Below are 115,343 nucleotides of genomic sequence, written 5' to 3' on the forward strand. Positions count from 1 at the left end.
AAACGCCCGTGGATTTCGCGCTAACTCCTCCATCCTTGTTTTATCTCCAAGAATACTTCCGCCATTGATGGAAGAACTGGGATCAACTGCGAGCACAGCAACTTTATGTCCGGCCTGACAAAGATAGGTGCCAAATGACTCTATAAACGTACTTTTCCCTGCCCCAGGAACACCAGAAATTCCAATTCTAATTGACTTACCAGTATGCGTCATGATGGATTGGAGCAGACTTTGGGCATATTCAAAATGCTGGGGTGCATTGCTTTCAATCAGCGTGATTGCTCGTGCAAGCCTAGCCCGTTCGCCGAGAAGAATGCCCTCCTTTAGTTCTTCGATATCTTGTGGACGATCTTGTTTCTTTACGAATTTACCTACCTTGGTTTCTGAACTGACGGAGCGCTTGACACCCTCCTGCACAGAGGAAGTAAATCCATCCTCGTTTTCTTCTGCCCATTCCGGCTTTTTGCCGCTCATTATTCAGTCACTTCCTCATATCCAAGACGGCGGTATATTTCATGAAGTACCCTTTTGGCACTCTCAGGGATCACGGTTCCTGGTCCGAATATAGCGGATGCACCATTTTGAAGCAGGAATTCATAATCTTGAGCGGGAATCACTCCGCCGACAATGACGACAATATCCTCTCTGCCCAGTTTCTTTAATTCAGCTGTCAATTGCGGAAGCAGCGTTTTATGTCCTGCTGCAAGTGAACTCATCCCGATCGCATGAACATCATTTTCAACCGCTTGAAGGGCCGTTTCTTCTGCTGTTTGAAACAGCGGCCCTATATCGACGTCATAGCCTAAATCAGCAAATGCAGTAGCCACTACTTTCGCCCCGCGGTCATGACCATCTTGACCCATTTTCGCCATTAAAATTCTCGGTCTTCTGCCTTCTTGCGCTAGGAATTCTTCTGTCATAGCAATTACTTCATCTATATCGCTATCATTGGAATAGGATGAACTATACACACCGCTTATTGATCGAATCACTGCTTTATGTCGACCTGCTGTTTTTTCAATCACATCAGAAATTTCTCCGAGTGTTGCACGTGCTCGAGCAGCCTGAACAGCTAGTTCCAGAAGATTTCCCTTGCCTGTTGCAGCCCCTTGTCCAAGTGCTTCAAGAGCTTTTTTGACAGATGCATCGTCGCGCATTTCCTTTAGTTCACGAAGCTTTTTCAGCTGACTTTCTCGAACTGCGGTATTGTCTATTTCCAGAATATCGATTGGATCTTCGATTTCAAGGCGGTATTTATTGACCCCGACAATCGTTTCTTCCTGAGAATCAATTTTGGCTTGTCGTTTAGCCGCAGCTTCCTCAATCCTCATCTTCGGAAGACCAGTTTCAATGGCTCTTGCCATGCCGCCTAGGTTTTCAATTTCTTCAATATGCTCCCAGGCACGATCAATTAAGGCTTTCGTTAATGATTCAACATAATAGGAGCCTGCCCACGGATCAATCACTTTCGTAATCCCTGTTTCTTCTTGAAGATACAGCTGCGTATTTCTTGCAATTCGTGCGGAGAAATCTGTCGGCAATGCTATAGCTTCATCCAAAGCGTTTGTATGAAGGGACTGAGTATGACCGAGCGCTGCTGCGTGTGCTTCGAGTAAAGTTCGGACCACGTTATTAAATGGATCTTGCTCTGATAAACTCCATCCAGATGTTTGTGAATGGGTGCGGAGTGCCATGGCTTTTGTACTTGCCGGCGCAAATTGTTTCATCAATTTAGCCCAAATAAACCGTCCAGCTCTCATTTTGGCGATTTCCATGAAATAGTTCATTCCAATGCCCCAGAAAAAAGATAGCCGTGGTGCAAATTTATCGATATCGATGCCAGCTTCAAGTCCCGTACGAACATATTCAAGTCCATCCGCAAGTGTATAAGCCAGTTCGATATCAGCTGGAGCTCCAGCTTCCTGCATGTGATAGCCGGATATGCTGATGCTGTTAAATTTCGGCATATACGTGGACGTATATTCAAAAATATCTGCAATAATCTTCATAGACATTTCCGGTGGATAAATATATGTATTACGAACCATATATTCTTTTAAGATATCATTTTGGATGGTACCTGATAGCTTATCTTGCGTTACGCCTTGTTCCTCAGCTGTCACTATATAGAAAGCCATAATGGGCAGTACTGCTCCGTTCATCGTCATAGACACCGACATTTGATCCAGTGGAATGCCATCGAATAAGCGCTTCATGTCTAGAATCGAATCAATAGCCACACCTGCCTTCCCCACATCACCCGTCACACGCGGATGGTCAGAGTCGTAACCACGGTGCGTTGGAAGATCGAAAGCAACAGAAAGCCCTTTTTGACCCATTGCTAAATTCCGACGATAAAAAGCATTCGATTCTTCAGCAGTGGAGAAACCTGCATATTGTCTGACCGTCCATGGTCGATTGACATACATGGACGGATAAGGTCCTCGTGTAAATGGAGCAATTCCCGGTACACTATCCATATGTTCTAAATTTTCGCGGTCCTTTTTCGTATATAGTGACTTAATCATGATTTGTTCATTACTCTCAAAAAGTAAATCTTCTATTGAATCCTGAACCATTTGGTTTACATTCTTACTTTGAATCGATTCTTGTTTTGACTTTTTTGTAGGCTTAACTTTTGTAAAATCAGGCTGCCTCATGCCTTCACCCCCAGCTGTTTATGCCATTCCGTCAGTATTTCGACGGCATTGGTTTTACTATGAATAACCTCTTGGATTCCTGCACCTATAAATTTGGCCTCTACTTCTTCTTTTTGTTTCCCTGCCAGATACAATTGAACCTGCGGTAGTGCCTTCTTGATGTCTTTAACTATCTGTACCTGGTAATCTTCATCACTGCCACATAGACAGAGTGTATGTACGCTGGATTTTTTGATAAAGTCAATTGCTTCTAAAACGGGGCCTTCAACAACTTCAATCCCTCCCGCTGCTGCCAACGCCTTCATAAAATCAGCACGCGGTTTATAATTCTTAAGTTCACCGAATGTGAGCAGCCCAATCTGAGGAGCTTCACCGCTTAATTTACGATGTGCCGCACTGCGCTTCCTTAACTCTTCGAATGGTTCTGCGAGCCTTTTTGGCTTAATCGCTGAAATAGACTGTGGATCCATTAATGTATAGTAATTAGTTATTTCTTTTACCGCTGATCTGTCTGACCCTAAATCAGCAGGATTGGGGTAAACATTTGTCCCAATAATACTTACCTTCCGCGATGCTAAATCATGGTTTCTCTTTTCGAAGACATCCCTTATTTCGTCTTGAATTTTTCCTTCTTGAAGTAAAGGCAGGATTCCTCCTGAAGTATGTATATCAAAGAATTTCTCCCACGCTTTTACAGCTATTTCATCCGTAAGTTGTTCCACATACCAAGAGCCGCCTGCGGGGTCCACGACTTCAGTAATATGTGTTTCTTCTTTTAAAATGAGATGAATATTTCGTGCAATTCTGTCTGCTGCCTGATTTTCTTTAGAAGACGCATGATTAAACGGATGAACCTCAAGGTATTGAATACCCCCAATGGCCGAGGCAAAAGCTTGGTTCGCCGTGCGGAGAATATTCACATGCTCGTCATAAAGCGTTTCTGACCGTTCTGATGTAACAGCATGAATAACCATTTTAAAATGATCGCCATCTGCATGGTAAGCTTCGGCAAATTGAGCCCATAGACGTCGAGCTGCCCGCAATTTAGCAATATTCATAAAATAATCGGAATCCACTGCGAATGAAAATATCAGTTTATCTGCAAGACCTTCTACCGTAAAACCATTTTTTTGCCCTTCTTCTATATACAATGCCGCTGTTGCAAGAGCGTACGCTAGTTCCTGAATAGCCGAAGCTCCACCATTATGATAGGTCACTGACTTTATTAGGATACTTTTAACTTGCGGAGCATGCCTGTCTATCTCTCGCAATGTATGAAACCAGCTTTCAAAAAAGAGTTCTGGTTTTCCAGGAATCTGTCCATCCATACACCATTCTGCAACTGGATCCTCTGCTAACACGCCAGTAAGCGAACTGGTTAGTTTTCCTAACTGTGGAAGCAAGTCTTTTTGTAATCCTCTCGTATCGATATACAAGGGCAGCTGATCAAGCGGCAGACCATCAAGTAGTTCTGTAAGCTCACCGTTTAGAAGTAAGTCTGCAGGGAATACAATAGCATTTTGACCACGTAAGAGAGCCGATTTCATTTTGCCATTGGCTTCCCTGCAATCAGCACCTCCAACAGGTTGGCAGACTGCCCACGGCTCGTCATGATAGCCATTGGTATAGATCCCTCTCGTATAGGGAAACTCACCGGGACTTTCTGTGTCAGTAAGGGAGACGTTATCGTCCGTATAAAGCGGATTTAAGGTAATTCCTTCATAAGTGGGTGTTTTAAGTTTATCAATAGTTTTCCCCCGTAAAGCTGTCTCAGCAGCTGACCGCCATTGTTCATAATTAGATTTAGGAAAGGAAAGGTCTTTAACGTTATCAATATTCATGTAATCGCTTTCTTATTTCTGGAACCTGATCAAGCGCTGTAGAGCGAACGCTCAGTCAGTACGAATAAGAAAGCTGTCCCCCTTCTCACTTTTTTGAATTATAGTAACATTCTAACATATCTAAATTCTAAATAGAAAGCTACTATTACTGGTTTTCCCATTTCTCTCATCCTCTTTGAATACCTAAATCAAACCATTCTAAGAGTCGATTCAAAAATTTCTAGTTCACGTTCATTATTTACTCATTCATGTACCTATCAGGCATTTCCTCCGTGTCCGAAAGAAATTTCTCCATTATCGTTTGGTATTCCTTCTCACTTAGAATTCCGGCTAGTTTGCTGATATAGGAAAAGTGAATAATTTTCTTCTGAATTCGTTTTGAGGTATTCATGATCTTTGCTCCTTTCTTTTTATGTTATGCGGTAATGACAAAAAGTTTCCTTAAGGCAAAAATAAAAATGTCTCGAAAAATCGTTAAAACGAGATTTCGAGACATTCTTTATTAATAAATCGGTGTATTTTCCTTCGACATATCTTCAATTATTTCTTTCACTCTGGCAAGGAATCTTCCGCAAACTAGACCATCAAGTACCCGATGATCCAACGATAGACAGAGATTAACCATGCTTCGTACTGCAATCATATCATTCACAATAACAGGACGTTTAACAATCGATTCGACTTGTAGAATTGCTGCCTGCGGATAGTTAATGATGCCCATAGATTGAATGGAGCCAAATGACCCAGTGTTATTAACGGTGAATGTTCCACCCTGCATTTCATCAGATTTAATTTTACCTGTTCTCACCTTGTCTGCAAGTTCAGTAATTTCACGAGCAATGCCTTTAATGGTTTTTTCATCTGCATGTTTGATTACGGGAACAAAAAGCGCTTTATCCGTTGCTACCGCAATCGAGATATTAATATCCTTCTTCTGGATAATTTTATCTCCTGCCCACATCGAATTCACCTCTGGGAACTCTTTCAAACTCTGAGCAATTGCTTTCACAAAAAAGGCAAAATAGGTTAGGTTATACCCTTCCTTTTGTTTAAATTCCCCTTTAAGCGAATCACGATAGGTAACCAGGTTTGTTGCATCTACTTCAACCATCGTCCAAGCATGCGGCACTTCCTGTTTACTGCGAAGCATATTAGCTGCAATCGCCTTACGAACACCACTTACAGGTACTTCAATATCTCCTTTATGAACGGGAACAGTTCCTGTTGAAGATGTTTGCTCGACTTTTGGTTTTGGTTGAGTTTGCACTTCGGTTTTCACGCTTGGTTGTGCTGTCTCTTGAGGAAGGTCTTTCATTTCAATCTGCTTCAAGAGATCTTTACGAGTAATTCTCCCCTCGCGTCCAGTACCTTGAATCGTAGTTAAATCAATCCCATTCTCCTGTGAGAGTTTTAATACGGCTGGAGAATATCGGCTCTTCATGGAATTTCCTTCTGAAGCATTATACGCATCTTCTATTGCCTGCTCAGGTTCATCCCCACGAAGATCTTCGTGTTCTATGGTCGTTACGCTTGATCCAGTTTCTGTTTCAATCACACAAATCACTTCACCAACAGCCAATGTTTCGCCCTCTTCTGCTCTTAATTCCTTAATAGTGCCGGAAAAAGAAGAAGGTACTTCAGCATTTACTTTGTCTGTCATGACCTCAGCAATTGAATCGTATTTATTAACCACATCGCCTGGTTTAACCAGCCAAGCGCTGATTGTTCCTTCCGTAACGCTTTCACCAAGCTGCGGCATTTTCATCTGTTCGATTGTCATTTGAACACCCCTGTTTCCCTATTAGTACTCAGCCAGCTCCCGCATTGCTTTTTCAACTTTATCTGGATTAACCATGAAATATTTCTCCATCGTTGGCGCATACGGCATAGCTGGGATATCAGGACCTGCGAGCCTCATGATCGGCGCATCGAGATCAAATAAGCAGTTTTCTGCTATAATGGCCGCTACTTCCCCGATAATACTGCCTTCCTTTGTATCCTCTGTAACCAGTAATACTTTTCCTGTCTTCGCTGCTGCTTCCACAATGGCGTCTTTATCTAATGGATAGACAGTCCGTAAGTCTAATACATGAGCAGAAATACCATCACTTGCTAATTTTTCTGCAGCTTGAAGGGCAAAATGGACACATAAACCATATGTAATCACCGTGATATCTTCACCTTGACGTTTTACATCTGCTTTTCCGATTGGCAAAACATAATCATCAACAGGTACTTCCCCTTTGATAAGACGATATGCCCGCTTATGTTCAAAGAACAATACAGGATCATCATCTCGGATGGCTGCCTTGAGCAAGCCCTTTACATCATAAGGTGTTGAGGGCATAACGATTTTTAATCCAGGCTGGTTAGCGAATATCGCTTCTACAGATTGTGAATGATACAGAGCTCCATGCACACCGCCGCCATAAGGAGCTCGGATAACCATCGGACAGCTCCAATCATTATTCGAACGATACCTGACTTTTGCAGCTTCGGAAATGATTTGATTGATTGCCGGCATGATAAAGTCAGCGAATTGCATTTCTGCAATTGGCCGCATTCCATACATGGCTGCTCCAACGCCGACGCCTGCAATCGCTGATTCAGCAAGCGGTGTATCAATAACCCGGTGTTCGCCGAATTGGTCATATAAACCATGGGTTGCTTTAAATACACCGCCCTTTTTGCCGACATCCTCTCCTAAGACGAAGACTTGGGAATCTCTTTCCATTTCCTCCCGTATAGCCATCGTCACTGCATCTATATAAGAAATTACTGGCATTGCTATTCCCCCTTATTTCTCTGCATAAACATACTGCAGTGCACTTTCTGCATCAGCATATGGAGCGCTCTCCGCATAATCAGTCGCTTCATTTACAACTGCCATAACCTGATCATTCAACTCTTTCTCAAGAGCATCATCCATAACACCTGTTTCCTTTAGATACGCACCAAACGTTATAATTGGATCTTGGGTCTTTGCTTCAGCTACCTCTGAAGGCGCTCGATAGCTGCGATCATCATCATCGCTTGAATGCGGTGTAAGTCGATAAGAAACCGTTTCTACTAACGTTGGTCCTTCACCGCGGCGCCCCCGGTCTGCAGCTTCTTTCACTGCTTGATAGACGGCAAGCGGGTCATTTCCATCTACCGTCACACCCGGCATCCCATAACCAATTGCACGGTCTGACACATTTTCACAAGCTAACTGCTTTTCAATTGGAACCGAGATCGCATATTTATTATTTTCACACATAAAGATGACAGGAAGCTTGTGGACACCTGCAAAGTTTGCGCCTTCATGAAAATCACCCTGATTAGAAGATCCTTCTCCAAACGTCACAAAAGCAACAAGATCTTCCTGATTCATTTTTCCAGCTAATGCTATCCCAACTGCATGTGGAACCTGTGTGGTGACGGGTGAAGAACCTGTTACAATTCGGTTGCTTCTCTGCCCAAAATGCCCTGGCATTTGTCTTCCTGCAGAGTTCGGATCCTCTGCTTTTGCAAATCCTGAAAGCATCAAATCTTTAGCCGTCATTCCAAACGTCAACACCACGCCTACATCCCGATAATAGGGAAGAACATAATCTTTAGTATTGTCTAGTGCGAAGGCAGCACCAACCTGTGCAGCTTCTTGACCTTGGCAGGAAATCACAAAGGGAATCTTGCCCGAACGATTTAACAGCCACATCCGTTCATCAATTCTTCGTGCCATTAACATCGTTTTATATATCTCAATCACTTTTTCGTTACTAAGTCCTAAATCCTCATGTCGATTTTTAACCATAGCTATCCCTCCTTGAGTTAAATAAATAAGTTTACATATGAATGGCTATGCCATCAACAGCAAGCGCTGCTTCTCCGATTGCCTCTGAAAGGCTTGGATGAGGATGGATGGTCTGTGAAATCTCCCATGGCGTTGCATCGAGTACTCTCGCAAGACCTGCCTCCGAGATCATGTCCGTTACATGTGGTCCAATCATATGAACACCTAAAATATCATTTGTTTTAGCATCAGCAATTATTTTAACAAATCCATCTGATTCTCCATACACAAGCGCCTTTCCTACTGCCTTGAAAGGAAACTTCCCAATCTTCAGCTCGAAGCCTTTTTCTTTAGCTTCATTTTCGGTATACCCAACGCTTGCCGCTTCTGGACTGGAATAAATACATTTTGAAACGAGCGAATAATCAATGGCATGCGGTTTTAATCCAGCAATATGCTCAACAGCAGTAATTCCTTCATGACTCGCTGCATGGGCTAGCTGCAATCCCCCAATACAATCACCTATTGCGTATATATGTGATTCTTTTGTTTGGTAATAATCATTGACTGAGATGAACCCTTTTTCTACAACTGCCTCGGTGTTCGTCAATCCAATTCCCTCTACATTAGCTTGCCTGCCCACAGAAACAAGGATCTTGTCCGCTGTAAATTCTTCATTCGTATGATTAATTTCTGCCGAAATCGAGACATGATCACTATGATGTAGAAGAGTTTCAGATAATACTTTCGCATTCGTATGAATGGTAATGCCTTTTTTCTTAAGAAGCTTTTCCATTTCTTTGGAAATCTCATGATCCTCAGTTGGAATAATCCGGTCAGCATATTCCAGCACCGTAACCTTTGCTCCAAAGTCATTAAGCATAGAAGCCCACTCAATTCCAATTACACCCCCGCCGACAATGATAATCGACTTTGGCAGCTCTGTGAATTCTAACGCTTCCTCGGAGGTTACTACAGAAACCCCATCAATTTCAAGACCCTCAAGTGTTCGTGGTCTTGATCCAGTAGCAATAATGACGTTTTTAGGAATCAGCATTTCGTTTTCGTTTCCATTATTCATTTCAACTGATATGGTACCTGGCAGTGGAGAGAAAATGGACGGTCCAAGAATTCTGCCAATCCCTTCGAAAACATCAATTTTCCCCTGTTTCATTAAATGCTGTACACCTGCATATAGCTGGTTTACAATTTTTTCTTTCCGCTGTTGAACTTTAGGGAAATCAAGTTTTACGTCACCAAGAATCACGCCATATTCTTCACTTTTCAGTGATGTATGGTAAACTTCAGCACTGCGTAACAACGCCTTTGACGGGATACAGCCTTTATGCAGACATGTGCCTCCGAGCTTTCCTTTTTCAACAATTGCTGTTTTTAATCCTAGTTGTGAAGCGCGAATCGCAGCTACATAGCCGCCCGTTCCGCCTCCAAGTATCACTAAATCATATTCTTCAGCCATGGTAGAACCTCCTACATTTACTAACGTGTTCATTAAGACGAATTTTTCTTTTATTAAAGAGTCCTTATTTACGGCGATTCAGAATATGCTTTTCATTTTGTAAAAATTGACTGCGCGAGTTTCTCATCCGTTCAATGCGTTCTTCGACCATTCGGTCAGCTGCTTTGTACGTTGGTATTCCGTCACGTTTAGCAATATTAATTACCTTTTCAATACTTGCATATACCCCTTCAACCTTTTTAAGGGCCCGCTCACGATTATACCCATATAATTCATCAGCTACATTAATTACGCCGCCAGCGTTAATCACGTAATCCGGTGCATACACAATTCCCATTTCATGAATTTGATCACCGTGAATAGGATCCTTCAGCTGGTTATTCGCTGCTCCTGCAATAACCTTCGCTTTAATTCTAGAAATCGTTTGGTCATTAATCACTGCGCCCAGTGCACAAGGAGCATAGATATCACACTCAACATCATAGATATCGTTCGGATCCACTGCCTTTGCACCAAACTCATCAACTGCTCGTTGAACGGCTTCCTTGTTAATGTCCGTCACAACAAGCTTAGCTCCTTCTTCATGCAGGTGACGCAATAAATTATAAGCAACATTGCCGACCCCTTGTACGGCCACTGTCTTGCCTTCAAGAGAATCTGTACCAAATGCAGCTTTAGCAGCTGCCTTCATTCCTCTATAAACCCCATAAGCAGTAACCGGTGAAGGATTACCTGAAGAACCGAATGCAGGTGATATACCCGTTACAAAATCAGTTTCTTCATGAATAAGATCCATATCTGCCACAGTTGTCCCAACATCTTCAGCCGTAATATATCTGCCATTTAACCCTTGGATATACCGTCCAAAAGCACGGAACATTTCTTCATTTTTATCCTTACGGGGATCACCGATGATGACTGTCTTACCACCGCCTAAGTTCAAACCTGCTGCAGCATTTTTATATGTCATCCCTTTGGCTAGACGAAGAGCATCCTCAATCGCTGCATCCTCTGATTCGTAAGTCCACATTCTTGTTCCCCCAAGAGCGGGTCCGAGTGTTGTATCGTGAATGGCGACGATCGCCTTTAATCCTGATTGTTTATCCTGACAAAATAAAAGCTGTTCGTAATCATATTTCTCCATATAAGTAAAAATCTCCATTGATAAATCCCCCTCTAATGTCATAACAATTAATCGTAATCAAATAAAACAGCATAGTGGTATGACCACTAATAGTAGGGTCACGCCTCTTTTCATGGCTTTTTTCGTGCTAAATAGCGTGCTAAATATAGTATGCAATTTGCATGCCAGCATACTTTTCTTCTTTTAGTGGATATAAACCACGTATTGGCATGCAATAATTAGCATACCATGCAAATTATTGCATGCCAGTTTTTTCAAGATTATATTTTTCCATTTTATAATACAGGTTTCGAATCGAAATTCCCAGAAATTCAGCCGTTTTCGTTTTATTTTGCTTATTTTTTTGCAGTGCCTCTTTAATTAGGCCGCATTCATAACGCTCCACCATAGAAGCTAATGGGGCGCTTGTCTTCCTTATTTCAGGATTATCCTCTGTTAAGGAATCCGAAGAGTCTAAGAAATCTGGTATGTATTTCTCATCCATTATTATTTCACTTTGTTTCATAAAAATAATGGCTCGACCTAATATATTCTCAAGCTCACGCACATTGCCCGGCCATTCAGAATGTTTCAATCGAGAAAGAGCACCTTCTGTAATCCCTTCGATATTCCGTCCATACTCCAAATTTATTTTTCGGATAAGGTGCATCGCCAATTCTTCAATATCTTCCTTCCGTTTTCGAAGAGGAGCAATATAGATTGGCATACGATTTAAACGAAAATATAGGTCTTCACGAAATCCTCCGCTTGCTATCTCCTTCTCTAAATTACTGTTCGTGGCTGCGATGACACGCACATTGATTGAGATAGGCTTCGTGCCGCCGACCCGGACAATTTCTGATTCTTGAAGGACTCTTAACAGCTTGGCTTGGAGAGAAGGAGCCAATTCACCAATTTCATCAAGAAAGATACTGCCATTATCAGCTTCTTCAAAAAGTCCCTTTTTTCCTCCGCGCTTAGCTCCAGAAAATGCTCCTTCATCGTAACCAAACAATTCACTTTCAAGCAAGGATTCGGATATAGCCGCACAATTCACACGGACAAATTTATTGTATTTCCGCTCACTGGCATTGTGTATGGCGTGAGCAAATAGTTCTTTACCTGTTCCTGACTCGCCACGGAGCAAAACCGTTACAGGTGTTCGTGCACTTAACTTTGCCTGTTCAATCGGCAGCTGCATTTCTTCAGATTGACCAATGATATCTTCGAAGGTATATTTCGCTTCAAGCGTTCGAATGATCTGCCGAGCCCGATTTAATTCTTGATTCAATTGACGAATTTCAGAAACATCATGAATGACTCCCACACTGCCCTTGACATGACCATCAACAATAATTGGTGCCACGTTTACAATCACTTCTTTACGTTTTTGGCCGATTTTCATATTCGTTCCCCGTACAGCTCTTCTTGTTTGGAGGACTTGCATATGCATACTATCCCCTTGATAAATATCTGCATCAGCTGGTTTCCCAATCACTTCTTCATTCGTCAACCCCGTAAGCCTCGTATATGCACGATTAATCAGCATCCCACGGCCCTGCTCGTCCACGACTGAAATGGCGTCATCACTTGATTGAATAATGGCTTCAAGCATCGTTTGAATTTCCTTCAAGTCGGTAATCTGTTCCGCTAAATCAACAACCTCCGTAATATCTTTAAAAACCGCAATCGCCCCGATTGCCTCATTTGATTTATTAAGCAATGGGATTCTTGTCGTAATAATTTTCATGCCGCTTTTTAACACATGCTCTTGATTAATTTCCCTGCGTTTTGATTGTAAAACTACAGGAAGCCTGGTATTAGGAATAATCGTCTTAATCGGTTTACCAAGCACATCGATTCTTCTTTCGCCTGTCATTCGTTCCGCACTGTCATTGAAAAGAATAATATTTCCCTGTCTATCTATAACAATCATACCATCATTTGCTGTATTAAAAATTAATTCGTGCTTCGTAGCTTCGTTTTCAAGTCTATGTATTAACTCTTTCTTTTCATTAAATAACTGGGCAATAAGATAAGCGAGACTACCCGGAATGATAAGTGCCTTCCCACTGAAGACATGCACAATTTCTTTAAATACCCCTTTATTTTTTGTCGCTTCAATAATGACATCTACCGATGAAGGGTCTATGCCTCGCCAGTCCGTTTTTGTAGGTATTCCTAATTTTCGGGCTAATCGGATGCCTTCTGCCGTAATTTGTAAATCAATGACCCAAGACACAGTGAATTTGCCGCTTTCAAGCAAGAGATTTAAAATGGCACTTCCCCTTTTTCCAGCACCAACAATCATGACTGTCTGCAATCAACTTCCTCCCTGCCGTGTTAAACATATCCCTGAATAATATGCAAAATTTTCTTATTTCTCTTCATCTTAAACAACTATAGACAGCTTGACAAATTTTTAATATACCTTATCATTTTGAGAAGGAATTCTTTTTCAGAAGGGAAACAATTATGAGACGGCTGATGGCATTTTTAATCCTCTTCATTCCCGGAGCTTTCGCGGCATATGGAATCAAAATAATGAGGGATATGGTATTTGGTATAAAACTTTCTCCATACCCTTTTCTTTGGCTGCAATTTCTTGTGGGTCTTATTTTAATGATTGGCGGCATTGGTTTTATCGCCGGATTCGTACTACATCGTGACCGAAAGAAAAATAAAGTCCAGTCCCGTTTTAGCCAATCCATTGAGAAAAAACAATAACCGTTTTTTTCTGTAACAAAAACCCGTCCAAAGTTCATTGGCCGGGTTTTTAGTCATTATTTACTCCTATTTAATTCCCTAATCCTCACCGCTCGTTCAGGAAAGTCAGTGATGATGGCACTGCAATTGATACTCAACAGTCTTTTAACTTCTTCTTCCCCATTAATGGTGTAGGGTCTTACCTGAATTCCATAGGCCATTGCATCAATAATTAACGCATCTGGTACGGCATGAATGGAAGGATGCATTCCTCTAGAACCTATTGAGCTGGCATATATCCAGGGCATATAGATTCCGTCTCGATACAAAGGAGCTGTTTCAATTTCAGGAGCAAGACGCCAAGCATAGACGAGAGAGTAGTGGTTGAAAGACGAAAGAATGACCCGCTTCTCTAATCCATATCCTCTGACAAGCTGAATAACTTTTTCCTCAAGTCCTGGATAAAGAATAACCCCATTTTTAAGTTCAATATTACACAATAAATCGGTGTGCTGGATCCATTCGAATACCTCCTGGAGGCTTGGAATAGGCGTTCTCTTGCCTAGTTTTCCAAACTTGTAACCTGCATTCAGCTTCTTCATCTCTTCCATGGTTTGATCCTTAACAAATCCATTTCCATTTGTCGTTCTGTTCAGCGTTTCATCATGTATGACTACTGGAATTCCATCTTTAGAAAGCTGAACATCAAGCTCAATTCCATCCGCGCCGCTTCGTTTTGCCTCAATGAATGCGACCATTGTATTTTCTGGATAGGTTCCTGCTGCTCCTCGATGAGCGAATATTTTCATTGTACACCCGCTCCTTAAGATAATAACGTTCAGTTATATCTATGAAGGAACAGCTCGCTTTATCTACTTTACTTATTTACTCGAAGTGCATATTATTATTCTCTGCAAAGAAAGTCCCTTTTGTCGATTCTTTGATATTTTTTTGCAGGCTTTTAATTTCCAAACAGGTATCTGGAAACGCCATTTGTCCTATGGTCACTTCTCCATCTCCTTTGATTTCAAGCATATCCATTAGATAACGGCGCTTCTCATCATGTTGGAAAATCGTAACCATTATTTGATCATAGGTTTTTTTTACTTGTTCATATTGAAACTTTTGATGAACATTTGTCTCGCCCTCAATTGAATCAAAAATTTCTATTTTCTGCTTCAACTGCTCCATCTTAAGTATATTGGCTTTGTATTCTAATAACGTTTCTTTTAAATCCTTTTCAACCTTTTTTCGATCAAACCCTGCAACCTGGATGATTGTCTTTCGTTCAAGCCGGTTCCCGACTATAGCCGCTTTTACTTTTCCACGGGCTTCTATTACCCCGCCAATTAACTTCCCGTTCTTTTCATCCGCGATAATATGATTAGCCTTTACATGACTGCCTAACGCATAATATCCAATATGTATCGTTCCTAAAGCTTCAAGAAAACATTCATTCGCATGTTTAACATAAATGTTTTTTCCAGCCTTCACTACGGATTTTCCTTTACCAAAGATACCGCCTCGAATATAAATATCACCCGTAACCGATTCAATTCTGTCACAATGACTGATTCCGTGTTCACTTTCAATGGCAACATCTTTTGTTGCTTTCACAGAATAATTTTCACAAACGGATCCATTAATGGTAATGCTTCCATTAAATTCAATATTACCTGTTTCAACACCCACATCACCATTAATGATCAAATGATCGCCAACCTGTATTTTCCCGCCAGGCGTTTCGACTACACCATCCCTTAAAGCCCGAAGAACAACTTTCCCATTCTCTTCACACGCTTCAACAGTCTTCTGATCAAATACTAACTTTTTATTTTTCCCATTTTTTTGGACGACATATTCACCAGTAATGGTTTTCCCCGGTGTTCCCTTCGTTGCTGGAATTTTTTCACCCAGCCAATCCCCCATTTTTACTTCATCTAAAAAATTTAAATCATAATAGTCTGCTTTTCCATCTTCCCTGATTGTAGGTTTTCGAACAGAGCGTTTAAAATAAGTAATAACCGCATCTTGTCCATGAACGGGCTCTATTCCCTTTGCAATCAAAATTTCCTTGTTAACAGCCATTTGACCGGAAAGGATGTCCATCATGATTCCTTCCTTGACTGAATGATTATGTAAACAGTTTATAATTTCCGAAGTGAAATAGGTACGTTCGTTTCTAAGAGCTTCTTCCGTACAATTTAACGTAATAAACGCTGCCATTTTATCCACAGCAACTGTACATTCTATTTCTGGTTTAAAATCACCAATATGTACCTTCTCACCATGACCAGAAGTAATGGCCGTTCTTAATTCTTTAAATCGATTCAAATTAATGCGCGGGTGTTTAGAGATTAGTTCATTGAAGGTAAGTAAGGAGAATCCCTTTTGGTACATAGTTATGTATAACGCATGATCTAATTCTTCTAGTAAAAAATACTCATTCTTTTCAATTTCCATAAATGATTCCTTTCTACCATTTTATATTACTATCTTACCATATAAAGGAGAATCGATTAGGTAAATCAAAGAATATTTTGACAGATTACACACAAAAAAAGCCAACAACTAAGTTGACTTCTACCGTCCCGCTGAGAATAATTCACGTTCATTGGTCCATCTAAGGAAAATGGATTATAAAATGTCTGTACTAAAGTTATTTAAGAAGCCTTATGCTCGAGGCGCAGCTTGTCAGCGACCATAGCAATAAACTCTGAATTAGTAGGTTTTGCTTTCGTCATGGACACAGTATATCCGAATAACGTTGAAATGGATTCTATATTCCCACGGCTCCACGCCACTTCGATTGCATGACGGATAGCCCGTTCTACACGGCTTGCTGTTGTGTTATATTTCTTAGCGATATCAGGATAAAGAACTTTCGTAATCGATCCAAGTAATTCAATATCGTTATAGACCATGGATATAGCTTCTCGCAAATATAGATACCCTTTGATATGAGCTGGAACCCCGATTTCATGAATGATGCTCGTTATACTTGCATCAAGATTCTTGGGTTTTTGTTCTACTGGACTGCGATAATTAAAGTGGGAGGATTTTTTTAACATGGATTCTCTGCCGCTGACTTGACGGATATGTCCAGCCAGGTTTTCCATATCAAATGGCTTCAAAATAAAATAAGATGCGCCTAAATCAACAGCCTTTTTGGTTACATCTTCTTGACCAAAAGCAGTAAGCATAATTACACTTGGCATTTTATTGCGTCTCTGATCACGTAATTTCTCAAGAACTGCCAGCCCATCTAAATGAGGCATAATAATGTCCAAAATCAAGATATCGGGTTCGATTGATTCCAATAAACTCAAACAATCTTGTCCGTTATGCGCAACCCCAATTACTTCCATATCTTCTTTGGCTGAAATATACTCTTCCAATAACGAGACGAGCTCTCTGTTGTCATCTACAACACACACCTTAATTTTATCCACGTTAAAATTCCTCCTCAACTACAATTGGTCATTTTTTCTAATTATCTTTATAATCATTGTAATTGAACTTTTCGACAATGAAAACTATATTCCCTTTATTTTAGGTTAAATTATAGAAAATCTTTATTTTTCTCGTGTTCTCTCTAGTTTTCGACGTTATTCGCTCTAACCAGTTATTTTTGTCGAATAATTCTTATTACCGTATATTAACACATAACAAGTGATAATGTGAAATTTCTCTATAAGTAAGAGTCTGAATAGTAAGTAAAGTGAAAAAAGGCTGCCGATAATTCTCGGCAGCCTTTGGGTATTAACTTGCTTTTGACGGATTCTTTGCTTTTTCATATATATCGATACCCGCATCATTGAGCATCCATTCAATATGAACTCCATATCCGCTCGTTGGATCGTTAACAAACACATGGGTTACTGCACCAATGAGCTTCCCATTCTGGATAATCGGACTGCCGCTCATACCTTGAACAATTCCGCCTGTTTTAGCCAGAAGCTCTTTATCGGTGACCTTGATAACCATTCCTTTAATGGCCGGAAACTTTTGAGGGATGGTACTCACAATTTCAATATCATATTCCTCTACAGTCGATCCATCTACAACCGTTAAGATCTTTGCAGGGCCTTCCTTCACTTCATGTGAAAGTGAAATGGGGAGTGGTTTATTTGTTGTCAATTTTTCATCACTTTTCCCATTCATTTTTCCAAAGATGCCAAATGGGCTATTTCGATTAATGGTTCCAATTACTTCGCGATCAGGAGAAAATCGAGCGAGTTTCTCGCCAGGCTCACCGTTGCTTCCTTTTTCTATGGAAGTCACTGTAGAACGGACGATTTCTCCATCCTTTACAATGATTGGTTTCTTCGTATCCATATCCGAAATCACATGCCCGAGTGCACCATATTTTTTTGAATCAGGGTGATAAAAAGTCATGGTGCCAATTCCTGCTGCCGAATCCCGGATATATAAACCGAGCTTGAAGCTGCCTTCATTTTTATCTTTCAGAGGCTTAAGTGTTGTATCAATGGTCTCGTTTTCTCGGTTAATAACAAGTTGCAGCGGCTTACCGCTTTCACCGGCTTGCTGAACAAATGGAGTCACATCTGACATTTTCTTTATTACCTGTCCATTAATCTTCGTAATAATATCTCCAACCTCTACCTTGGCACTTTCACCAGGTGATCTTTTCCCTTCTTTGGTATCAACCAGGTGATGACCCACTACAAGTACTCCTAGTGTATTCAGTTTGACGCCAATTGATTGTCCTCCGGGAATAACCTTAAAATTCTTTAAAACCTGTACATCAACCTTTTTTATTGGAAAACCCGCTACATCAAATAATACTTGATTTTTCCCAGGCTTCTCTCCACCTACAGTTAAAGCTGAATTTTCATTTTGGATAGATATGCTATTATCTGGAGAAAATACAGTTGCAGAAACGGGCAATGCCTTAGAAAACGTATAGTGATCCCCTTCGAAAAGTACAACTTTTCTGGGAATAGTCATAAATTCACGGAATGGCTGATATAACCCAAGTGTTAGTAGCGAAATAAGGAGAATTCCACCGATGATTTTTCTAATCCATTCTTTTTTCAAGCTGTTTTCTCTCCTCCTCGCGATATAAATGGCTACCCCTTTAATTTTGCCTTTGCAGCAGTCATTTATAACCCAAGGATAAAATAAAAGCTATCCGTTTTTGGATAGCTTTACATTGTTTATAAAATTCAATTATGATTTCTGTTGGTGCTTATAGGACTAAGCCTATTTAACATACTTTTTTTGATCTGCCTGAAGGATTAATTCACGAGCATGTTCCTTCGTCAAGTTGGTAATTTCGACTCCAGAAATCATGCGGCCGATTTCTTTAATTTTATCCTCTTCATTCAAAGATTTTACAGAGGTATTTGTCCGGCCATCTTTAATATTTTTAGCAATAAACAGGTGAATATCAGCCATTGCCGCAACCTGAGGCAAGTGGGAAATACACAACACTTGTGAGCCTGAAGCAACTTGATGAATTTTTTCTGCTATGGCTTGGGCTACTCTTCCACTGACTCCAGTATCGACTTCATCAAAAATAATGGAAGTAATTCCTTGATGTTTGGAGAAAATGCTTTTGAGAGCAAGCATAATTCGCGACAATTCACCGCCAGAGGCAATTTTTGATAGTGGTTTTAACGGTTCACCGGGATTCGTTGACAAATAAAATTCCATACTGTCAAGACCGTTTTTCCCCACTTCGTCCGCGTCTGTAAAGGTAAATGCTGTTTTATGGAAATGTGCTTCAAAAATCGTTTTTTCCATATACAGCTCTTGTAACTCCTTCTGAATATGATCAGTAAGCTGTTTAGCATATGTTTGTCGAAGTTCAGATAAATTCTTCGCTTCTACAAGTAAATCAGCTCGTATAGATTTAATTTGAGCTTCCAGTTTAACGATATGCGTTTCACGGTTTTGCAAGGTTTCAATTTCCTCTTCAATCATCGAACCATACTCAACGATTTCTTCAATGGTTTTCCCATATTTACGTTTGAGCTGATTAATTTCATTTAAACGGCTTTCAATCAAATCGAGCCGCTCTGGATCATATTCGAGGGAATCCAATTGATCACGAATTAAGGAGACTGCGTCTTCAATAATAAAATAGCTGTTGGAAATGGATTCAGAAATCCCTTTTGTCGATTCATCAAGCTCAGCTGCTTCTTCAAGGTTATTCATTGCCAGAGACAACCAGTCTAACCCGCGCTGCTCCCCAGTTAAAGACTGATAACCGGTTTGCAAGGACTCATGCAGCCGTTCAAAGTTATTAATTTTCTTTTTTTCTTCAGTCAAGCTGTCATCTTCGCCCAGCACCAGTTCAGCGCTTTCGATTTCATCATGCTGAAACTGAATCAAATCGAGTCGATGAACCATTTGCTGTTCATTTTGACTCAATTTCTTTAATTGCTTAACTGCATAATCATAGTCTTTGTACAGTCGTTGATACTCGGATATCGCTTGTACAATTTTCTCTCCGCCAAATTGATCCAGCAGCGGCAAATGAAGTCGTTCATCCATCAGCTCCTGATGTTCATGCTGTCCATGAATATCAATAAGCGTTCGACCGATTTCCCTAAGTATAGCAATCGTCACAAGCTTTCCATTCACCCGACAAGCGCTCTTTCCACTTAAAGCAATATCACGACGTAAAACGACCATCCCATCCGTAATATCAATGCCTATTTCCTGCATTTTTTCAAATACGGGATGTTTTTCTTCGTCAATAATAAATAACCCTTCAATTTCAGCCTTTGATTCTCCGTGTCTGATGAACTCTGCCGATCCACGACCGCCAACCAATAGGTGAATCGCGTCAATAATAATTGATTTTCCAGCACCCGTTTCCCCAGTTAAGACTGTTAATCCTTTTTCTAAAGATATTGAAAGTGCATCGATGATTGCGAAATTGCGAATTGATAATTCCGTTAACAATTGCTCATCCCCTTATTTCCATATTAGAGCATGTCTAAAAACTTTTCGGCAACCAGTTCTGCTTTTTCAGGGGTCTGACAAATAATCAAGCAGGTATCATCGCCGCCAATCGTTCCCAGTATCTCTTCCCAGCTCAAATTGTCTATCAACACACACAGCGCCTGTGCGTTGCCTGGCATCGTCTTTAACACCAGCATGTTACTTGCCGTATCAATACGAACAAAAGCATCAATTAGCAGCCGTTTTAACTTTTGCAGCGGATTAAAACGCTGATCAGCAGGCAAGCTGTATTTATATCGGCCGTCAATCATCGGCACCTTGACTAGATGTAATTCTTTTATATCTCTTGAGACCGTTGCCTGCGTAACATTAAAGCCTCTGCTTTCTAACTCCTCAACCAAATCATCTTGAGTTTCTATATCATTGTTAGCAATGATTTCTCGAATTTTTATATGTCGCTGGCCTTTATTCATTTAAGCACCTCTTTAGATAATCATGATTTAAAATAATCGTAGCGGATTTACTATCCATTGTACAATTTTTTTATCAAATTTCCGACTTTAAACTGCATAAATATTCATAAAAAGAGCTCCAGAGCAAATTTATTGCCGGAGCTTTTGTGTTAATTTTCGTTTTTTTGCTGTTTTAATTCAACATGTGCCTCTGTGACAATGTCCTCGATGGTTTGCTTCAGAAGGTTTTCTCCCGTCTCCTTAGGCCCTGTCCAATGCAGGTGAAGCAGAAATTCAATATTGCCGTCGCCGCCTGTAATTGGAGAGTAGGAGGCATTTAAAACGTCATAACCTTCCTGCAAAGAAAAGTCTATGATTTTTTTCATAACAGCTTGATGAATTTTAGGCTCGCGTACAATGCCTTTTTTCCCCACTTGATCCTTACCCGCTTCAAATTGTGGCTTTACAAGTGCCACTACATCTCCGCCGGGAACAAGTAAAGTTTTTAGGACTGGCAGGATTAATTTCAAGGAGATAAATGACACATCTATACTTGAGAAGTTAGGCATTTCTCCGTCTAAATCGACAGGTGTTACATAGCGGAAATTGGTTCTTTCCATTACCTTTACACGCTCATCTTGACGGAGCTTCCAGGCCAGCTGATTGTAGCCTACATCTAAAGCGTATGACATCACTGCACCATTTTGAAGTGCACAGTCGGTAAAGCCGCCTGTAGAAGATCCAATATCTAAAAGAATCTTCCCATCTACAGACAAATCAAATACCTTTAAGGCTTTTTCAAGCTTTAATCCACCTCTTGATACATAAGGCATTACTTTTCCTTTTATCATCAGCTCATAATCTACAGGTACCTTTTCGCCGGGTTTCTCCAGACGTACTTCATTTGCATAGACAAGTCCAGCCATTATCATTCGCTTAGCCTTTTCTCGTGTTTCTGCTAATCCTTTTTCAACTAGTAATACATCAACACGTTCTTTATTAACTTTCATTATGTCAGGCCCTTTTTTGCTTTTTTGGTGTAAGCAGATTTATTTTGTTAACTGTATCTTCTACGGTCATTCCAATTTCCTCTAATAGTTGATCTACACTGCCATGTTCAATAAATCGGTCTGGAATTCCCATTCTATCAATTACTGCTCCTGAGAAACCATGATCATGGCTGAATTCTAGAACCGCGCTCCCGAAACCGCCTTGAAGAATCGCCTCTTCAATTGTTAGGATTGGCATTTTTTGTTGAAGCAATTCAATCATCATATCTGAATCAAGCGGTTTAATAAACCGTGCATTGACCACTTTTACAGATATATCATCTTTTGCTAATCGTTCCGCAGCCTCTAATGCCATCGGGATGGTTGTCCCGAACGTCAAGATAGCTGCATCGGTTCCTTCACGTAACACTTCCCAGCTGCCGATTGGGATTTCTCTTAGTGTCTCATCCATTGGGACTCCGTATCCGTTTCCTCTTGGAAAACGCATAGCAATTGGGCCGTCATCATATTTAATCGCTGTATTAACCATATGCTGTCCTTCGTTTTCATCCTTAGGCATCATCACAACCATATTCGGCAGATGACGCAGGAAGGCGATATCAAATACACCCTGATGAGTTTCCCCATCCGCTCCAACTAGTCCGGCACGGTCAACACCGATAAATACATTCAGGTTCTGTCTGGCGATATCATGCACGAGCTGGTCATAGGCTCGCTGCAGGAAGGTAGAATAAATAGCTAAAAACGGCTTCATTTTCTGTGTAGCCAAGCCTGCTGCAAATGTAGCGGCATGCTGCTCGGCAATTCCTACATCATACATCCGTTCTGGAAACTCACTGGCAAACTTTTCAAGCTTCGATCCAACAGGCATGGCAGGTGTAATCGCCACAATCCGCTCATCGCCTCTAGCTAATTTTAGGACCGTGTCACTCACAAGTGAGCTCCATGCTGGACCCTTAACGGGTGACTTAACAAAAGCACCTGTATCGATTTTATATGGACCTGTTCCGTGCCAGTTACCTGTACGATCCAATTCAGCAGGAGAATATCCCTTTCCTTTTTTCGTAATTACATGTAAAAGAACGGGACCTTTGGTTTTTTTGGCATATCGTAAGTTTTCGAATAGTTCCTCGTAGTTATGACCATCAATCGGTCCAAGATACGTAAAGCCAAGTTCTTCAAAGAAAACACCGGATACAAGCAAATACTTCATACTATCCTTAAGCCGTTCTGCTGTAGCCGCAACCTTACCGCCAACTGCTGGAATCTTTTTCAAGAACATTTCTAATTCATCTTTAGCCCACTTATATTTACCAGCCGTTCTCAATCGTCCGAGCACACTATGAAGTGCACCAACATTTGGCGCAATCGACATTTCATTATCATTTAGAATGACAATCATGTCCTTTTGTTCTGAACCGATATGATTTAAGGCTTCAAGGGCCATACCGCCAGTTAACGCTCCATCACCGATAACAGGAAGAACGTAATTTTTTTCTTTTTTAATTTCACGAGCTGCTACCATACCCATTGCAGCAGAAAGTGATGTAGAACTATGACCAGTTTCCCAGACATCGTGTTCACTTTCATTCATTTTTGGAAAACCGCACAGCCCTTTATATTTCTTTAAGGTATCAAATTGGCTGGCACGTCCTGTCAATATTTTATGAACATATGATTGATGACCAACATCCCAGATAATTTTGTCCTCAGGACTGTTAAATTCTTTATGAAGAGCAATTGTTAGTTCAACGACTCCAAGGTTTGGACCAATATGTCCGCCGCTGACCGAAAGCTGTTCAACTAAGAACTTTCTTACATCTGCACTTAACTCTTTTAATTGGTCATTCGTTAGGTTTTTTAGAAATGAAGGGTCTTTTATAGTTAGAAGATCCAATCAGGATCACTCACTTTCTATCATTTTTCCAGCAAATATCTACTAGAAAAAAATTTTTTATGGTTCGTCTTTCGTCTCGTATTCATGGCATAAGTTCGACTACTCGAAAAATAGCCGCCGAGACACACAAGTTTCCGGCGGCTTCTCTTTCATTATATCATAAAGATTAAACAGTTTTTCAGTAGAACTGCAACCCTTTGCTTTCCCTATTTTACTCATTTTTTTACCATGAGTATACCATAATCGCATTTTCTAGACAAATTTTGTCGATTAATGATTTCGAACAGCAATCATTTTGGTTAAACTAATTAAAAGCTCTGTCTCAATCCCTGTCTGATCCAAAGCCGTGAGCGCCTGCTCGATGTGGTAAGCTAGTTTTTCTTTGGCTCCATCCATCGTGAGAAGCGCAGGATAGGTGCTCTTTTGGTTACCTTCATCACTTCCAACCGGTTTCCCGATGACTGATTCATCGCCTTCCACATCTAAAATGTCATCGCGGATTTGGAAAGCTAATCCCAAATGATAAGAAAATACTTCTAGGAGTGCCAGCTGTTTTGCATTCGCTTCAGATAGAATCGCTCCAGCCAGAACACTTGCAGATAATAGTTTTCCCGTTTTATGTTCGTGTACATATTCAAGTTCCTTTAAACTAAGCTGTTTCTCTTCGCCTTCCATATCAGCGATTTGTCCGCCGACCATCCCTTCAGCACCAGCTGCTTGTGCAATCAAGCGAATCAACTTCAATTTCATATCACTCGTCACGTCAGGATGATTCATTTCAGCCACCAACTGGAAGCTGTAAGTCAGTAACCCATCACCAGCAAGAATCGCATGTGCTTCCCCAAACACTTTATGATTGGTCGGCTTCCCTCTGCGAAGATCATCGTCATCCATGCTAGGCAGATCATCATGAATTAATGAATAAGTATGAATCATTTCAATAGCTGCACTCACAGGTATCCCTATTTTCGAATCTTTTTTAAACGCAGTAATAACAGCGAAAACAAACAGGGGTCTGATCCGTTTTCCACCAGCCTGGAGTGAATACACCATCGCTTCTTTCAACGATTCAGGTGCTTGTAAGTCTTGAATGAACTGAATCATATTTTCTTCAATTAAGGCCTTATGTTCAGCAGAATAGGTCGCGAGCGTCTGATTACTCATTATTCTTCCTCCTGAACTGCAAAGCTGTCAAGCTCGCCGTCTTCCTTCAGAATTTGAGTCAATTGATTTTCTACTGTTTTTAGTTTTTGATGACAAAGCTTCGACAAATCCATCCCTTGTTTATAAATAGTAATGGCAGCTTCTAATGGGACATCGCCTTCTTCTAGCTGCTCAACAATTTTTTCAAGCTCTTCCATTGCTTGTTCAAATGTTACTTCTTCTTTTTTTGCCATAATCATTTCCGCTCCTCTATCTTCTCAATTTTACATTCAAGGGTTCCATCTTTAATCTGAACAGCGATCGTATCACCGGGTGACACTTGCTTCGTACTTTTTACTAATTCTTCTTCTCCCGTATAAATTAAACCGTAGCCCCGATCCATGATATTTAATGGGTTTAAGGCAGAAAGGGTTGAATTAAGATGTAGAAATTGCTGTGTATGCTGTTTCATACTGGCTTCCATCAAACGAGTAAGCATCTTTTTATGAGCAAGTAACCGTTCCTTCGCTAGAACGACTTGTTGTTCAGGATGCTGTTTTTGAAGAATTGCAGTTGAGCGCTGCAACATTTCGCGCTTCTGTAAAAAGTACTTTCCGCTTCCTCTCTGAAGCCTTTCAGTCGCTTTATCCAGCTGTTCAAGTTTCTGTTCATACATTTTGCGCGGATAGCGGAATGCATAGGATTTTTCTAAACGGGCAAGTCTGGTTCTTTGTGCAGCAGCATTTTCCTGAATGGCTCTGGAAAGTCTATTTTTTCGATTTAAGAGTCTTTCCATAATTTCATTTAGATGCGGCACGGCTAGTTCAGCTGCTGCAGTAGGCGTTGGAGCCCGTAAATCAGCGACAAAATCAGCAATCGTGAAATCAGTCTCATGGCCGACAGCTGAAATAATTGGTATGTCTGAATCATAGATTGAATTCGCAACGATTTCTTCATTAAAAGCCCAAAGTTCCTCAATGGAACCACCGCCCCGGCCGATAATTAAGACATCAACTTCATCACGTGCATTTGCGGTGCTAATTGCCTTTACGACGGATGGCGCCGCGTTAGTCCCCTGAACCAGCGCTGGATAAATAATCACTTTGGCTATAGGGTATCTACGCTTAATTGTTGTTAGAATATCTCGTAACGCTGCCCCTGTCGGAGAAGTAATGACCCCAACTGATTTGGGATACAGCGGAAGTGTTTTTTTATGAAGGGGTGCAAACAAGCCAGCTTTCTCAAGCTTCTTTTTCAATTGTTCATAAGCCGTATATAGGTCGCCCACTCCATCCGGAGTCATTGCTTTGACATACAGCTGGTATTGACCACTTTGTTCATACACGCTGATGTCGCCTCGAACAAGGACCTTCATTCCATTCTCAGGCATGAACTTTAAACTGCCATTATGCGCTGAAAACATAACCGCAAGAAGCCTCGCCTTTTCATCCTTAAGCGTAAAATACATATGTCCGCTCGAATGCTGCTTAAAGTTCGATATTTCCCCTTTTATGTAAGCTTGCTGCAAATGAGGATCCGCATCGAACTTCCGCTTTATATACTTCGTCCAAACCGAAACACTCAAATATTTTAAACTATCCATAAAAAAACTCCTTTGTATTAAAAAAGCGGAAGCGTCTGTTCTGCTGCCGAAGGAAATAGGGAGAGACTCTGATGGCGCTTTTTGCCATCCGAGGCACTCATCTTTTCCACAGGGAGCAAGACGCTGCAGCTAGACTCCTTTAAAAAGACGGAAGCGTCTGTTCTGCTGCAGATGTTATAGGGAGAGACTCTGATGGCGTTTTTTGCCATCCGAGGCACTCATCTTTTCCACAGGAAGCAAGACGCTGCAGCTAGACTCCTTTAAAAAGCCGGAAGCGTCTATTCTGCTGCAGATGTTATAGGGAGAGACTCTGATGGCGTTTTTTGCTCATCTAGAGGCGCTCATCTTTTCCACAGGGAGCAAGACGCTGATGGAAGGTACTCACCCTTTTCGCACTGGGGCCTAATTTATCTGAGATCATTATGTTTTATCTAAATGGGTACAGACAGAAAAAGCTGTCTCTAGTTATTATAAAACAAGAGAACAGCTTCTTCTAATTTTTACACTGTATTTTTACAGGTATGAGTGCTTTTTGACGTTTCAACAAAAGGTTTAAGTTACTTTACTCCTGTAAAAGCCGCTTTCTTTGCCGATTTAACGGTATTTTTCAAAAGCATGGTAATGGTCATCGGACCTACCCCTTTTGGGACCGGTGTAATGTAAGAAGCTTTTTCTTTTACTTCGTCAAAAGAGACATCTCCGCACAGCTTGCCTTGGTCATTCCGGTTCATGCCGACATCGATGACGATTACCCCTTCCTTCACATGACTCGCGGTAATCATATCTCGTTTTCCTACTGCAACGACGAGAATATCTGCCTGATTGGTAATGGCTTTCAGGTCCTTGGTCCGGGAATGACAATATGTGACGGTAGCATTTTTATTAAGGAACAATTGTCCGGCTGGCTTTCCGACAATATTACTGCGGCCGACAACTACTACATGCTTGCCTTCAATCTCACAATTGATATGTTCAAGCATGACCATCACACCGTATGGCGTACACGGCAGAAAAGCATCTTGACCCGTCATCATGCGGCCAATATTAATCGGATGAAAACCGTCTACGTCCTTTTCAGGTGAAATAGCCTCAATAATGGCTGTTTCATCAATGTGGGCAGGAAGCGGAAGTTGAACGAGAATACCATGAATGGCTTTATCTTCATTCAGTTCCTTAATCTTAGCAACCAGCACTTCCTGTGAAAGTGTTTCGGGATAGTCTATTAGTACTGAATACATACCAATTTCCTCGCAGGCTTTTTGCTTATTGGTAACATAAGTTTTTGAAGCCTGATTATCACCGACTAAGATAACTGCGAGACCTGGGGTTATATCATCTTGTTTAAGCTGTTCCACTTCTAAACGCAGCTCATTTCTTACTGATTGAGCAATTTCTTTTCCATCAATTATCTTAGCTGTCATAAGCCGATCACTCCTAAAATTAGTTGTTATAGAAACGCAAATTTCAGTGAGCCTTCGGCACCGCAATATTGATTCGTTCACAATCCCACAGGTAAAGAAATGATTTGAAGGTGTAGAATGTTAAACGAGCTTGTCTTTCACCTTTGATAGGACTGCATTAATAAAGCGGCTAGATTGGTCATCACCGTAAATTTTTGCGATTTCAATCGCTTCATCCATTGCTACACTGACTGGAACATCTTCGCAATACTTCATCTCATATACTGCAATTCTCAGCAGATTTCGATCGATATTCGCCAATCGTTCCATTTTCCAGTTTTCAAGGTTTTCCATAATGATTTGATCAATTTGTTCTTTATTTTCTTCCGTACCTTTAACAAGCTTTTCGAAGTATTGATCGTTTGGGGTGCCATCCAATACGCTTTCTATCGCATCTTGAATTTCTCCTTTTCCGATTTCAATTTGATATACCGCTTGAAGGGCTTTTTCACGTGCTGTTCTTCTTTTCATTGTTAAACTCCTTTTATATCCACTATTATATATGAAAATGATAGCAAAGACGAACAATAAACCAATAAATACGATAAATATTAAGAATTAAACTTTTTTCACTCTTATACAACTGCACATAATAAGTAAAACCAGTAAAAAAAGAACCATTTGCTATCCTTCAAATGTTAATTCATCCTTTATACTCTATCAGAAATTTATCATTTGAGAAACCATAAAGTAAGAAATAACTTTTGGTTTCCTTACCTTTTGTATGCCTCATATCGCTTCACTTTAATCAGCGGAACACATATTTCACCATTTTCCATGCAAAAAACCCGGCATAAGCCGGGTTTTCATTTTGAAGCAAAGTCTGAAAGAATTCAGATCGCTTATACTTCTTGTTCAAATTCTGGTTCTTGTTTGCCATTATCAAATTGGATGCCAACAACATGGATATTGACTTCTTCCGCTTCCAACGCAGTCATATTTAACAACGCTTCACGAATATTATCCTGAACCTCTTGGGCAACCTTTGGAATCGAGATACCAAATTTCATGACACAATATAGATCGACCTTAATGCCATCTTCACCTAAATCAACCTTGACGCCTTTACCGTGATTCTTTTTCCCAAGCTTCTCAACAACACCAGAAGCAAAGTTACCACGCATATGGGCAACGCCTTCGACTTCACTCGCAGCAATTCCTGCGATTACTTCGATTACGTCTGGAGCAATTTCCACTTTTCCAAGGCCGTCATAATGACCGCTCATTTCTAACATACGGTTTTCATTTTCACTCATTCAAAAGCACCTCCCGTCTACCTTACATTATGAGTCCATAACATCATATAATTCAAGAAATTTTGTATTAAATTCACCTGACACGAATTGTTCATGCTGCAGAAGCTTACTATGGAACGGAATTGTTGTATGAATTCCTTCAATAGCAAATTCACTTAATGCCCGCTTCATTTTGTTAATTGCTTCGGTGCGGCTTGGTGCATGCACAATTAATTTTGCAATCATAGAATCGTAATAAGGTGGAATCACATAACCTGGATAGGCTGCGGAATCAACCCTTACTCCATATCCGCCTGGGGGCAGATACATCTGGATTTTCCCTGCAGAAGGCATAAAATTCTTTTCAGGATTTTCTGCATTAATCCGGCATTCAATTGCCCAGCCGTTAAATTGAACATCTGATTGAGAAAGGGATAATTTCTCATTTGAAGCAACTCGGATCTGTTCTTTAATTAAATCTACACCTGTTACCATTTCTGTTACAGGATGCTCGACCTGGATTCGAGTGTTCATTTCCATGAAGTAAAACTTACGATTTTTATAATCATAGATAAATTCTACCGTACCTGCACCAGAATAATCAACAGCAAGGGCGGCTTTTACGGCAGCTTGACCCATTTCTTCACGTATTTCTCCATCAAGAGCGGGTGATGGGGATTCCTCTACTAGTTTTTGCAGACGACGTTGAATTGTACAGTCCCGTTCACCTAAATGAATCGCATTTCCATGATTATCAGCCATCACTTGAATTTCAACATGACGGAAGTCCTCAATAAATTTCTCCAGGTAGACGCCAGGATTACCAAAAGCTGTTGCAGCTTCCTGCTGGGTAATGTTAATGCCCTTGATCAGCTCCTGTTCATTCCTAGCAACCCGAATTCCTTTACCACCGCCGCCTGCTGTTGCTTTAATAATGACCGGATAGGCAAGTTTCTCTGCTAGTTCTACGGCTTCTGCCGTATCTTTAATGATTCCTTTTGAACCAGGTACAATCGGGACGCCTGCATCTTTCATCGTTTCTCTAGCCACATCTTTTGTACCCATTTTCGAGATAGCCTCTGGACTAGGTCCGATGAAAATAAGGCTGCACTCCCGGCAAAGTTCTGCGAAGTCCGCATTTTCTGCTAGAAAACCATAGCCTGGATGAATCGCATCCGTTCCTGTAAGCTTTGCCGTACTAATGATGTTGGTAATATTTAAGTAACTGTCCTTCGATGATTTTGGACCAATACAATACGCTTCGTCAGCAAGCTGAACATGCAATGCTTCTCTATCAGCTTCTGAAAAAACGGCTACCGTTTCGATTCCTAATTCTTTACAGGCGCGTATAATCCGTACAGCAATTTCTCCCCGGTTAGCAATTAATATCTTCTTAATCATTTAGAACAACTCCTCATTCAGCCTTTACTGTAAACAATGCTTGGCCATATTCTACTAATTGACCGTCCTTAACAAGTATGTCAACGATTTCTCCGTTTTCTTCAGCTTCAATTTCATTAAATAACTTCATTGCCTCAACAATACATACAATTGAATCTTTTTTCACTTTCGAACCTCTTGATACGTAGTTATCCTCTTCCGGCGATGGAGAAGCATAAAAAGTACCGACCATAGGTGAAGTGATTGTATGTAAATTCGTAATTGGTGCTTCTTGTTTTACTTCAGGTTCTGCTTGCTGTTGTCCTGCTGGTCTAACATCCTTAACAGGTTCTTGAACCGCTATTGCAGCCGGTACCTCTTTGATGATTTGTACAGGTTGATCAGCACCTGTTTTCTTCATTTTAATTTTTGTTCCTTCTTGTTCATATACAAATTCGGTAATGCTTGATTGGTCAACTAATTTAATAATTTCTCGAATTTCTTGTACTTTCAACATCCTTGGCACCCCTTGTCCTATTTTTAATATTGGTTGGTAATAGAAAGTGCAGCTTACCTGCATTTGGTTAGTACAGCCATCCGCCATACCTATTTAATAATACTGGTTCTACTTCATACTCTATCAAAAATTATCATGACCAGCTACTATTATCATACGGTAAGACCACCCTAACATTCAACCCAACGTGAATAAAGCGCTTACTTCCTTTATTTATTCTACCTCTTATTTCGAAAATTGAGAATCATTTGACAGCCATTTCTTTTACTCCTGCAACTCCTATGAAGGTTCGCAATATACATTAACCAGATAATCGTCTACTTAAAAGCAAAAAAAATAACCGCGAGGCCTAATATGCCATCTGCGGTTTTATATTATTTATTTTTTTGGTTGGTGTTCAACGACAACATTTTGTGCATTTTTCACTTCACTGTCTACTAGCTGCACAATTTCATTTGCCGCTTCTTTAGATAATTCATCAGCTTTTACTAATACATTTACATCACTGCCTTCAATCCGGACCAAAGCCGCCTCTAAATCCAATGAAGAGACAATCGTTGTCTCGAGGATTTCTTCTGAAATTCTAGCCTCACTGATTTGTTCAATTGCATCATAGGCTTTATTGATATCATCTGAAGACATATCGCCTTTACCCATTTCTGCATCATATTTTTCACTTTGCTTCGAACGTTCTTCATCAATGGCAATTCTCATCGCTGCAAATTCGTCATCACCAGAGGTAATCGTAACTTGTGCTTTTTCTTCTGATGATCCACTTTCTTTCGCTTTTTCAACCGCTTGTTCTTTTTCTTGTTCTTTTTCTTGTTCTTCAGTCACAGCCATATTTGTTCCTTGCTGCTCAGGCGATGTCAAATAATAAACGGACAATACGACCACTAGGCTTAACATGGTTAATAACCACACCGTTTGTTTTTTCAATAACATTGTAAAATTCCCCCTTATTTTTTGGGTAAAACAGAAACCCGATGGCTTGGTACATCCAAAGCACGTGTTACTGCTTCAATAATCCATTTTTTGATTTGAATGTTGTCAGCACCTTTTGCTACCACCAAAACACCACTCACCTGAGGCTTTCTCGTTTCAGATATTATCGGCTCTTCTTTATCGCTGTTCTTGATGATAACAAGCTGCTCATCCACGGAGGTATCTTCTACAGTGCGTTTACCACCTTCTTGATCCGTTTCATCTGTAACTTGTCTTTGCGTAGTTTTGTTTTTCTCATAAATATTTTTTTCTGATGCCTCGACATAGACAACAACCTTCACATCCTCGACTCCAGCAATCGATTCAAGCGCGTCCTTCATTTCATTTTGTAAATACACCTCATAATCTCGTGAATTTTTAAATTCTGTATTCGCCTTTTTGCCAAATACCTCCACATCTTCCTCCGTCTCATTCTGATTAAATACAGATGCAGCAGTATCATTCGTTGAGGGCGGCTGGTCGGTATTAATAACGTTGCCTGCAATCATAATTCCGGTTCCGAGGAGCAGGACAACCACTGCATACAGATACATTGGCGGTTTCTTTTCCTTGCCTTCCTCTTCTTTTAGCTTTAAAAGGCGGGTTATCCATGCGAATGGACCTTTATCATTTTTCAACAGCATCGCCCCCCTTTTTCCCGGCTATTTCAATTATTTCCTCATCAACCGACCATTGGTCTGCAAGAAATCCCTTTACTCTTTCAGCTTCAGAGGATTGATCAACTTGTCTTTTTGTATTAATCTCTACTTTCGCTACTGCTTCCACCACTTCATCCTTTTCTTTTGAATCAACAAGTACAAGCGTGATTTTTTGTAAATCGAGATCCTCTGGTGTCCTTGCCTGCCCCTTTTGCTCTCCTTTAATATCAATCTCTGCTATTTCCATTTGATACTTATCTATCAACTCCTCTTCGACACCTGTCTTCAATAGGACAGCCATTTTTTTTAAAATATATGCATCTTGCTCTACTTGTATTTCTTTTTTCTTTAATTCTGTTAAATTTTCGAGATTATTTCCTTCACCATTTTGAAAATCTTTCGTGACTACTGTCAGCAGCCCTTCAAAATCCTTGTTAAACAATTCAAGAATTGGAGACAGAATAACGGCAATTAACAGTAAACCAATTGTCATTTTGGCATATTTTTGCATAGCTGAGCTTGGAAGCAGCATATCAATGACCGTTGCTAGAAGGACAAAAAGAATGATATTCGTAACCCAGCCCGTTATAAATTCCAAAAAAGCTCTCCCCCTATCTGACCATTAAGGTGATATTACCAGCCGCAATAATGATCGTAATACTAAGGAAAAACATCATTGAGACAATAGCCAGCGCTGCAAAAATATAGATCATGCTCTTACTAATGATGTCGAGACATTTGATGACTGGGCCCCCTCCTAAGGGCTGTAATAGACTTGCTGACAATTTATAAATGAGAGAGAGGGTTAAAATCTTTAATGCAGGAAAAACAACGATTAACAGCAGAACTGCTACTCCCGCCATCCCCACCATATTTTTCAATAAGACCGAGGCACTAATGACCGTATCCGTAGCATCTGTAAACATTCTTCCGATAACGGGTATAAAGTTTCCCGTTACAAACTTAGCCGTTCTAATCGTAATGCCATCCGCTACCGCTGAGGTTGATCCTTGGACAGAAATCACGCCCAAAAAAATAGTCATGAACGCGCCAAGAAGGCCAATGGCCCAATTTCGAAGCATCTGGGCAAGCTGGGTTACTTTATACTGCTCAGTGAGTGTACTCACAATATTAAGGATGGCTGACAAAAAGAGCATCGGCAGGACTACGTATTGAATCAAAATCCCGCTCGTATTCATCAAAAAGATCAGTACTGGATGAAAAAAAGCCGCTGAGATAATCCCACCCGAAGAAGCAACGAGCGCTAACAGCAAAGGAATCATGGCCATCAAAAAGGCAATCATCTTATCAATGGTCTCCGTCGTATATTGAATGGCCACATGAAAGCTATTGAGAGCTAGAATGATTAACACCATATAAACAATAGAATACGCAACCTTACTGATTGAGCTTTGCTCAAAGGCATTTTGCAGTGATTGTAGAAACATACTGAATATCGTCAGCAAGATCAGCGACCCCAATAGCTTTCCGTTGACCAACAGTTCATGAAAAACAAATTTCCCTAACCCCTTAAACCATTCAGAAAAGGAAAACTCTTTATCACCCGTGACGAAATCCATGAAGCTTCCCTTCTGACTTTCTGGTAGAAAACCGCCGTATTCGGTGACAATATCGTCCCAGAACTTCGTAATATCTTCTATACCAATACGTTCTATTTGGGACTGAACCAGTTCATCCGTAAGTGTTTCTTCATCATTTTCAGCAGCTGTTGCAACGTCGGCTTGTACAATAAACAGGACAAGCACTACTAGGAATGCATAGAGGATCCATTGCTTCATTTTTTCACCCCATTAAACGCAATTAACTTGGTATCAATTGAATAATTGTTTCAATGATCACCGTCAAAATTGGAATTGCCATTGCGAGGATAAGGATTTTCCCGCTTAACTCAATTTTAGAGGCGAGTGATCCCTGACCTGCATCTTTTGTTATTTGTGAGGCGAATTCTGCAATGTAAGCAATACCGATAATTTTTAGAATCGTTTCCATGTACATCATATTGACATGCGCATTTACTGCCAGGCTTTCAAGCATTTTTATAATTTCATAGATTTTATCCGCTAAAAACAGAAAGATAGAACACCCAACAAAGACAATTAATAAAAAGGCGAAATTAGGTTTCTGTTCTTTTAGAATTAAGGCGAGAAAGGTAGCAATTAGGGCTACTCCGGCAATTTTAATTATTTCAATGGCCGATCCCTCCCTACTGAAATAGAAAGACTGATTTTATTTTTTGAAATAAATCTTCAATAATGGAGGCTACCATGAATAAAATATAGATAAAGCCAAAAAGTGTTACCCACTGGGCATACTCCTTTTTACCGACTTGATCTAGAATGGTGTGGATGAATGCCACCACAATCCCAACACCCGCTATCTTAAAGATGATATCAACATCAATCCCCATACTAATCTCCCCCTATAGCAGCAATAGAGTCAATAACAGACCAGATAAAAACCCTAAGCTCTTCATCATCTTTTCATACTTCAGCTGTCGGTCGATTGCTTCTGCTTCCTCCCGTTCAAGATGTGTTAAAGTAAGTAAAATCTGCTTTTGCTGATGGTGCCGATCATGGCGTCCCAGCGTTTCACCAAACTGTACAAGAATTTCGAATTCTCCCTGCTTAAGAGCCAGCAATCCCCATACTCGCTGTAAGCTTTCCTCCCATGCTTGTTTTACCGTGGTATTTCCTGAAGAAAGAAGGCCCGAAAAGGATTCAAAAAATAGGGATAGCGGCATTGGTACCAGCTTGGATAGCTTTCTCGCTGCATCTTGCAGAGGGGTTTGTCCGTACATAATTTCCGCTTCTAACGATTGTAGTGCCAGCTTGATTTGACGCAGCTGCTTGGGTCTCAGTGCAAGATGCTTCGCTGCCTCAAAACCTGCCCAGGTTGTCACGAGAATAATGATCGCTGCTCCAATCAATTTGATCACTTATTGCCCACCTCATCTTTATTTACTACTCGTCCCTGACCATCTATAATTCGATAGACCCGATTTGAGCCTTCCGCTCGGTTTAACTCGACGAATCGCTCAAAAATGTTCATATCGAGGATTTTCGCAATAAAGGGACGTTTCTTCACTTCTGCTAATGAATGTCCATGTGTAGTAATTAACATCGTAATTCCTGAATTGACTGCTTCCAACACAGCGTCTGCATCTTCATTCCGCCCAATTTCATCGGCAACTAGGACGTCCGGAGACATCGAACGGATTAACATCATCATTCCTTCAGCTTTTGGGCATCCATCAAGCACGTCAACCCGGGGACCAAACTCAAGCTGCGGAATACCATTCACACAACCAGCAATCTCAGAACGCTCGTCAACAATCCCTACCTTTTTCGGGGGTATGTTCATCGACTCACTTCCTGTTGAAATGATTCTAGCCATATCTCGAAGCAACGTTGTTTTCCCCGTCTGCGGCGCTCCAATAATCATCGTGTGAAGCCAGCCATTACTATACACACTTGGCATCAGCATTTCAGCGGCTCCAATTTTCTGCCGGGCAATCCGGATATTGAAAGAAGAAACGTCCCGTATTGCTTTTACACGACCATTTTCGAGAATTACTTTCCCTGCCAACCCAACACGATGTCCCCCGCTGATGGTTATATATCCTCGTCTCAATTCCTCTTCGACGGTATAGAGGGAAAAATGACTTAAGTGATTAAGAAGCTGTTGGGCATCCTCTGAATCTGCTGTATATGGTAAAAATGCAGGTTCTCCTGCAACCATGATTTCCAGTGGTCGTCCTACTCGAACGCGCAGCTCCTCAATTTGGGCAGTTAAGGCTTCGGGAATTCTGCGAAACTGCTCCTGAAGTTTTTTTGGCAAAAAGGATATGACCGTCTCCATTCCACGAACCCTCCTATTTGCTGTGATTCATTAGTTAAAATGTATGCCTCCTATACTACTTTATGACAAGCTTTCGGCACTTGCGGGTAAATAACCGTGATAAATTTACGAGAAACTAAAGCAAAACGACACAAAAAACCGGACCCCCTTAAAGGAGTTCGGTCAGTTTGTAGAGAAAAGACTGTTCGAAATGGTTCATCCCGTTCTCTAATTAGTACTGTTATTAGTTTCAATACTTCGTGTTTTAATTTTGGCTTCTGTTTAAAATCAAATTAAATTTTGAAAGTCCGTGGATTGCAGTGGAAGGCGTGAAGACTCCTGCGGGAATAGCGGGACAGGTGAGACCCCGCAGGAGCGTATGCATTGATGCGGCTTACCGCCCGCCCCTTGGATAAGCGAAGCGCCTGGAACGGAAATCAACAACCCAATACTAAAAACAAAAAAAGACTGTAGACAAGCTGGATTTCCATCCAAATTTGTCTACAGTCAAAAATCACAATATTATGCGCGTGAAACGTAAGATGCTTCACTCGTATTGATAATTAATTTGTCACCTTCGTTAATGAAGAATGGAACTTGAACAGAAAGACCTGTTTCAAGCGTTGCAGATTTTGTACCGCCTGAAGACGTATCACCCTTAATACCTGGTTCAGTTTCAGTCACTTCAAGAACAACCGTATTTGGAAGAGCAACCCCTAATGTTTCACTTTGGAATGACATCACGTGAACTTCCATGTTTTCTTTTAGGAATCTTAGTTCGTTCTTAATTGAATCTCCTGGAAGTTCAATTTGGTCATATGTTTCGTTATCCATGAACACATGATTATCGCCGCTTGCATATAAATATTGCATTTTACGGTTTTCGATATGTGCTTTAGCTACTTTTTCACCGGCACGGAACGTTTTTTCCTGAATAGAACCAGTACGGATATTACGAAGTTTAGAACGCACAAATGCTGCACCTTTACCAGGTTTAACATGTTGGAATTCAATAACTTGCCAAATAGCGTTATCTACTTCGATTGTTACGTTGGTTTTAAAATCATTTACAGAAATCATTTAATTTCCTCCTACATCTTTACAAAATAAGTAGTTTCTTTGGTGAATGTGTTAATGCTTCGTTGCCTTCTTTAGTGATAAGTGTATCATCTTCGATGCGTACACCGCCAATTTCGGGCAGATAAATACCTGGTTCAACCGTTACTGCCATACCTGGCATTAGGATGACATCTGATTTAGCAGATAGTCCAGGCTCTTCATGGACTTCAAGTCCAATTCCATGACCAGTTGAATGACCGAAATAAGGACCGTATCCGTGACCCTCGATAATATCCCTCGTTAGAGCGTCCGCTTCTTTACCAGTCATACCAGGCTTAATGCCAGACATTCCGGCTAATTGGGCTTCTAGAACAATTTGATAGATCTTTTTCAATTCATCTGATGGCTGGCCCACTGCAAGCGTTCTGGTTATATCAGATACATACCCATTATAGTAGGCACCATAATCCAGGGTTACAAAGTCACCACTTTCAATGACTTTACTTGTCGCAACACCATGTGGAAGAGCAGAACGTTTCCCAGAAGCGACGATGGTATCGAATGAAGAGGAAGTCGCTCCTTGTCTTCTCATAAAGAATTCAAGCTCATTTGAAATTTCAAGCTCGGTTAAACCCGGGCGAATGAAGGTAACAATATGCGCAAATGCTGCATCTGCAATCTCGGCAGCGTCCTTTAATATCTTAATCTCTGCAGGAGTCTTTATCAAGCGTAATTTCTCGGTCAGACCTGATACTGGAGTCAATTCACCTAAGAATACGCTTTCCAACGCTTTATAATATGAATAAGTTACCTGATCCTGCTCAAAGCCAAGCTTTTTAATCCCCATTGCCTTGGCTTGTTCGGCAACAGCAGCCACCACGCTGCCCTTATGCTTAATAATCTCATATCCAACCGCTTGCTTGGCGGCCTGCTCCATATAACGGAAATCTGTAATAAATTTTGCTTCTGATTGAGAAATTAAGACAACGCCTGAACTTCCTGTGAAATTTGACATGTAGCGAATATTATATGTATTTGTTAGTAAACATCCATCTAATCCGGCTTTTTCCATTGCAGCTCGGAACTGCTCTAATTTTATCATGACTCTGATCTCCCCTTTACAATGTTCACTAATGCCTCTAAAGCAAGGCCGTATCCTTCAATCCCCAGCCCAACAATTTGACCGGCACATACAGGTGCAATTACCGATACATGACGAAAACTTTCTCGAGCATGAATGTTAGAAATATGAACCTCTATAACTGGAAGCTCAATCCCAGCAACAGCATCTCTAATGGCGTAACTATAATGTGTGAAGGCTCCAGGATTGATAATTACCCCTTCCACGCCCTCATCTTCTGCCCAGTGCAGCTTATCAATGATTGCCCCTTCATGATTGGATTGGAAACAGATTAATTCAGTCTGAAGATTCTGGGCTTTTTCTATCAAGCTTAGTTCCAGTTCTGGGAGTGTTGTCCTGCCATAATGGACAGGCTCCCTTTTCCCCAAACGGTTTAAATTCGGTCCGTTTATCAATAATAGCTTGCTCATATGACTCACCTGCTCACCTAAAAAATAGAATGTTCAACAAGAACATTCTATCATATATCAAAATTTTCATACTATATTTTTTATTCTTTAAAAGCGGGCATTTGTTTGTGCTTGCTGTCTCTTTTTATGGAGTTGTAATTCTTGATATTCGTAGGACACAGAAGTACCTACAAATACGCCATATAAGAGAAATAGACAAAAGCTTGAAAAACCAGTATTGAAATTCATTTGGGCAAACGAGGGCAAATCAGAAAACATAGGTGATATCAGTCCAAAAAGCAGCAGCCATAAAAGGATCCCGAAAATAATGCCGCCAAAAATACTTTTTATTTTTCTCATTACACCATAATAAAGCAAGGCAAACAGAACAGATAAGCAACAGTAAATAATAAGTGAAATGAACATACCCAGCACTTTATTAATCCACTTGCCGTCGAACCAAGACGTTAAAATAAAACGAGGACTAACATCCATAAAATTCAAAAATGTAAAGCCAAAACCAACGAGACACCACAGCAACCCTCCAAATAAACCAATAACCACAACATACTTAATAATAGGTGGGTTCTGTTGACTAGAATGGATACCTTGTTCATTTTTTGTTGACATTTATTTCACCTCCCTTTTTATCATGCCCTTACTTAAATTGGAATATTATTTAAGTAATCAATAGATTTGCTAGAGGTTTTCAGTAATTTTTTGTATGATAGGTATATACACTTAAGGCGCAGAAGCAAACAACAATCCCTGAGTGAAAATCTAGTATAAGTTGGTGTAGAAATGTCCGATACCCAAAAGCCGGTGTACGGAGGGCAAGCAGTTGTCGAAGGCGTCATGTTTGGCGGTAAGTATCACACAGTTACTGCAGTACGCCGCAAGGATCAAACAATCGACTATTTCCGACTGCCTCGCGAGCAAAAACCGTTCATGAAAAAACTAAAGAAAATTCCATTTATTCGTGGAATTGTAGCCCTTTTGACCTCAAGCGGGACCGGATCAAAACATTTAAATTTCTCTGCGGAGCAATTTGAAGAAAATGAAGAAAATGGAGAGAAAAAGGAAGAGAAACAACCATCGAAGATTGGTATGTGGCTGGGTGTCGCGGTCATTGGTGTACTTTCCTTCCTTTTCGGGAAAACCCTCTTCACCTTGATTCCTCTCTTTCTAGCTGAGCTGACACGTCCAATCTTTAAAAGCGATCTATCTCAAATTCTTATTGAAGGATTATTTAAATTAGTTCTACTGCTTTGCTATATTTACTTTGTCTCACTCACACCCATGATAAAACGAGTATTCCAATATCATGGTGCAGAGCATAAAGTAATTAACTGCTTTGAAAGCGGCAAACCGCTTACGGTAGAGAATGTTCAATCTTCATCAAGACTTCATTACCGCTGCGGAAGCAGTTTTATTCTTTTCACTGTGTTTGTCGGTGTTTTTGTGTATATGCTTGTACCGACCGAGCCCTTATGGTCACGTGTTGTCAACCGAATGATGCTTATACCCGTTGTTCTCGGCATCGCTTTTGAAGTGCTTCAAGTCACGAATCTGGTCAGAAATATTCCTGTTCTTCGTTTATTAGGATACCCTGGTCTGTGGCTGCAGCTCTTAACAACAAAAGAACCTGCAGATGATCAAGTGGAGGTTGCACTTGCTTCCTTTAACGAACTGCTTAGAATGGAAAAAGAAACGGAAGAAGGTTTAACAACAGCGGAGATTGTGTAGGTGTATGGTAAGAAGTTTATTTTTTGGTTATTGTTTAAAATGACGTAAAACTGTATAAAATGCTCTTAAGGAGGTGTCTTTGTTGAATCGTTCAATTTCATCATATATTGTCTATGGAATAGTAATTCTTGGACTGATTGGCTTAGTCAGCCGTATTCTTTATAGCCCGGGGCAGTTATTCAAACAGGTTTTAATCATGGCGATTACAGCAGGAATTGTTTACGTAATTTATAAGCGGTTAACAAAGGGTAAGCCTGAAAAAAAAGAGCAGCGTGCATTTTTAAAAGCAGCCAAAAGATCTAAAAAACGGCTAAAACAAAGATCAGGCAGTAACAGCCGCGATAATATAGCTAGTTTTTCTGTTGCTAAATCAAAGAAAACAATCAAGCCACGAAAAAAATCTGACATTCATCTAACGGTTATTGAGGGAAAAAAAAATAAAAAGAAAAATCGGGCTCTTTTCTAAAGGGCAGCAGGCTGACAAGATACCTTGTCAGCCCCTTTTTTATTTATCCTGTTAGAACCCTCCGAAGAAGCTTAATATGTCCAAGTTTTTAGGAATGTGTAAGCAAATTCCCTTCCACGTTCAATGAGCTCTTCTTTTCGCTGTTCTGTCAGCATAAAGTCTGTACCTGAAACATCTTTCATTGGGATAAACATAATATTTTTAGCAAGTTTTTTTGAGATATGCCGGGAATCATGGGCATCCTTCATGGTTTTAAAAAGGGCACCAAACATCTCAATGGCATTATCAATCTTTCCCACCTGATCCAAGTCTGCATCACTGGTGAATTTCAACCCGATAACTGGCCGAACTTTTCTAATATGTTCGGATTCAAACAACCACATGGGAAAATTACTAAGGACACCTCCATCTACAAAGAGGGTATCTACTTTGTTGATTTTCAATTTTACTGGTTCAAAAAAATAAGGGATACTACAGCTCATTCGTACAGCTTTTGCAATAGAAAATGAATGAGGATTAATACCATATTTAGGTAAATCATCAGGCAGAACAACCAGCCTGCCGTTCGTAATATCAGATGTGATAATTCTAAGCGATTGCGGCGGGATATCCCCAAAAGTAACCAATCCTTTTTTAGAAAGAATTTCCGCAATCCAATGTTCGAGCGCTTCTCCCTTATATAAGCCAAGCTTCCAGTACAATAATAGCCATTCAGCAAAAGGGATCTTAAGAAAATTTCGTTTATCAAGTAAATGACTCATATTAACGGTTGAAAGCAGTCTTTGGATATCCTTCCCAGAGTAACCTGCAGCAATTAAAGCGGCTACAATGGATCCTGCACTCGTTCCTGCGGTCTGATTAATAACAAAACCCCTGTCCTCTAATACCTGAAGAGCTCCCACCATAGCAAAGCCCTTTATGCCTCCTCCTGAAAACACTCCATCAATAATCATTCCTTGCCCTCCCCATTTCGGGTCCTATTACAATTTAATCAAGGGAAAGGATGATTATGACTTTAAAAATTTATTACGTAAAATACTGAACCACTGAATCTGGGAAAAACTCTTTCACATACCCTCTTATAACGGTCTCTAACTCCGCTGCTTCTTCCGTTTTATAGACATACTTCCCGATTCCGTACCGACCCCATTTATATTTCCGTTTTGATTCATCCAGTTGAAGTTTTGATTTTGGATAATTTTTTTCTATGACCTTTTTGGCCGGCCCTGTGAACCGATGCTGAATTAACTCAAAGGTTAATCCTGGTGTCTCTACCCCTTCTAATGCAGCTGAAAGTCGTTCAAAGAGCTCTCTGTAACCCCCCTGCCAATCATCGTGTCTGTAAATGGGTGCTACGATAAAACCAAGCGGATAACCTGCCTTTGCTACTTTACGGGCAGCTTCCATTCTTTCTTCAAAGCTGGATGTTCCCGGTTCAAAATTTTTAATGACGTATCGAGAATTAATACTAAAGCGAAAACGTGTCTTCCCATTATGCTTCGCATCAAGTAAATGATCGACATGATGGAATTTGGTCACGAAACGCAGCTGGCCATATTCAGTTTGACCGATAAACTCAATCGTTTTTTTGAGTGAATGTGTTAAATGGTCAATTCCTACAATATCTGATGTACAAGCGGCCTCAAATCGGGTAATTTCCGGCGCCCGCTCATCCATATAACCTTGAGCCGCTGCAAAGATTTCATCTAAGTTGACGTATGTCCGGATATACGGCTTCGAACCAAGCGTCGTTTGCAAATAACAGTAATGACAATGTCCCATACAACCTGTCGCTAACGGGATAGCATATTCTGCAGAGGGCTTTGATGTATCAAATTTCAAGGTTTTTCTTATTCCAACGACAAGTGTTGATTTAGCAACTCGGTACTTTTGAAAATCATTGTCACCTGGAAGGTCTCGAATCTGATTATGTGAGGTCGTCTGCCTGATTTCTGTTCCTAACTGTTCAAACTTTTCCTTTAATTCACGACCAAGCGGATACTCAAGAGCACGGGGCTCAATGTAAACTAATTGCGGGCTAAATGGTTTCATGACATTTCTCCAATCCATTCAAATGATAAATATCTAACTACATAGAAATAGTTTTTTCATTTTTTTTATTGTTATGTATCATCCAACTGTTTCTTATCATGTCCTGAACACTCACATATATCGAGAAAGAGCTAAAACAAAAAAAATCCGCCGGAGTTTCCGGAGGATTCAGACTGTAGACAAACTCAGGTCAGATTTAAAATCGAGATGTTGATTTCCATTCCAGGCGTTTCGCTTTCCGCGGGCGGGCGGTGAGCCGCATCAATGCTCACGCTCCTGCGGGGTCTCACCTGTCCCGCTGTTCCCGCAGGAGTCTTCACGCCTTTCACTTCAATCAACCGTCTTTCTAAAGTTAATCTAGATAAAACCTTGCGATTGAAAGGGTTATCCTAGAACAAATTCAGCAGGACATAAGTGATTTAAAAAACGGATACTATGTCAATAAAGAACTATAAAATAACAGTAAGCCTATTAAAAGCCATGTTCTGCCTCGATAAGCAGGAAAACATCCATGAAATATGTACAAAATACCAAAAGAGGTTCGGAATGAAACCATTCCGAACCCCTTTTGTTACAAACTGAATTCTCCGGAGTTTCCGGAGGGTTTTTCTGTTGGTTCAGAAACACTACTAACCATTATAAATTGCTTTCTTCTTATGCCACTAGAGCTCGTTAGTACACTATAGTTTTTCAAAAAAAGTATCCTAATAGTGACTACCTAGATGCTTTACAAACCAATTGCAAGCTTCAAGCTTCATATAATAATTAAATTGGTGATCGACAAAAGGCATGCTTAGTCGAAGATTTTCTGGCTGTTCAGCGTACAACGGTAACAACTTTTCATAGAGTTTTAATGAATAAGTAAATAGTGAATCTGTATCTTGATCACCATTGATCATTAGTAATGGTTTTGGTGAAAAATTACTCAACTTTTCAAATGGATCTATCATTTCAATGTAATCTGTTCTTTTTGCTATTTCTTTTTCTGCAAGCTGAATCGGTTCTTTCCATTGTTCATAAGTACTAGTTGAAAGGATACTATCTTTCCATGCTTTTGTAAAAGATGGCTTTCCAGCTATTGGAACCGCAACTTTAATATCAGGATTATTTGCTGCGATATAAAATGTTGAATACCCTCCCATAGAAAAACCTGATATTCCTATTTTATTCTTATCAATCTCATCTCTACTTTTAAAATATTCAATGAGATTTTGTATATCGAATGCAGACTGTTCAATTACTTCATGCATATGAACATAAGAATCAAGTCCAGTATCTGGTGGAAATACGTTAGAAAATTTGTTGGTCTCGGTGTTCACTTTCCTCATACCATGGTCTTTGCAGTCGATACTAACATAATAAAACCCTTTTTTTGCAAGCATATAACCAAAATCTAATGCTTGCTCACAATCTTCTCCATATCCATGAAGAAAAAAGATTAATGGGCATTTTTTTAATTCACTTTGATAAATACTCAAAATCGGTATGTTATCCACTATGCAATTTTCTATTATTATTTTTGGCATTAGTGATACCTTTCTTATTAATAATTCTATTTACCTCTAAAATAAATATTGTCCCTTTGAACTTACTCCTTTCTTGCTTAGCAACATGTTCCTTCTTCAAGTAAACTACTTCGGTAGTTTACGTACTTTTCTTCACAGTTATATAGTGATATTAGCATAATTATCCAACAAAAAAACACCTCACCTCTAAAAAATCTATAGAGGTGAGATGTTTTAATCAAACTTTTTTAAAGAACTACATTTGCTGTGTACTCTTATTTTACAAGCCGCATTTAAGCTGTGCGCCGCAATTAGTACATGTATTACAGCCGCCCATTTCTTTAATCTCGCCTTTGCGGCAGACTGGGCAGGTATTGCCGACTTCAGAACCAATTGTCACATTAGTAGAACGTAATTCATTAATCGTATCGACAAGGACAACTTTTTTCTTTTCTTCAACTACAGACTCTTCCTTTGTATCAGAGAAAACATTTTCTTCTGCTTTTAACGTCAGCACCTGACTGTCACGGCTACCATCTACATAGACAGTACCGCCTTTCGCTCCGCCTTTGTATAGACGCTGGTATACCTGTTCAACTTGTTCTACGGTATAGCCCTTTGGCGCATTAACCGTTTTACTAATAGAACTGTCAATCCAGCGTTGAATGATACATTGAACATCAGCATGTGCTTCTGGTGATAATTCCATTGAAGATACGAACCATTCAGGAAGCTTATTAGGATCTGTTTCTGGATGTTGATCCAAGTATTCTTGAACAATATCTGCTTTTACTTCAATGAATTTTCCTAAGCGGCCGCTGCGGAAATACGTAAAGGAGAAGTATGGCTCAAGACCTGTTGAAACACCAACCATTGTTCCGGTACTGCCTGTAGGGGCAACCGTTAATAAATGGGAATTCCGAATTCCATGTTCAAGAATGCTGTCACGGATATCTTCAGGCATTTTTTTCATAAAGCCTGTATTGATAAACCGATTACGCAGCTCTGCTTCTTCTGTATCACTTTCACTTGTTAAGAATGGGAAACTACCCTTTTCTTCTGCAAGCTTAACAGATGTGCGGTACGCTGTTTCAGCGATCGTTTCAAACACTTTATCTACCAGCATATTGCCTGCTTCAGAACCATATTCCGTTTCACAATAAATAAGCAGATCATGAAGACCCATTACACCTAGTCCAACACGTCGTTCTCCTAATGCTTGGTGTTTGTTTTCTGCTAAGAAGTAAGGCGTGGCATCGATGACATTATCCTGCATCCTGACTCCAACCTCAACCGTTTGTTTCAATTTCTCAAAGTTCACGGTTTTACTCTCTTTGTCAGCCATTTCTGCAAGATTGACCGCAGCAAGATTACACACTGAATAAGGTGCTAGAGGCTGTTCTCCACAAGGGTTTGTTGCCACTACTTGCTGACCGTATGCTTTCGCATTCGTCATGTCATTCGCATTATCAATAAAGAAAATACCAGGCTCTGCTGAATAGGTCGCACAAATATTAATTAAGTTCCAAAGTTCTTTAGCTTTGATGGTACGATATACACGGACTTTATGGCCGAGTTTTTCCCACTCACGAACATCGCCGATTTTATGCCATTCTTCATTATAAATCTTCATTTCCTCAGCATCGTAAGATTCTACATCTGGGAATCGCAGATCATACGTCCCGTCATTTTCGACAGCTTCCATGAATTCCTTGGTCAGACAGATTGAAATATTAGCCCCTGTTAGGAAATCCGGATTATGAACTGTATAAGTACCGCCAGTTTCTAAACGTTCCTCGGCATCATGAATGATTTTTTCATTAAATCCACCCAACCCTGGAATTTGTTTATAGTTTAAAATCCCTTGATACATGGCCTCTTCTTGTTCAGTCAGCGGCGTAAATTTCAATTTATCGCTCGCATGTTTTTTAATCTTTGGATCTTTTGTATTCGCCATTAAGAAACGGAGAATTCGTGGATTTTGCATTTTAGAGATGATGAACTCAGCAATATCAGGATGCCAATCCGTCAGCATAATCATTTGTGCTCCACGACGGCTTCCGCCTTGTTCCACTAGATGTGTCAGCTTAGCAATATCATCGAGCCATGAAACCGACCCGGAAGATTTACCATTAACACCTTTAGCAAGCGTATTCCTTGGGCGGAGCGTTGACCCGTTTGTGCCGACACCGCCTCCACGGCTCATAATTTCCATGACTTGTTTACGGTGTTCAGAGATTCCTTCTCTTGAATCAGCTACGAAAGGCATAACATAACAATTAAAATACGTAACATCCGTTTCTGCACCAGCTCCATACAGGACCCTTCCAGCAGGAACAAAGTTCAAGTCAGCAAGTTCATTATAGAACTTTTCAAACCATTCTTGACGTTTTGCTTCTGTCGTTTCAACAGAGGCTAGTCCTGTTGCATTTCTTTTGGCTATTTGTTCATAGTAAATTTCAAGCGGCTTTTCAATAACATCAAGTGGGCGGTTAACGATTCCTGTTTCTAACTCTTCTTGGGTATCTAGTGCACCGAGGAATTCTTTTTCCACTAATACCTGTGCGCGTTTGCTTTCCCAATCAATATTTACAATGTATCCAAGTCCTCTTGCTGGGAATTTCGGATCTTCCTTAATGGTTAAAACGACAAAATCACCAATAGAGAGTGTAATTTTTTCTGTATCTTTAAACGAGTAACGGTCAATCATTACTAGTCTTGAAACACCTTTATGAGTCATATTCATTTCTGGGGTAATTGGATGGACCTGAGGAAATAGTGAAATATCCTTATTTAAACTTTCTACATTCAGGCTTATTTCTTTTTGTACAACAACGGACATGTTTCCCTCTCCTTTTATCAAAATATCGACTTTTATCTACTTTCTAATGCTCGATATCTATACGTAAGTTCATTAGTTGGTTCTCGTTTAGTAAAGTACCCTCAATTTATCATACAAAACTCTTTTAATCAATATATAGTATAGAAAATATTTACACAACCACTACATCTTGTGTAGACTTCGGACATAGATTTTTTTTGTCAAACAACAAACTACTTAAATTAAGTAGAAAAAGCGAGAATATTATCGAATTTCATTTGTTTTTTGGCGAATTTCAATCATTTTAAGGCTTGCATTATTTCAGAGTCAGGCCAATCCTTTCATACCAAAGGAAAGACTCATAATGAAAAAAAGTGCAAAAAAAAATATATGTCTATTAAACTACTTGCTTTTCTGTTTTTCTCCTGTTAAAGACAAGCAGTAGTCAACAGAAAAAAAAGCGACGGAAGTCTTATACTGAACTGTTGTCCAGATTTAGCCAACCGTCTGCTTTATCTCATGAAATTCCAATCATCTGATTCATATTTTTCTTTTGCCAGTCTTTTCACTTCTTGATCCTGCTCCGCGGTAAGCTGATAGGACACAAGATTCACGCCCAAACCTTCAGCAAATCCCGCTTTAAAGGCTGCCTTTGCTTCGATAAGAGATATTGTTCTATCGGCAATATCATTCATTGCGACCGCTTTATCGTTAAACTTCTTCATCATTCGCGCTTTATCTTGCTCGTTTGTGAAATTAAATAAACTAAAAAGCTTTTCTTCCTCCAGCTCCAGTAAAATCGAGCCATGTTGGAGAATGACGCCTTTTTGTCTCGTTTGAGCACTTCCAGCTACCTTTCGCCCTTCAACGACAAGCTCATACCAGCTTGAAGCATCAAAACAGACTGCCGATTGCGGAGCCTTTAAGGCCTGTACTTCTACCTCGGTCTGAGGGACTGCAAAATAGGCTTCCATCCCTAGATTTTGAAATCCTTTTAAAATTCCTTCAGAAATAACCCGGTAAGCTTCTGTAACATTCTTAGGCATATCGGGATATTCTTCTGTCACGATGACACTATACGTTAACTCATGTTCATGTAAAACCGATCTGCCGCCTGTCGGTCTTCTCACAAAGCCAAGACCGCGCTCGCTTACTTCTTTTAAATTTATTTCTTTCTCAGCACGCTGAAAATACCCAATAGACAAAGTCGCCGGTTCCCAAGTATAAAACCGAATAATCGGAGGGATACTGCCCTCACTATGCCAATTAAGAAGGGCTTCATCAAGTGCCATATTGTAGCTTGGAGAACAAGCTCCCGAATCAATAAATGCCCAAGTATTGTTTTTCATAAAAAACCCACTTTACCAAGGATTTAATCTTCAGTAGTTTAACAAATATTGCTGAATAAAAAAAGGAAACCGATTCGGAACAAATAAGAAGGAGCCAAGCTGATAAATTCTTTTTGATTATCTCCTTGGACAATTATATAATATAGGATGAACAATTGTTTCATCATGAAAGGGGTTTATTATCTGTGAGTTGGTATGTAATTATTATTATTCTTATTGCCATTATTGGGTATTCCGTATTCAATTTTGTCAGTCAAAAGCGTCAAGTCAAAACCCTTACCCAAGAAGAGTTTGTTGAAGGGTACCGTAAAGCGCAGCTTATCGATGTACGGGAAGGCAATGAGTTTGAAGCAGGTCATATCCTTGGAGCAAGAAATATTCCATTGACTCAGCTAAAAACCCGCCAGCAGGAACTGCGTAAAGACAAACCCGTTTACTTATATTGCCAAAGTGGTATGCGCAGCGGTCGAGCCGCTCAAATGCTGCACCGTCAAGGGTACCGTGAATTGTATCAGCTTAAAGGCGGCTTTAAGCAATGGACAGGCAAAATGAAATCCGGCAAATAAGAATCCACACTCCTGTGGATTCTTTTTTATCTTGAAGGATATATGAGTTCTTTTAGTTCCAATAAATCATCTATTACAAAATCTGCCTCAGCAAGTTCTTCTTTTCGTGCAAAATCAAAATTACATCCTATTGAAACAAATCCATTTTCTTTAGCTGCATGTATATCAGATAGACGATCTCCAACTACTGCTGCTTTATCTATCTTATACTTCTGGATAATCGTCTTAACTAAATCAGCTTTATCCAATGTTTGTATCTGTTGAATACTAAATGTTTCCGTTACCCATCTGTCCAACTGGTAGTAGTTTACAATTGCTTCAAGATATTCGATTAATCCATTGCTTGCTATGTATATCGAACACCCCTTCTCTTTTAGATAATCAAAAATTTCTTCTACATTCGGATATAACGCACCATGACCACTTCTTATATTCTCCATTAATCTTGCAAGAAAAAAGTCATTCATTTTTTCTCTTATCTCCGTATCGTGATTCGGTAACAAAGCTTCCCATACCTTTGGCAAAGGTACACCCATGATCTCGCGGTACGTATCAATAGGGGTTACCGCCTCCCATTGGTTTAAAGACCGTAAATAGGTAAACGTATCTTCAAGTGATATTTCTAAAATTTTATCTGTCTGAAATAGTGTCCCATCCATATCAAAGATTAGTGATTGATTCATATTCTCTCTCCTTTAAAAAGAAAAAGCAGTGGAGTTTCATCAGAGAAACCCACTGCTTTATAAGCTTACTGTTTTTGAAAACGCAAGACAGGCTTTCTAGCCGCCAGCGTCTCATCTAAGCGTTTAATAACCGTTGTATGCGGTGCTTCTTGAACAATTTCAGGATTATCTTCGGCTTCTTTAGCAATCTGAATCATCGCATCGATAAACGCATCGAGGGTTTCCTTCGATTCTGTTTCTGTCGGCTCAATCATCATGGCTTCCTCCACATTTAAGGGGAAATAGATAGTCGGCGGATGATAGCCGAAATCAAGCAGTCTCTTAGCGATATCGAGGGTTCGAACACCCAGCTTTTTCTGGCGTCTGCCGCTTAAGACAAATTCATGCTTACAGTGCCGGTCGTACGGTAAATCATAGTACGCTGATAGCCTGCGCATCATGTAGTTAGCGTTGATGACCGCGTTTTCCGTAACAGCCTTTAAACCATCCGGACCCATAGAACGAATATAGGTATATGCCCTGACATTTATGCCGAAATTCCCATAATACGGTTTAACACGGCCGATTGATTCTGGACGGTCATAATCAAGAAAATATCTTCCCTCTTTTTCTGAAACAATAGGTTTTGGCAGAAAACGGATCAACTCGTTTTTCACGCCCACAGGACCAGATCCTGGTCCTCCGCCGCCGTGCGGGCCAGTAAATGTTTTATGAAGATTTAAATGGACAACATCAAAGCCCATATCTCCTGGTCTTGCTTTAGATAAAACTGCATTAAGATTGGCTCCATCATAGTAAAGCTTCCCGCCAGCTTGATGGATCACTTCAGCCATTTCAAGGATATTTTCTTCAAAGAGTCCTAGTGTATTTGGATTGGTCAGCATTAATGCAGCTGTGTCCTCCCCAACAACTCGTTTCAAGTCATCAATATCGACCAGTCCATGTTCATTCGATTTGACGGTAACTGTTTCGAATCCAGCAACAGTCGCGGAAGCTGGGTTCGTACCATGCGCTGAATCGGGAACAATAACCTTCGTACGCTGCATATCCCCATTGCTTTCATGATACGCTCGAATCATCATCAATCCTGTCCACTCGCCATGAGCACCAGCAGCAGGTTGAAGCGTTACTTGATCCATTCCCGTAATTTCAATTAAATGCTCTTGTAAATCGTACATTAGTCCAAGAGCTCCTTGAACAGTGTTTTCATCTTGATAAGGATGGATATGGGCAAAGCCATTGATCCGAGCAACGTTTTCATTAATTTTCGGATTGTATTTCATGGTACAAGAGCCTAGCGGATAAAAGCCTGAGTCCACTCCATGATTCCGTTTTGAAAGAGCAGTATAGTGACGCATAATATCCAGTTCGCTAACCTCAGGCAGCTCTGCAGCTTCCTCACGTATATAGTCATCTGGCAGAAGCTCGGAAAGTGCTATTTCTTCAATTTCTATTTCCGGCAGGCTGTAACCGATGCGGCCGGGCGTACTGATTTCAAAGATTAACGCTTGATCTTGGTTATTCATTGCATTTCCCCCACTTCTGCTGCAAAGGTGTCTATTTCTTCTTTCGTCCGCAGCTCCGTCACCGCGACTAACATATGATCCGTTAATTCCGGATAAAAACGGCCTAAGTCTAACCCGCCGAGCATTCCTTTTTCAAAAAGAGCATCATTACATTGTTTAAACGGTACAGGAAGTTTTATGACGAATTCATTAAATGAAGCACCATCAAAAACGATATCGATTCCTTTTTTCTGGAAGGCTTTTTTGGCATAATGAGCCTTTTGGATATTCTGCATGGCCATTTCTTTCACACCATTTTTTCCTAAAGCGGTCATGGCTACAGAGGCAGCCAGGGCATTTAAGGCTTGATTTGAACAAATATTAGACGTCGCCTTATCACGACGAATATGCTGTTCACGTGCTTGAAGGGTCAAAACAAACCCTCGTTTTCCATTTTCATCAACGGTTTGCCCGACAAGACGTCCGGGTACTTTTCGCAGCAGCTTATTGGTAACGGCAAAATATCCGCAATGCGGTCCGCCAAAGGCTGTTGCTATTCCAAACGGCTGTGCATCACCTGCCACAATATCCGCACCTAGTTTGCCTGGCGGTGTTAATACACCTAGCGCCAGTGGGTTGCTCGATACAATCATCATGGCTTTCTGTTCATGTACCACCTGTTCAATTTCCTTAAGGAGTTCAATTCTTCCAAAGAAGTTTGGATATTGGACGATTACTCCAGCTACGTCTTCACTCATCAAATTCTTTAACTCATCAAGATCTGTGGTCCCATTTGTATGCGGAATTTCTACGACCTCAACATTTCGTCCCAACGCATAGGCAGCAATTACCTCTCTTGACTCCGGATGCACAGTCGTAGAAACAAGAAGCTTCTGCCTTCTTGTATGACCAACGCTTAGCATAGCTGCCTCCGCAAGTGCTGTCCCACCGTCGTACATGGATGAATTTGCTACATCCATACCTGTTAATTCACAGATCATGCTTTGAAATTCAAAGATTGCTTGCAGCTCCCCTTGAGAGATTTCTGGCTGGTAAGGCGTATACGCTGTATAAAACTCTGAACGAGAAATGACATGATCAACAATAATCGGAGCATAATGATCATACACACCTGCACCTAAAAACGATGTATACTGTTTTAAATCAGCATTTTTAGCAGCAAGAGTGCTCAACTCCTTCAATAAAGCGGATTCAGATTTTGCGGGTTTAATCTTATACTCGCCTTTAAAGCGTACCTTTTCGGGAATATCACTAAATAATTCATCTACGGTTGTTACGCCTATTGCAGCCAGCATCTCCGTTTTATCTTGTTCGGTCATCGGTAAGTAGCGGTGCTTCATATGTAATCAATCCCCTCTAGTTTTTCTGCCTTTTATAAAATGGCGTTGCCACAACTATTGCTTTTAATCGTTTAGAACGGATTTCAACCTCTACCTCTGTACCGACTTCAGCAAATTCTTTTTTCACCAGCACTAATCCAACATTTTTTTTGAGTGTCGGTGACTGTGTACCAGTAGTTACTTCACCAATCAGATCGTCTCCGCTAAAAACAGCATATCCGTGTCTTGGAATTCCTCGATCAATCATCTCGATTCCGACCAGCTTCCGTTTAGCACCATTTTCTTTTTGAGAGGCTAGAACGGCTTTGCCGAAAAAGTCTTCCTCTTTATTTGTCTTAACAGCGAAACCGATCCCCGCTTCGATTGGAGTAATATCTGCAGACAGCTCTTGACCGTATAACGGCAGTCCTGCCTCAAAACGAAGCGTGTCACGTGCACCTAGGCCAATCGGCAGAAGACCCTCATTCTCTCCTGCTGACAAAATCATTTGCCAAAGCATGGGAGCATCATCACGATTACAATAAATTTCAAAACCATCTTCCCCTGTGTAACCGGTCCTAGAAACCATTACTTTTTTTCCATTTAAATCAATATTTTCTTTAAAAGTAAAAAAACTAATTTCACTTACATCTGTATCTCCTGCAAGTTTTTGCAGAATGGATTCTGCAAGCGGCCCCTGTAGTGCCAGTAACGCAATATCAGCTGACTTATTTGTCAGTTCCACATCCTGACTCAGGTTTTGCTGCATCCACTGAAAGTCTTTTTCTATATTAGAGGCATTTACTACGACCAAATAATCATCTGCCGCTTTTTTATAAATCAGTAAATCATCAATCGTGCCGCCATTCTCATAGCACATCGCACTATATTGAGCACGGCCGTCTGTCAGCTTCTGTACGTCATTCGTCATTATTTTCTGTAAAAAGGACAAGCTTCCAGGTCCTTTAACTTCGATCTCACCCATATGCGATACATCAAATAATCCAGCTTTCGTCCGCACAGTTTCATGTTCATTTTTAATACCTGAAAATTGAACAGGAAGTTCCCAGCCGCCAAAATCAATGGTCTTTCCATTACTTGCAGCATACTCATCAAATAAAGCCGTACGTTTTAAATTAGTCAAAAAAATCCCTCCCCTTGAGTTTTAGGTATCGCTTTAAGAACACACAAAAAAGGACAGAGAAGCCCGCTTGAGCTTTTTCTCTGTCCTGAAACCTGAAAGTTTTGCCTTAGAAAGGTTTTCCCCTTTGGTGGTCACGGTTCAGCCCGTAACACTCTCCAGAGTTGCGTCCAACAAGAGTTCATTTGCCTGAGAGATTCACTGCTAAGCTTGCTCCTTCGGCGCTACATGACGTAGTCTCTCCCCTTGTCTTCATCCGCATATAATATTTTTCCTAAAATGGTACATAGTAAGGGAATAACTTCAATTCGTTTAGTAAAGTAGTTTGAATTAATAGATAACAATTGAGATACTCCCATCCTACCATTAAGTCTATTTTTTATGCAATCATTTTCTGACTAAAAAGCATACACAAGTGAACGAAATCATAACTCATCTTTATAACGTTCGCTTTTAATGAACATATACAAAAAATCCTAGAAAAAAAGAGGATGAAAACGATGAAAATCCAAATATCATTTGATTCCGACTGGAGTAAGGAATTTTTACATAAAACAGCTGAAGATGGACCATGGGCTAATTGGGATTTGTATAAGCTTGCCATTGAAGCGGAAACGCATTTAGCTATCCCAGAGTTTAACGGCCTTCAAGCGCCGAAACATTTACCACAGCTAAAGCCGCTTCCTCATCAGCTGGAAGTAGCTAGGCAGGTTGTGGAGACCATGCATGGAAAAGCTATCTTAGCTGATGAAGTGGGTTTAGGAAAAACAATTGAAGCAGGTTTAATATTAAAAGAATATATGATTCGCGGACTCGTAAAAAAAGTATTAATCCTAGTTCCCGCCTCCCTTGTCAGTCAATGGGCCTTTGAATTAAATACAAAATTCCATATTCCAGCGGTGATTCAGCGAAAAAGCTATGTCTGGGACAGCTGCGACTGTATCGTCTCTTCTATTGATACAGCCAAACGTGATCCCCACCGAGACATTATCCTTCAACAAGAATACGATTTAATAATTATTGATGAAGCCCATAAATTAAAAAACAATAAAACAAAAAACTATGAATTTGTGCAGCGGTTAAAAAAACGCTTTTGTCTGCTTTTGACAGCTACACCTATTCAGAATAAAGTCGAAGAAATTTTCCATCTTGTCTCACTGCTCAAACCCGGCCACCTCGGTAACGAAGCCCTGTTTTCTGAAAAGTATAAAGGCAAAGGCCGTCTTGTGTTAGAAGATGAGGATTTGAAGCTGCTCGTTAATACCGTCATGATCCGCAACCGGAGGGCAGATACTGGGATTGAATGGACCAAACGACATGTTGAAACAACAGTTATTGATTTTTCCCCAACCGAACAAGCACTGTATGATGCAATCGTGGCGTTTAAACCCGGAGAATCCGGCAAAAGCAGCTCCTTTTCGGGGCTAACTCTTCAGCGTGAAGCATGCAGCAGCAGAGAAGCCGTTTACTATACCTTAAAAAACATGAAGGAAAAAGCCGAAAATCCGTCACCAGCTTATTTAGAAAGCATCGATCAGCTTATCGAAAAAGTAAACGCCGTTTCGAACAATTCAAAAGCGGAAAAAACGTTAGAGCTTATACAGAAAATCAATGACAAAGTCATCATTTTCACAGAATACCGTGCCACACAGCTATACCTGCAGTGGTACCTTAAACAACACGGAATTTCATCGGTACCATTTCGAGGCGGCTTTAAACGTGGAAAAAAAGATTGGATGCGTGAGCTTTTTCAAAATAAGGCACAGGTACTGATTGCAACTGAAGCTGGAGGAGAAGGGATTAATCTGCAATTTTGTCATCACTTGATAAATTTCGATTTACCATGGAACCCCATGCGTCTTGAACAGCGAATCGGACGAATTCATCGTCTTGGGCAAGAGGAAGACGTTCGCATTTACAACTTAGCTACAAGAAATACGATTGAGGATCATATTTTAAAACTATTATATGAAAAAATAAATTTATTCGAAAAAGTAATCGGCGAATTGGATGAAATTTTAACTAAGCTTGATATTGGAAATATTGAAGAATACTTAATTGATGTAGTCGGTGAATCAAAAACCGAAGGAGAGATGAAAATTAAGATGGATAATTTATCGTCATTAATTCAATTTGCTCAGCAAGTAAAGGATGGTGAAACTCATGCAGCAACAGGAAATTCATAAATTTCTACTGAACTATTTCGAAGCAAATCAATGCGAAATCATTGAAAATCACCCAACCCACCTCGTCATTGGGTTAAGTATTGAAATGGATAAGGAATTAATGAATCGCCCATTTTATTGGCATTATCTCGAAAAAACAGGGGGTGTGCCTAACCCCATGACACTAACTCTGATTACCGATTCATTGAACGCACCAGAAGATTTAAAAGGAGAGCATATTCATTTTGGTTCGCCTCGTCTCCATCAAATTTTTCAATCAACGAAAAAGCTAGCTGGCTTTATTCGCCTATACGAAGACGCTGCTGTCACTTCACAGCAGCCTCTCTATCCTTGGCTATGTCTTAATGTAAAGATATCGTACCAATGCGACAGGAAGAAAGATATTTGCCTTTCAATCGGACTGAACTTAATTTCAGGAGAAATTAAAGAAGCATTTCACGAAAGAATCGTACGCCTTAAGGTCACACCAAAAATCCCTGACCTGTTCTTCAACCTCTCACCATTAATTATGCCTGCCAGCGGTCTTACACGTCTCGATGGATATATTAGAAAAACATTTGAAGGAGATGATCACAGCTGGGCTGAGGAGGCAATCGTCCGTTGGGACAACGACTTAAACCTGCTCGACCGTTTTTATGACGGGCAAGAAGAAGATGAAAATTACCAAACTGAAAAAGCCGCCCTCCGTGCACAATACGAACCTAAGATTGATATCTCCGTTATCAACGGCGGCCTGTTTTATCTGACTGAAAAAGCTGTTTAATCTAACGATTGGATCTGGCAGGGTGTTAAATGGCTGTATTCGGCCCTTTCTGTTGATTATCCGGCCCTTTTTGAAGTTTATTCGGCCCTTTTTTGTAATCATTCGGCCCAAACCAAGATTTATTCGGCCCTTTCTCATAATCATTAAAAAAGAGGCTGCCCCACTGAACCGACCCCCGAAAGTTTTCGGGGTCACCTCAATTGGGACAGCCTCACAATATACGCACAGTTATTTACGAAAAAACATTTTTAAAGCAAAGGGAATAAACCCGAACAAACGAAAGGACAGTTCAGTCTTTTCATCTCTTTTTTGTTCCCGGCGTTCTTTCCGTTCCGATTTTGGCACCTGAAAATAACGGACAAGCTGTTGCGTTATATATTTAATATAATCGTTTGTAGACATTATCAATCACCTACTAAACAGCATGCACACTATTCCCGTTTTCTATTCCGCTTACAGCCCGTCACTTTTCCACCCATTCTATCATCTTGTGTAAATCGGTATGATAGTAAACCACTGCTTCTTTATGATGATTGTTTTTCGTCACTGCCGATAAGTCAATTGTAATCGTATCCTCACTCCTCGTTTTTACTTTGTAATTAACCGTCCCATTTGGATACTTAAAGCTCCCCGATTCCTCAACCAAAATTTGATCTGTTTTAAGTCCTATTTCGAGATCAATCAATGCAAGCCTCATCAAATGATCCGCGATAAGGCGCTCTTCCACTGCTTTATAAAAGTGTTTTTCCCCAATGAATCTATCTGATGTGAAGATAGCAATCATACACAAGGATGCCGACAGAATCATTATCATCGGCAGTGAATAGCCTTTTTCGTTATCCATCCTGCCTAACTCCTACAAAGTTAATATACGGAGTAATGGATCGAGTATAAAGCTTTCCTCCTTTGTCAGTTACCTCAATGACAATTAATTTCCCTTCCTTTTTCACGGAAAATCGAGATACATTCTGCAGAACTACGTCATGACCGGTCCCATTTACCCTTCTACGCAGCTTATCTCCAAACTGCTCAAATAAGACGATTTCATTATTCTTAACCGAGAGAAATAGTTTATTTCCTGAAACCTTCTGATCTGTAGATAGATAAACCTGCCGCTTAAATTGATTCAAGAATATTTCCCATTCTTTCGGATTTATTCCCACATCAGTCCGTAAAGAGGTATGAACATTTGTCAGCATCTGCAATATTAATGAGGAGATTGCTAGAAATATGGACAGCGAGACAAGTAGTTCAATTAAGGTAAAGCCCCTTTTATTTTGTAGAGTCACAAAGAGTTTCGATTTGTTTTGCCCCCGTTTCATAACTGACACACCCTTCTACCATCCCTGGGAATTCTGAATCCGCACGCCATGACAATGAGTAAATCACCCCTTCCCATTCAAGCATCCCGTTAGTTGCTGATAATTCACCTACACTATAGGCAGCAAGTTTTTCATAAAGAACATGATAAGCGGACGTCCTCATCTCCGTATTATGCCGATCAAGCGCAACACTTTGTACAACAGGTACGATCGACACAGCAATAAAACAGCACATAGAGAAAGCAACAAGCATCTCAAGGAAAATATACCCTTTCGAATTATTCAATGCGAAATCGCCCGCTTCCTAGATTAAAGATAATTTTGTATAGCTTTTCATTTGTTTCAATCAGCCAAGTTCCTCCTTTTGAAATATTTCCATTAGGCGTAAAGACAACCCCTTGACCGAGGACCCCGCCATTAAAAGTAATTTCTTCCGGCACTTTCCGTTCGAGGATGTGTTCAGCCGAAGTTCCTGTATTAGCGAGATACCTTCCTTTCTTCAAATCAAATGTAAAAGTGACATATAACTGATTGCTAATGGCGTATTCCTGACTTCTGTATAGGTCATCACTGAGCTGAATCAAAAAGAAGCTCGTATCCAGTTTTTTAACGAAAGGAGGAAACATTCCAAAGCCAAGTGATGTCAACAGCATAAATACAGATAATACAAGGAGCATTTCAACTAACGTATAACCCCTTGATCCTAATCTGGTATGGTTACTTTCCGTCGCTTGCAGCAACAACGGATACCTCTCCCTTCGCATTAATTGAAACTTCGGATTTATTTGGACAGGAAGTTTGCTTTAAATACCCTTCTGAAGCCAGCTCTGAGATACTTGTCGGCAGCACGTTTTTGTCGATTTGGTAGGCTTGAACCTGTGATTGCACCATCTTAACAAACGCCTCGCACCCCTTTTCTTGGATGGAAGACTGGTTCTTCGTAATATTTGGAACTGTAATGATTAATAGAATGGAAATGACCATTAATACGACGAGCATCTCAATTAATGTAAATCCTTTTTCATTTTTGACTCTTTTCATTATTTTTCGAAGCATTACGATTCCTCCCTAATTAAATATCTTTCATTAAAGAAAACATGGGTAATAATACAGCCAGGTAGATGGAAATGACCAGGATGCCGACAAACGAAAATAAAGCAGGCTGGACGATTCGCATCGCCAATGTCATCCTCTCCTCAATCTTTTCCAATAGATAACGGCTGTAATGAAACAATTCTTGATCCAGACGACCATATTTCAAACCATTTGCGGCGACAATACTAAAATTTTTATCAAAGTACGGCATCGCTTTTAGAATGTCCTCAAGGGGCTTTCCTTCTGTCAGCTCATTTTTAATAAGTAAACAGAGATTCTTATAGAAAGGCTGCTGCTGATTTTCTGAAAATAACAAGATACTTTCTTTCAATGACAACCCGCCCGAAAGAAGGCTGCTAAATTGACTTGCAAAAAATTGAGTTTCATACAGTTTAATGAAAGGACCTAATATGGGGATTTTCAAGAGTAAAAGGCGGCGTTTAAGGGGTGAAAGTTTCATATACCAGAATTGTCTGAGGAGTACACCAAGTATGACCGCCGCTCCAAGGAGATACGGCAGATAAGACAGGAAAGACGAGGCAAGTCTGACGAATGCTAAAAAACCATTTTCTTTCGCGTCCATTGAAGAGAATAGAACTTCGAACTGTGGCAGCAATACGCCTTGCAGCATGTAAAATGCGCCTCCAACAAAGAGAAGCAGTAAAACGGGATACACTAACAGCTTTTGAATTTTTTCCATATCAGAAGATCTTTTCTCCCAATAGGTGCCTGCCTCCTTCAGTGCACGTGATAGATCACCATATTGCTCGGCATAATAAATAAAACTAATGAGCTGTGGATGAAACTTTAATGCGGTTAAAACTGCATAAAATGGATAACCCCTCATCAACTCTTCAACCGCTTCATCCAAGTCCACTTTTTTCTTTTTGGTTTCTTGAAACTTCAGAAATTGAATTCCGTCGGAGAGCGAATAACCATACTCAAGCAATTCCCCCAGCTTTAATAGAAACGAAGCCTGTTCGGTCATTTTCCATTTACTTCGTTTCATGTTCATACACCAGTCGTTCATATTCTTCCGCTTCGATGTATCCGAAAGCAATGGCCTTACTGATTTCATGTTTTAGCTGCCTATAGCCTGCCTGATGCGTCTCACCCTTGGCTGCCTTTAAGGCTTCGATCAGCTCTTTTCCATATAGCAATTCATAGACACTTGCCCGTTTAGCGCGTTTTTGAACCATGCATTCCGGGGTGCACCCACTGCTTCCACAGCTAGGACAGTGTAATTCAACCAGTCTTTGTGCAGTTATGGCAATTAAGGTCTGTTCAACTTCAATCCAGCTGACACCGAATTCAAGTAATCGGTATATCGCTCCCTTTGCATCTCTAGTATGCATGGTTGTAAGAATTAAATGACCTGTCATGGCTGCCCTGACGGCAATTTTGGCCGTTTCCGCATCGCGAATTTCACCAACCATGATAATATCTGGGTCATGTCTTAAAGCGGCTTTTAGTCCGACAGAATAAGTAATTCCTGCTTTTTCATTAATTTGTACTTGGAGAACATTTTCTGATTCGTTTTCAATGGGATCTTCGAGTGTGATGACATTTCTGTTAATCATGTCTCTAGCATGATGAAGTAACGAATAGAGGGTTGTTGTTTTACCGCTGCCTGTAGGACCAGTGAATATGATCATTCCATGGGAATGCTTCAGGAGGGCAATTAATTTATTGGCGGTAATAGAGAAAAGGGAAAGCTGTTCGAGAGGCAAAATGCTTTGCTGAGGGATTAAGCGAATAACGAGGCTTTCTGAGTAGGTGCCTGGCAAGGTCGACAACCGAAGACCCACCATCCGGCCTTCTAGATTCATTGTTAATGCACCACTCTGGGGGCGCCTCTTTTCTCCGATATCCATAGATGCCAGAAATTTCAGATGAGAGATTAACCGATCTGACTCATCTTGAGTCAGTACTTCCTGTGGAACAAGCTTGTTATCGATGCGAAATTGAACAAGGGGTCCTTCTTTGCGGGGGAGAATGTGGATGTCCGAAGCAGATAATCGGACGGCACGAGATAAAATACTGTCTGCAGTCTTTTCAATTGATTCCAATCATAAATCACCTCCATATTTAGTGTAATGATTAATTTCGACCCTTCCCGCCAAATTCCTGCAAGAAAAATAAAAATAACCTCCATTTTTTTGGAGGCACTTAATCTAGCTATCTATCTAGTAACTTAAGCATAGGTTCAGCTTTGTATCCTGCTTCGAAGGCAGCAGATTCATAAGGGCATCCGCGTTATGGCCAATAATTAATTTTTCTCCGTCAGTTATAATCGGTCGACGCAGCAGCTTAGGTTCACTTGCCAATAATTGGAGGACATTTGATAAGGACATTTCATCCATATTAATATTTAAGCGTTTAAATGTTTCACTTCTTGTGGCTAGAATTTCATCCAATCCTTCAGTTGTTAAGGCAAGAATTTTCTTTAATTCATCTGTTGTCGGTCCATCGCGGAAAATATGCCGTTCTTGAAATGTAATTTGATTGTTTGTCAGCCATTTCTTAGTCTTTCGGCAAGAAGTACAACTTGGATAGGAAAAAAAGAGTAATTCTTTCATCCGTAACACTCTCCATTTCATTTAATTATCTATTAAGGTCATTGTATAACTTTTGTATAAACTTTGTACAGTCATTTGCACGAAATATTCAAAAATATTTTTCATTAAAGTAGGTATAGGATCCATTCTTCTTATGTAACTTCATTCCAATGTAACCAGGACTGTATTATAATGGTTGAAAGAGCAGTATGAGGTGAGGGAATGGAACAAACGTTAAAAATCACAAATGTATTAGCTGATCCAACTCGTTATCACATTTATCAATACATTGTGAAACAGCACAAAGAGGTCATTGTGCAAGAAATAGCGGACGCTTTTGAGATTCATCCAAATGTTGCCCGGATGCATTTAACTAAACTCCAAGATGTGAGTTTAATTACTTCAGAAACGAAAAAGACCGGCAAAGGCGGCCGGCCAGGCAGAACCTATAAATTAGCCGATGAAGTCATTCAGCTTCATTTCCCGTACCGTGATTATCAGCTTTTAGCAAAGATCGCCATTGAAAGCATGATGTCTCTTGGGGAAGCTGGAGAAAAAGCTCTTTTTGAAACAGGTCGTTCTTTCGGTTCTGAACTGGTTAAACAGCAAACCATGTCAGCACAACCGTATCTCACTTTCAATGATAAGCTGGCTATAGTAAAAAATGCAGCAACACTCGCAGGTTTTAGTCCAGAGTTTCAAATTAGCGAAGACCAGACCACGATTTACTTCCAAATCCATAATTGTCCATTTAAAGAATTAGCCAAGCACAACAGCAGTACCATATGTTCTATGCATAATGCCTATCTGCTCGGCATGTTTAATTCCGTGTTTACAAATGTTCAATTAGTGGAGGGTGAGAACATGATTAATGGCTGTGATTTATGCTCTTATCGTGTTTCTGTTACGGACTAGATACAAACTAAGCTTTACATCATATCATCAAGTCATTTATAATTATTTAGTGATTACCATCATTGGGGAAAAAAGGGGAGGTTTACACAATGGATCGTATGTTCAGGGTTTGTGGTTTTTGGACTGGAATTATGGCGGTATTTTTCTATTTAGGCCATATGCATGAAATGTCCTTACTTTTCTTCGGACAAACTGGATTTTTTGTACTTTTAAGTTATTTAAAGCTTTCTGAACGCATGTATATCTACGTATTTGGGGCGTATTTGACTGTATTCTTTGTAGGATTTAGTTATTATACCGTATTTATGATGACACCAGGTGCGGCTCACTAAAAAGCCTACATAGCTCATGAAACCTTGGTTTCATGGGTTTTCTATTATTCAAAAAAGGCTGTCCTACACGTGTAGGACAGCCTTTTTTTGAGTGTTTGACTCTTTATTCGCTTAATTTCCCCTGTATTCCCTTACTTTGAAGCATCACTCGGAAATAGGAACTAATTCCTCCAGGCATTACAAGACTGCGTATAGCTCGATTCCTTTTGGCGGTATCTGAAAAGGGATTTAGGTTTTGATGATCTTCAAGTTCTGAGAAAAGACCCGCCCCAATTAGAAAGTCTGCTTGTGACTGAAGGCGCTCAAACCGTAGGCCGGCACGTTCACCGTAGTGCTGCAAGGCATCAAAATGGATATGAGCAGTGAGATCCATTTGACCAGGATGTTGAAGGATATCTTCAATCTGTTGATGACGATAATATCCTCTTAAGCTCCCCTTCCTGTGAATAGATTCCATCCATTCAGTCTGCGTATAGCCATAATCAAATGTGACCACCACACCCTTAGCCAGGGTGTTAGAAATCATTGAAATCATATCAAGCATCTTTATCGGTATTTCATATCGCTGATTCTCCGCTAATTCAATGCTTTGTGATAGGATATACTCTTGAATTCTACTGTCTGATAAACGTTCGATTGTTTCACAGAAACTCCCATCGTGTTCCTTAATAAAAACCTCATAAAGAATCCCCTGCTTTTTCTCAATAACGTGAACAGGTAATGCGTCGAAAAGCTCATTCGATACAATAATCCCAAAAAACTCTTGAGGTAATTCTTTCAGAAAAACAACGTTTGGAAATTCAGCTAATTTCTCTTTTTGCTCGGACTGATGAAAGGGACTACTGTCAACAATCGTATAAGTAAGCTGCTTAAATAATTCAGGGTCCGTCCTTTTAAGGCTGGAAAGAAGATCAAAAGCAAACTTCCCTGTTCCTCCCCCTATTTCAAGGATTCTTGGGGTGAGCTTTGCTTGTCTGATAACTTTAGCTGCCCATTTCCCTAGACACGATCCGAACACATTATTCACATTTGAGCTTGTATAGAAATCCCCAGTTCTTCCTATCTTCGTTCCCGGCTTCATATAATAACCGATGTCAGGTGTGTAGAGCGCTGTCTCCATATATTCACTATACGAAATTTTTTTATCTCGCTTACTTGATATTAATTTACGAAGATAGTGATCCATTCTCCCTTTCCTTTCACCTTGTCATTGCTATCATCTCAAAAACGGATTACTTGCGATTTCATCTTCAATGGTCGTAACAGGTCCATGTCCTGAAAAGACAATTGTGTCAGCAGGAAGGTTGATTAAATGTTGATGAATACTCTTCATTAATTGAGCTTCGTTTCCACCAGGTAAATCCGTACGGCCAACACTATTTTTAAATAAAACATCACCAGAGAACAGCATGCGTTCACTCTCTAAATAGTAAGAAACACTTCCTGGCGAATGACCTGGTGTTTTAAACAGCTTAAACACAAAACTGCCAAGTTGTAGTTCAGTTTCATCGGTTAACAGGAAATCTGCTGGCCTCATTTGCATAGGCTGTCCAGCTAAAAAGGACTTTGAGCCGTTTAACGAAGGATCGACCAGCCATTTTTCTTCCTTTTGATGAAGATAAGCTGGAATGTTATAAAAATCACGAATCTCATCCAGTGCCCCAATATGATCAAAATGAGCATGTGTAAGGAGAATGGCAATCGGCTTTAGCTTTTTTTGCTGAATCAGCTGAATCAGTTTTGAACCTTCTTCACCAGGATCAAAAATAATACACTCTTGTTCATTTGAAAGCAGGTAGCAATTTGTTTGTAAAGGGCCGAGCGGTATTTGGTTCCATTTCATTCTATTCATCTCCATTAATTTCATTTATCTAGTATCATCTTACACTACTTCCGTTCATAAATTAAGATGTGCCTTCAAGAATAAGGTTCCTCTAGGAACGAAATGTTCTTATCTGAATTTTAGTCTTATAAGAGAGCCTTTTCTTCAATGTAAGTTGTACTATTCGAAAATTTTCACTTAACATCTACTTCAACGGCATCTCGTACTATTTTTCCACTATCCTTTAAAAATGGATATTGTTACACAAAGTGATTACTAATAATCTCGACAAATGGAATAAAAACCATTAAAATAAGAGCGAACGCAATCTTTCTACATATTTATGGGTAGATTTTATACACCTCTGGGCATTCTAAAGTTCAGTGGTCAAACGAGTAGTATTCAGATTGAACAAAGGGGGCATAACGATGGTTTTAATGGTTGTTTTAGGCTTAGTTGCGATTCTAGGCATAATCGGTACAATTTCATCACTTAAAGAAAGAAATATTCTTGGAATCATTTTTGGCGGAGGCAGTGCGCTTGTCTTTGGATGGTTTACAGTGATGACGTTAATTAACAGCGGATTCCCAGTTGCACACTAAGTACACAAATAGGGTAAACAAAAGAGCATGGCAATCCATGCTCTTTTGTTTACCCTATTTTATTGTTTAAAAAGCGGATAGATTTTTTTACCATTCCTATCGATTATGTTCTCGAATTGATACCCATATAAACACCAATCTTGATTCGGTGAACAGCTTAAGGGCTCATTTTCGAGCTGAGTCATCTCTTTTTCTAGTTTGCCCGTCTTCCAATTGAAAGATAGTAAACTAAAGCTTCCGGTGTATTGATCAACATTGCCAGGTTTTTCGGGTGCAAAGGTTAAAAGAGTTTGTTTTGTTTCATTATAATCATAATACGGAATCAACCAATCCGAGAAGTTTTTTAAATGCGGTATTTTAAATGCCGCAAGTGATTGATTTTTTTCATTATAAAACGTATAAGTAGCCTTGCTGAATGTTTCGCTTTCATCTCGAATGACAAAATACGAATGTTTCATTTTCTTAAAGAAAATAATATCAAGCATGATGCCTTTTTTCTCTGCATTTGCGAGATTTTGTTTAAACAGTGGTGCAGTTAGATTAGGCTGCTCTTCATTCCAATCTAAATACCAAATCTCATCCTTACTGCCCCATTGTAAAAAAGGCTGTGGTGCTTTTACCGTTTCTAAGCTTTTCTTTGCACCATTAACAATATAACTTGTATATGACCAATCTCTATTAAATCCAGACAAAAAAAGTGTGCCTGGCTCATAGATATTCCATTCATAGGTCAATTCCACAGACGGGATTGAAAAGGAATATTGAACATCTCCGGTATGTGTAAGTATGACAAGACTGGCAGTATCTGCAGTCGAAGCAGTGTGTACAAGAACAAAAGATTGATCGGGACTGATTGAAACATCAGTAATCTGCTCTGCAGGGTAATAAAATTCTTCTCCTGCCTTCTCAGTCATTTTCCACTTCTTTAAGACTGCTTCTTTACGATCTGATTGCTGAACACTATACAAAATGGTTTCGTTATCCAGCCAACCATATACTTTATCAACTTTCTCACTTTCGATAACGGGAATCTTCAAATTATCAGGGTCAGTTAATGGTACAGCTTCTTGCCGGGGATTTTCTTCTACAGGCTCCTTGCGCGTGATTTCTGACTCGCAGGACGTTAAAAGAAGTAAGCTGGAGAGTAATGCCATAGACAGAATTAAGCGAACAGTCCATATAGACATCACGAGCTGCTTCAACTGGCAGTGTGATGTTTCTTTAACGTTAATCTCTCACACCCCCTATTGAAAAGCGCAAGCCGCTTCAACCAGCAATAACAAATAACCTTCCCTAGCAGGAATAGTCAATGCTGTACAAGTATCCATCTTGCGACCATTCTTACGCTTTAATTATAAAACAAAAAAGTTCAGAATGCCCTAAAAATATAAAATTCCTCATAAGAAAAAAAGTCCAGAAATAGTTCTTCTGAACTTCTAGTCCCTTTCTAGATAAAAACGTAATAAATCTCCCTGAACTAACTGATCCGATAGTGAGAGCTCCTGATTTGCTTTATCCATAAATGGCTTACAATAGGAAATATCAATCAACTCTCTCGTTTCTTTTTGATAACAGGTATCAGTGGTATAGACGTATTCTGAAGTAATAAAGGATCCATTTCTAAGGATAGCAAAATCCAATTTGTCTTCTGCAAATAAATCGTTTCCAAACTGCAGCTTGTTCTTCGTCTCCACCCCAAGTAAATGAAGAATCGTCGGCTCCAAGTCGATTTGTCCAGATACTTTATGAATCGTTTGTCCTTTTTGACCTGGCAGATGAATAATCAAGGGTACCCGCTGAAGCTGAACTGTCTCAAAAGGTGTAATCTCCCTCTGAAGAAACTGCTCAAGGGATTCATTATGATTGTCAGATATTCCATAATGATCCCCATAAAGAACGATAACTGAATGTTCGTACAAATTCGTTTCCTTTAAATCCATGATAAATTGCTCAATCGCTTCATCCATATAGCGCACCGTAGGAAAATAGCGATTTAATGTCCTCGACGCTGATGTATATTCTGGAATACTTCGATCTTCTTGATCTAACGTAAAAGGAAAATGATTCGTCAGTGTAATGAACTTTGCATAAAACGGTTCCGGCATTGCTAGTAAATGACCGATCGATTGCTTAAAAAAGGGCTTATCTTTTAATCCCCAGTTCACTGAGTTAGCAGCATTGATTCGATAAGCAGTATTGTCAAAAAAATCTTGATACCCTAGTGACTGATACATTAAATCCCGATTCCAAAAGCTCTTATTATTAGCATGCAATGCTGCTGTATAATAACCTGCTTCGTTTAAAATAGCAGGTGCTGCTTGAAATGTATTCTGCGCATGAGTAAAGAATACAGCGCCTCTTCCTAATGGATAAAGTGAATTTTCTACTATAAATTCAGAATCAGACGTTTTCCCCTGACCAGTTTGCTGATAAAAATCGGTGAAGTAATAGCTCTCCTTAATAAACTCATTCAGAAATGGAGTGATTTCCTCCCCATTCATACGCTCACCGATGACAAAATTCTGAAGTGATTCCATAGAGACCATGATGATATTCTTACCTGATGCCGCTCCAAAAAGCTTTTGATTTGGCTCCTTTTGATTTGCTTGAATATAGTTCTCGATATCGGTTAGACGACTGCCATCAGCAAGGGCGCGCTGTGCAGATGTCTTCGATTGCAAATATGCATCATATAAATGATAATGATACGTTCCAATATTCTTCACTAACATTTCTCTGTCAAAGCTCCGTGTCAACAACTGCGGACGTGCTAGTTCCGCCATCCCTAAATGAATACAGGTAACACTAAGAACAAGCATAGTAAAAACCTTACGTTGTTTAACCGTATAGTTCCGAGTGGCTTGTTTCCTTTTCAAAAAGAACAGCAAGAAGAAAAAGTCTGCAAAGTACAGAAAATCGGAGTAGTTGATTAATTCTTTTACACTGCCTCCCAAATCATTCATATTGCTGGTTTGAAACAAAACCGGCAGTGTTATAAAGTCAGAAAAAAACCGATAAAAAATGATATTAGCTAATAAGATAACGGTAAGAACAAAATTAACGGACAACAAATAGACGATTTGTTGTTTATTCTTTAATAGCAGACTGATTCCAAAAACAAGTAATAAAAAGCTTAGGGGATTAATAAACAAAATGAAGGCTTGCAGCCAGTTATCGATGTTTATTTCAAAGCTTGTTTGATAGGCAATGTATGTTTTTATCCAAAGAAAGCATACAGAGAGACCAAACAGCGAAGGCCTAAACATAAATAGAAATCGTTTCAAGTTGTTCCCCCTTGCCTGTCTGTTAGTCTAAATCATCACCCCACTATTGTATCCCCAACAATTAAGAATGAGTCTTGATCAAGCATATAATTTTTTAACAAGCCAGGCTGCACCAATTACACCGGCGTCATTGCCAAGGGTAGCAATGCTAATACTTGTTGATTTACTTACGCGTTTAAAGGCAAAACGCTCAAAAGCCTCTCTTACTGGAGCTGCCAATTGTTCACCTGCGCGTGAAACTCCGCCACCGATGACAATTTTTTCGGGATTCAATGCATTTGCGGTATGAGAAAGCGCCATGCCTAAATAAAAGCTTACCTTGTTGATAACTTCATTAGACAGCAAATCTCCCTCCCCTGCACAAGCAAATAGCAGCCGTGAAGACAAAGGTTCTCCTGCATTTATTTTTTGTTGTAAGATTGAATGACCATCGTCTGTTGAAAGTGCTTCATTCGCTAGTCTGACAATACCCGTAGCTGAGGCGACGGTTTCAAGACAACCATTCTTCCCGCAATTACAAGGCGCTCCGCCTTCAGGGACAACGGTAATATGACCAATCTCTCCTGCTGCACCGCTTGCACCTTGGACAAGCATGCCATTAGCGATTACACCACCTCCCACACCCGTTCCGAGCGTTACAGCGATTAAATCTTTTGCTCCATTTCCAGCACCTTTCCACATTTCACCCAGTGCGGCCAAATTGGCATCGTTTTCAACAACTGCAGGCAGGGAGGTTTCAACTTCTAATAAATCCTTAAGCGGGTAATTTACCCACCCTAGATTAATAGCTTCATAAATGGACCCATTACTTCCATCAACAGGACCAGGAGCACCCATACCAATACCAAGCAGCTGACTTTTGACCATTCCTAATTCTTCTAGCTTTTCATCAATGGTCTTCGCAATATTCGTGGTAATATATTTTCCTTTTTCCGAAATATCCGTAGGGATCTCCCATTTGTGAAAGATCTCTCCGTATTTACTAATTATCGCAAGCTTTGTTGTTGTTCCGCCTAAATCGACACCCATCAGCCATTTTTCCATTATCGTCACCTTTTTTCATTTTTTCTGTTTCTTCTCTAAGGTAATATGATGCCTTAATAACAGGATTGCTGTTTGATAATCCTTTATATCAATCATCTGCATCTGGTATAATTCGCGAATCTCAGCTTCCATTAACTCATACTCCGCGACTCTGTCTCCTAAATAAACAAAAAAACCAAAACGTTTTAAAAACTGCTGTATATCATAGATTGTTTTCATCTCATCGACCTCTTTTAAATCTGAATCTTACTAGTAAAGTATAAGCGATATAAGTAAGAACTCTCAAGTCCTATAACTATCATAAATAAGTGGACAATCACATATCCTTTAGCATTCAGTGAGTTTGGAGGCGAATGATGAAAAAGCGTGTGGTGTATATGGCCATCTTCATGGCGGTTATTATTTCTTTTTTACTTTATACGTATCAACCTGCCAAGGAAACCATTAATTTTTTTCCGATTGACCCATCACTAAGCTTTCAGAGCGCTTCAACACATCTTACTGCCGGTGAATCGGGTAAGAGATATAATCTAGCCTTACGTGTTGAATCATCGCTCAAAGAGCCTGTATTTCTTCGTCAGGATATTGCCCTGCTTTATAAAAATGGAAAACTGATTAAGGTACTAAAAGACTGGAAGCAAAATACTGCATATCTGTCACAAGAAAACCGCCAAAAGCAAAGTGAGAGTGGAATTTTCCAGAACGTCAGCTTCCATTTTGCTGAAGCACATCCAAACAACAAGTTTACCAGTGTACAAACTATGACAGATGCTTATCTCTATATTATCCACTCTAAAACAGATCCATTTCAATCTTTTGCCCACCCTATTTCAAGTGACCAAGGCGAGTGGAAAAAGGCCCTTGATCGAAACCTAGATTCAGTAATCCAGCATGCACTAACCAATGGCTTGAACGCCTTTAAGCTGGATGAAAAACGGTACACTGTTCTCCCGCTGACGGCTTTACCATCTGAACATAAAACATTTTTCGCATCTTTTCCACCTAATCGGCAGCAGGAAATTGTCGGCAGGCTTTGGGAAGGTCTTTACAAGAACTATATTCTCGGTATAAAAAAAGAGGATGGCACCGTGGTCGACCCACAAAATAGTACCATTCCTCTTTTATTACTTGATAGTAACCGCCGTGAGCTATTCATCTTACTTACCGCTGGAGATGGAACGCCGCTCTTATTAAAGCAGCAGCTATAACCCTTTAATTCTTTCAACAAGTTCTTGATAGCGCTCATCCTCGGGGTTAAGCTCTGCTGCTATCTCAGCCTGCTCTAACCCCAAATCAAGTTTATTTTGTTCAAGATAGATGACAGCTAAATAGTAATGCGCATCAGGAAAGTCAGGCTTCTGCTCAATCGCTTTTATGTTATAAACTTCTGCCTGTTCAAGGTTTCCTGCTTTTGCTTCAATTGTAGCTAAGTAAAAATAAGAATAAGGGGCCTCACTAAAATCTTCCGTATACGCTGAAAGCATTTGTTTTGCCTTTTCAATTTCACCTTTTTCTTCATAATCAGCAGCCACTACCGTCATAATTTGATCATTGCTTTCGGAGGCTTTAGGTTGACTAAACCCATAATAAAGAAGGAAAAAGGTTAAGCCGACTGTTACAACAGCAAAAACAAGCTGTTTAACTAGCTGTTTGCTTTTTGGCAGATTCAGAACTCCGGAAGCTAAGAATCCGCCAATTAAGCCGCCAATATGTCCGGCATTGTCCACATTGCCGACAGAAAAGCCATAACCCAAATTAATAACAATTAAAACAACGACATTCATTCCCATCGTTCTCATGAACAGCTTTGGATGGGAAAGTCCAAAATACAATAAAGCACCGAAACAGCCGAATACCGCACCGCTTGCTCCAGCTGAAACTGTCGGGGACATGATAAAGCTCGCCAATACTCCTGCAAACCCAGCAAAGACATAAAGAAGTAAAAAACGCGTCCTTCCAAAGATTCTCTCTACTTCAGCTCCAATGAAATACAACGAAAGAGTATTCATCGCTAAGTGGAAGAAACCAATGTGTATCACCATCGGTGCGAAAAAGCGCCACCATTCTCCCTGAAGCATGAGCGGTGTATACTTAGCACCAAAATCAATTAATGTTTTCGTATTTGTACTGCCGCCGCTGAATTCCATGATTATGAAAACCGCAATCTGTATGGCCATTAATAGATAAGTGAAGAACGGCTTTCCCTGTTGGAAAAGTTGTTGCTCTTGTTTCGCCATTTTTACTGATTCAGCCAATGCGGATTGTTTAATTTCGTCGATTTCTTCTGCCTGTACCTCTCCAGTATCCGAAAGTTCAATGGATAGCGATTTAGAAAGGAGCTCTTGGAGTTCCTCCATTCTTTCATCAAACGCAGCCGTTTCCAAAATAAAGGTATGAATGGTTGTTTTATTATTAATGGTTGGCTTCCGGGTAAATTCATAGTCATCCACTGGTGCAAACGAAGTTACATATATATTGAGAACCTCAAGAGGTTTTTTATATAGTTTTTGTCTAATTTTTTCACCATTTAAGCTTGTTCTTTCAATATCTCGATTTAACCAGCTCGCCCAATCAAGATCATGCCGCATCAATCGAATCACAGGATGGTTTTTTTCACGTGTGTTTTCCAGCCAAATTTCCTGGTGATTTTCTGTCAAGGTAATAATTCTATAGCCATATCCGGCAGAAAGTTTCTTGACTATCGACCAAAAAAGATAATCCTCATTTAATCCCAAAGCTTTCCCCACTTTCTATTTCTCCCTTTTCTCAATGGTACCGTTTTCTAGTACTCTTTAATGATAGACGAAAGTCACCAAAAAGTAAAAATCAAAAACGTCTGAATAGTTTATGAAGAACGAAATTTTAAATGACTGTCCAACAGGTTGCCTTTCATTTCCTAAACAGCAAAAAGGCCTTATCATGTTGACAAGACCTTTTGTAGTTACTTAATAAAGTCCTTCTGAGCTGAACTGAATACGGAATGCATCATCTGATTTCTCATAAATGGCAGACTCAATGATCCTGAAACAAGCATTTTTCGTAACCAGGGATTCGATAACACGAGGTTCATTAGTTTATATCGATAACGATAGCCATAGTAAATCGCTGTTCCAATCATGATTATTCTTATCATTGTTTTCAATGAATTTCATCCCTCCTCACACGTAGTTTGTCAGGGATGACTTTTTTTAAACTGGATATGTATTCCAATAATATATTCTATTTCATTTTTAGGCATTCGAAGGTTTGTTCCTCAGTAACAATCTTCCCAATAGGGAGGTCATGGTTTTCAGTGGGGAAATGCGTAATAACCTGTTCTTTAAATGCCAATGAAAGTGTTTTGCCGGTAAACGTTGAAAGATACCTGTCATAATACCCCCCGCCAAATCCTAGACGGTGCCCCCGAACATCAAAAGCTAATCCTGGTACAATGAGTAAATCGAGTTCTTCTGGGGATACATAAACCGTTTGATCAACACGAGGTTCAAATAATCCAGAATAAACACATTCAAGCTGAGAAAAATCTGTTAAGATTCTAAAATCCATCTGCCTTAGCTGTGCCTCACACTTAGGAACTGCAACCCTTTTCCCCTGACTCCAAGCATGGGCGATAATAGCTTTTGTCTCCACCTCAGGGAAAATCGATACGGTAATCCCGATCGTTTGAGCCTGCTGCCATTCGTTTTCTCGGTACAAGCTTTCAGCGATGTATCCAGACCGCTGCCAATAATCTGTCTGGGTCATGGAATGTAACAGTTCCTTCATACTTATCCGAACGTTTCTTTTAGAATTCATTCTATATCCTCCTTAAAAAAACATAAAAAAAAACAACAGGAAAAATCCTGTTGTTTACTTTGTTTCACGGTGGACCGTGTTACGTTTTTCTCTAGAGCAATATTTTTTAAGCTCAAGACGATCGGGATTGTTACGTTTATTTTTTTTAGAAATATAGTTACGGTCTCCACATTCAGTGCAAGCTAACGTAATATTCACGCGCATGTGTATTTCCCTCCAAACATATTGACATTTTCACATAAGACTTTTATATGATAGCATTTTTCTCAATCAAATGCTAGTATGTTTTTTAGGAAGAATGATAACAATGCAGAAATATTTATATTGCTAGGCTGGCTGCTTGGCTAAGCAGATCGGTATGAAGAATTTTAGCCTCTTCTTTTGTAGCCGAATGAATGACCCATGCGATGGCTTCAATACATTCTTGCGGCATAATTTCTGTTTCTAAGGAAAAAATACTTGTGACTTCCCCCCTTGCCAATGGTGAGTACAGAAGAAGGCCTTCCTTAAGCGATTTAAAGCACCCATGCTGATAGAGACTTCCTTTTCCCTGAATACAGTATTGAGAAATCCCTCTCCCTCTGACGACCCCGCCAAGCAGCGCAATGGATTGCTGACCGACATGAAGAATGGCTTGTTCATGCGGACTATAAAAAGCGACAGCTTGTCTTTCTTGTGCATTTTCGTAATGACAGACAATCTTCGGAGTTATGATAGCATTAGAACGGTTATTAATGGTAAATTTGATAAATGAAATTTCTTTTTTACTATATGATTGACTGAAAGAACGTATTTCCCCCTGGTTTTCGGAAATATTATCCTCCTCACGATACCAATCAAAGCTGCCATCCATCCACAATCCAGCCCTTAAATTTCTCCGGTAACCCTCTCGTTCCGCTGTTTTATAAGCCGATAATGTACTCATTAGCTAATCCCCTCCTGTTTGAAAGCGCTTTAAATCGTTCGAATGGCAACTTCAGCAGACAACTTTCTATTTCCACTAATACACAAACAGTAATAATAAACTAGTTAAGGAAAACTATTCCTTTTGATGTATTAATCGTAGCATCTATCTACATTTTGAACAATAAACACATTTTGTCGATTTATCTCCGTTGTCTATGCAAAGCGACTTGAATGGGAAAAAAATTTTTATTTTCTTTACTTTCTTTAAATTAATGAAGACTTTCGACAAATTCCTTCCAGAAATCGCTGTAGTTTCAAGGAAATATACCCCTTTTTTCGAAAAATGTGTATGATAGATTTAGATCAAGAATACAACAGCTGAGGTGAAACAATGAATACACTCTTACTAAGCCTTCTTTCACTTGCCATTATCCTTTTCATTGCTGCTTTTTTTAAGAAGGATCGGGTAACTAAACTAGAAGAAGACTTGGAACAACTTACGCTTACACATATGCAGGATATCTATCTATTAAAGAAAAAGATAAAAATTCTTGAAGAAGAATTTTTGAGTGAAGATCTCCCGATATCCCCCATGCCTGCACTAAAACAAAAAAAACAACAGGCGCCTATTAATGAAATACTCAAGAATCAAGTTCTATCACTCTATCAACAAGGGCTTTCTCTTAAGCAAATCTCTGCCCAATCGACTCTCTCAACAGAGGTCATTACAGAAATCATTGAAGAGTCCTTGAGAGGTTCTACTTATGAATAAAGCATCGATACAGGCATTTGCTGCCGGCATTACCTTTTCTACAGCCATCATCACTGGATATCTGTTTTTCCTTGAACCAAAGGAAACCGAGCATCATGTAACAGTCGTAGAAGCAACGGCACTTCTAGAGAAAAAAGGATATACGATTCAAGACCCGACACAAATAGAGAAGAAAAAACCAGTAAACCAACCTGAACCTAAAGCTGAAAAACCGGCAAAAGCCATTAACTATAGCTTGACAATCAAGCCCGGGATGACTTCCCAACAAATAGCCGATACGCTCGTCAACGAACACATCATCCGTGACGCTGATACGTTAACGAATTACTTACGACGAGATAAACTTCACGACCATATTCAGGTGGGAACCTTTATCCTCTCCAAAGAAATGTCCATTGAACAAATCGCAAAAACCATTACAAAATAACGAAGTGATATCAGGCTGTTGAGAACCCTCGACAGCCTGTTTTGATATATGCCCTTTCACTAAGACTTTTTGCTTGTTTCTGCATGAACAATAGCCACATCACTTTGTGATGTGGCATTTATTTTTTTCAGTCATTGAGGTCCAGGTATCTTCCACGAACAAGATAATAAATGTTTTCGGCAATATTGGTTGTATGATCTGCTGTTCGTTCAAGGAAACGAGCGATTAAGGATAGCTGGGTTACCTGTTGTATATTTTCGTGAGATAACTTTAGGAGTTCTTTCATACATTGTCCATAAAGAATGTCGACTTTTTCATCCATGAAGACAATTTTCCTCGCCAGCACAACATCATCGTCTTTAAATGCCTGAATGGATAGATCCATCATTTCAAGTGTGACATCATGCATTTCCTTATACAAAGTCAGCGGCATAATAAAAGGTTTTTCACCAATTCGGATGGCTGCCTTTGCTATATTTACGCCAAAGTCAGCCATTCGTTCAATATCAGAAGCGATTTTAATTGCCGCAATAATTCTCCTTAAATCAATAGCAACGGGTTGTTGTCTAGTAATTAACTGGATGGCAAATTCGTTAATTTCTTCTTCAAGCAAGTCTGCTCGTTCATCTCGTTCAATGATTTCAAGAGCCAGCTCCATATCCTGCTTTTCAAGCGCTTCAAATGATCCTCGAATGGATTGAGCTGCACATGCTGACAGTTCAATCAGCATGTCCTTTAATTCCTGTAATTCTAATTCAAACTTCTCCCTAACGACCATTCACACTACCTCTTTTCTAAAATGAATTAACCAAAACGTCCTGTTATATAATCCTCGGTTCGTTGATCATTTGGCTTCGAGAAAATGGTATTCGTCTCATCAAACTCAATGACTTCTCCATTTAGGAAAAAAGCTGTCCTATCAGAAATTCTTGCAGCTTGCTGCATATTATGAGTGACAATAATTATACTGAAATCCTTTTTCAATTCTTGAACGAGTTCCTCTACCTTCAGTGTAGAAATTGGATCAAGAGCGGAAGTTGGTTCATCCATTAAGATCACATCGGGCTCAATGGCAAGGCAGCGGGCGATACAAAGCCGCTGCTGCTGGCCGCCGGAAAGTCCATAAGCATTTTCATGAAGACGGTCCTTCACTTCATCCCAAATTGCTGCTCCCCGCAAGCTTTTTTCGACAATCTCATTTAAAAGCTTCTTATTTTTAATGCCATGGATTTTCGGACCATAGGCGACATTTTCATAGATTGACTTAGGAAATGGATTCGGTTTCTGAAAGACCATTCCGACCTGTGTCCGCAAATCTTCTGCCTTATATGATTTATCAAGAATATTACGGCCCCGGTATGCAATCGTGCCGGTAGTTCGAACGCTTGGAACCAGCTCACTCATTCGATTCAATGTTTTAATGTACGTAGATTTCCCGCAGCCAGATGGCCCAATGATCGCCGTCACTTCATTCTGATAGATGTCTAGATTAATATTTTTTAGTGCTTGAGTTTCTCCATACCATAAATTTAATTCCTTAGTTTCATACACTTTTTCTTTTTGAGTAAGACTTTCGTTTCTAGCATGACTGTCTTGTTGTTTATGTTTGCTTAGTACAGCATTCATCGACAAATCCTCCTCTGTATTTCTCATATCCTAGTAGCGTTTTTGGAATTTATTACGTATTAAAACGGCGACTGAATTCATCGAGATGAGCAATACCATCAACACAATGATCCCAGCTGCAGCAACCGCTTGGAACTCCTCCTGTGGTCTCGATGTCCAGTTATAAATTTGCATAGGCAAAACTGTGAACGTGTCAAATATCGTTTTTGGCAGGAAGGCGATAAACATCGGGATGCCTACTACAACGAGCGGAGCTGTTTCCCCAATTGCCCGTGAGAGCGCCAATATCGCTCCAGTAATGATACCGGGAATCGCTGCTGGCAAGACTACTCTGACGATGGTCTGCCACTTTGTTGCACCCATAGCGAATGATGCGGCGCGAAGATCTTTAGGTACCCCTCGAATGGCCTCCTGACCAGCCACGATAATCACAGGAAGAATGAGCAGACTCATTGTTAGTCCAGCAGCAAGCACAGATTGACCCATCGCGAACGCTCGGACAAAAATGGTTAACCCCAACAACCCAAATACAATCGAAGGAACACCTGCAAGATTGGAGATATTTATTTGAATAAACGTCGTCATTTTATTTTTAGGTGCATATTCTTCTAGATATAACGAGGTTCCTACTCCAAGTATCAGCGTAACGGGTGTGACAACCCCCATCAGCCAAATGGTCCCCGTTAGAGCTGCTTTAATACCAGCCTCTTCAGGTTTTCTTGAAGCAAAGTTCGTAAAGAAATCCATCGATAAACTGCCGATGCCTTGAGTGAATATTCGGTAGAGCAGCACACCCAAAACGAACAACCCAAAAGTTGTTGCTAATAGAAACAGTACCTTAAAGATACGATTCAGCAAGATTCTTCCTGTCATTCTACGGCTAACATTTTCTTTATTTATTAATCTATCCATTAGTATTCCTCCCTGAACTTACGGGATATAAACTGAGCAAGGATATTCATGAGAAGAGTGAAAACAAACAACGTCATACCGACTGCGTAGATGCTATAGTAAATGGTCGTTCCGTACCCTGCATCTCCCGTGCTAACCTGAACGATATAAGAAGTCATTGTCTGAATGGATGAGGTAACATCCATATTCATAGAAGGTGTTGATCCCCCAGCCACTGAGACAATCATCGTTTCACCTATGGCTCTCGATAAAGCTAGAACCACTGACGCGATAATGCCTGATAGAGCAGCCGGAAGGATAACTTTAATGGCTGTCTCAAACTTCGTAGCCCCCATTGCATAAGCACCTTCTCGAATCGAACGAGGTACTGAAGACATTGCATCTTCCGATAAAGAAGCAATCATTGGGATAATCATGATTCCTACCACGATTCCAGGACTGAGTGCATTAAAGATCTCAAGCCCCGGGAATAAATCGCGGAGAAGAGGTGTTACAAATGTTAAAGCGAAGAAACCATAGACTATGGTCGGCACGCCGGCAAGGATTTCTAACAACGGCTTAATGATTCTTCTTGTCTTCTCTGAGGCATATTCACTCAAATAAATAGCTGACGCAAGTCCGATTGGGACAGCAACTAGGGCAGCAATAAAGGCAATTTTCAATGTACCGACGAGGAGCGGCATAATGCCGTAAGATGCTGCGGTTGCTGAAAAGGGATACCATTTATCAGCAGTAAAAAATTCTTTTATGGATACTCTTTCAAAAAAAGTAACTGTTTCAACGATTAATGTAAGGACGATCCCAATGGTTGTTAAAACAGAGATCGCTGCGGTAATTAATAATAAAAACGGGATGGCTTTTTCGACATTCCACCGCTTATTTTTTTGTTGTTTATTTTCAAAAATCATTTTTTGTATTGATTGTTCACTACCATGTTTCACAGCCATACCGACAAAACCCTCCCTGCCACGAAAGCAAAAGCAGAAAACGCCTTATGCTTTCGTCAACTTTCATCCAAGTTAAATCAGGACTGCTACAAGCCCTGCCGTTTATTTTTTTAGTTCCTTAAGTTTGTCTAAATCTGCTTGATACTCTTCTTCAGGAAGACTTACATACCCAACTTCCTCTGAAAGTTCGCCTGCATGCTCGATGGTGAATTTCACATAGTCAGCTACTTGTTCTTTATCCGCAATGGCTTTATTCGCTACATAGGTGAAGACTGGGCGGGAAAGCGGTGCATATTCACCGGATTTAATCGTTTCATGAGTCGGTTCTAGAGCACCCTTTCCATTATCGACTTTAACAATTTTTAATTTATCCTTATTTTCCACATAGTAGGCAAATCCAAAGAACCCGATTGCATTCTTATCACCCTCGACACCTTGCACAAGGATATTATCGTCCTCTGAAAGGGTTGCATTTGCTACAATAGGCTCTTCTTCTAGAATCACTTCATTGAAGTAATCGTATGTTCCTGAATCTGTACCTGGAGAATAAAACTTAATGTCTTCTTTTGGCCATTCAGCGCGGATGTCGGACCATTTTTTAACTTTTCCGTTGTCATCCTTCCAAAGCTGCTTCAATTCATCAACTGTCAGGTGATCGAGAAAATCATTCTCTTTATTGACCACAATTGAAATACCATCGTACGCAATTTTTAATTCTGTATATTCAATACCCTTTTTCTCTAGCTCTGCTTTTTCTTCATCTTTTATTGGGCGTGAGGCATTTGATAAATCCGTATCACCAGCGATAAATTTCTTAAATCCGCCGCCAGTTCCTGACGCCCCTAGACTCACTCTTACGTTTGGCTGGACGCCCATATATTCTTCAGAAACAGCCTCCATGATGGGGAAAACAGTTGAAGATCCATCAATCGCAACCTCACCGTTTAATTGATTGGATGATGATGCGTTTGTATCGCCTTCGTTCGAACCACAAGCTGCCGATACAGCAACTACACCACTCATCATTGCTGTTAAAGCCCAGAACTTAAACCGTCTCATTCTTTTTCCCCCTGAAAGATTAGTTGTTTTGTCCTACATCAACAGAATAACGTTTCCCTGTAAAGAAGGTTTTAACAGATTGTAAATGTTCAGTAAATTAGTGTTAGTAATTTGTAAACACCTTAAATCAAGCAAAAAAAGCTGCCGAGATTTAATCTCGACAGCTTTTCACTATTCTTTTTAATCCTCTTCACTATGATCAACTTTGGTATCGACTGACTGTTCAGTAGTTTTTCCCTTAGCACGATCTTCTTTAAGTTCGAAGTATTTGTCAAGGATAGCCGCACCAATTTCCTTATTCATAGAATGACCGGTGTGACCTTGGTAAGCCCACGGCACTACAACCGCATAGGCGACTTCAGGCTTTTCCGCAGGCGCATAACCAACCAGCGTTAAATTCATTGTATCTTGTGGTTCGTCATATTTCTTACGATTGGGTCCATCATAAAAAGCTTGTGCCGTACCAGTCTTCGCTGATGACGTATACTTTTTATTTCCGAGGTACATATAAGCGGATCCACCCTGTTCTTGTGCAACCATATTGAATCCCTTTTGAACTCGTTGAACCCATTCATCCTTCATATCTAATTTATTTAGGACAACTGGCGAAACTTCTTCAACAATAGGACCCAATTGGTCATTATCATCGACAGGTTTCCGAATTTCCTTCACAAGATGCGGCTTCATTCGATTACCGCCATTAGCAATTGTCGATACATATTGGGCCAGCTGCATCGGGGTATACGTATCATACTGACCGATGGCAAGGTCCATTAGTTTACCTGGATTTGTTTCTGTTCCTTTGAAACCAACCATTTCATTCGGAAGATCGATTCCTGTACGAACCCCGAGTCCGAATTGGTTAAATGATGTTCGAATCGTTGAAAAAGCAGATTGGTTTATCCTTAGAGGTTCATTGGGAACATAATTTCCTCCGGCGATTTTGATTGCTGTCCGGAACATGTAGACGTTGGATGAAACCTTCAATGCGGTTAAATCGTTAATATTCCCAAAGTCTTTATACGAACCTTTAGGAGGGGTATCTTTAATACGAATTTTCGTATCATACCAATAGCTATTTGGCTGTATCGCACCCGTTTGGTAACCAGTTAAGACGGTAGCACCTTTAACGGTTGAACCCATGGCGTAGGATGTGGTGATATTTCCAAGCGCAAAATCTTGAATTTCACTTTTTCCAGTTTCCGCATTCTTTCCGTATTGCTTCCCAGCCATAGTTAAGACTTCTCCCGTAGAGGGATCCATCATCACAACGAATGCACGGTCAAGAAATTGTGTATTCCCAAGCTTTTTCTTTTCTTTCAATTGCTTTTCGATAATTTGTTCAGTTGCCAACTGAAGGTCCATATCAATGGTAAGAACCATATCTTTCCCGCGTGATCCTTCAGTAATAGTAGTTGATTCAATGACATTTCCAGCCTTATCGGTCACATTTTTCACTTTAGCCTTCTGTCCTTGTAAGACATCTTCATATTCTGCCTCAAGATAACTCTTTCCTACTCGGTCATTACGGCTATAATCGCGGGCTAAATAATACTCAAGACTTTCACTTGGCAGGCCTTCCTCAGAAGAAGATACTTTACCAAGTACAGACTTTAATGTTTTATCAAATGTGTAAGCCCTCTTCCAATCTGTCGTAATTCCTACACCTGGCAATGAATCTAAATGTTCACTGACTGTGGCATATTCTTCCGTAGATACCCCATCATTTTTAACAATTTGAGGAGTTAAAGCGTAACCGCTGCTGAATTCCCGGTAAATGGCAAGAACTTCAAGCTCAGCATCTAATGACTTCAATTCCTTCTCCGTAATTCTAGATAGTTGAAGAGTATACAAATCAGCTTCTGTAATTTCACTTTCTGAAACCTTTGTTCGCTCTTTTTTCGTTATTTTTTTCTCTGCCAGCTCCGGATTTTTCAGAATCCAAAAGTCTTTTTTATCTCGTTCTGTTACTTTATCGGTCTCTTTTTCAATTAAGACCGCTAGTTTTTCAGCTGTTTCCAGCATTTCACTCGTCTTTGTTCCTTGCTTCCTTGTATACGTGATTGCATTAAGCGGTTCATTATCGACCATGACCTTTAAATTACGATCCAGCATTTTCCCCCTTGGTACAGGGTTATTAACCGTAATTTCCTCTGTCCGTTCAATTTCACGCCGATAATCATCTCCATATACAATTTGTACAATACCTAGTCGTAAAATAAGTGCTGAAAATAACACAAAAACCATAAAGAAAAGCATATTGAGCCTAAAAGGAACATGCGTCTTTTTCTTCTTATTTTTCTTCACCTGAGTGCACACTTCCTTTTTCATCTCTAATCCAAATACTTATTCTTATTCTATATAAAAAGAATATTCTTTTCTACCTTTGTGTTCTTAAATTACAGCAAAAAAGCCTGCCAGCACTAGAAATCCTTGATTTCACTGCCGCAAGCAATTAATTAGAAATGTTTTCCTGAAATAATTAACCTTCCACACGATGACCGATAGATTTGATTCTTCGTACAAACAAATAGATCAGTGTATGCCCCGCTCCTACAATAAGAAGAAAGTACGGTAAGCTTATCGCAGGATCAAAGAAATAAACAACCGCGATAAAGCCTAGAAGTGAAACAACTCGTCCCATTTGAATATACATTTCACGTACAACAATATACTCAATTCTCATTTCAGCAGCATTCCAGGCTGTCCCAATGATATCGTAGGTAAGTGACGTATACGGAACTAAAAGAATTGGATAAGCAATGGCAATGACCGCTGCATACATAAGCATCTTTATATAACTAACATCAAAAGCAACGAGGAATACACCAGCATAAAGCAAAATTCCTCCTACAAGAATTGCTTTTTTTCGCATATGTGGCTTGATATAACGCGAAGCAACAAAATAAGCAATAAAGGCAATAACTGAATTCAGCATACTAAAATTACCAAGAGCCAGTTCGCTGCCTGTCTTAATGAACACAAATATGGAGATGACAAACATGAAAGTTCCTTCACGTACTCCTTGAAAAAAGTGAGCAAGCGTAATCAAGCGCCAATTTTCATTATTTTTACGTTCTGAAAGAATCCGTAAGAATAAATACTTTCCATTAGCCGGTCGTCTCACCAAGAAAAAGCTGAGTACGACTGCAACAGCAAATAACCCTAAGGAAATTCCGAATACTACATGATAGCCGCTAAAAGCATTCATCCGAGAAATAATATATCCTGCAGTTACAGGCCCAATAATTCCACCAAAAGAACCTAACAGACCAAGAAACCCATTAAAGAAGTCTCTTGTTTCCGGCTCTGTAATTTCAAATGTTAGTACGTTAAAGGCAAGCCAGTAAAAGCCATAACCAATACCAAGCAAGGCGCCTAGCAGAATAATAAACTGAGTTGCATTTTCTCCAACAAATAAAACGGTTAGATAATAGAGGGCCAAAAAAATCACACCCAGCCGCAGGACGATTACTCGATCTACTTTTTTAGCTAATCTTCCAGCTAAAATAAACGTAAGCGGCTGAAAGAGGACGATCGTAAGATTATATAGTCCGATATCAATAAACTCGCCTGATTGCTTCCACAAAAACACATTCACAAAGGTATTCGACAACGCAATACTAAGACTATAGAGACCGCCAATAAGCAGCAAAAGACGCAAATCTCTTTTAATCTCGATGCCGCCAGTCCATTTTTTCACAAAACCCATGCTTTTAACTCCCCCTCAAACTCCCGTTTAGTGTTTGAAGAAACATGAATGATTATGTAAAATCATAGATTTTTACAAATATTTACAAAAGGTTGACGACAAAAAAAGCCAAGAACCCACAAGGGTGTTCTTGGCTTTTAAATGTGACTTATTTTGCAGCGTTGTAGCGTTTTTCTGCTTCGTTCCAGTTTACAACATTCCAGAATGCATTGATGTATTCTGGACGACGGTTTTGGTAGTTTAGGTAATAAGCATGCTCCCAAACATCAAGACCGATAATTGGTGTTTTGCCTTCAGAAAGTGGTGAATCTTGGTTTGGTGTGCTTGTGATTTCAATCTCGCCATTGTTTACAGCAAGCCATGCCCAGCCAGATCCAAAACGAGTTGTTGCAGCTTTAGCGAATTCTTCTTTGAAGCTGTCATAGCTTCCGAATTTGCTTGTGATTGCTTCTGCTAATTCTCCAGTAGGCTGTCCGCCTCCGTTTGGTGAAATAATTGTCCAGAATAATGAATGGTTAGCGTGTCCGCCGCCATTATTACGTACTGCTGTACGTTTTTCTTCTGGAACTGCATCAAGGTTAGCAACAATTTCTTCTACGCTTTTGCTAAGAAGTTCTTCATTGCCCTCAAGTGCTGCGTTTAAGTTCGTTACATACGTGTTATGGTGCTTCGTATGATGGATGTTCATTGTTTCCTTGTCGATGTGTGGTTCTAACGCATCATATGCGTACGGTAATTGTGGAAGTTCGAATGCCATAATAAAATATTCCTCCCTTTATGTAATTGAATGATTACAGGCTCTATACTCGTCAGGAAATCCCTAAACAAATATAAGCTAGTAACTTTAGATTAGCAGAGTTTTCATACTGTTACAAACGTTATGCTCTTAGCTGGGATTTTTTTTATTGTCAAAGTACGACAAAAAGAAAGTATGCAATCATAAACAGCTGAATAAGTCCCTTGGTGATTGTCCCGCTGATGAAACCAACAACCGACCCTAGACCAATTTTTCCAGCAGTTACAAGATTGGTGCGATGCACAATCATTTCAGCGATTACAGCCCCAACAAATGGACCAATTAGAATACCAACAAACGGAATAACAAAAGGGCCGACTAAAAGACCAATTGTACTTCCCCAGATTCCAGCTTTTGTACCGCCATATTTTTTAACACCCAACAAATTCGCAACATAGTCAGCTGCAAATAAAAGAATGACGAACAAAACTTGTATCAGCCAGAATACCCAGTTAAACGGTTCAAATGTAAACAGCAGTCCATAAAGGACTATGCCGCCAATAATAAATAACACACCCGGGATTATCGGGAAAATCAACCCGACAAAACCAACCAAAAACATGACTGTAATTAGTATCCAGTAAATAACATCCATTTTTTCTACCCCTCCGTTCTACTCTTCCCATTTCTTAAAAAATAAAACCTGACCCTACTTTCGGATATTGAGCGTCGCTTCAGCCATATTAACGGCATGATCACCTATTCGTTCCAGGTTCGTGAGGATATCAATAAAAATAATTCCTGCGGGAGCACTGCAAAGACCCTCATTAATCCGCAAAATATGTTTTTTTCGTAATGTGCGTTCCATCCTATCAATCGTTTCTTCATTTTTAATTACACGTCTCGCCTGATCACAATCATGATGATCCAACGCTTGAATCGATTGCTCTAATGAAAAAATAGTTAAAGAAAAAATTTCTTTTAAATCAGTCATTGCCGAATCGGATAGGGTAACTTTATGTGAAACCAAATAATCCACTAGTTCGACAAGATTTTCAATATGATCGCCTACCCGCTCAATATCTCTAGCCGTATTCATCATCATTGAATTCTTTGCTGATTCCGTATGCGATAACGATGTAGAAGAAAGCCTAACCAAGTATTTTTCTATATCTCGATCAAATTGATTAATCGCTTCTTCCATTCCCCTTACCGCATCTGCATGTATTTTCTCTCGGCTGAACAAGTAATCCTGTGCCTCTAGAAGACCTTTCGCTGAAAGATACCCCATCCGCAATACTTCTTCCTTTGCCTGCCCAAGAGCGATTGCAGCTGATTGTTCAATAAATACAGGGTCTAGATGGGACGTACGGTACTCGGTCCCCTCACGATTGTCCCGAACTAGTAACGAAACGATTTTCACCAATACAGCAATGAGCGGAAGCTGAATGAGTGTACTTAAAATATTGAAAGAACCATGAGCAAACGCCAACGACATATGCGGGTTTAAGCTAAACGTTTCTTTCATAACAGTTACAAGCAGTGAAAATGGCTGTAATAGCAATAAAAACAGAAACGCTCCTGCTGCGTTAAATAGAACATGTGCCCAAGCTGTCCGTTTAGCTGCTAACGAAGCACCAATAGAAGCAAGCAACGCTGTAATGGTTGTTCCGAGATTATCTCCAAGTAAAATTGGCAGCGATGCTTTCAGCGTAATTAATCCTTGAGCATGAAGCTCCTGCAAAACACCGACAGAGGCACTAGAACTTTGAACCACAGAAGTAAACAGTGCACCCGCAATGAATCCTAGGAAAGGACTTGAGCTAATACCGAGCATTAATTCTCGAAATTCATCAACTAAACGAAGCGGCTCAAGTCCCGCTCCCATAATCTCGAGACCAAGAAACAAACTCCCGAAGCCAAATATGGTTTGGCCAGCATGTGTGATCATTTTATTTTTAAAGAAAAACAGAAGCAGACTACCCAGTGCCATAATGGGCAGCGCATATTCTGAAAGCTGAAAGCCAATGATAAAAGCGGTGACTGTCGTCCCAATATTGGCACCCATAATGATTGCAATAGCCTTTTTTAAAGATAAAACCCCCGCACTCACCAGACCTACGGTAAGCACTGCCGTTCCTGAACTGCTCTGGATCAATATCGTGACTACCATTCCAGAAATAATCCCGCGCAGCGGTGTAGATGTATAGCGATCCAAAATCGTTCTCAGCCGATCACCGGCCATATTTTTAAGACCTTCACCCATGAATTTAATTCCGAACACAAAGATTCCAAGACCACCAATTAAATGAAAGATAATGACTTGGTATGGAAAATTCACAATTTCGACCTCCTGACCCATGACAACCTTATATGTATCTCTTCTTCATTATGGATACCTCTGAAATTTTATGAAAGCTTTTCAGCAAAAATTTACACTACCTTTACATTTAAATGAAGTAAATTCTTGTTTTCCTGTATGAGGATATATAAAATGAAGAAGTATTTCAAACAAAAAAAGGATGCTGTGGAAAAATGAACGTTTTTAAGCAACTAATTGTTAGTCTATATTCACCTAAAGATATTGCCGCAACACGTCATCAAGGAATAGGCAAAACGATTTTATTCGTTTTTCTTCTTTCACTCATTTCGATTATCCCATCGGCCATCTATTTCAGTACCATGGTCACTACGGGCGTTCAGGCAGCAGAGGACATGCTTGCTTCAGATATGCCTGATTTCGAAATAAAAAATGGTACATTGACTGTCGACAGTAACGAGCCTTATATTCAACAGAAAGATGACTTTACCATTTTCCTTGATGGAACTGGCGAGATGACCAGTACTGACGTAGAACTTCGGACACAAAATGGGTTTGCCTTGCTCAAAAATGAACTCGTCTTCGTGGCTGATGGACAATCCCAAGTTAGTCCTTATTCAGTAATGGAAGGACTTGCTGTAAATAAACAAGATTTTGAAGGTCTGGTCGACTCAGTAGATGCTTCACTCGTCATCGCCATTCCACTCATCATTTTAATGATTTATTTATTCAGCAGTGCCGTCTTATTTATCAAGGTAACACTATTCGCTGTGTTTGGCTTATTATTCAAAAATTCACTACAGCGCTCTCTAGGATATCGCCACCTCTGGAGGATCTGCGCATACAGTATTACCTTGCCCACGATTTTCTTTACCATTATGGCTGCTTTCCAAGCAACCGTTCCCTTTGGAAGCTTCATCAGCTGGTTCGTAACGTTCCTCATGATGTATATGGCTATCAAAGAAGTGCCGCCTGAAAAAGAAATACTCAGCTAGGTGAAAACAGACCCCATTCAGTGAGGTCTGTTTTTTTACTGCCGAAAAATAAGCATATTTTCATTTTTCCTTCGTATAATGAGTAAAGGACAAGTCTTAGGAGGGCTGGAAATGAAACGTATACTGTTATTTTTCACCATCTGTTTTATTCTTTTTATTATTTACTACGATGTTTCAGTCGGTACCCTGCCAACTGCCGTTCCCGCCGCACCCTCAAAGACTACTGACTCTGTCCCAGCAGCCACGGTTTCCCTTCCTTTTACAGAAACGACCATTGTACCAGGCGATACCTTGCTTTCTATCGTTGAACATAAGCAAGGAGGAATACCTGTTTCAATTGAACAAGTAGTAACAGACTTCGAGAAATTAAATGGGATTAAACCTGAATCCATGCAAATTGGTAAACGGTATAAAATTCCTGTATATAAGTAATGAAACAGCAAAATTAGATTCAATTCCTTGTAAGTCCTCTCTATCATTGATACAATATCCTAGGAGCCAACTAAGCTCAGCTGGCAAAAATATGATTTTTTTTCCTAAAGGAGAGAACTCACTTGAGTGAATTAATACATCGTACTAAAACACGCTCCGTTAAAGTTGGTAATTTAACGATTGGCGGTACTAATGAAGTAATTATTCAAAGTATGACCACCACTAAGACACATGATGTGGAAGCAACTGTAGCAGAAATTAATCGTCTTGAAGAAGCAGGATGTCAAATTGTTCGTGTCGCCTGTCCGGATGAACGCGCTGCGCTTGCCATACCAGAAATTAAGAAACGTATTAACATTCCGCTTGTAGTCGATATCCATTTTGATTATAAATTAGCTTTACTTGCTATCGAAGGCGGAGCAGATAAAATCCGGATTAACCCGGGTAATATCGGCCGTCGCGAAAAAGTAGAAGCGGTCGTGAATGCTGCGAAAGCGAAAGGCATTCCGATTCGAATCGGTGTTAACGCTGGCTCACTTGAAAAACGGATTATCGAAAAATACGGCTATCCGACAGCTGATGGAATGGTAGAAAGTGCACTTCACCATATCAAGATTCTTGAAGATCTCGATTTCCACGATATCATCGTTTCCATGAAAGCATCTGATGTTAATTTAGCAATTGAAGCATACCAAAAAGCAGCACAAGCATTTGATTACCCGCTGCATTTAGGTATTACCGAATCAGGAACACTTTTCTCAGGAACCGTGAAAAGTTCAGCTGGACTTGGTGCCATCTTGAACATGGGAATCGGAAACACGATGCGTGTCTCACTTAGTGCCGATCCTGTTGAAGAAGTAAAAGTAGCGCGGGAAATACTAAAGGTTTATGGACTTGTTTCAAACATGGCAACCTTGATTTCATGTCCAACCTGCGGACGTATCGAGATCGATTTAATCAGTATCGCGAACGAAGTCGAAGAATATATTTCAACGATCAAAGCTCCAATTAAGGTTTCTGTTCTCGGTTGTGCAGTAAATGGACCTGGTGAAGCACGTGAAGCCGATATAGGTATTGCCGGCGCTCGTGGTGAAGGACTATTATTCCGTAAAGGAAAAATCGTCAGAAAAGTACCAGAAGAAACCATGGTCGAAGAACTGAAAAAAGAAATTGATGCAATCGCTGAAGAATTTTACGCAAAACAACGTGCTGAAGCTGAAGCAGCATTACTACAACAATAGAAAAAAATCCTGGATGTAAAATCCAGGATTTTTTTTTGTTCAAAAGAACGGCAGGATGAATATGCCTATGACAATCGACAAAGCACCGATAATTATCGCCCAAGTGCCTAAACTCTTTGCTCCCTTACCACGTGCAATAACTCCGATAATAATTCCCGCTATTCCCATTAAAAGCGGCAAGATAAACAGAGAGAGAATAGAGACAATTAAGGCAGTAATACCAATGCCTCTCCCTCCTGTTTCACCTTCATCAATTGCATACGGCTCATTTTGATTCGCACGACCCCTGACCGCCTTTAATGCAGAAAAATCTGCTGCATTTTCTTCTCGATACTGGATTTGCTCTTCAGGACTCCGAACCAAAAGATCCTCATTCCTATATGATCGAGCCTGCTCTTCCTCAGCCCCGACACCCATCGATTCCGGCTTACTATCCTGCGACACATTATCACGATCCGAATAACGATCATCAGCCATTGGAGCATCCCTCACTTTCAAGTAATAGGAGCCTTATTAGTCTTTGTCATTCATCCAAAAAACAACACCAAAATAATTACGCAAGAAGGATAAATCTAACAACTGAAATTCCAGAGGAAACTAGCTGAACTCTCAACGCAGGCGGGATCACGAAAACCAGCTGATCTTTTGCTTAATTTAGATTGGATACGGCCCATTCTTTGAAGAATTCGGCCTAAACTTAAATTTATTCGGCCCATTCTTCGAAGAATTCGGCCCAAACTTAAATTTATTCGGCCCATCTTTATTTCGAATCTGGGGGGCTTGTGAAAATAGAGTATCTTTCTTTTTTTCTTTCCCTGGGATTAGTTTTTTCCCTTTTAGTGACGCATTTTTGGGGAAACACGTTGATCTTTGATGGGTTGGCCTGTTTGGCATCAGGAATAACTTGTTTTTTTGCTTAACTTAAGTCGGATTCGTCCCATTCTTCAATTTATTCGGCCCAAACTCAGGGTTATTCGGCCCATCTTTATTTTGAATCTGGGGGCTTGTGAAAATAGAGTATCTTTCTTTTTTTCTTTCCGAGCGATTAGTTTTTTCCCTTTTAGTAACGCATTCTGGGGGAAACACGTTGATCTTTGATGGGTTGGCCTGTTAGGCATCAGGAATAACTCGTTTTTTTGCTTAACTTAGGTCGGATTCGTCCCATTCTGCAATTTATTCGGCCCAAACTTAAGTTTATTCGGCCCAATTTCAGGGTTATTCGGCCCTTTCTCCCAATCATTCGGCCCATCTATATTTTGACTCTTGGGGCTTGTAAAAATAGAGTATCTTTCTTTTTTTCTTTCCGTGGGATTAGTTTTTTCCCTTTTAATGACGCATTCTAGGGGAAACACGTTGATCTTTGATGGGTTGACCTGTTTGGCATCAGGAATAACTTGTTTTTTTGCTTAACCCCGTCCGGATTCGGCCCATTCTTCGATTTATTCGGCCCAAACTTCAATTTATTCGGCCCAATCTCAGGTTTATTCTTCCCTTTCTCCCAATCATTCGGCCCATCTATATTTTGACTCTGGGGGCTTGTGAAAAAAGAGTATCTTTCTTTTTTTCTTTCCGAGCGATTAGCTTTTTCCCGTTTCAGTGACCCTTTCTAGGAAAAACACGTTGATCTTTGATGGGTTGGCCAGTTTGGCATTAGGATTAGCTCGTTTTTTTGCTCAACCCGGTTCGGATTCGGCCCATTCTTCGATTTATTCGGCCCAAACTTCAATTTATTCGGCCCAATCTCAGGGTTATTCGGCCCTTTTAAAGCTAGTCTTAAAAGTGGACACGCATTTCTGAGAATCAATACAATAGATATCAAACTAAGGAGCGTGTCCAAAATGGGAAAAAGATACGAAAAGGAATACAAAGACTATATAGCTAAGTTAGTCGTAGAAGAAGGAAGAAAAAGGACTGAACTAAGCTACGAGATGGATATCCCCTATAAAACCATCTCAAGATGGGTTGGAGAGTATAAAGCGTCTCTTCTAGAAGGAACAGAGAAGGAAGCCTATATTACGCCTAGTGAACATAAGAAACATGTAGCCCTTTATCAGAAAGAAATACAGGATCTGAAGGAGCAAAATGAAATCTTAAAAAAGGCCATGCACATCTTCACAAAAAGCCCCGAGTAATTTTCGCATTTATTAAGGAACACAGTAAACAGTTTCGGGTGGTGATGATGTGCAATGTCCTTAAGGTTTCTCCAAGTGGCTATTATAAATGGCTGAAGACTGAGAGTCAGAATGAAAGTCCAAGAAAGCAAAGAAAAGCAGCGTTACGTAAGGATATTGCCAAGTTCTTTCATGAAAGTTACGGAACTTATGGAAGTCCACGTATTCATCACGATTTACTGGAGGCTGGCTTTACCGTTTCTCAAAAAACAGTGTCTCGTGAAATGAACGAGTTAGGCTTACGAGCCACCCCGAAAGAAAAATATAAACTAACGACTGATTCGAATCATACATACAACATTTATCCCAACTTACTCAATCAAAACTTTAAAGTGGAAAAGCCAGGACAAGTTTGGGTCGGAGATATCACCTATATATGGACCATGGAAGGATGGCTCTATTTAGCCACGATTATGGACTTATACTCACGCAAAATTATAGGCTGGGATCTCGATGATCGGATGAAAAAAGAGCTACCTATTAATGCCCTTAACCGGGCTATTCAGTACCGTAAGCCATCAAAAAAGATGATTCACCATTCAGATAGAGGCTCACAATATTGTTCGAATGACTACATCAAGATATTAGACAAAAACAAAGTGAAAATAAGTATGAGCCGCAAAGGAAACCCATACGATAATGCCTGTATTGAATCTTTCCATGCGACCATAAAGAAGGAACTAATCTATAGAAAACGGTTCAAAACTCGGGATGAAGCAAGAAAGAGCATCGCCCATTATATTCTAGGCTTTTATAACGCAAGACGAAAACATTCGACACTGGGTTACCAATCGCCTAATCAATTTGAGCAAGTCTATGAACGATTACAGACCAAAAAAGTCTCATAAAATAGGTCATAGCTGCCGAAAACTAGCCAAACCGTTTCAATGGATCATTTCCGGAAATGAAGAAAAAACGATGTAAGCTAGAGACTTCTACAAGAAATACTCTTATGAAGACGTGTCCACTTTCTTGACATAAGACCACTTTCTCCCAATCATTCGGCCCATCTTTACTTCGAATCCAGGGGCTTGTGAAAATAGAGTATCTTTCTTTTCTCTTTCCGTGGGATTAGTTTTTTCCCGTTTCAGTGACCCTTTCTGGGGAAAATATGTTGATCTTTGATGATATGGCCTGTTCGGCATTAGGATTAGCTTGCCCAACCTAGCTTGGATTCCCTCTCTTCCCATCCTTCTTTCACGCGCCGGAATAGAGAGCTTGTGAAATTCATCCTGATGAGGCGTGCGGCGTGTTTTTGCTTGTGGTACACTTAGACATGGATTCTTACATAAGGAGCTGCAGGCATGAAGAAGCGATTTGGAATTGATATTGATGGCACGATTACGCGGCCAGATACGATGGTACCTTATCTCAATAAAGCATTTAATATGGCGTTAACGTATGAAGAAATAAATACATATGATTTAAATCCGTTTGTGGATGTTTCTCCCTCGGAGTTTGCTGCTTGGTTTCATGATTCAGAACCGATGATTTATTCGGAATCTCTTTTGGTGGATGGTGCAAGGGAATGTTTGGAGAAATTTGAGCAGTATGCTGATCTTTATTTTATCAGCGCTCGCAGGAAAGATTTGATTGATGTCACAGAAACCTGGTTTTCAACGAATGAACTTCGCTATCACCAAATCGACTTAATTGGGTCGCACGATAAGATTGCAATGGCTAAGAAGCTTAAGATTGATTTGTTTTTTGAGGACAAGCATGACAATGCTGTAACGATTTCCGAGGAATGTCAGATCCCCGTTATTTTATTTAATACCCCATATAATCTAGGTCCTGTTCCAGAGCAAGTCATCCGCGTCAACCATTGGTTCGAAGCACGTAGATGGGTAGAGAACTGGCTGAAGGACACAAAAATGCCTGAATGAACAAGTCATTCAGGCATTTTTTATACTACTAATCTGCATTGTGGACAGCGGCCATATATTTCGAACTTATGCCCCGAAACCTCATAATCCTGAAGATTTTCCTTAAGTCCATTCATCGGGCACGCATCAATTTCTTTTGTTTTCCCGCATTCCATACAGATAAAGTGATGGTGATGGTCCTTATGTCCGCAGGTAAAACGAAAGTGCTTTTCTCCGGCCAAGTCCGTCATTTCAAAAATACCTAGGTCCACGAACAATGATAAATTTCGATAAATCGTATCAAAACTTAACCCCGGATAGTTTTCCTTCATTTTCTCAAGCACATCTTTTGCCGTTAAGTATTTATCGCTCGCCGAAAAAAATTCTAACATCTCTTCGCGCTTGCCGGTATGCTTATAACCTTCTTCTTTCAATACTTCCATAGCTCTAGAAACATTCATATGCTCACCTCATTATGCAAACCGAGTTTTATATTTATCGAACAAAATCGAAGCAATAAGTATTAAGACAGCGATGAGCACAATCGTTCCGCCCGGCGCCAAATCTAGATAATAGGATAAAACTAAACCGCCAATAACGGAGATCTCCCCAAAGACAACAGAGTACGTAATCATTTGCTTAAATCCTTTTGCAAAACGGAGACTTGCCGCAACAGGGATAGTCATTAGGGACGATACGAGAAGAACACCTACAATCCTCATGGATGCAGCAATGACCAATGCGACCATAACGATAAAGATAAAATGAATGGCTTTAACAGGTAATCCTGAGGCTTTAGCGTGTTCTTCATCAAATGATAATAAAAAGAGTTCTTTATATAAGAAAAAGAAAATAACGACTACACTAAGTGCAACCCCTACAATTAGCCATAAATCAGTGCGGCTTACTGCACTAACACTTCCAAATAGATAACCGAAAAGATCGGCATTAAAACCATCAGCAACGGAAATAAAGATGGCGGTCAGTCCAATTCCGCCTGATAAAATAATAGGAATGGCAAGTTCCTGATAATTTTTATATACACTTCTCAATTTTTCAATAAAAAGCGAACCTCCAACAGAGAAACCCATCCCCAGATAAAGTGGATTTAAGCCCGCTAAAGAAACAAAGCTTTTTTCCAAGAGGAGGCTAAATGCAATCCCCGCTAGGGCAACATGGCTCAATGCATCGGCAATCATTGACATGCGCCGCACGACAACAAACACACCAATCATAGGAGCCAGTGCTCCGATGATAATCCCCGTAAGGAATGCATTTTGCAAAAATTCATAGTCCAGTATAGCCGAAATCATTGATTGCCTCCACCTTATTCATGATTATGACTGAGGAGCTTTATGTCATGGCCATATACCTCTGATAGCTCCTCTTCAGTCAATTGATTATATTCACTCGCATCTCCGTGAAAATGCAGAGTTTTGTTTAAACAAGCAACGTGCGAAACCTTATCCGACACAATACTAACATCATGTGTCACTAAAATCAGGGTGATTCCTAATTGTTTATTCATCATTTCCAACATCTCATAAAATTGATGAACATTCTTCGAATCAACGCCAACAGTCGGCTCATCCAAAATCATTAAGACCGGTTCACTGACTAATGAACGGGCAATGAAAACTCGCTGCTGTTGACCACCGGAAAGCTCCCCAATGCTTCGATGCTGGAAATCCAGCATATCGACTGCTTCAAGTGCTTTTTTCACTTTTTGTTTATGTTCTTTTGTGATGAATTTAAATAAGCCGATTTTTTTCGTTAACCCGCTTTGCACTACCTCAAACACAGTGGCTGGAAAACCAGTATTAAATGAATTTGCTTTCTGTGACACAAAGCCTACCTTTTGCCAGTCTTTAAAATCCCGAATATTTTCACCAAATAAAGTGATATTCCCTTTTTGCAGCTTATTTAAGCCCAGGAGCAATTTAAGAAGCGTTGACTTCCCTGATCCGTTCGGTCCAACAATCGCTAAAAAAGCACCCTTTGGAACATCCAGGGTAATATTCTCAAGAACTAAGTCCTTGGCGTATTTAAAAGAAAGATTCTTAGCCTGTACAATTGGCTCATTACTATAATTATTCAGATTGATCACCTTTTTTTAAGAATCATTACGATTTACTAAAATAGTATAACGGAACCAGTTGTCGTTGTAAAGGCAGTTGGACTGTCAGCGGAAAAGAATCCTCCAAACTATTTGGTTCAACAATCAAGCTCTACATTCATATGTTAAAAAAAGAGAAAATGAGGAGGTACCAAATGAAATTGTTTGAAACAATGGTTAACCATAAAATCAACCGAATCCAACCATATGAACTACTCTCCATTGCAGCTCAGTATAATGTCCAGCTGTCAACTAAGCAGGCAGAGGATATTACGACTATTCTAGCAGGGAAAAATATCAACATTTTTGACAGCGGACAAAGAAAATCGGTACTTGAACAAATTTCTGCGGTTGCCGGAAAAAAGACGGCCGTTCAAATCGAACATGTTTTTAATCAACTGATTTCTAACTTCTAACATAAAAAAAACAGCAACCAAGATTGGTCACTGTTCTACACACTTACTGCTGATTCATAATTTTCGTCAGCAGTTCTTTGTCATACTGTTTGCTTTTCAGCATTTCAATTTCAAATTGATAGGGAGCTTTTTTATCTTTTTTATCTTCACCGACAAATGGAGTTTCTAAAATTTTAGGTACCATTTGCAGCTGTGGATGATGGACAATATAACTCAATGCATCAAAACCAATATCACCAAACCCAATATTCTCGTGACGGTCTTTTCTCATGCCGGTAAGATTTTTACTATCATTGATATGAAGGACCTTAAGGCGGTCAATACCAACAATCTTATCGAATTCATTTAAAACTCCGTCAAAATCTTCGACAATATTATAGCCTGCATCATGAGTATGACAAGTATCAAAACAAACGGACAATTTTTCATTCAAATGAACGCCGTCCATAATCATCGCAAGCTCTTCAAAGCTTCTGCCGCACTCTGTCCCTTTTCCAGCCATTGTTTCTAAGGCAATCTGGACATTATGCTCAGGCGTCAGTACTTCATTTAAGCCTTCGATAATCCTTTTAATTCCTACGTCAGAACCTGCGCCTACATGAGCCCCAGGATGAAGAACAATTTGTCCTGCTCCCAGTGCTTCAGTACGTTCCATTTCACTGCGAAGAAAATTAACACCTAATTCATACGTCGCTGGATTTGTGGTATTCGCAATATTTATGATATACGGTGCATGAACAACGATTTCTTCAATACCGTTCTCAGCCATATGTTTTCGGCCTGCTTCAATATTTAAGTCCTCAATGCTTTTCCGTCTTGTATTTTGCGGTGCGCCTGTATAGATCATAAACGTATTTGCTCCATAGGAAACGGCTTCTTCACTTGAACCTAGCAGCATATTCTTCCCGCTCATCGAAACGTGTGAACCAATTTTCAACATACGTAAAACTCCTTCAGAAACCTATTTCTTTCTTTGAAGACGGCGTTCGCGTTTTTTGAAGTCTTCCACTTCACGCTGATGTTTCTTTTTATAGCCTGGCTTAACCTTTGTAGGTTTTACGCCGACTCTTTTCGCCTTTTCATCGATAACACTTTCAACTTTTTTACGTTTTTTACGCTTATTACGATCGCCAAGTTTTACGAATTCATTTTTGACTAGATCAACGTCGCTAAACGCAACACCCATTTTCTCTAACTTATTAAGTGCATCTTCATCCGGTGTATCGTAAATGGTAGCAGCAATCCCTGAATGGCCTGCACGGGCAGTACGGCCAGTACGATGGATATAGAAATCAAGATCTGGCGGAAGCTCGAAGTTAATGATATGACTTACACCTTCAATATCAATACCCCTTGCAGCTAAATCTGTTGCTACAATATATTGAAAATCAAGATTGTTAACCTGTTTCATCATTTGCTTACGCTCACGAGGTGTTAAGTCACCGTGAATTCTTCCGACACGTAATCCTTTTTCAATCAAGGAATCTGCTACTTTATCCGCCATTTTCTTTGTATTGGTAAAAATAATACCAATATACGGATTATATTTAACAATAACATCATGAAGTAATTGAATCCGATCACGATGGCGCAATGGAATCAGAACATGTTCAATCTTCACTGCAGTTGCCTGGTTAGGATCCACTTGAATATGTTTAGGATTTTCCATGTATTTTTTAAGGAATGGTTTCAATTTATCTGGAATTGTCGCAGAGAAAACAAGCATTTGAAGATCTTTAGCCATTTTAGAAGCAAAACGGTCAACATCTTCAATAAAGCCCATATCCAGCATTAAATCTGCTTCATCGATGACCAGCATATCTGCTGTATAGACAAGTAGTGCCTGCTCTTCGACTAAATCTTTAATTCGGCCGGATGTCCCGATAACAAGCTGAGGCTGTACTTTTAACTTATCAATCATTCGCTGTTTATCTGTACCGCCGATATAGCTTTTGATCTGCAAAGGGGCATCCTCGGGGAAATGTTCCGCAATTTTAAGTGCTTCTTTATAAATTTGAGTAGCTAATTCACGTGTAGGAGCAGCAATAACAGCTTGTACTTCTTGTCTAGTTGGATCAATTTTATGCATAATCGGCAGCAAATAAGAGTGCGTTTTGCCTGTTCCTGTTTGTGACTGTCCGATGACACTTGTACCTTTTAATACGGTAGGAATGACACGGTCTTGTATTTCGGTTGGTTTTGTAAAGCCCAACTCGTTCACAGCTTCGAGCAAATAGCTCTTTAATTCGTATTTATCAAACTGATTTTCTTTCATGAGAAAACTCCTTTATCAACAGAGCGTGCCCTTCGGTCGCTCTGGCATGTCCTATTAGTATAATAAATGATGGAACATAAACGCAAACCAACTGTCCACACGTTTGCCATTTTAATGTACCCTTACCATTTTACCGTTTTTCTCTCCGGTTCACAACAGGTCATTTTTGTTAGCGGGATTATGAGTCAGGCTGCTAACACTTTCTTTAGAGCTGCATAATCTATAAAGAGAAGATGTTTCTTTTCCCTACAGATTGATGGAAAGGAGTGAAAGTATGCCGCCAGGAAGAAACCAGCGACAAGGAAATATGGGTTTTCAAGGACCCCAAATGGGGCGGCCTCGACAGCAAGGATTTTACGGGGCTCCCTTTGGACCGCCAAATCAGAATAGACAACCAATGGTTCAAAATACAAACAGGGGCGGGTTATTTGGGCAAAGAAGAAACCAAAGCCCTCCAGCCCCTGAACCTGCCCAAGGTGGATTACTTTCAAGAATCCTTGGGAGAAATAAGCAAGGCCAAGCACCAATCAATCCCTTCGCACCACCGGGCTCTATACAGCAGGCAGAAAGAAGCGGCGCCGCTGTTGGAACCGCTGCAGGGCTGCTAGAAGGAGGAACTCTCTCGACCGTGATTAACAATACACAACGAGTCCTTCAGGCAGCCGAACAAATAGGGCCGATGGTTCAACAATATGGACCAATGGTGAAAAACATCCCATCCATGTGGAAACTCTATCAGGCCATGAAATCAAGCGGCGATGATTCTGAAAAAGAAGCACCTAAAGAAAAAGTCGTTTCAGAAAAAGCTGTAGTTGATGCGGATGTAGAATCAGATGAAGTCCCTAAAAAGAAAACACGAAAAAAACAGGGATCCTCTTCTCCTAAGTTATATGTCTAATTCATTCAGAATGCAGGATGCCTGCATTCTTTTTATTTTGTCCAAAGTATCTAGAATGGATTTCGGGTCTCAAGCAGGATTCATCTTTGTAATATTTGAGGACCTCTTATATAATAGAATAGAACAGGCATGGAGAATTCTTTGTCCCTTGAAGGAGGAAACAGTTTGAAGGTTACGAAAATATCCCCGCGCGGGTATTGCTATGGAGTGGTTGATGCCATGGTAATCGCTCGAAATGCGGCTTTAGATAAGACATTACCACGTCCCATTTTTATTCTCGGCATGATTGTGCATAACAAGCATGTAACAGATGCTTTTGAAGAGGACGGCATCATTACTTTAGATGGCAGCAACCGCAGAGAAATACTTGAACAAGTCGATAGCGGTACCGTTATCTTCACAGCACATGGCGTTTCTCCGGAAATACGGAAATTAGCTGATGAAAAAGGACTGGTATCTATTGATGCTACCTGTCCTGATGTAACGGCGACTCATGACCTGATTACTCAAAAGCAGGCTGAGGGATATCAAATCATTTATATCGGCAAGAAAGGCCACCCAGAGCCTGAGGGAGCCATTGGTGTAGCACCAGACATCGTTCATCTTGTTGAAAATGTTGAAGACGTCAACAATTTAACCTTATCAGCAGATGACAAAATTATCGTGACCAATCAAACCACGATGAGCCAGTGGGATGTTATTGAATTGATGAAAACCGTCGAGGAAAAATATCCTCATGTAGAAGTTCATAAAGAAATCTGCATGGCCACTCAAATCCGCCAAGAGGCAGTTGCGAAGCAGGCTGGTGAAACAGATGTACTGATCGTAGTTGGTGACCCGAAGAGCAATAACTCGAACCGCCTTGCTCAAGTTTCAGAGGAAATTGCTCATACACGTGCATATCGAATTGCTGATATTTCCGAATTGAACTTGGAATGGCTTGAAGGAGCTGAGACGGTCGGCGTAACATCTGGAGCATCCACTCCAACGCCGATTACTAAGGAAGTTATCACTTTCCTTGAAAAGTATGATCCAAACGATGAATCAACTTGGAACACGGAGAAAAAAGTTCCGCTTCATAAGATTCTTCCAAAAATTAAACAACCAAAATTATAAAATAAAGGAGGCTGTCCCTAGGACAGCCTCCTTTATTTTATAAAATCACATAAATGTGAAAGGGTCGGTGTTTATCTTTGAAGGAATGAACTCAACCAGGAATTTTTTTTCTTCGCAGCGTTTTGCCATTTCTGCTGCCACACCTGTTTTCATGACCTTCTCGACGTTATGACCAGGATCAATAATATTAAGTCCCAAACTCATTGCATCTAATGCAGTATGATAATACATATCACCTGTCACATAAACGTCAGCACCTTTATAGATGGCACTTTGAAAATATTTATTACCGTCTCCGCCCAAAACAGCTGCTTTTTTGACGATCGAATTGTGATTACCGACGACACGCAGTGCTGGAACCTCGAGGACTCGCTTCACATGCTCAGCAAATTCACCCAACGTCATTTCTTCTTTAAGCATCCCCACTCGCCCTAAACCAAGCGATTCGCCCTTATTGTCTAGAGTGAAAAGATCATAGGCAGGCTCTTCGTATGGGTGAGCTTTAACTAAAACAGACAGTAACTTTTTCTCTATCGTTTCAGGATAAATGACTTCAATCCGAACTTCCTTTACACGTTCAAGTGTTCCTTTCGAACCAATAACCGGATTGCTTCCTTGTTCCGGAAGAAACATGCCTGTCCCCTCCACACTGAAGCTGCAGCTGCTGTAATGACCAATTGCTCCAGCACCAGCATTTCCTAACGCTTCACGAACAGCTTCCGCGTTCTCTTGAGGTACATAAGTAACCATTTTCTTAAGCGTTGTTTCATGTGTTGGACTAAGTACCTCTGTCTCTTGCAAACCAAGTGCATCAGCAAGTAAATCATTGACACCGCCCCATGCGACATCTAAATTTGTATGCGCTGCATAAACGGCAATTTCATGTTTAATTAATTTCTCTAGAATTCTCCCCTCAGGAGCTCCTAGATCAATTCTTTTCAACGGACGATAGATAAGCGGGTGATGGGCAATAATCAGCCCTGCGCCTGCTTCAATCGCTTCATCCACCACTGTCTCAAGCACATCAAGAGCAACGAGTACTTTAGACACTGGTTTGTTTAATCTGCCTGCCTGAAGTCCGATTGGATCTCCCTCCATTGCATAGGCTTTAGGTGAAAACTGTTCAAACAACTCGATCACTTCATATCCGTTAGGCGTTTTCATTTCTAAAGGATCTCCTTTACTTGTTTGATTAGCTGGACCAATTGCTCTCGTTTAGCTTCTGTTTCTTGGTTCTCTCCTTTTTCAGGCATCTGACGAAGGATACGTTCCCAGTGACTTTTTTCGAAGTTCCATTTCTTTTTAAATACATCACTTTGTTCTGCTAGTAAAAATGGTCCAAATAAAAGTCCATTTTCGATTTGGTCTCCGTAGGGCCTTAATGGTTCTCCCTGTTCAGCGATCAGAATTTCATAAATCTTACCGTCTTCTTCAACGATATCTTCCCCAACTAATTCCCAACCATTTTCTTTTAGCCAATTCCGTACGATATTGGCAGCGATATTCGGCTGCAAAATTAATCGTTCAACTTTTGACAATTTAGTCTTACCACGTTCTAGAATCTGTGAAATTAGTGCACCACCCATTCCGCAGATCGTTATACAGGTAGCTTCCCCTTCCTGTAACACATCTAGACCGTCTCCTTTACGAACCTCAATAACCTGTTCTAACTCGGTTTGTTTGACCTGGCTGCAAGCAGATTGAAACGGACCTTCACTCACTTCTCCTGCAATAGCTCGAGCTGCAAGGCCCTGTTCGATTGCATAACATGGAAGATAGGCATGATCTGAGCCAATATCGGCTAAGATGCTATCTTTTGGAATATGTATTGAAACACGCTCTAAGCGCTCAGATAATTTTTCATGGTTCATAAGCTCATCTCACTTTTTAAATAGTTTACTGATATCAGATTATACGCAAAGTCGAATAAGAAGAAAAGTCAAAACCGCCGTTCACAAATAAAAAATGGCTGAAGTGTCTCTTTTCAGAGTCATCCAGCCATTTCTTGCGACTATTTTTTTAGTCCGTGAATATATTCAGCCATACCGTCTAGCTCAGCATCCCCAACTAAGTTTGGAGGCATTGTTCCACGTCCATTTGCAATCACGTCTTTAACTTCATCAAGAGATAAGTGATCCCCTACACCATTCAGTTCAGGACCAACGCCCCCTTCAGCGCCAGCACCGTGACAACCTGCACATGTAGAAGCATAGATATCTTCCGGATTTTTAGAAGTTTCTTCAGTCTTTTCACCTTTACCACTTTTTTCGCTTGCAAGATCTTTCGAATCGCCAAGCCCCTTAAACGAAAGCATAAACATAAGTCCGATTCCTAAAATCAGGATTAGTAAAAATGGAATAAGCGGATTTTTCATATTATATTTCCTCCCCTATGTAGTACCTAATCTGTCCCTGTTGCATTTTAAACTATATTCAAACACCTTTTATTTTACTTGAAAAAGGATTCAAGGAAAAGCCCTAAACGCAAGAACTTTTCAAATTCTTGGATTATATATGTTTTTTTACCCATTCTGCTAATAATTTAACAAAAATTCCCTATAAATATTTTTTATTTTCAAAATATATTGTATAATTTAGCTATAAAGATTGTAACAAGGCTAAGGCCTAAAAAACCTGCGACCCAAAAATATGATAACCTAAACTTTTTCCCGATTATGAGCCATAATGCGCAATTAACAAGCAACATAGTAAAAAGGCTTACATTCCCCAAATGAAAATACTCCGCCGCCTGAACAGTGGATAGCACGAAAAGTAAAGCTCCAATTAAGAGTCCGATCTGCAAAAACGTACGATTATTCGTATAGATACAGAATGCTGCCAGCAAGATTACAGAAATAACTGCCGCAGTCATTTGCATTGCGAATGAAAAATGAGTAAAATAATTCAAAACTAGGTTACAGCCTATCAAAATTCCAAAAAATAAACAGATAAAGACGTTGTTATGACTTTTAGGCTTACTAGTTACTATGTCTGGCTGCCCTTCGCCGCCGCTATATAAGGTTAAAAGAAAATCACAGTATGTTTCCGGCAGCATTTTATGGTTCTTCCAGAAATTGATTTCTTCAATAATGACTTCTTTTCGCATTTGGTCCATGCAGCACTTCCTATTACTGGTTGATGAAAACAAAAACAGAGCCGCACCAATCTGGACTCAAATCACTCAAAAGCAAGAAATGCTTTTTGACAAGTAAATGGTCACCAATTAGGCGCAGCTCTGCAGCAGTGTTTATTCTAAGAAGTCTTTCAAACGTTTGCTGCGGCTTGGATGACGTAATTTACGCAGGGCTTTCGCTTCAATTTGGCGGATACGTTCACGAGTAACTCCGAAAACTTTCCCAACCTCTTCAAGCGTGCGCGTACGTCCATCATCAAGGCCAAAACGAAGACGAAGGACGTTCTCTTCACGGTCTGTTAATGTATCAAGAACATCTTCTAGCTGTTCTTTTAACATCTCATATGCAGCATGTTCAGATGGTGAAGTTGCATCTTGGTCTTCAATAAAGTCGCCCAGATGTGAATCATCCTCTTCACCAATCGGTGTTTCCAATGAAACAGGTTCTTGAGCAATTTTCAGAATCTCTCTTACTTTTTCAGGAGTTAAATCCATATCTTCGGCAATCTCCTCTGGAGATGGCTCACGCCCAAGATCTTGTAAGAGCTGACGTTGAACACGAATTAATTTATTAATCGTTTCAACCATATGCACTGGAATTCGAATTGTACGTGCTTGGTCTGCAATCGCACGGGTAATTGCCTGACGAATCCACCAAGTAGCATAAGTACTGAACTTATATCCTTTGCGGTAATCAAATTTTTCTACCGCTTTTATAAGACCCATGTTTCCTTCTTGAATTAAATCTAAGAAGAGCATGCCGCGGCCGACGTAGCGCTTGGCAATACTGACTACAAGACGGAGGTTAGCTTCAGCTAAACGACGTTTCGCCTCTTCGTCACCTTCTTCAATACGCATAGCCAAAGCAATTTCTTCTTTAGCAGAAAGCAAATTGACACGGCCGATTTCTTTTAAGTACATACGAACCGGATCATTTATTTTTACGCCTGGAGGGACGCTTAAGTCGTTGAGATCAAATTCCTCTTCCTTCTGAAGTTCCTTGACATTTGGATCATCTTCATCCTCATCTTCATCACCATCTGTCAGGACCTCAACACCATTTTCACCTAAAAACTCATAGAACTCATCCATCTGATCAGAGTCCAATTCAAAGCTTCCGATGCGCTCTGCAATTTTTTCCAGAGTTAATGAACCACGTTTCTTTCCTAGTTCAAGTAATTGTTCTTTAACTTGTTCTAGATTTAATTCAGTATCAACCTCTTTGGAACGTGCTGGTTTCTCAGCCATGTGTTCCCCTCCTTCAAAGACTATCAACAATAACCATAAATCTTATAATAACTTTCGCAGTTGGATAATTTCCATGGCAATTTGTGCCGCCCTGCCATAATCGTTGCGGCGCTCTGCATCTTTTCCTTCAGCTTCTTTTTCTTTTATCTTTAACATCTTTTGATATTTCAACACTTGATTTATATAATCTGTCAGTTCTTTATCAGCAACTTCTTCATTTACTGACATCATTTCTATTTCAGATACAATCCTTCTAAGATTTCGATCCGCTAAATACGTTAAGAATAAATTCGTATCCGGTTCCCGATCTTCCTCATAAAAAGCATATAAATAAGTGATGATTGCTTGGTGTTCATCAACATTTAAGGTGTTTGTTCCAAGCATGTGCTGTACCTTAAAGGTAATTTCCCGGCTTTTGAGCATATGGGCAATTAATTTAATTTCTGCATTATGGTAGGCAGGTTTTAATTTATGCTCGTATCGTAAGGAGAATTGCGGTGAAGGCCGCTCAGGAACATTCCCCGTTTTACGTTCTGTAATAAAGGTTTGTCGAGCTTGATCTTCTAATGCATCCAGCGATAACGAAAATTCCGATGATAGCTGGCGGAGATATAGGTCTCTTTCCACAGCATTTGACAGCCTGGAAATCCTCTTTAATACCTCTTCAATATATGCAATCCGATCTCCTTCATTATTTAAATTTTTTCCTCTGCGCAAATAATGCATTTGGAATGCCATATACGTTAAACTGGCCCCTATTACCTCAGAATTAAAGCTCTTCTCGCCATATTTCTTTATGTAGTCATCGGGGTCTAAATTATCTGGCATAAGGGCGACCTTTACTTGGAACCCTTGTTCATTCAACATGTTTGATGCGCGGTAAGCAGCAGTCAGTCCAGCAGAGTCTGAATCATAACACAGCAGAATTTGATCCGTATTCCGTTTCAAGATCTGTACATGTTGATCCGTTAAAGAAGTCCCCATCGTAGCAACTGAATGTTCTACCCCCGCACGAACAGCCGATATACAATCTGCAAATCCTTCAAAAATCACCACTTGTTCTTTTTTCCGGATATGAGAGCGGGCTTTATGAAAATTATAAAGAATGGCACTTTTATTAAAGATAGGCGTTTCGGGGCTATTCAGATATTTAGGCTCATCATCACCTAGTGCTCTGCCTGAAAATGCAATTGTATTCCCCTGGTGATCCGTTATCGGGAACATGACTCTGTTTCTGAATCGGTCAAAATAACTTTGATCTTTCTCACGAGGAATAATCAATCCAGCTTTTTCTAGTATTTCTTCAGAAAAGCCTCTTTTTACCAAAAACTTATAAACAAAATCCCATGAATCAAGCGCATACCCTATCTGAAACTTTTCAATGACTGCTTCAGTAAATCCTCTTTGAAGTAAATACTCAAGAGCTTGTTGTCCTTCATTGGTATTTACAAGGAGATGGTGATAGAATTTCCGCAATAGCTCATGTGCTTCTATCATTTGTTTGTAGCCTTCTGGCATATTAGGCCTGGATGCTTCATTATTAATTTCTACATCCAGAGGTATATTTCCTTTTTCCGCTAAAACTTTTGCAGCTTCGACAAAACTATATCCTTCTTTGTCCATTAAAAAGGTGTAAGCATTTCCACCTGCACCGCACCCAAAACAGTGGAAAATCTGTTTATCTGCAGATACAGAAAACGATGGACTGTTTTCTGAATGAAAAGGGCAAAGACCAAAATAATTCCGTCCTTGTTTCTTCAGCTGCACATACTCGCTGATTAAATCGACGATATCTACTGCTTCACGAATTTGATTTACCTTTTCGTCTTCTATTCGGGCATTTGCCATAGTTTCACCTTACGATCGGCAATAATTTTTACTTTTACTTAGTGTTCAATTCGATAAAAGATCAGAAATTCCTGCATGATTCGACAAAATTCTAATTAATTCTTCTGTATATTGAATACGGTCTTCCTTCGTAAATGCTTTGGGTCCTTTGGTATGCTTTCCCTGTCTGCGAAGTTTCGCAGATTGATACCGCATATCCAACAGGTTATAAATATTGCCTTCTGTATATTCCTTTCCCCTGGGAGAAAGAACATAAACGCGTTTAGCAAGCAAGGTTCCTGCAAGTCCAATATCAGCAGTAATGGCAATATCACCTTGTTTTACTGCGTTGATGATATGCAGATCAGCCGCTTCTTTATCCGCATCTACGTAAACCCAATGTCCCTCTGGCTCATTCATCATATTTTTATATGAAGCAACAAAGGTGACAGGTAAAGTAAACCGCTTAGCAATTTTCAGTGTTTCCGCCTTTACAGGACAAGCATCAGCGTCTACAAAAATGGTTGGTTTATCTTTCATATCTTTACATTCTACATCATTCTGCATTATCCTTTTTTTCTCCCTCGAATGTTTATAGATATGCGATTCTGTCGAATAATTTCACGAAGAAAACCTTGACTTCACATTATTTATAGTTTATTCCGGATATATGATCTCTAAACCTATAGAAAACATTTTTCTCACAATTTTTTATTATAATACATTTTTCGTAAAGATGCTACTAGAAAGTTTTTTAATAAATTCAACAGGTTACAAAGAAAAAGGAGCCTTATAAAGGCCCTCAGAATAACACATGTACCAATGGTAATGGTCAATCTACAGAATCAGAATGGTCTAGCGGCGGTTATTAATAAGGTTAATCAATGTATTAGCTGTTTCTTCAACAGCTTTATTCGTCACATCAATAATAGGACATTGTAAACGAGAGACAATTGAATCGAAATAAGTCAATTCATCTTTTATCCGCTCCATGTTTGCATAGATGGCTTGATCATTCAATCCGAGAGTTTTTAAGCGTTCCCGGCGAATATCATTCAATTTCTCCGGACTGATCTTTAACCCGAAGCACTTTTCTGGTGAAACCAAAAACAATTCTTCCGGAGGATCTACCTCTGGAACTAAAGGTACATTGGCAACACGATATCGTTTATGAGCTAGGTACTGGGACAGCGGTGTTTTTGATGTCCGCGATACACCGACTAATACGATATCTGCTCTTAAAATACCTCTTGGGTCTCGTCCATCATCATATTTAACGGCAAATTCAATTGCCTCAACTCGTTTGAAGTAATCTTCATCCAGTTTACGCACCATTCCAGGTTCATTAAAGGGCGCCACTTCTGATTTAACTTGAAGAATATCAATTAATGGTCCGAGGATGTCATAAGAAATAATTCCTTCCTGCTCAGCTCTGGTTTTCATATACGTTCTGATTGCAGGCTTCACAAGTGTATACGCAATAATTCCATTTTCAAGCTTTGCAAGTCCGATTACTTCTTCAATATGTTGTTCATCTTCTACATATGGAATCCGCTTTAAAGAAAAAGCCGCACTTGCAAATTGGCTGGCTGCAGCTTTAGTAACCATATCAGCCGTTTCTCCTACAGAATCGGAAACTACATAAATAATTGAATTCCCCATACTTCTCCCCATTCCTCCTGAATTCCTAGTAGCTTTCTTCAGCTAACTCAAGGAAAGCTTTTGTAATATTGGATTTGGTAACTCGTCCAGTCACTTCAAAGCCTTTCTCTGTTTCTTTAACAACTGGTAAGGCGTCAATTTGTTTTTCTATTAATTTCTTAGCCACGTCAATCAGCAGATCTTCTCGAGTACATACCGTAATGTTTGGCATGCGCGTCATAATAATATTAACAGGAATGGTTGTCAGCTCCTGTTTACCAATGCTTGCTCGTAAAAGATCTTTTCTCGAGAGCACCCCGACGAGCAGCGCATGTTTATCAACAACAAACAATGTGCCTACGTCCTCCAAAAACATGGTAACGATCGCATCATATACTGAAATACTCTCATCAACCACAACAGGAATGGATTGATAATCTTTTACATAGATATGATTTAAGCTGTCCGTTAATAATTGTGTTCCGGATTTTCCTGTATAGAAATAACCCACTCGTGGTCTGGCATCAAGAAAACCTGCCATCGTCAAAATCGCTAAATCAGGTCTTAGCGTCGCCCTTGTCAAATTAAGCTGATCAGCAATATGTTCACCCGTAATTGGCCCATCTTGCTTAACAATTTGCAATATTCGTTCCTGACGTTTACTCAGTTCGATTTTAATCACCACCCTATTTAACCTAACTGAATGAAAGTACTTTATATATGTATTAATACTTATACTATACCATGTATACGGAAAAAAATGCGGATAAAGTCTTTAGCGGACAACCGCGCTTCTTTGTGTTTATACAAATACCGGATACCCTGTCAATATAGGGATATCCGGTATTTGCGATTGTTTTATGCCGTGATAATTTTATTCATAGCTGCAAAACTTGCAGCTAAATTACTAATTTCCTTCATAAGCGACAACCGATTATTACGTACCGCTGCATCATCAGCCATAACCATCGTGTGTTCAAAATAATTCTCAATATCTTTTTGTAACGACGAAAGAAGTGTGAAATGTTCTTTTTCATCGCTTGTTTTCGCATAGGAAGCAGATACCTTAATGAACGTTTCATACAAGGCCCGCTCATATTCATTTTCAAATAACGCAGGATCCACTGCTACAGGCGTCTCACATTTACCTGCGATGTTCATAACCCGGCTGACCGCTTCTAGAATCTGCTTAAAGTCACTATTGTCTTTTTGTTCATCAAGAACAGCTGCACGTTCAGCAAGTTTAGCTAATTGTCCAATCTCACCATGAATCAGTGCATCAATCACATCATAACGAATACCAACATCACTAAGTGCATGCTTAATGCGGGCTCTAAAGAAATTCAACAGCTCTTTAAGAACTTCCTCACTACTTTGTTTCATGAAATCTGATCCTTTAATTTCCGCAAGTGCTATCTCCAAGATTTCCTCAAGCGAAAGCGCCCATTTCTTTTCTAATAAAATTTGAACGATTCCACTAGCTTGACGTCTTAGTGCGTAAGGATCTTGAGAACCCGTCGGGATTGTACCAATTGCAAAGAAAGAAGTAATGGTATCCAGCTTCTCCGCAAGACTTAACACAGCACCAATCGTTGAAGGAGGAACAGCATCATCAGCATGTCTTGGCATATAATGCTCATTAATAGCCGCTGCTACTTCTTTAGGTTCACCTTTTAACAAGGCATATTTTTCTCCCATATATCCTTGAAGCTCTGGGAATTCATACACCATTTGGCTTACCAAATCGAACTTCGCAATTTCAGCTGCACGAACAGCATACGTTTTTTCCTCTGTAAGATTCAATCGATCGGCCAGCAGTTCTGTCAGTTTTTTGACACGATTTGTTTTTTCAGAAAGCGTACCAATTTCCTCATGATAGACGATGTTATCTAATTTCTTCAAAGCATCAGCAATATCCTTTTTCTGATCTTCCTTATAGAAGAATGCAGCATCCGATAAGCGCGCTCTTAGTACCTTCTCATTCCCTTTTGATACCTTGTCTAGATGACGGTCATCTCCATTACGAACCGTAACGAAGAAGGACAGGAGGTTTCCATCCTTATCTTTGACTGGGAAGTAACGTTGGTGCTCCTTCATTGAAGTAATTAATACTTCTTGTGGGAGCTCAAGAAATTCTTCTTCAAAACTACCGAAAAGAACAGTAGGATATTCAACTAAATTATTTACTTCTTCTAGAAGATCTTCGTCAACAGGAATAATCCAGCCTTTTTCTTCTTCTATCTTTTTAATGCCCTCAAGAATCATTTCACGGCGGACATTCGCATCTGCAATAACAAATTCCTGCTTCATAGCGGCTTCATATTGTTTTGGTGCTTCAATAAAGACATTTCCACCCAGGAATCGATGCCCCTTCGTTTCGCGTCCTGTTTCAACACCAGCGATTTCAAACGGAATAATATCTTGACCAAAGAGAGCGGTCAACCACTTAATTGGACGGATAAAGCGGAGCTCCTGGTCAGCCCAACGCATGTTTTTAGGGAATGTCATGCCCGTAATAATTGATTTCAGTTCAGGAAGCAGTTGGATGGTTGGCTGCCCCTTCGTAAATTTATTCACGTGCACGTACTCAACACCGTTTATTTCTTTAAAATAAATATCTTCCACCGTTAGACCATTTCCTCTAGTAAAGCCAATCGCCGCTTTTGACCAATTTCCTTCTGCGTCAAGAGCAATTCTTTTCGCTGGCCCTTTTGCTTCTTCCTCTATATCGCGTTGCGATTCAGCAGTATCTGTAACCATCACAGCCAAACGACGTGGGGTTGAATAAAGGGTCACATCTCCGAATTCAATGGCATTTTCATTTAACCACTTCTGAATTTTATCTGAAAGCTGTGCGATAGAAGCTGATACAAATCGTGCCGGCATTTCTTCAAGGCCAATTTCAATTAAAAGATCACGTTTACTCATGCTTCTTCCTCTCCTTTCTTAGCTAAGATTGGGAAGCCAAGCTTTTCCCGTTCATCATAGAAGGTTTTAGCAACCTTCCGTGCAAGATTACGGCATCTGCCGATATAGCCCGTTCTTTCCGTAACCGAAATTGCTCCTTTAGCATCCAGAAGGTTAAAGACATGAGAGCATTTAAGTACATAATCATAAGCAGGATGTACGAGCCCTTCCTCCATTTGACGATGAGCTTCTTTTTCATACATCGTAAATAGTTGGAACAACATCTCTAAATTAGACGTTTCAAATGTATACTTTGAATGTTCATATTCAGGCATCCCAAAGATATCACGAACAGTAAAGCCTTCGGTCCATTCCAAATCAAAGACATTCTCTTTATCCTGAATGTATGAAGCTAACCGTTCGATACCATACGTAATTTCAACTGAAACGGGTTTACACTCAAGTCCTCCTACTTGCTGGAAGTACGTAAATTGAGTAATTTCCATCCCATCAAGCCACACTTCCCAGCCCAGTCCAGCACAACCAAGCGACGGATTTTCCCAGTTATCTTCAACAAAACGTATATCATGTTCAAGCGGATTAATTCCCAGTTTCTTTAAAGATTCTAAGTAAAGTTCCTGAATATTGTCAGGTGAAGGTTTCATAATCACTTGAAATTGGTGATGCTGATAAAGCCGGTTAGGGTTTTCACCATAACGTCCGTCAGCGGGTCTGCGAGATGGCTCTACATACGCCACGCTCCACGGCTCAGGTCCGATTGCCCGTAAAAACGTATATGGACTCATTGTTCCTGCACCTTTCTCTACATCATAAGCATTCATTAAGATACAACCTTGATTGGACCAATGCTGCTGTAAAGTTAAAATCATGTTTTGAATATTCATTGCGCACCTCCGAATTTTTCATAGTCGACTGGGACTTTTTAAATAACAAAAAACTCCCGTCGCTATGCCTTAGCATAGGGACGAGAGTTTACCCGCGGTTCCACCCTAATTGCCGTATGTCAATACGGCCTCTTTTATTACTCTAAATGCTCCAGAATGCCTTCGCTGACTTTTCATACCCCGGCTTACACTATCCCAGGTTCGCTTTTATGAATGAGTTCAGGTACTACTTTCCATCAACGCACGAATAAGTTTATGTTTAGAATTTTATACGATGTGCAATCCTATTGTCAACAGCGACAAGAAAAATTCTCATAAAGTTATGTTTCCCGCTTACCGAGGACATCCTTCATCGCATCCATCTGCTTAAGAAATTTCTTTGATTTAAGATGCAGACCGGAGTATTCATCATAATATGCATCTATTATCTTCTGTAGTTCCTTCTTTGTTTCCGGTTTAATCGAAATATTGCCCAGCCTGGATAAATCAAAGTAATAAAACAGCCGAAGAAGTTTAACGCTTGTTTGCGAAATTTTTAAATGATATCGATCGCGCTGCAAGCATTTCTGGCAGATAAAGCCGCCTTCTTTAATAGAAAAGGAAAACTCTCCCTCAGTTGTTCCACAAACCGCACATTGATCGAGAACTGGATTCAACCCGTTAACCTGAAGCATTTTCATTTCAAAAATAAACTTTAACACTTCTGGATCATAGCCTTCATCGATATAATGCAGCGTTTGATGCAGCAACTCAAAAAGATAGGGATTCGCTGTTCGGTCATCGACACTTTTATCAAGCAATTCAACGACATACGAAGCGTAGGCCGTTGCAAAAATGTCTTCTCTAATCGAACGCATTGAATCAATCATTTCCCCTTGCTGTAAGCCGCCGAGTCCTTTTGAAGGCATAAATAGAAAATACCCGTAGTAGAAAAGCTGGGTGACGGCGGAAAGCCGGCTGCTCGGTTTATGAGCACCCCGTGCCATCACACCAATCTTTCCAAACTCACGGGTATATATAGTGACTATTTTATTGTTTTCTCCATAATCAGTCCGCCGTATGACGATACCTTCACATTTTTGAAGCAAGGTAAGCCACCACCAAATCCAGGACCAAGAATCATCTAAGAGATAGAATCCATTAAAGCTAGATCTTCGTCTGTATCGGGTTTGTCTTGTCCTTCCACCTCTATCTCCTTGAATAGAAGATACGTATCCAAATTACCAGTTTGGCTGAACACGTTCCAGGTAAAATTCAACATTTTAAGCCCACCTTCCGACTAGCAAATTTAAGGCTCCGACCTTAAGATTATCTTGACCCTTGTATCGATTTTCATGAGACGTAATTTTTGTTAATTATCAATATTCATCTTCATTAAAACCAAAGTCACGCAGCTGTGACGCTTTATTACGCCAATCTTTTTGAACCTTTACCCACATTTCAAGAAAGACCTTAGAACCCAGCAGATTCTCAATATCAACTCTTGCTCTCGTGCCCACTTCTTTAAGCATCTTGCCTTGCTTGCCGATAACAATGCCTTTTTGGGAATCACGTTCAACCACAATCGTTGCCATTACATTAATGGTATCGCTATTATCCATTTTCTTAATCGAATCGATTGCCACTGCTACTGAATGTGGAATCTCCTCCCGTGTAAGGTGCAATACCTTTTCACGAATTAATTCAGAAATAATAAAACGCTCTGGATGATCAGTTACCTGGTCAGCTGGATAAAATTGCGGTCCTTCTGGCAGGTGTACTTTAATTTGTTCAAGCAGTGTTTCCACATTATTTCCTTCAAGCGCTGAAATTGGAACAATTGCGGTAAACGGGTATAGCTTTTGGTATTTTTCAATCAATGGCAGCAGGTCATCTGGGTGCAGCTGATCGATTTTGTTAACCACTAAGAAAACAGGCGTCTTTGTTGTTTGCAGCTTTTCGATGATAAATTGATCGCCTTGTCCTAAACCTTCAACCGCATTTATCATAAAGAGAATTAAATCGACTTCTTTAAGTGTATTCGTAGCAACCTTCATCATGAAATCGCCAAGTTTATGTTTTGGTTTATGGATACCTGGTGTATCGATAAAGATCATTTGCGAATCGTTAGTTGTTAATACCCCTTGAACCTTATTACGTGTTGTCTGCGGTTTATCGCTCATAATGGCAATTTTTTGCCCGATTACGCGGTTTAAAAACGTACTTTTACCGACATTTGGACGGCCAATAATCGAAATAAAACCTGATTTAAATCCTTTTACCTGTGTATCGCTTACTAATTTATCCATTTAAATCCTCCGGTGAAAAAGCTCCTGGAAGCAATTCCTCTACTGTAAGTTCTTTGATGTCTCCGTTTAAGTTTGTTAAAATAACTTTCATATCGCGCGGGCACAGCTCTGAAATGACTTGACGGCAAGCCCCGCACGGAGCAGTCGGACCTGGCGTATCAGCCACAACTGCAATAGCCGCATACTCCTTGTCTCCCTCAGAGTAAGCTTTAAATAACGCCGTACGCTCTGCACAGTTACACATAGAATACGCAGCGTT

Annotated in this window: 117 protein-coding genes, 1 pseudogene, 2 riboswitches and 1 other annotated feature (2 of these 121 cut by a window edge); of the genes and pseudogenes, 20 read left to right on the forward strand and 98 right to left on the reverse strand. The window is 40.0% G+C overall.

Features of this window, described 5'->3' with window-relative positions; genetic code table 11:
* The 10 genes from meaB to MHI18_RS05415 form a co-directional block, all read right to left on the reverse strand.
* Positions 1 to 474 carry the 5' portion of a methylmalonyl Co-A mutase-associated GTPase MeaB gene (gene meaB, locus MHI18_RS05370; protein ID WP_340846367.1) on the reverse strand. 642 nt of this gene lie to the left of the window's left edge, so only the first 474 of its 1,116 coding nucleotides appear in the window; the start codon lies at positions 472 to 474; its stop codon lies off the left edge, out of view.
* The gene (scpA, locus tag MHI18_RS05375) at positions 474 to 2,660 is read right to left on the reverse strand and encodes a methylmalonyl-CoA mutase (RefSeq protein ID WP_340846368.1); all 2,187 of its coding nucleotides are present in this window, start codon (positions 2,658 to 2,660) and stop codon (positions 474 to 476) included. The genes meaB and scpA overlap by 1 nt, the downstream gene beginning before the upstream one ends.
* Positions 2,657 to 4,501 carry a methylmalonyl-CoA mutase family protein gene (locus MHI18_RS05380; protein WP_340846369.1) on the reverse strand — a complete coding sequence of 615 codons (1,845 nt, stop codon included), beginning with the start codon at positions 4,499 to 4,501 and terminating at the stop codon, positions 2,657 to 2,659. Before MHI18_RS05380 ends, scpA begins: the two co-directional genes overlap by 4 nt.
* Positions 4,502 to 4,739: 238 nt before the next feature.
* The gene (locus tag MHI18_RS05385; protein WP_340846370.1) at positions 4,740 to 4,892 is read right to left on the reverse strand and encodes a hypothetical protein; all 153 of its coding nucleotides are present in this window, start codon (positions 4,890 to 4,892) and stop codon (positions 4,740 to 4,742) included.
* Positions 4,893 to 5,003: 111 nt separating this feature from the next.
* Complete coding sequence (locus MHI18_RS05390; RefSeq protein ID WP_340846371.1) at positions 5,004 to 6,281, reverse strand: dihydrolipoamide acetyltransferase family protein; 1,278 nt, start codon at positions 6,279 to 6,281, stop codon at positions 5,004 to 5,006.
* 21 nt (positions 6,282 to 6,302) lie between these two features.
* Positions 6,303 to 7,286 carry an alpha-ketoacid dehydrogenase subunit beta gene (locus MHI18_RS05395; protein WP_340846372.1) on the reverse strand — a complete coding sequence of 328 codons (984 nt, stop codon included), beginning with the start codon at positions 7,284 to 7,286 and terminating at the stop codon, positions 6,303 to 6,305.
* Positions 7,287 to 7,298: 12 nt separating this feature from the next.
* Positions 7,299 to 8,300, reverse strand: a complete 1,002-nt coding sequence (locus tag MHI18_RS05400; RefSeq protein ID WP_340847583.1) for a thiamine pyrophosphate-dependent dehydrogenase E1 component subunit alpha — start codon at positions 8,298 to 8,300, stop codon at positions 7,299 to 7,301.
* 25 nt (positions 8,301 to 8,325) lie between these two features.
* Positions 8,326 to 9,750: a dihydrolipoyl dehydrogenase gene (gene lpdA, locus MHI18_RS05405; protein ID WP_340846373.1), complete on the reverse strand. Its 1,425-nt coding sequence runs from the start codon at positions 9,748 to 9,750 to the stop codon at positions 8,326 to 8,328.
* Between the two features lie 64 nt (positions 9,751 to 9,814).
* Positions 9,815 to 10,912, reverse strand: a complete 1,098-nt coding sequence (gene bcd, locus MHI18_RS05410; protein WP_340846374.1) for a branched-chain amino acid dehydrogenase — start codon at positions 10,910 to 10,912, stop codon at positions 9,815 to 9,817.
* A gap of 217 nt (positions 10,913 to 11,129) precedes the next feature.
* Entirely contained in the window at positions 11,130 to 13,196 is a 2,067-nt protein-coding gene (locus MHI18_RS05415) for a sigma 54-interacting transcriptional regulator (protein ID WP_340846375.1), read from the reverse strand.
* Between the two features lie 152 nt (positions 13,197 to 13,348).
* On the opposite strand from MHI18_RS05415, the gene MHI18_RS05420 reads away from it, so the two are divergent.
* On the forward strand, positions 13,349 to 13,600 hold the full coding sequence (locus MHI18_RS05420; RefSeq protein WP_340846376.1) for a DUF2627 domain-containing protein: 252 nt from the start codon (positions 13,349 to 13,351) through the stop codon (positions 13,598 to 13,600).
* A 56-nt stretch (positions 13,601 to 13,656) separates the two neighbouring features.
* On the opposite strand, the gene MHI18_RS05425 is transcribed toward MHI18_RS05420, so the two are convergent.
* From MHI18_RS05425 to MHI18_RS05560, 28 genes are all read right to left on the reverse strand, one after another.
* Positions 13,657 to 14,388 (reverse strand): glycerophosphodiester phosphodiesterase, encoded by a 732-nt coding sequence (locus MHI18_RS05425; protein WP_340846377.1) that lies wholly within the window; start codon positions 14,386 to 14,388, stop codon positions 13,657 to 13,659.
* 76 nt (positions 14,389 to 14,464) lie between these two features.
* A complete protein-coding gene (locus MHI18_RS05430) occupies positions 14,465 to 16,042 on the reverse strand; it encodes a DUF342 domain-containing protein (RefSeq protein ID WP_340846378.1) in 1,578 nt (525 codons plus the stop codon).
* A 200-nt stretch (positions 16,043 to 16,242) separates the two neighbouring features.
* On the reverse strand, positions 16,243 to 17,031 hold the full coding sequence (spo0A, locus tag MHI18_RS05435) for a sporulation transcription factor Spo0A (protein WP_040375066.1): 789 nt from the start codon (positions 17,029 to 17,031) through the stop codon (positions 16,243 to 16,245).
* 310 nt (positions 17,032 to 17,341) lie between these two features.
* A complete protein-coding gene (gene spoIVB, locus MHI18_RS05440; protein WP_340846379.1) occupies positions 17,342 to 18,640 on the reverse strand; it encodes a SpoIVB peptidase in 1,299 nt (432 codons plus the stop codon).
* Between the two features lie 165 nt (positions 18,641 to 18,805).
* Positions 18,806 to 20,515 carry a DNA repair protein RecN gene (gene recN / locus MHI18_RS05445; protein ID WP_340846380.1) on the reverse strand — a complete coding sequence of 570 codons (1,710 nt, stop codon included), beginning with the start codon at positions 20,513 to 20,515 and terminating at the stop codon, positions 18,806 to 18,808.
* Between the two features lie 23 nt (positions 20,516 to 20,538).
* A complete protein-coding gene (gene ahrC / locus MHI18_RS05450) occupies positions 20,539 to 20,988 on the reverse strand; it encodes a transcriptional regulator AhrC/ArgR (protein WP_340846381.1) in 450 nt (149 codons plus the stop codon).
* Positions 20,989 to 21,137: 149 nt separating this feature from the next.
* Positions 21,138 to 21,977, reverse strand: a complete 840-nt coding sequence (locus MHI18_RS05455; protein ID WP_340846382.1) for a TlyA family RNA methyltransferase — start codon at positions 21,975 to 21,977, stop codon at positions 21,138 to 21,140.
* Positions 21,978 to 21,981: 4 nt separating this feature from the next.
* Positions 21,982 to 23,874, reverse strand: coding sequence for a 1-deoxy-D-xylulose-5-phosphate synthase (gene dxs / locus MHI18_RS05460; protein WP_340846383.1), 1,893 nt, complete (start codon positions 23,872 to 23,874; stop codon positions 21,982 to 21,984).
* Positions 23,875 to 24,144: 270 nt separating this feature from the next.
* The gene (locus tag MHI18_RS05465) at positions 24,145 to 25,038 is read right to left on the reverse strand and encodes a polyprenyl synthetase family protein (RefSeq protein ID WP_340846384.1); all 894 of its coding nucleotides are present in this window, start codon (positions 25,036 to 25,038) and stop codon (positions 24,145 to 24,147) included.
* Positions 25,038 to 25,271: an exodeoxyribonuclease VII small subunit gene (gene xseB / locus MHI18_RS05470; RefSeq protein WP_340847584.1), complete on the reverse strand. Its 234-nt coding sequence runs from the start codon at positions 25,269 to 25,271 to the stop codon at positions 25,038 to 25,040. The genes MHI18_RS05465 and xseB overlap by 1 nt, the downstream gene beginning before the upstream one ends.
* A gap of 2 nt (positions 25,272 to 25,273) precedes the next feature.
* Positions 25,274 to 26,620: an exodeoxyribonuclease VII large subunit gene (gene xseA, locus MHI18_RS05475; protein ID WP_340846385.1), complete on the reverse strand. Its 1,347-nt coding sequence runs from the start codon at positions 26,618 to 26,620 to the stop codon at positions 25,274 to 25,276.
* Between the two features lie 557 nt (positions 26,621 to 27,177).
* Positions 27,178 to 28,041: a bifunctional methylenetetrahydrofolate dehydrogenase/methenyltetrahydrofolate cyclohydrolase FolD gene (gene folD / locus MHI18_RS05480; RefSeq protein ID WP_340846386.1), complete on the reverse strand. Its 864-nt coding sequence runs from the start codon at positions 28,039 to 28,041 to the stop codon at positions 27,178 to 27,180.
* 120 nt (positions 28,042 to 28,161) lie between these two features.
* The gene (gene nusB, locus MHI18_RS05485) at positions 28,162 to 28,551 is read right to left on the reverse strand and encodes a transcription antitermination factor NusB (RefSeq protein WP_340846387.1); all 390 of its coding nucleotides are present in this window, start codon (positions 28,549 to 28,551) and stop codon (positions 28,162 to 28,164) included.
* 371 nt (positions 28,552 to 28,922) lie between these two features.
* A complete protein-coding gene (locus tag MHI18_RS05490; protein ID WP_040373423.1) occupies positions 28,923 to 29,336 on the reverse strand; it encodes an Asp23/Gls24 family envelope stress response protein in 414 nt (137 codons plus the stop codon).
* A 27-nt stretch (positions 29,337 to 29,363) separates the two neighbouring features.
* Complete coding sequence (gene accC / locus MHI18_RS05495) at positions 29,364 to 30,716, reverse strand: acetyl-CoA carboxylase biotin carboxylase subunit (protein WP_340846388.1); 1,353 nt, start codon at positions 30,714 to 30,716, stop codon at positions 29,364 to 29,366.
* A gap of 13 nt (positions 30,717 to 30,729) precedes the next feature.
* Entirely contained in the window at positions 30,730 to 31,212 is a 483-nt protein-coding gene (gene accB / locus MHI18_RS05500) for an acetyl-CoA carboxylase biotin carboxyl carrier protein (protein ID WP_340846389.1), read from the reverse strand.
* Between the two features lie 378 nt (positions 31,213 to 31,590).
* Positions 31,591 to 32,157 (reverse strand): SpoIIIAH-like family protein, encoded by a 567-nt coding sequence (locus MHI18_RS05505; protein WP_340846390.1) that lies wholly within the window; start codon positions 32,155 to 32,157, stop codon positions 31,591 to 31,593.
* Between the two features lie 14 nt (positions 32,158 to 32,171).
* The gene (gene spoIIIAG / locus MHI18_RS05510) at positions 32,172 to 32,840 is read right to left on the reverse strand and encodes a stage III sporulation protein AG (RefSeq protein ID WP_340846391.1); all 669 of its coding nucleotides are present in this window, start codon (positions 32,838 to 32,840) and stop codon (positions 32,172 to 32,174) included.
* Positions 32,824 to 33,453 (reverse strand): stage III sporulation protein AF, encoded by a 630-nt coding sequence (gene spoIIIAF, locus MHI18_RS05515; RefSeq protein WP_340846392.1) that lies wholly within the window; start codon positions 33,451 to 33,453, stop codon positions 32,824 to 32,826. Before spoIIIAF ends, spoIIIAG begins: the two co-directional genes overlap by 17 nt.
* A 13-nt stretch (positions 33,454 to 33,466) precedes the next feature.
* On the reverse strand, positions 33,467 to 34,654 hold the full coding sequence (gene spoIIIAE / locus MHI18_RS05520) for a stage III sporulation protein AE (RefSeq protein ID WP_340846393.1): 1,188 nt from the start codon (positions 34,652 to 34,654) through the stop codon (positions 33,467 to 33,469).
* Positions 34,655 to 34,676: 22 nt separating this feature from the next.
* On the reverse strand, positions 34,677 to 35,057 hold the full coding sequence (spoIIIAD, locus tag MHI18_RS05525; RefSeq protein WP_340847585.1) for a stage III sporulation protein AD: 381 nt from the start codon (positions 35,055 to 35,057) through the stop codon (positions 34,677 to 34,679).
* Between the two features lie 22 nt (positions 35,058 to 35,079).
* Positions 35,080 to 35,283 carry a stage III sporulation protein AC gene (gene spoIIIAC / locus MHI18_RS05530; protein WP_040375693.1) on the reverse strand — a complete coding sequence of 68 codons (204 nt, stop codon included), beginning with the start codon at positions 35,281 to 35,283 and terminating at the stop codon, positions 35,080 to 35,082.
* A 12-nt stretch (positions 35,284 to 35,295) separates the two neighbouring features.
* Entirely contained in the window at positions 35,296 to 35,811 is a 516-nt protein-coding gene (spoIIIAB, locus tag MHI18_RS05535; protein WP_340846394.1) for a stage III sporulation protein SpoIIIAB, read from the reverse strand.
* Positions 35,808 to 36,734, reverse strand: a complete 927-nt coding sequence (gene spoIIIAA, locus MHI18_RS05540; protein ID WP_340846395.1) for a stage III sporulation protein AA — start codon at positions 36,732 to 36,734, stop codon at positions 35,808 to 35,810. The genes spoIIIAB and spoIIIAA overlap by 4 nt, the downstream gene beginning before the upstream one ends.
* A gap of 501 nt (positions 36,735 to 37,235) precedes the next feature.
* Positions 37,236 to 37,793 carry an elongation factor P gene (gene efp / locus MHI18_RS05545; RefSeq protein WP_340846396.1) on the reverse strand — a complete coding sequence of 186 codons (558 nt, stop codon included), beginning with the start codon at positions 37,791 to 37,793 and terminating at the stop codon, positions 37,236 to 37,238.
* Between the two features lie 19 nt (positions 37,794 to 37,812).
* Entirely contained in the window at positions 37,813 to 38,874 is a 1,062-nt protein-coding gene (locus tag MHI18_RS05550; RefSeq protein ID WP_340846398.1) for a M24 family metallopeptidase, read from the reverse strand.
* A complete protein-coding gene (gene aroQ, locus MHI18_RS05555) occupies positions 38,871 to 39,323 on the reverse strand; it encodes a type II 3-dehydroquinate dehydratase (protein ID WP_340846399.1) in 453 nt (150 codons plus the stop codon). Before aroQ ends, MHI18_RS05550 begins: the two co-directional genes overlap by 4 nt.
* Before the next feature lie 87 nt (positions 39,324 to 39,410).
* Positions 39,411 to 39,932, reverse strand: coding sequence for a YqhR family membrane protein (locus tag MHI18_RS05560; protein WP_340846400.1), 522 nt, complete (start codon positions 39,930 to 39,932; stop codon positions 39,411 to 39,413).
* Between the two features lie 171 nt (positions 39,933 to 40,103).
* On the opposite strand from MHI18_RS05560, the gene MHI18_RS05565 reads away from it, so the two are divergent.
* Positions 40,104 to 41,048: a DUF1385 domain-containing protein gene (locus MHI18_RS05565; protein ID WP_340846401.1), complete on the forward strand. Its 945-nt coding sequence runs from the start codon at positions 40,104 to 40,106 to the stop codon at positions 41,046 to 41,048.
* Positions 41,049 to 41,130: 82 nt separating this feature from the next.
* Positions 41,131 to 41,514: an SA1362 family protein gene (locus MHI18_RS05570; protein WP_340846402.1), complete on the forward strand. Its 384-nt coding sequence runs from the start codon at positions 41,131 to 41,133 to the stop codon at positions 41,512 to 41,514.
* A 71-nt stretch (positions 41,515 to 41,585) separates the two neighbouring features.
* Here MHI18_RS05570 and MHI18_RS05575 read toward each other — a convergent pair whose 3' ends face one another.
* The 5 genes from MHI18_RS05575 to MHI18_RS05595 form a co-directional block, all read right to left on the reverse strand.
* Positions 41,586 to 42,467 carry a patatin-like phospholipase family protein gene (locus tag MHI18_RS05575; RefSeq protein ID WP_340846403.1) on the reverse strand — a complete coding sequence of 294 codons (882 nt, stop codon included), beginning with the start codon at positions 42,465 to 42,467 and terminating at the stop codon, positions 41,586 to 41,588.
* Between the two features lie 73 nt (positions 42,468 to 42,540).
* Positions 42,541 to 43,566 carry a spore photoproduct lyase gene (gene splB / locus MHI18_RS05580; protein ID WP_340846404.1) on the reverse strand — a complete coding sequence of 342 codons (1,026 nt, stop codon included), beginning with the start codon at positions 43,564 to 43,566 and terminating at the stop codon, positions 42,541 to 42,543.
* A 704-nt stretch (positions 43,567 to 44,270) separates the two neighbouring features.
* Entirely contained in the window at positions 44,271 to 45,092 is an 822-nt protein-coding gene (locus tag MHI18_RS05585) for an alpha/beta hydrolase family protein (RefSeq protein WP_340846405.1), read from the reverse strand.
* Between the two features lie 259 nt (positions 45,093 to 45,351).
* Complete coding sequence (locus MHI18_RS05590) at positions 45,352 to 47,913, reverse strand: vitamin B12-dependent ribonucleotide reductase (protein WP_340846406.1); 2,562 nt, start codon at positions 47,911 to 47,913, stop codon at positions 45,352 to 45,354.
* A 491-nt stretch (positions 47,914 to 48,404) separates the two neighbouring features.
* On the reverse strand, positions 48,405 to 49,241 hold the full coding sequence (locus MHI18_RS05595; RefSeq protein ID WP_340846407.1) for a lipoate--protein ligase family protein: 837 nt from the start codon (positions 49,239 to 49,241) through the stop codon (positions 48,405 to 48,407).
* A gap of 185 nt (positions 49,242 to 49,426) precedes the next feature.
* Between MHI18_RS05595 and MHI18_RS05600 the strand changes: the two genes are divergently transcribed.
* Positions 49,427 to 49,807, forward strand: a complete 381-nt coding sequence (locus tag MHI18_RS05600) for a rhodanese-like domain-containing protein (RefSeq protein WP_340846408.1) — start codon at positions 49,427 to 49,429, stop codon at positions 49,805 to 49,807.
* Positions 49,808 to 49,833: 26 nt separating this feature from the next.
* On the opposite strand, the gene MHI18_RS05605 is transcribed toward MHI18_RS05600, so the two are convergent.
* From MHI18_RS05605 to gcvT, 4 genes are all read right to left on the reverse strand, one after another.
* The gene (locus MHI18_RS05605; protein ID WP_340846409.1) at positions 49,834 to 50,490 is read right to left on the reverse strand and encodes an HAD hydrolase-like protein; all 657 of its coding nucleotides are present in this window, start codon (positions 50,488 to 50,490) and stop codon (positions 49,834 to 49,836) included.
* A gap of 65 nt (positions 50,491 to 50,555) precedes the next feature.
* Complete coding sequence (gene gcvPB, locus MHI18_RS05610) at positions 50,556 to 52,016, reverse strand: aminomethyl-transferring glycine dehydrogenase subunit GcvPB (protein ID WP_340846410.1); 1,461 nt, start codon at positions 52,014 to 52,016, stop codon at positions 50,556 to 50,558.
* On the reverse strand, positions 52,013 to 53,356 hold the full coding sequence (gcvPA, locus tag MHI18_RS05615; RefSeq protein ID WP_340846411.1) for an aminomethyl-transferring glycine dehydrogenase subunit GcvPA: 1,344 nt from the start codon (positions 53,354 to 53,356) through the stop codon (positions 52,013 to 52,015). Before gcvPA ends, gcvPB begins: the two co-directional genes overlap by 4 nt.
* 16 nt (positions 53,357 to 53,372) lie before the next feature.
* Positions 53,373 to 54,479: a glycine cleavage system aminomethyltransferase GcvT gene (gene gcvT / locus MHI18_RS05620; RefSeq protein ID WP_340846412.1), complete on the reverse strand. Its 1,107-nt coding sequence runs from the start codon at positions 54,477 to 54,479 to the stop codon at positions 53,373 to 53,375.
* Positions 54,480 to 54,557: 78 nt separating this feature from the next.
* Positions 54,558 to 54,640: riboswitch (glycine riboswitch) on the reverse strand.
* A gap of 3 nt (positions 54,641 to 54,643) precedes the next feature.
* Positions 54,644 to 54,732: riboswitch (glycine riboswitch) on the reverse strand.
* Positions 54,733 to 54,976: 244 nt separating this feature from the next.
* Between gcvT and MHI18_RS05625 the strand changes: the two genes are divergently transcribed.
* Together MHI18_RS05625 and MHI18_RS05630 are read left to right on the forward strand one after the other, a co-directional pair.
* A complete protein-coding gene (locus tag MHI18_RS05625; protein ID WP_340846413.1) occupies positions 54,977 to 56,662 on the forward strand; it encodes a DEAD/DEAH box helicase in 1,686 nt (561 codons plus the stop codon).
* Positions 56,640 to 57,425, forward strand: a complete 786-nt coding sequence (locus MHI18_RS05630; protein WP_340846414.1) for a YqhG family protein — start codon at positions 56,640 to 56,642, stop codon at positions 57,423 to 57,425. The genes MHI18_RS05625 and MHI18_RS05630 overlap by 23 nt, the downstream gene beginning before the upstream one ends.
* A 228-nt stretch (positions 57,426 to 57,653) precedes the next feature.
* On the opposite strand, the gene MHI18_RS05635 is transcribed toward MHI18_RS05630, so the two are convergent.
* The 9 genes from MHI18_RS05635 to MHI18_RS05675 all read right to left on the reverse strand — a co-directional run bounded on the left by MHI18_RS05635 (position 57,654) and on the right by MHI18_RS05675 (position 62,421).
* The gene (locus MHI18_RS05635) at positions 57,654 to 57,827 is read right to left on the reverse strand and encodes a YqzE family protein (protein WP_340846415.1); all 174 of its coding nucleotides are present in this window, start codon (positions 57,825 to 57,827) and stop codon (positions 57,654 to 57,656) included.
* 61 nt (positions 57,828 to 57,888) lie between these two features.
* Positions 57,889 to 58,269 (reverse strand): competence type IV pilus minor pilin ComGG, encoded by a 381-nt coding sequence (gene comGG / locus MHI18_RS05640; RefSeq protein ID WP_340846417.1) that lies wholly within the window; start codon positions 58,267 to 58,269, stop codon positions 57,889 to 57,891.
* Positions 58,262 to 58,714: a competence type IV pilus minor pilin ComGF gene (gene comGF, locus MHI18_RS05645; protein ID WP_340846418.1), complete on the reverse strand. Its 453-nt coding sequence runs from the start codon at positions 58,712 to 58,714 to the stop codon at positions 58,262 to 58,264. The genes comGG and comGF overlap by 8 nt, the downstream gene beginning before the upstream one ends.
* Positions 58,698 to 59,033, reverse strand: coding sequence for a hypothetical protein (locus MHI18_RS05650; RefSeq protein WP_340846419.1), 336 nt, complete (start codon positions 59,031 to 59,033; stop codon positions 58,698 to 58,700). The genes comGF and MHI18_RS05650 overlap by 17 nt, the downstream gene beginning before the upstream one ends.
* Positions 59,026 to 59,487 carry a competence type IV pilus minor pilin ComGD gene (gene comGD / locus MHI18_RS05655; protein WP_340846421.1) on the reverse strand — a complete coding sequence of 154 codons (462 nt, stop codon included), beginning with the start codon at positions 59,485 to 59,487 and terminating at the stop codon, positions 59,026 to 59,028. Before comGD ends, MHI18_RS05650 begins: the two co-directional genes overlap by 8 nt.
* On the reverse strand, positions 59,465 to 59,803 hold the full coding sequence (comGC, locus tag MHI18_RS05660; protein ID WP_445669951.1) for a competence type IV pilus major pilin ComGC: 339 nt from the start codon (positions 59,801 to 59,803) through the stop codon (positions 59,465 to 59,467). The genes comGD and comGC overlap by 23 nt, the downstream gene beginning before the upstream one ends.
* 16 nt (positions 59,804 to 59,819) lie before the next feature.
* Positions 59,820 to 60,851, reverse strand: a complete 1,032-nt coding sequence (comGB, locus tag MHI18_RS05665; RefSeq protein WP_340846422.1) for a competence type IV pilus assembly protein ComGB — start codon at positions 60,849 to 60,851, stop codon at positions 59,820 to 59,822.
* Entirely contained in the window at positions 60,838 to 61,911 is a 1,074-nt protein-coding gene (gene comGA / locus MHI18_RS05670) for a competence type IV pilus ATPase ComGA (protein ID WP_340846423.1), read from the reverse strand. Before comGA ends, comGB begins: the two co-directional genes overlap by 14 nt.
* Positions 61,912 to 62,028: 117 nt before the next feature.
* Positions 62,029 to 62,421 carry a Spx/MgsR family RNA polymerase-binding regulatory protein gene (locus MHI18_RS05675; RefSeq protein WP_340846424.1) on the reverse strand — a complete coding sequence of 131 codons (393 nt, stop codon included), beginning with the start codon at positions 62,419 to 62,421 and terminating at the stop codon, positions 62,029 to 62,031.
* Between the two features lie 201 nt (positions 62,422 to 62,622).
* On the opposite strand from MHI18_RS05675, the gene MHI18_RS05680 reads away from it, so the two are divergent.
* On the forward strand, positions 62,623 to 63,315 hold the full coding sequence (locus MHI18_RS05680) for a helix-turn-helix transcriptional regulator (protein ID WP_340846425.1): 693 nt from the start codon (positions 62,623 to 62,625) through the stop codon (positions 63,313 to 63,315).
* 89 nt (positions 63,316 to 63,404) lie between these two features.
* A complete protein-coding gene (locus MHI18_RS05685) occupies positions 63,405 to 63,647 on the forward strand; it encodes a DUF2626 domain-containing protein (RefSeq protein WP_040374242.1) in 243 nt (80 codons plus the stop codon).
* A 103-nt stretch (positions 63,648 to 63,750) separates the two neighbouring features.
* Here the strand turns inward: MHI18_RS05685 and MHI18_RS05690 are convergent, their stop codons facing one another.
* A complete protein-coding gene (locus MHI18_RS05690) occupies positions 63,751 to 64,833 on the reverse strand; it encodes a class I SAM-dependent methyltransferase (protein ID WP_340846426.1) in 1,083 nt (360 codons plus the stop codon).
* Positions 64,834 to 64,863: 30 nt separating this feature from the next.
* The gene (locus MHI18_RS05695) at positions 64,864 to 65,490 is read right to left on the reverse strand and encodes an MBL fold metallo-hydrolase (protein ID WP_340846427.1); all 627 of its coding nucleotides are present in this window, start codon (positions 65,488 to 65,490) and stop codon (positions 64,864 to 64,866) included.
* A 407-nt stretch (positions 65,491 to 65,897) separates the two neighbouring features.
* Between MHI18_RS05695 and MHI18_RS05700 the strand changes: the two genes are divergently transcribed.
* Positions 65,898 to 66,071, forward strand: coding sequence for a DUF2759 domain-containing protein (locus MHI18_RS05700; RefSeq protein WP_040374245.1), 174 nt, complete (start codon positions 65,898 to 65,900; stop codon positions 66,069 to 66,071).
* Positions 66,072 to 66,130: 59 nt separating this feature from the next.
* Here MHI18_RS05700 and MHI18_RS05705 read toward each other — a convergent pair whose 3' ends face one another.
* The 4 genes from MHI18_RS05705 to MHI18_RS05720 form a co-directional block, all read right to left on the reverse strand.
* Positions 66,131 to 67,258, reverse strand: a complete 1,128-nt coding sequence (locus tag MHI18_RS05705; RefSeq protein WP_340846428.1) for a YqgU-like beta propeller domain-containing protein — start codon at positions 67,256 to 67,258, stop codon at positions 66,131 to 66,133.
* Between the two features lie 249 nt (positions 67,259 to 67,507).
* Positions 67,508 to 69,337, reverse strand: coding sequence for an LTA synthase family protein (locus MHI18_RS05710; protein WP_340847588.1), 1,830 nt, complete (start codon positions 69,335 to 69,337; stop codon positions 67,508 to 67,510).
* Positions 69,338 to 69,433: 96 nt separating this feature from the next.
* Positions 69,434 to 70,402 (reverse strand): ROK family glucokinase, encoded by a 969-nt coding sequence (locus MHI18_RS05715; protein WP_340847589.1) that lies wholly within the window; start codon positions 70,400 to 70,402, stop codon positions 69,434 to 69,436.
* A 12-nt stretch (positions 70,403 to 70,414) separates the two neighbouring features.
* Entirely contained in the window at positions 70,415 to 70,618 is a 204-nt protein-coding gene (locus tag MHI18_RS05720) for a YqgQ family protein (RefSeq protein ID WP_040374247.1), read from the reverse strand.
* Between the two features lie 137 nt (positions 70,619 to 70,755).
* Between MHI18_RS05720 and MHI18_RS05725 the strand changes: the two genes are divergently transcribed.
* Positions 70,756 to 71,607 (forward strand): hypothetical protein, encoded by an 852-nt coding sequence (locus MHI18_RS05725; protein ID WP_340846429.1) that lies wholly within the window; start codon positions 70,756 to 70,758, stop codon positions 71,605 to 71,607.
* Here the strand turns inward: MHI18_RS05725 and MHI18_RS05730 are convergent.
* The 5 genes from MHI18_RS05730 to MHI18_RS05750 all read right to left on the reverse strand — a co-directional run bounded on the left by MHI18_RS05730 (position 71,602) and on the right by MHI18_RS05750 (position 75,119).
* The gene (locus MHI18_RS05730) at positions 71,602 to 73,146 is read right to left on the reverse strand and encodes a rhomboid family intramembrane serine protease (RefSeq protein WP_340846430.1); all 1,545 of its coding nucleotides are present in this window, start codon (positions 73,144 to 73,146) and stop codon (positions 71,602 to 71,604) included. The two genes, MHI18_RS05725 and MHI18_RS05730, sit on opposite strands and share 6 nt — an antisense overlap.
* A gap of 194 nt (positions 73,147 to 73,340) precedes the next feature.
* On the reverse strand, positions 73,341 to 73,541 hold the full coding sequence (locus tag MHI18_RS05735; RefSeq protein WP_340846431.1) for a hypothetical protein: 201 nt from the start codon (positions 73,539 to 73,541) through the stop codon (positions 73,341 to 73,343).
* A gap of 77 nt (positions 73,542 to 73,618) precedes the next feature.
* Positions 73,619 to 74,194, reverse strand: a complete 576-nt coding sequence (locus MHI18_RS05740; protein WP_340846432.1) for a 5-formyltetrahydrofolate cyclo-ligase — start codon at positions 74,192 to 74,194, stop codon at positions 73,619 to 73,621.
* A gap of 54 nt (positions 74,195 to 74,248) precedes the next feature.
* Positions 74,249 to 74,398 (reverse strand): 50S ribosomal protein L33, encoded by a 150-nt coding sequence (gene rpmG, locus MHI18_RS05745; RefSeq protein ID WP_040374250.1) that lies wholly within the window; start codon positions 74,396 to 74,398, stop codon positions 74,249 to 74,251.
* A 115-nt stretch (positions 74,399 to 74,513) separates the two neighbouring features.
* Positions 74,514 to 75,119, reverse strand: coding sequence for a hypothetical protein (locus MHI18_RS05750; protein ID WP_340846433.1), 606 nt, complete (start codon positions 75,117 to 75,119; stop codon positions 74,514 to 74,516).
* Between the two features lie 372 nt (positions 75,120 to 75,491).
* On the opposite strand from MHI18_RS05750, the gene MHI18_RS05755 reads away from it, so the two are divergent.
* Both MHI18_RS05755 and MHI18_RS05760 read left to right on the forward strand, forming a co-directional pair.
* Positions 75,492 to 75,872, forward strand: coding sequence for a hypothetical protein (locus MHI18_RS05755; protein ID WP_340846434.1), 381 nt, complete (start codon positions 75,492 to 75,494; stop codon positions 75,870 to 75,872).
* Positions 75,865 to 76,299 (forward strand): endolytic transglycosylase MltG, encoded by a 435-nt coding sequence (locus MHI18_RS05760; protein WP_340846436.1) that lies wholly within the window; start codon positions 75,865 to 75,867, stop codon positions 76,297 to 76,299. Before MHI18_RS05755 ends, MHI18_RS05760 begins: the two co-directional genes overlap by 8 nt.
* A 127-nt stretch (positions 76,300 to 76,426) precedes the next feature.
* Here MHI18_RS05760 and phoU read toward each other — a convergent pair whose 3' ends face one another.
* The 10 genes from phoU to MHI18_RS05810 all read right to left on the reverse strand — a co-directional run bounded on the left by phoU (position 76,427) and on the right by MHI18_RS05810 (position 87,632).
* Positions 76,427 to 77,077, reverse strand: a complete 651-nt coding sequence (gene phoU / locus MHI18_RS05765) for a phosphate signaling complex protein PhoU (RefSeq protein WP_340846437.1) — start codon at positions 77,075 to 77,077, stop codon at positions 76,427 to 76,429.
* A gap of 26 nt (positions 77,078 to 77,103) precedes the next feature.
* Positions 77,104 to 77,925, reverse strand: a complete 822-nt coding sequence (pstB, locus tag MHI18_RS05770; protein WP_340846438.1) for a phosphate ABC transporter ATP-binding protein PstB — start codon at positions 77,923 to 77,925, stop codon at positions 77,104 to 77,106.
* A 30-nt stretch (positions 77,926 to 77,955) separates the two neighbouring features.
* Positions 77,956 to 78,837 (reverse strand): phosphate ABC transporter permease PstA, encoded by an 882-nt coding sequence (pstA, locus tag MHI18_RS05775; RefSeq protein WP_340846439.1) that lies wholly within the window; start codon positions 78,835 to 78,837, stop codon positions 77,956 to 77,958.
* Positions 78,837 to 79,784, reverse strand: a complete 948-nt coding sequence (gene pstC, locus MHI18_RS05780) for a phosphate ABC transporter permease subunit PstC (protein WP_340846440.1) — start codon at positions 79,782 to 79,784, stop codon at positions 78,837 to 78,839. Before pstC ends, pstA begins: the two co-directional genes overlap by 1 nt.
* 102 nt (positions 79,785 to 79,886) lie before the next feature.
* Positions 79,887 to 80,843, reverse strand: a complete 957-nt coding sequence (locus tag MHI18_RS05785) for a PstS family phosphate ABC transporter substrate-binding protein (RefSeq protein WP_340846441.1) — start codon at positions 80,841 to 80,843, stop codon at positions 79,887 to 79,889.
* 180 nt (positions 80,844 to 81,023) lie between these two features.
* Positions 81,024 to 83,150 (reverse strand): peptidoglycan D,D-transpeptidase FtsI family protein, encoded by a 2,127-nt coding sequence (locus tag MHI18_RS05790; protein WP_445669952.1) that lies wholly within the window; start codon positions 83,148 to 83,150, stop codon positions 81,024 to 81,026.
* Between the two features lie 175 nt (positions 83,151 to 83,325).
* Complete coding sequence (locus MHI18_RS05795; protein WP_340846442.1) at positions 83,326 to 84,555, reverse strand: MFS transporter; 1,230 nt, start codon at positions 84,553 to 84,555, stop codon at positions 83,326 to 83,328.
* A 148-nt stretch (positions 84,556 to 84,703) separates the two neighbouring features.
* Positions 84,704 to 85,312, reverse strand: a complete 609-nt coding sequence (locus MHI18_RS05800) for a superoxide dismutase (RefSeq protein ID WP_340846443.1) — start codon at positions 85,310 to 85,312, stop codon at positions 84,704 to 84,706.
* 151 nt (positions 85,313 to 85,463) lie between these two features.
* A complete protein-coding gene (locus MHI18_RS05805; RefSeq protein WP_340846444.1) occupies positions 85,464 to 85,946 on the reverse strand; it encodes a DUF456 domain-containing protein in 483 nt (160 codons plus the stop codon).
* Between the two features lie 54 nt (positions 85,947 to 86,000).
* Positions 86,001 to 87,632 (reverse strand): Na/Pi cotransporter family protein, encoded by a 1,632-nt coding sequence (locus tag MHI18_RS05810; RefSeq protein WP_340846445.1) that lies wholly within the window; start codon positions 87,630 to 87,632, stop codon positions 86,001 to 86,003.
* A 194-nt stretch (positions 87,633 to 87,826) separates the two neighbouring features.
* On the opposite strand from MHI18_RS05810, the gene MHI18_RS05815 reads away from it, so the two are divergent.
* The 3 genes from MHI18_RS05815 (at position 87,827) to ispG (ending at position 90,279) form a co-directional block, all read left to right on the forward strand.
* Positions 87,827 to 88,606, forward strand: coding sequence for a DUF1189 domain-containing protein (locus tag MHI18_RS05815; RefSeq protein ID WP_340846446.1), 780 nt, complete (start codon positions 87,827 to 87,829; stop codon positions 88,604 to 88,606).
* A gap of 111 nt (positions 88,607 to 88,717) precedes the next feature.
* Positions 88,718 to 89,038 carry a hypothetical protein gene (locus MHI18_RS05820; protein ID WP_340846447.1) on the forward strand — a complete coding sequence of 107 codons (321 nt, stop codon included), beginning with the start codon at positions 88,718 to 88,720 and terminating at the stop codon, positions 89,036 to 89,038.
* A 122-nt stretch (positions 89,039 to 89,160) separates the two neighbouring features.
* Positions 89,161 to 90,279 (forward strand): flavodoxin-dependent (E)-4-hydroxy-3-methylbut-2-enyl-diphosphate synthase, encoded by a 1,119-nt coding sequence (ispG, locus tag MHI18_RS05825; protein ID WP_340846448.1) that lies wholly within the window; start codon positions 89,161 to 89,163, stop codon positions 90,277 to 90,279.
* Between the two features lie 39 nt (positions 90,280 to 90,318).
* On the opposite strand, the gene MHI18_RS05830 is transcribed toward ispG, so the two are convergent.
* A complete protein-coding gene (locus tag MHI18_RS05830; protein ID WP_340846450.1) occupies positions 90,319 to 90,756 on the reverse strand; it encodes a hypothetical protein in 438 nt (145 codons plus the stop codon).
* Between the two features lie 1,361 nt (positions 90,757 to 92,117).
* Here MHI18_RS05830 and MHI18_RS05840 point away from each other — a divergent pair.
* Both MHI18_RS05840 and MHI18_RS05845 read left to right on the forward strand, forming a co-directional pair.
* Positions 92,118 to 93,298, forward strand: a pseudogene (locus MHI18_RS05840) (IS3 family transposase).
* Between the two features lie 456 nt (positions 93,299 to 93,754).
* Complete coding sequence (locus tag MHI18_RS05845; protein WP_340846453.1) at positions 93,755 to 94,336, forward strand: 5' nucleotidase, NT5C type; 582 nt, start codon at positions 93,755 to 93,757, stop codon at positions 94,334 to 94,336.
* Positions 94,337 to 94,356: 20 nt separating this feature from the next.
* On the opposite strand, the gene MHI18_RS05850 is transcribed toward MHI18_RS05845, so the two are convergent.
* From MHI18_RS05850 to MHI18_RS05860, 3 genes are read right to left on the reverse strand one after another with little or no spacing between them, the layout of a single operon-like run.
* Positions 94,357 to 94,776, reverse strand: coding sequence for a Fur family transcriptional regulator (locus MHI18_RS05850; protein ID WP_340846454.1), 420 nt, complete (start codon positions 94,774 to 94,776; stop codon positions 94,357 to 94,359).
* 12 nt (positions 94,777 to 94,788) lie between these two features.
* The gene (locus MHI18_RS05855; RefSeq protein WP_340846455.1) at positions 94,789 to 95,628 is read right to left on the reverse strand and encodes a metal ABC transporter permease; all 840 of its coding nucleotides are present in this window, start codon (positions 95,626 to 95,628) and stop codon (positions 94,789 to 94,791) included.
* A gap of 14 nt (positions 95,629 to 95,642) precedes the next feature.
* The gene (locus tag MHI18_RS05860) at positions 95,643 to 96,422 is read right to left on the reverse strand and encodes a metal ABC transporter ATP-binding protein (protein ID WP_340846456.1); all 780 of its coding nucleotides are present in this window, start codon (positions 96,420 to 96,422) and stop codon (positions 95,643 to 95,645) included.
* A gap of 164 nt (positions 96,423 to 96,586) precedes the next feature.
* Here MHI18_RS05860 and MHI18_RS05865 point away from each other — a divergent pair, with 164 nt between their 5' ends.
* Positions 96,587 to 96,847 (forward strand): DUF2624 family protein, encoded by a 261-nt coding sequence (locus MHI18_RS05865; RefSeq protein ID WP_340846457.1) that lies wholly within the window; start codon positions 96,587 to 96,589, stop codon positions 96,845 to 96,847.
* Positions 96,848 to 96,890: 43 nt separating this feature from the next.
* Here the strand turns inward: MHI18_RS05865 and MHI18_RS05870 are convergent, their stop codons facing one another.
* On the reverse strand, positions 96,891 to 97,787 hold the full coding sequence (locus MHI18_RS05870) for a deoxyribonuclease IV (RefSeq protein WP_340846458.1): 897 nt from the start codon (positions 97,785 to 97,787) through the stop codon (positions 96,891 to 96,893).
* Between the two features lie 21 nt (positions 97,788 to 97,808).
* Entirely contained in the window at positions 97,809 to 99,122 is a 1,314-nt protein-coding gene (locus MHI18_RS05875) for a DEAD/DEAH box helicase (RefSeq protein WP_340846459.1), read from the reverse strand.
* A gap of 256 nt (positions 99,123 to 99,378) precedes the next feature.
* Here MHI18_RS05875 and vrrA point away from each other — a divergent pair, with 256 nt between their 5' ends.
* Both vrrA and MHI18_RS05885 read left to right on the forward strand, forming a co-directional pair.
* Positions 99,379 to 100,020 (forward strand): VrrA/YqfQ family protein, encoded by a 642-nt coding sequence (vrrA, locus tag MHI18_RS05880; RefSeq protein WP_340846460.1) that lies wholly within the window; start codon positions 99,379 to 99,381, stop codon positions 100,018 to 100,020.
* A 165-nt stretch (positions 100,021 to 100,185) separates the two neighbouring features.
* Complete coding sequence (locus MHI18_RS05885; RefSeq protein ID WP_340846461.1) at positions 100,186 to 101,136, forward strand: 4-hydroxy-3-methylbut-2-enyl diphosphate reductase; 951 nt, start codon at positions 100,186 to 100,188, stop codon at positions 101,134 to 101,136.
* Between the two features lie 45 nt (positions 101,137 to 101,181).
* Here the strand turns inward: MHI18_RS05885 and MHI18_RS05890 are convergent, their stop codons facing one another.
* From MHI18_RS05890 to MHI18_RS05960, 15 genes are all read right to left on the reverse strand, one after another.
* Complete coding sequence (locus MHI18_RS05890) at positions 101,182 to 102,300, reverse strand: Nif3-like dinuclear metal center hexameric protein (RefSeq protein ID WP_340846462.1); 1,119 nt, start codon at positions 102,298 to 102,300, stop codon at positions 101,182 to 101,184.
* A 2-nt stretch (positions 102,301 to 102,302) separates the two neighbouring features.
* Complete coding sequence (locus MHI18_RS05895) at positions 102,303 to 103,007, reverse strand: tRNA (adenine(22)-N(1))-methyltransferase (protein ID WP_340846463.1); 705 nt, start codon at positions 103,005 to 103,007, stop codon at positions 102,303 to 102,305.
* A 140-nt stretch (positions 103,008 to 103,147) separates the two neighbouring features.
* Entirely contained in the window at positions 103,148 to 103,510 is a 363-nt protein-coding gene (cccA, locus tag MHI18_RS05900; RefSeq protein WP_340846464.1) for a cytochrome c550, read from the reverse strand.
* A gap of 200 nt (positions 103,511 to 103,710) precedes the next feature.
* Positions 103,711 to 104,250 carry a hypothetical protein gene (locus MHI18_RS05905; RefSeq protein ID WP_340846465.1) on the reverse strand — a complete coding sequence of 180 codons (540 nt, stop codon included), beginning with the start codon at positions 104,248 to 104,250 and terminating at the stop codon, positions 103,711 to 103,713.
* A 132-nt stretch (positions 104,251 to 104,382) separates the two neighbouring features.
* Positions 104,383 to 105,516: an RNA polymerase sigma factor RpoD gene (gene rpoD, locus MHI18_RS05910; protein ID WP_040376649.1), complete on the reverse strand. Its 1,134-nt coding sequence runs from the start codon at positions 105,514 to 105,516 to the stop codon at positions 104,383 to 104,385.
* Between the two features lie 42 nt (positions 105,517 to 105,558).
* A complete protein-coding gene (dnaG, locus tag MHI18_RS05915) occupies positions 105,559 to 107,364 on the reverse strand; it encodes a DNA primase (RefSeq protein ID WP_340846466.1) in 1,806 nt (601 codons plus the stop codon).
* Positions 107,365 to 107,409: 45 nt separating this feature from the next.
* Positions 107,410 to 107,910, reverse strand: a complete 501-nt coding sequence (locus MHI18_RS05920) for a YaiI/YqxD family protein (RefSeq protein WP_340846467.1) — start codon at positions 107,908 to 107,910, stop codon at positions 107,410 to 107,412.
* Positions 107,911 to 108,198: 288 nt separating this feature from the next.
* Positions 108,199 to 109,005 carry a pyruvate, water dikinase regulatory protein gene (locus MHI18_RS05925; protein ID WP_340846468.1) on the reverse strand — a complete coding sequence of 269 codons (807 nt, stop codon included), beginning with the start codon at positions 109,003 to 109,005 and terminating at the stop codon, positions 108,199 to 108,201.
* Positions 109,006 to 109,030: 25 nt separating this feature from the next.
* Positions 109,031 to 109,669 carry a helix-turn-helix transcriptional regulator gene (locus MHI18_RS05930; RefSeq protein WP_040376652.1) on the reverse strand — a complete coding sequence of 213 codons (639 nt, stop codon included), beginning with the start codon at positions 109,667 to 109,669 and terminating at the stop codon, positions 109,031 to 109,033.
* A gap of 173 nt (positions 109,670 to 109,842) precedes the next feature.
* Positions 109,843 to 111,912 carry a glycine--tRNA ligase subunit beta gene (gene glyS / locus MHI18_RS05935; RefSeq protein WP_340846469.1) on the reverse strand — a complete coding sequence of 690 codons (2,070 nt, stop codon included), beginning with the start codon at positions 111,910 to 111,912 and terminating at the stop codon, positions 109,843 to 109,845.
* Positions 111,909 to 112,796, reverse strand: a complete 888-nt coding sequence (glyQ, locus tag MHI18_RS05940; protein ID WP_040376654.1) for a glycine--tRNA ligase subunit alpha — start codon at positions 112,794 to 112,796, stop codon at positions 111,909 to 111,911. Before glyQ ends, glyS begins: the two co-directional genes overlap by 4 nt.
* Positions 112,797 to 112,869: 73 nt before the next feature.
* Positions 112,870 to 113,045: a binding site (T-box leader), on the reverse strand.
* Between the two features lie 71 nt (positions 113,046 to 113,116).
* Positions 113,117 to 113,884 (reverse strand): DNA repair protein RecO, encoded by a 768-nt coding sequence (gene recO / locus MHI18_RS05945; protein WP_340846470.1) that lies wholly within the window; start codon positions 113,882 to 113,884, stop codon positions 113,117 to 113,119.
* Between the two features lie 35 nt (positions 113,885 to 113,919).
* Positions 113,920 to 114,057 (reverse strand): YqzL family protein, encoded by a 138-nt coding sequence (locus tag MHI18_RS05950; RefSeq protein ID WP_340846471.1) that lies wholly within the window; start codon positions 114,055 to 114,057, stop codon positions 113,920 to 113,922.
* A gap of 97 nt (positions 114,058 to 114,154) precedes the next feature.
* Entirely contained in the window at positions 114,155 to 115,084 is a 930-nt protein-coding gene (gene era, locus MHI18_RS05955; RefSeq protein WP_340846472.1) for a GTPase Era, read from the reverse strand.
* Positions 115,077 to 115,343 carry the 3' portion of a cytidine deaminase gene (locus MHI18_RS05960; protein WP_340846473.1) on the reverse strand. It continues 132 nt past the right edge of the window, so 267 of the gene's 399 nt are visible here — the last part of the coding sequence; its start codon lies beyond the right edge, outside the window; it ends in the stop codon at positions 115,077 to 115,079. Before MHI18_RS05960 ends, era begins: the two co-directional genes overlap by 8 nt.

This window comes from Peribacillus sp. FSL H8-0477, assembly GCF_038002765.1.
In the GTDB taxonomy this organism is placed as follows: Bacteria; Bacillota; Bacilli; order Bacillales; family DSM-1321; genus Peribacillus.

Excerpts from the sequence above, each read along its gene's own strand:
- MHI18_RS05380 (WP_340846369.1), bottom strand. The coding sequence starts at position 4,501 with ATGAATATTGATAACGTTAAAGACCTTTCCTTTCCTAAATCTAATTAT.
- nusB (WP_340846387.1), bottom strand. The coding sequence starts at position 28,551 with ATGAAAAGAAGAACAGCACGTGAAAAAGCCCTTCAAGCGGTATATCAA.
- splB (WP_340846404.1), bottom strand. The coding sequence starts at position 43,566 with ATGAAACCATTTAGCCCGCAATTAGTTTACATTGAGCCCCGTGCTCTT.
- folD (WP_340846386.1), bottom strand. The coding sequence starts at position 28,041 with ATGACAGCTAAGATAATTGATGGAAAAGAAATTGCTCAATCAGTAAGA.
- MHI18_RS05635 (WP_340846415.1), bottom strand. The coding sequence starts at position 57,827 with ATGTCTACAAACGATTATATTAAATATATAACGCAACAGCTTGTCCGT.
- MHI18_RS05820 (WP_340846447.1), top strand. The coding sequence starts at position 88,718 with ATGAAACGTATACTGTTATTTTTCACCATCTGTTTTATTCTTTTTATT.
- MHI18_RS05505 (WP_340846390.1), bottom strand. The coding sequence starts at position 32,157 with ATGTTATTGAAAAAACAAACGGTGTGGTTATTAACCATGTTAAGCCTA.
- MHI18_RS05725 (WP_340846429.1), top strand. The coding sequence starts at position 70,756 with ATGAAAAAGCGTGTGGTGTATATGGCCATCTTCATGGCGGTTATTATT.
- accC (WP_340846388.1), bottom strand. The coding sequence starts at position 30,716 with ATGATTAAGAAGATATTAATTGCTAACCGGGGAGAAATTGCTGTACGG.
- bcd (WP_340846374.1), bottom strand. The coding sequence starts at position 10,912 with ATGGAGATTTTTACTTATATGGAGAAATATGATTACGAACAGCTTTTA.
- xseB (WP_340847584.1), bottom strand. The coding sequence starts at position 25,271 with ATGGCAAAAAAAGAAGAAGTAACATTTGAACAAGCAATGGAAGAGCTT.
- MHI18_RS05565 (WP_340846401.1), top strand. The coding sequence starts at position 40,104 with ATGTCCGATACCCAAAAGCCGGTGTACGGAGGGCAAGCAGTTGTCGAA.
- MHI18_RS05740 (WP_340846432.1), bottom strand. The coding sequence starts at position 74,194 with ATGAATTCTAAAAGAAACGTTCGGATAAGTATGAAGGAACTGTTACAT.
- comGC (WP_445669951.1), bottom strand. The coding sequence starts at position 59,803 with ATGCTTCGAAAAATAATGAAAAGAGTCAAAAATGAAAAAGGATTTACA.
- MHI18_RS05560 (WP_340846400.1), bottom strand. The coding sequence starts at position 39,932 with ATGTCAACAAAAAATGAACAAGGTATCCATTCTAGTCAACAGAACCCA.
- gcvPA (WP_340846411.1), bottom strand. The coding sequence starts at position 53,356 with ATGAAGCACCGCTACTTACCGATGACCGAACAAGATAAAACGGAGATG.
- lpdA (WP_340846373.1), bottom strand. The coding sequence starts at position 9,750 with ATGGCTGAAGAATATGATTTAGTGATACTTGGAGGCGGAACGGGCGGC.
- MHI18_RS05720 (WP_040374247.1), bottom strand. The coding sequence starts at position 70,618 with ATGAAAACAATCTATGATATACAGCAGTTTTTAAAACGTTTTGGTTTT.
- MHI18_RS05575 (WP_340846403.1), bottom strand. The coding sequence starts at position 42,467 with ATGATTATTGATGGAGTGTTTTCAGGAGGAGGCATAAAGGGCTTTGCT.
- vrrA (WP_340846460.1), top strand. The coding sequence starts at position 99,379 with ATGGAAAGGAGTGAAAGTATGCCGCCAGGAAGAAACCAGCGACAAGGA.
- MHI18_RS05710 (WP_340847588.1), bottom strand. The coding sequence starts at position 69,337 with ATGTTTAGGCCTTCGCTGTTTGGTCTCTCTGTATGCTTTCTTTGGATA.
- MHI18_RS05465 (WP_340846384.1), bottom strand. The coding sequence starts at position 25,038 with ATGAGTAATCAGACGCTCGCGACCTATTCTGCTGAACATAAGGCCTTA.
- MHI18_RS05905 (WP_340846465.1), bottom strand. The coding sequence starts at position 104,250 with ATGGACCAAATGCGAAAAGAAGTCATTATTGAAGAAATCAATTTCTGG.
- MHI18_RS05800 (WP_340846443.1), bottom strand. The coding sequence starts at position 85,312 with ATGGCATTCGAACTTCCACAATTACCGTACGCATATGATGCGTTAGAA.
- rpmG (WP_040374250.1), bottom strand. The coding sequence starts at position 74,398 with ATGCGCGTGAATATTACGTTAGCTTGCACTGAATGTGGAGACCGTAAC.
- MHI18_RS05805 (WP_340846444.1), bottom strand. The coding sequence starts at position 85,946 with ATGGATGTTATTTACTGGATACTAATTACAGTCATGTTTTTGGTTGGT.
- MHI18_RS05490 (WP_040373423.1), bottom strand. The coding sequence starts at position 29,336 with ATGAGTGAAAATGAAAACCGTATGTTAGAAATGAGCGGTCATTATGAC.
- glyQ (WP_040376654.1), bottom strand. The coding sequence starts at position 112,796 with ATGAATATTCAAAACATGATTTTAACTTTACAGCAGCATTGGTCCAAT.
- MHI18_RS05855 (WP_340846455.1), bottom strand. The coding sequence starts at position 95,628 with ATGATTTCGGCTATACTGGACTATGAATTTTTGCAAAATGCATTCCTT.
- MHI18_RS05700 (WP_040374245.1), top strand. The coding sequence starts at position 65,898 with ATGGTTTTAATGGTTGTTTTAGGCTTAGTTGCGATTCTAGGCATAATC.
- comGB (WP_340846422.1), bottom strand. The coding sequence starts at position 60,851 with ATGAAACGAAGTAAATGGAAAATGACCGAACAGGCTTCGTTTCTATTA.
- MHI18_RS05590 (WP_340846406.1), bottom strand. The coding sequence starts at position 47,913 with ATGTCCGTTGTTGTACAAAAAGAAATAAGCCTGAATGTAGAAAGTTTA.
- pstC (WP_340846440.1), bottom strand. The coding sequence starts at position 79,784 with ATGGCTGTGAAACATGGTAGTGAACAATCAATACAAAAAATGATTTTT.
- glyS (WP_340846469.1), bottom strand. The coding sequence starts at position 111,912 with ATGAGTAAACGTGATCTTTTAATTGAAATTGGCCTTGAAGAAATGCCG.
- rpoD (WP_040376649.1), bottom strand. The coding sequence starts at position 105,516 with ATGGCTGAGAAACCAGCACGTTCCAAAGAGGTTGATACTGAATTAAAT.
- MHI18_RS05625 (WP_340846413.1), top strand. The coding sequence starts at position 54,977 with ATGAAAATCCAAATATCATTTGATTCCGACTGGAGTAAGGAATTTTTA.
- MHI18_RS05850 (WP_340846454.1), bottom strand. The coding sequence starts at position 94,776 with ATGAATGTTTCTAGAGCTATGGAAGTATTGAAAGAAGAAGGTTATAAG.
- spoIIIAG (WP_340846391.1), bottom strand. The coding sequence starts at position 32,840 with ATGCTGTTGAAAAATGATAAAGGTCCATTCGCATGGATAACCCGCCTT.
- efp (WP_340846396.1), bottom strand. The coding sequence starts at position 37,793 with ATGATTTCTGTAAATGATTTTAAAACCAACGTAACAATCGAAGTAGAT.
- MHI18_RS05705 (WP_340846428.1), bottom strand. The coding sequence starts at position 67,258 with ATGTCTATATGGACTGTTCGCTTAATTCTGTCTATGGCATTACTCTCC.
- MHI18_RS05845 (WP_340846453.1), top strand. The coding sequence starts at position 93,755 with ATGAAGAAGCGATTTGGAATTGATATTGATGGCACGATTACGCGGCCA.
- xseA (WP_340846385.1), bottom strand. The coding sequence starts at position 26,620 with ATGGATAGTTTAAAATATTTGAGTGTTTCGGTTTGGACGAAGTATATA.
- MHI18_RS05920 (WP_340846467.1), bottom strand. The coding sequence starts at position 107,910 with ATGCAGAATGATGTAGAATGTAAAGATATGAAAGATAAACCAACCATT.
- MHI18_RS05890 (WP_340846462.1), bottom strand. The coding sequence starts at position 102,300 with ATGAAAACGCCTAACGGATATGAAGTGATCGAGTTGTTTGAACAGTTT.
- MHI18_RS05425 (WP_340846377.1), bottom strand. The coding sequence starts at position 14,388 with ATGAAAATATTCGCTCATCGAGGAGCAGCAGGAACCTATCCAGAAAAT.
- aroQ (WP_340846399.1), bottom strand. The coding sequence starts at position 39,323 with ATGAGCAAGCTATTATTGATAAACGGACCGAATTTAAACCGTTTGGGG.
- accB (WP_340846389.1), bottom strand. The coding sequence starts at position 31,212 with ATGTTGAAAGTACAAGAAATTCGAGAAATTATTAAATTAGTTGACCAA.
- spoIIIAA (WP_340846395.1), bottom strand. The coding sequence starts at position 36,734 with ATGGAGACGGTCATATCCTTTTTGCCAAAAAAACTTCAGGAGCAGTTT.
- MHI18_RS05870 (WP_340846458.1), bottom strand. The coding sequence starts at position 97,787 with ATGTTGAAAATTGGTTCACACGTTTCGATGAGCGGGAAGAATATGCTG.
- MHI18_RS05695 (WP_340846427.1), bottom strand. The coding sequence starts at position 65,490 with ATGAAATGGAACCAAATACCGCTCGGCCCTTTACAAACAAATTGCTAC.
- MHI18_RS05455 (WP_340846382.1), bottom strand. The coding sequence starts at position 21,977 with ATGAAAGTTAATAAAGAACGTGTTGATGTATTACTAGTTGAAAAAGGA.
- era (WP_340846472.1), bottom strand. The coding sequence starts at position 115,084 with ATGGATAAATTAGTAAGCGATACACAGGTAAAAGGATTTAAATCAGGT.
- MHI18_RS05865 (WP_340846457.1), top strand. The coding sequence starts at position 96,587 with ATGAAATTGTTTGAAACAATGGTTAACCATAAAATCAACCGAATCCAA.
- MHI18_RS05875 (WP_340846459.1), bottom strand. The coding sequence starts at position 99,122 with ATGAAAGAAAATCAGTTTGATAAATACGAATTAAAGAGCTATTTGCTC.
- MHI18_RS05385 (WP_340846370.1), bottom strand. The coding sequence starts at position 4,892 with ATGAATACCTCAAAACGAATTCAGAAGAAAATTATTCACTTTTCCTAT.
- MHI18_RS05760 (WP_340846436.1), top strand. The coding sequence starts at position 75,865 with ATGAATAAAGCATCGATACAGGCATTTGCTGCCGGCATTACCTTTTCT.
- MHI18_RS05585 (WP_340846405.1), bottom strand. The coding sequence starts at position 45,092 with ATGCCAAAAATAATAATAGAAAATTGCATAGTGGATAACATACCGATT.
- MHI18_RS05750 (WP_340846433.1), bottom strand. The coding sequence starts at position 75,119 with ATGAGTACATTATCGGCTTATAAAACAGCGGAACGAGAGGGTTACCGG.
- MHI18_RS05950 (WP_340846471.1), bottom strand. The coding sequence starts at position 114,057 with ATGTTGAATTTTACCTGGAACGTGTTCAGCCAAACTGGTAATTTGGAT.
- MHI18_RS05895 (WP_340846463.1), bottom strand. The coding sequence starts at position 103,007 with ATGAACCATGAAAAATTATCTGAGCGCTTAGAGCGTGTTTCAATACAT.
- MHI18_RS05795 (WP_340846442.1), bottom strand. The coding sequence starts at position 84,555 with ATGGGTTTTGTGAAAAAATGGACTGGCGGCATCGAGATTAAAAGAGAT.
- ahrC (WP_340846381.1), bottom strand. The coding sequence starts at position 20,988 with ATGAATAAAGGCCAGCGACATATAAAAATTCGAGAAATCATTGCTAAC.
- pstB (WP_340846438.1), bottom strand. The coding sequence starts at position 77,925 with ATGAATGCTGTACTAAGCAAACATAAACAACAAGACAGTCATGCTAGA.
- dnaG (WP_340846466.1), bottom strand. The coding sequence starts at position 107,364 with ATGGCAAATGCCCGAATAGAAGACGAAAAGGTAAATCAAATTCGTGAA.
- MHI18_RS05395 (WP_340846372.1), bottom strand. The coding sequence starts at position 7,286 with ATGCCAGTAATTTCTTATATAGATGCAGTGACGATGGCTATACGGGAG.
- gcvPB (WP_340846410.1), bottom strand. The coding sequence starts at position 52,016 with ATGAATAACCAAGATCAAGCGTTAATCTTTGAAATCAGTACGCCCGGC.
- MHI18_RS05420 (WP_340846376.1), top strand. The coding sequence starts at position 13,349 with ATGAGACGGCTGATGGCATTTTTAATCCTCTTCATTCCCGGAGCTTTC.
- MHI18_RS05550 (WP_340846398.1), bottom strand. The coding sequence starts at position 38,874 with ATGATAAAATTAGAGCAGTTCCGAGCTGCAATGGAAAAAGCCGGATTA.
- MHI18_RS05430 (WP_340846378.1), bottom strand. The coding sequence starts at position 16,042 with ATGGAAATTGAAAAGAATGAGTATTTTTTACTAGAAGAATTAGATCAT.
- spoIIIAE (WP_340846393.1), bottom strand. The coding sequence starts at position 34,654 with ATGAAGCAATGGATCCTCTATGCATTCCTAGTAGTGCTTGTCCTGTTT.
- MHI18_RS05925 (WP_340846468.1), bottom strand. The coding sequence starts at position 109,005 with ATGGGGAATTCAATTATTTATGTAGTTTCCGATTCTGTAGGAGAAACG.
- MHI18_RS05605 (WP_340846409.1), bottom strand. The coding sequence starts at position 50,490 with ATGAATCAATCACTAATCTTTGATATGGATGGGACACTATTTCAGACA.
- spoIIIAC (WP_040375693.1), bottom strand. The coding sequence starts at position 35,283 with ATGGGGATTGATGTTGATATCATCTTTAAGATAGCGGGTGTTGGGATT.
- MHI18_RS05595 (WP_340846407.1), bottom strand. The coding sequence starts at position 49,241 with ATGAAAAACAATACTTGGGCATTTATTGATTCGGGAGCTTGTTCTCCA.
- MHI18_RS05815 (WP_340846446.1), top strand. The coding sequence starts at position 87,827 with ATGAACGTTTTTAAGCAACTAATTGTTAGTCTATATTCACCTAAAGAT.
- pstA (WP_340846439.1), bottom strand. The coding sequence starts at position 78,837 with ATGGATAGATTAATAAATAAAGAAAATGTTAGCCGTAGAATGACAGGA.
- MHI18_RS05680 (WP_340846425.1), top strand. The coding sequence starts at position 62,623 with ATGGAACAAACGTTAAAAATCACAAATGTATTAGCTGATCCAACTCGT.
- MHI18_RS05690 (WP_340846426.1), bottom strand. The coding sequence starts at position 64,833 with ATGGATCACTATCTTCGTAAATTAATATCAAGTAAGCGAGATAAAAAA.
- cccA (WP_340846464.1), bottom strand. The coding sequence starts at position 103,510 with ATGAAAAATCCGCTTATTCCATTTTTACTAATCCTGATTTTAGGAATC.
- phoU (WP_340846437.1), bottom strand. The coding sequence starts at position 77,077 with ATGGTCGTTAGGGAGAAGTTTGAATTAGAATTACAGGAATTAAAGGAC.
- MHI18_RS05755 (WP_340846434.1), top strand. The coding sequence starts at position 75,492 with ATGAATACACTCTTACTAAGCCTTCTTTCACTTGCCATTATCCTTTTC.
- MHI18_RS05675 (WP_340846424.1), bottom strand. The coding sequence starts at position 62,421 with ATGAAAGAATTACTCTTTTTTTCCTATCCAAGTTGTACTTCTTGCCGA.
- MHI18_RS05685 (WP_040374242.1), top strand. The coding sequence starts at position 63,405 with ATGGATCGTATGTTCAGGGTTTGTGGTTTTTGGACTGGAATTATGGCG.
- MHI18_RS05630 (WP_340846414.1), top strand. The coding sequence starts at position 56,640 with ATGCAGCAACAGGAAATTCATAAATTTCTACTGAACTATTTCGAAGCA.
- MHI18_RS05785 (WP_340846441.1), bottom strand. The coding sequence starts at position 80,843 with ATGAGACGGTTTAAGTTCTGGGCTTTAACAGCAATGATGAGTGGTGTA.
- MHI18_RS05830 (WP_340846450.1), bottom strand. The coding sequence starts at position 90,756 with ATGGCTGATGATCGTTATTCGGATCGTGATAATGTGTCGCAGGATAGT.
- MHI18_RS05390 (WP_340846371.1), bottom strand. The coding sequence starts at position 6,281 with ATGACAATCGAACAGATGAAAATGCCGCAGCTTGGTGAAAGCGTTACG.
- scpA (WP_340846368.1), bottom strand. The coding sequence starts at position 2,660 with ATGAGGCAGCCTGATTTTACAAAAGTTAAGCCTACAAAAAAGTCAAAA.
- comGG (WP_340846417.1), bottom strand. The coding sequence starts at position 58,269 with ATGGATAACGAAAAAGGCTATTCACTGCCGATGATAATGATTCTGTCG.